The organism is Mangrovimonas xylaniphaga, from assembly GCF_001280435.1.
In the GTDB taxonomy this organism is placed as follows: domain Bacteria; phylum Bacteroidota; class Bacteroidia; order Flavobacteriales; family Flavobacteriaceae; genus Mangrovimonas_A; species Mangrovimonas_A xylaniphaga.
In genome coordinates this window covers 346,029-461,371 of sequence record NZ_LBIP01000018.1, presented here as the reverse complement: position 1 = coordinate 461,371, position 115,343 = coordinate 346,029, and the positions used below count along the sequence as shown (strand labels likewise).

Sequence of the window (115,343 nt, the reverse complement as noted above, 5' to 3'; positions counted from 1 at the left end):
TCTATATTAAAGCAGCTGGTCAATATCAAACATCCAAAAAGGGCAAAAATTATCTTCATCGTTATAGTTTGAAGCAAAATTAAGAAAGAATTTTATTCTTTTTGGTATTCTTTAAAAGTTCCATCAGTGTAAAAAATGACAATGCGTTCAATAGCCTTGTCAAGTGGTTTTTCTAGGGGGGAAGGGGAGAGTTTTGGAGCTTGTTTTAGGGGCGCTTCACGCTCAACAATAGGAAGGGACGTTTGCGTAGAAAAGAGTTCGCTACCAGCAGGAAAAGTTCCTTTTCCATTCAATAGCCAATACAATTCTACTTCAGGAAAAGCCTGAAGTATTTTAAGAACAAAGTCCAAACTAGGCTTGTTTCTTCCTGAGAGGATATGGGAGATACTAGAGCGTTGTACTCCCATCTTTTCAGCAAAGGAAGAGGCGCTTTCACTATAGTAATCCATCACTTTTTGTAGTCGTTTAACAAAGTCATCGTTGTTTATCATTGTAAACAAGGTGTTAGTTGAGTTGCTGTTACAAATGTAAAACAATATTGGTTACATTGGTAAAATATCTGAAAAATAGTTCTATATTATATTAATTTTGGCTTTAAGTAACCATTATTAAATAACTAGAAAACAAGCATTTAAGTTATATTCGATATGTGTGTTGAATTATTCGCAATACCGACTAATAAACAGCTTTTTAACTGTGATTAATGTGTTACAAACGTATACCAACTACCTCAATTTTATTGTTTACAGTTGTAAATATCTCTTTGTTTACCTTTGTAACTTAAAATTTCACAATGACTATAGACAGCCTATCTCGATACTATGATTTGATTCGCGAAAAATCACTTCAGCATAGATACATCACCAATACTTCAATAGAACCCTTGCTTAAACAACTGCCTTCACTTTTTAAGGTGGATGTTATCGGTACTTCTGTTAAAAGACAAAACATATATTCCATAACATTTGGTAATGGGCCTAAAAAACTTCTTTTATGGTCTCAAATGCACGGAAACGAGAGTACGACCACTAAGGCTCTTTTTGATGTATTTAACTTCTTTAAACAGCCTTCAGAAATTAGTAAGCAGCTACTGGAGAATTGTACATATAAAGTAATTGCTATTCTAAGTCCGGACGGAGCTGAAGCCTACACAAGGGTAAATGCAAACGAAGTAGATCTTAACAGGGATGCCCAAAACCTTACACAACCAGAAAGTAAGGTGCTTAAAAACTGTTTTGAAGTGTTTCAACCGGATTATTGCTATAATTTGCATGGACAACGTACCATATTTAGTGCAGGAGCTAGCGATAATTCTGCCATAGTATCTTTTTTATCGCCATCTCAGGATGAGGAACGCTCATTAACACCTAATAGAAAGGTCGCTATGGAGATTATAGCTGAGATGAACAAACACTTACAAACCGTTATCCCAAATCAAGTGGGGATATATGACGATAGTTTTAATATTAACTGTGTAGGGGATACGTTTCAGCATTTGGGAGTGCCTACCATATTATTTGAGGCAGGTCACTATCCTGATGATTATGCAAGAGAGGAGACCAGAAAGCTTATTTACTATGCTTTAATGCTGTCTTTTCAGTATATCGCTAATAATGATATAAAAGGTGATAATTATGAGCCATATTTTACGATTCCGGAAAATCAAAAACTCTTTCATGACATCATTATAAGAGATGCTTTAGTGAATGGGAAAATTTGTGATGTTTGTGTGCAGTATGAAGAGCGGCTCGAAGGATTAAGTGTTAAATTTACACCTAAAATTGAGCGCTTTTCGAAACAAGCGGAATTGTATGCTCATAAAGCTTATAACGCCAACAAACAGAGGGTGTTAACTACTGAAAATACAGAGCTTCAGGAGGGTAGCGAAATCGATTTCGTTTTCATTGAAAATCATAAAATATCATTAATAATGTAAAAAAAATGTGATATACTGTATTATCTTCAAAGAAAATCTATTATTTTTGTTTTAAATTTAACAGAACTTAAATATGGCTAAATTCAAATTAGACGAAATCGATCACCAAATTTTGGATATGTTGATCGATAATACTAGGATTCCCTTTACAGACATTGCAAAAAAATTGGTTATTTCCGCAGGAACTGTTCACGTGAGAGTTAAAAAAATGGAGGAAGCAGGGATTATCCAAGGGTCTTCATTAACATTGGATTACAAAAAGCTGGGATACTCCTTTATTGCATATGTTGGGGTTTTCCTTCAAAACACCTCACAAACAAAATTTGTTTTGGAGCGTATCAACCAAATTCCATATGTAACTGTAGCGCATATTACAACTGGTAAGTTTAATATTTTCTGTAAAATTAGAGCTAAAAATACAGACCATGCCAAGGATGTTATTTTTATGCTGGATGATATAGATGGTGTTTACAGAACAGAAACGATGATTTCTTTGGAAGAAAGTATCAACGACAAAAAGCGTTTAATGCATACAATCTTTAATGAATTGTAACAGATTAATAACGTTACGTTTTTCAAAAAGGGCTATTAATGTAATAGTCCTTTTTTTATAGAATAAAGAAGTAATATTCTGGGTAATGAAAATTATCACTGTGAAATCATAAAGGCTCTTTACTTATAACAACTTTTATAATATTCGAAAGCTTTTAAGATGAGTTGATTATCAACAACACAATCAATTTTAGGTATGCCTATAGTTTCTAAAAGCACAAAGTTGATATTGCCGTGCTCATTCTTTTTGTCGTATTTTAAAAGCTCTATAATACTTTCAAAATCGGCTTCTTCAATCTCTACATATTCATAGATTTTACTAATTACGTTTTGAATTTCTTCTAGATCTTTTTTGGACAATCCTGTAAGTTCAGATGAAATATAACATTCCAAAATCATCCCAACTGCAACCGCTTCACCGTGTAGTAATTCAGGTTTTTCAGGATGGTTCAAGAAATACGATTCAATGGAATGGCCTAACGTGTGCCCGAAATTTAAAGTTTTTCGCACATTGTTTTCAAAGGGATCCTTTTCTACAATATCGTTTTTAATAAGAACCGATTCGTAAATTAAATCGTCTAGGTCGTGCAATGTTAGATGGGCAAGATCTTTCATTTTATTCCAATAGGCCCTGTTATAAATAAGCCCATGTTTCAACATTTCTGCCAAACCAGATTTTAGTTGGTTTTGGGGAAGTGTATTGATAAAGGAAGTGTCTATCAGCACCATTTCACCCGAACTAATTACTCCAATCTGATTTTTTAAGGCCCCAAGGTCTACTCCTGTTTTACCTCCAACAGAAGCATCTACCATGGCCAAAAGGGTAGTGGGGATATTAATGTACTTAATCCCTCTTTTAAAAGTGCACGCCACAAAACCTCCCAAATCTGTTACAACACCGCCACCAAGATTTAGTAGTAAACTTTTTCTATCAGCCCCCAATTCCGAAAGCACGTTCCAAACTCCAGAACAGGTTTCAATGGTTTTGTGTTGTTCTCCAGGTTCAATTTCAATAATCTCAATTTCTACATCTGTTTCAACTTTTGGTAAGAACTGAGAGAGGCACAATCCGTGGGTATTTGAATCTACCAGTACAAAAATTTTCGAGAACCTATTTTTCGATAAATAATGATTTAATTCTGTATAAGCTTCGTCATTAAAGTGAACTTTGGAAGATGTTGATATAATGGATTTCATTGTGCAAAAAAAGTTAATAATATAGTGTGAAAATAAGCAGTTTTTAGGATAAAATTAGGGGATGAATAAATATATTTGCATTATTTTTTTCAAATGACAACAAAACAATTATTTGACAACACAAAAGTTGCTTTTGAGTTAAAAAGTGACTCTGAATTAGAACGTGCCTATTTTTTGTTTAAAATGATTTCCCATGAGCCTTTGGTGAGGATCGGAACTGCGGCAACTAACTTCGCTTTGAAGGCGCATTTACCGGTTGAAGGATTGATAAGGGCAACTGTTTTTGATCATTTTTGTGGAGGTGTAAATGAAGAAGATTGTTTGAATGTCATTGACAAGATGTATAGCAAAGGAGTGTGCTCTGTTTTGGATTTTTCTGTGGAAGGAAAAGAAACCGAAGCCCATTTCGACGGAGCTATGGAAACCACTTTGAAAATCATCCGCTTTGCAGATGAAAGGAAGGCAATGCCAATTGCTGTTTTTAAACCAACAGGATTTGGAAGATTTCATTTATATGAAAAACTGGGAGAAGGAAAAACACTTACGGATTCTGAACAAAAGGAGTGGGACCGTGTTGTAGAACGTTTTGATACCGTATGTAAACTGGCGAAAGAAAGAGATGTTGAGATTTTGATAGATGCAGAAGAAAGCTGGATGCAAAATGCAGCAGATGCCTTGGTTGAAGAAATGATGCGTCGTTACAATACAGAAAAACCTATAGTTTACAATACGCTTCAGACTTACCGATGGGATCGCTTAGACTACCTCAAATCATTACATGGTCATGCCCAAAAAGATGGATTTAAAATTGGTGTAAAGATTGTAAGAGGAGCCTATATGGAAAAGGAGCGAGAGAGAGCAGAAGATAAAGGGTATCCATCACCAATTTGTGAAACCAAGGAGTTGACAGATAAAACCTTTAATGACACATTGACTTATTGTCTGGAAAATTTAAATGACATCGCTGTGTTTATTGGAACCCATAATGAATATAGTTGCTACTTAGCTATGGATCTTATGGACCAGTATAAGATTGAAAGAGATGACAATCGTGTATGGTTTGGACAACTTTACGGAATGAGTGATCACATTAGCTTCAATCTTGCCAAAGAAGGTTATAACGTTGCTAAATACGTGCCATTTGGTCCTGTTAAAGATGTTATGCCATATTTAATCAGGAGGGCAGAGGAGAACACTTCTGTAGCAGGGCAAACCACTAGGGAGCTCAATTTGTTATCAAAAGAGCGTTCAAGAAGAAAATTAGAGTAGTTTATAAAGAATTATTTCTTGAAATTATACCATTTCTTTTTATTTGGATTTTTCCCGTAGCCATAACCATAGCCGTAACCTTTTTTGGAAGTGGTGCCATTTAATACAGCTGTCATATTTGGCAACCTATTTTCTTGATATAATGTTTCAGCAATGTGAAGTTGTCTTCGGTCAACATTATTTGCACTTACGACAAAAAGGAATAAGTCTGCAAACTCACTAATGAGCTGAACATCAGTAACTAATCCAACTGCAGCTGTGTCAACTACAATGTAGTCATAATTCTTTTTGACTTCCTTGAATAGCTGTTCAATACGTTGATTCATTAACAATTCCGCGGGGTTAGGAGGGATAGTTCCTGACGGAATTATAAATAAGTTTTCGTTTGATTTTACAGGAGTAATTACGTCTTGCAATGTTAAATTTTCGTCACTAATAAAATCTGTTAAGCCTTGTTTGGAATTAATGTTAAGGTAGTCATACATCTTTGGAACACGAATGTCTGTTTCGATAATGAGTACTTTTTTATTAGAATAGGATAGGGTTAAAGCTAAATTCACAGAGGTATGAGATTTGCCTTCTTGACTTGTAGTCGAAGTTACAAAAATAGTTTTCCCTTTTTCTTTTTTGTTTTTAAGTAAGAAGTTAATATTTGTTCTCAATATTCTGAATGACTCTGCTTTTGGGGAGTAATCAACTTTTTTAATTAATTTATTGGTTGATCCCAGGGATTTTGGGATATCACCAATGTATGGAATGCTTAAAAAACGTTGGAGTTCATTCTTATTGTGAATTTTTGTATCCAATAAATCTTTGGTATATATATAGCTGATAGGAAGCACTAAGCCTAAAATAAAGAATCCTAAATAGGTGATTAGTGGGTTTGGAGCCACTGGTTTGTAAGAGGAATAAGCTTTATCTATTGTTTTAGCCTTAGGGGAATACATGCCAAATCTTATTGCAGATTCTTCCCTTTTCTGTAGCAAATAGAGATATAAAGATTCTTTAATGTCTTGTTGACGTTTTATGTCTCTGAATTCTCGTTGTTTTGTTGGGGCCTGGTAAAGTTGACCCCGAATTCTGGATTCTTCCTCATTTAAACTTTTTAAAGTTAACATGCTAGTTTCCTTCATATTGTCTAATGACTTTTGAAGGTTTAGCTTTAATGCTGCAATTTGATTATTTAAATTAATAACTACTGGATTCTTCTCGCTTGAATTGTTTAAGATTCTATCTCGTTGCGCTACTAATTCGTTATGGTTTTTTGTAATAAGTGCAATATTTGAATCTTCAATACCGATATTTAAAGGTAAAAGATCAGAATTTCGATTTTTATCTTTAAGTTCATCCTGAAGATAGGTTATTAACTGTATTTTATTAGTTGTATTTAAAATTTCTGCACCTGTCTGTTTTTCGCTGTTTAAGAAAATATCGGCCTGAGAATTTAGGGCGGTAAGTTCCTTTTCTTTTTGGAGTTGTTCTGCGGTGAAATCGACAACTTCTAATTCTTGGGCAACAGATTCAAGTCTTTTGGTAATGAAATCAGCGGAAATCTTAACCATTTCTTCCTTATCAGAAAGAACATCCAGATTATATTCCGTGATAAGTTCGTTTAGTACATCAATAGCCTTTTGAGGAACAGTTTCCAATAGTTCCAATTTGATAACACTAGACCCAGTTTCTGTGGATATTTGAATATTGTTTTTGTAAAGGTCGGCAATGGTGCTTACAGGTTTTATAGCTATTTTTAGATAGCTGTCTATTTTTGTTTTATTGGGTTCGATATTGGGAACTATGACTAAGTCTCCAAATCCAGTTTTTATTCGATCCCCAAAAGCTAAAACTTCATCTTCTGTTTCGTCTGAACCAACAAAGGGCCTCCCTTCGTCCTTTAAAAGCAGGTATTCTGTTGGAGATTTAATTTTTATGTATAATGTAGTATCAATACTATTTATAACAGAATCATGCTCAAAAAAATTAATTTTGATTGGGGGTGTGGGATATAATTCTTTTTCTTTTATTGTACCCTCTTCAAAATAGCGAATATTTAAATCAAGATTTTTAACAACATTTTCAATTAAAGAAATGGATTTTAGAATTTCTATTTCATCTGTTATTTTATTTGTTCCTTCTGCAAATAATCCCTTGTTGGATATTTCTTCAATGCTGGGTAATTTTGTTGATTGATCTTCATCCTTAATTTTAATTGTGGCGTTTGCTTTATATTTAAAGGTGGAATAGCGTAAATATGTATAGCCCATAAGAATAGAAAACAGTAATGAAAGGATTATTAATTTCCAATGAGACGTGAAAATTTCCACATATTCTCTTAAATCATTACTAGAGCTAGATCTTATTTCAGTTTTCATGGGAGATTGGTATAGCTTTTATTTTACTACAAATATCGCTGTAATTGTGGCTAGAGTTGAGATAGCTGAAATGATTACAGCTGTATTGGGGTTGTACGTTGAGGCGTTTCTCCTTGCTCGATTGGGTTCCACAATTAATACGTCATTTTGTGCCATATAATATAATTGGGAATTAACCAGATTAACAGAGGTTAGATCTAGTCTAGCAAATCTTTTTTCTCCTCCATTTTCTCTAATCAAAAAAATATTGGTTCTTTTTCCATTATTTGTAAGGTCACCTGCGAGTCCTAAAGCTTCACTAACTGAAATTCTTTCATCTTGAATGGTAAATGTTCCTGGGTTTTTCACTTCTCCTAAAACAGTTATAGTAAAGTTCGCCAATCTAATGTTGACAATAGGATCCTTAATATATTCTGAAAGTTTTTTCTTTAGATGAGAAGTAGCTTGAGTTCTGGTAAGCCCACCAAGTTTAACAGTACCGAGTACAGGAAATTCAATATTCCCATTGGAATCAATAAGGTAAGTTTGCATTTTTAATTCCCCCCTAGCATCTATTACCGATGTGGAGTAGGAGGTAACAGGTAGGTTGAATGGTCTTGCAGCATCGGGATCCAAAGCAGAAACATCAATCGTTAAGAGGTCATCAGTGCTGTAAACCAAATCAGTATTAACAAGGCTTATGTCCTTTTTTTGTAACGGTTCGTCCTGAAAATAAACAAAATCTTTTCTACTTGCGCATGAAACAACAATGGATGAGGCAATAAGAAGTGTTTTAATTTTGTTGGTTTGAAAATTGAATATTGTTATGTTCATAAGCAAAAAATAGGGACTTTAAGATTATTTTTTTATATCCAACACTTCAAATTTGGAATTGTTAGAAAGATATTCAGGAATAATTTCTTTTATATGAGAAACAATTTCCAAATTATGAATTTTGGCATAAATGTTACATAAGATAACAATTTTTTCGACAACATCTTGATTTTCTATTGGTTTATTAAGGGCTATCATTATTTTTTCATGGTAGGTAGGTCTTGTTTTTTCATCATCAGCAAGAAGTTCTTCGTATATTTTTTCTCCTGGTCTTAGGCCGGTAATTTTTATATTGATATCCTCAGGGTAGCGAAGCCCTGATAAAGCAATCATATTTTTTGCCAATTCAAATATTTTTACAGATGATCCCATGTCAAAAACAAAAATTTCACCTCCATTCCCCATGGTTGCAGCTTCCAATACCAAATGACAGGCCTCGGAAATAGTCATGAAGTATCTAGTGATTTCCTTGTGGGTTACTGTTAATGGTCCACCTTCTTCGATTTGTTTCTTAAATAAAGGAATTACGGAGCCGTTAGAGCCTAGTACGTTTCCAAAACGAGTAGTAATGAACTTGGTGTTACCTGCCCCATTTTGTAAGCAGTTGATATATAATTCGGCTACACGCTTAGTCGCTCCCATTACATTTGTAGGGTTCACTGCTTTGTCTGTTGAGATTAAAACAAATTTAGATACAGCATGTTTAACTGCAAGGTTAGCGATATTTTTTGTGCCAACGATGTTCACGCCTACAGCTTCATAAGGATTGTTTTCCATTAAGGGGACATGCTTGTAGGCAGCGGCATGAAAAATAATTTTAGGCTTCGTTTGGTCCATTATCTGGTCCATTCTGCTTTCATCTCTCACATCCGCTACAATGGCTGTAAAATTTGAATTTCCTTTTCTAAGGAGTTCCTGCTGTATTTCATAAAGTGCCGATTCAGCAATGTCAACCAATATTAGTTTTTTGTAGTCATATTGAGTGATTTTCCTCGCAATTTCGCTTCCAATAGAGCCGGCAGCACCTGTAATCATTATGATTTCACCATTATACTGGGCTTCCAATCTTGGATTTATAATGGAAATGGGTTCACGCCCTAGAAGATCTTCAATTTTAATATCCTTTATTTGACCAGGGCTTAAATCTCCATCAATCCATTGTTGTACTGGGGGCACAATTTTCACCTTTAACTTCAATTCCAGCAAGTGGCCAGTAATATTCATGAGTCGTGTAGGGTCAATATTCTGAATAGAAACAATTACCTCATGTACTTTGTTCTTTGAAATAAACTCTGAAGTTATTTTTCTTAAAGGGTATACATTGAGAAGATCAATCTTTTTACCTATTTTACTTTCATTGTCATCAATGAATCCAATAACATTATGATTTGTTTTAGGGTCATTTGTTAAGGCGTCATAGGTAATCATTCCTGAGCTTCCGGCCCCATAAATCAATATGTTGGTAATAGGCTTTAAATCTTGGATAATACTATTATAAGTAGATTTCACGGTTAGTTTCGCACCTATTAAAAATAGAATATTTAGAAGCAAGTGAATATATATAATAGCCCCAGAGATATTAAACAGGCTGTCTTCAGTATCATATTTTCGGCTAATAAAGGTGCAACAAATGAGTATGGTTGCTAGAATATTTGCACCTATAATTAGATTAATAATATCTTTAAAACCAGTAAATCTTACAACACCTTTGTAAGAGCCAACAGCCACAAAACTGATACACGCAGCTAGAGCTACGAAAGGAACCTGTTTCAGAAATAATAAAAAATTGAAATCAAGTTTTAAATTGAATCGAATAAGGTAGGCTAAAAAAAAGGTGAAAATAACTACTACTAAATCAAATAGAAGCACTAGCCATTTAGAAGCATATTTTTTAGATATATTATTTAGAAAACCTTTCATCATACTGCAAAATACATTTTTATTACGGAATAAACTCTATTCAGCTCGTTTTCAGTAAGATTTGATCCACTAGGCAAACACAATCCTCTGTTAAACAAATCATCGGAAACACCATTCAAATAAGTGTTATTATTCTTAAATACTGGCTGTTGGTGCATTGGCTTCCAAAGAGGCCTTGATTCAATATTTTGCTCAGATAAAAGCAATCTGAGCTCTTCTTTAATTTTCGAAGAAGGTAGGAGTATGCATGATAGCCATCTGTTGGAAAACATATTTTCAGGTTCCTTTAAAAATTCAATTGATTCAATAGTCCCTAAAGTTTCTCTATAAAAGTTAAAATTTGCTCTTCGTTTTGAGATATGATTTTCTAATATAGTCATTTGTCCCCGGCCAATTCCCGCAACAATATTGGACATTCTGTAATTATAACCTATTTGGGAATGCAAATAGGCTGGGGAATCATCCTTAGCCTGTGTAGCGAGAAATATCGCTTTATCCCTGATGGATTTATCGGTCGTAACCAAAGCACCACCTCCAGATGTTGTAATTATTTTGTTGCCATTAAAGGATAAGACTCCAATATTACCAAAGGTACCGCAGTGCTGTTCCTTAAATTTGCTTCCCAAGGCTTCTGCACTATCTTCAATAATTGGAATATTATACTTGTTTGATAAAGATTTAATTTCTTCAACTTTATAGGGCATTCCATAAAGATGCACTGCTATAATCGCTTTTGGCTTTTTGCCTTTTGAAATTCGATCTTCTATGGCAATTTCCAATTGTTCAGGACAAATATTCCAAGTATCTCGTTCACTATCCACAAAAATTGGAGTAGCACCCTGATAGATAATTGGGTTGGCGGAAGCTGCAAATGTCATACTTTGACAGATGACTTCATCACCATGGGTAATACCGAGTAAAATTAGGCTTAAGTGCAGAGCTGAAGTTCCAGAGGCCAATGCTGCCACATGAACATTTTGCTTAAGATAGGTTTTTAAGTCACTTTCAAAGCCTATAACATTTGGGCCTAATGGAGCAATCCAATTTTCTTCAAAAGCTTTTTGAATGAATAATTGTTCTTTACCACTCATATGTGGAGAAGATAACCATATTTTTGAATTCATCGGTAAATTTTGAAAGGTAATCAAATGTCGCAATCTTTATGTGATTGAGACAAAAATTAAAACATTATAATAGCTGGATAAATTTATGTAAATATTTGCATTAATTGAAATATAATCAGATTATTACAAAGAAGTGTTAAAGTTTGTAAAAGAATGAGATGATTAAAAAAAATAATTTTTAATATCTATAATGGAATGGAGTCTAGAATACTGATTATGTTTTAGATTCTTATATTTTTCTATAACTAGGAAAGAAACTAGAGCAATTTTTTTTTGCGATAATTTCCGTATTTAAATTGGAGTTTAGCATATTATAGACTTCTTCGTTTATAATTTTTCTTCCAGTATAATAAATTACATCACTATCATTTGGGAAAAATGACTTTTTGTATTGATAAAGGCTATCGCTATCTGTTCTACCTCCGCCTAAAACATAGTGGCACAAGTTGTTCTTTCTAGCCCAATTTATAACTTCTATTTTTAAAAAATCATTAGGCCTATATTTGAAATAATCTGATAAAGTCCCTCCTAAGTATGAAAATAAACTTGTACCGGAAATCAATATCAATTCAGCCGATATCGCTATACCCTGAAAGTAAACAAAAGCGATTAAGGCCTTACCTTGGCTTAAATTGATAATGCTTTTAAAATATTCCAAAGAATGGAAATATTGTTTTTCAGCATTGATCCGGGTCATTGTTTTAGTATAAATACAATGGAATAATTCAATTTTCAAATCATCTATTTCTGGGGAGACGATCTCTATTTTTAAATTGTAGGAAATACTTCTTCTATAGTTGTTTCTTACTTTTTGTTTGAAATTTTTCCATTGATTTTCTTGGGTTGTAATAAAGCCTTTAACGTTTGTTAACGTAGGTGTAAGTGTGCCAGAATAAAACTGACAATTATTATTTAAACTGAAGCGTATAAATTCAGATACAACATTGTGGTTCCTGTACCATTCATCTACGAATTGCCAAAATAGCAGAAGGTATCCTCTCGGTAAATTACAGTCAAACAATGGCCCACTATAACCATAGGGAGATATAACATCATAATATTTCTCTGTTTTATAAACAATTTTTCTATATAGAAAAGGCATTAAAACCAAAACATGGTCGCCTTCATCCAATAAAACAAAATATCTTAATTTTTCTTCAATAAGTTCACTCAAGTTAGCTCCTATAATTTTGTAAAAAGGACTCTCATTATTGAATGAATTGATGATTTCCAAATAGGCATTGAAATCTTGTTCGTTCTGTATTTTTTTTACTAGTAGCTGCATGAAACTTTCATAATAAAGTCTATTATATTTGTTAATTCACTTAAGCTATTAATTAGATATTTAGGGGTTTGATTTTTTTCTAGGTTAAAAACCTGTTCATGAATATTTTTACCATTATTACGAAGGCAAATAGAATGCCAACCAAGCTTATTAGGAGCTATGGGGTCTTTTTTGACATTGTCTCCAACGTATACAAAAGCATCTCTGTCATACTTATCACTAAAGTACTCGAAATTTTTGACATTTGGCTTTTCTGAACCAAATTCTTCTGAAACAATAACGTCATCCAAACAGTTAGATAATTTTGGCGCATAAATTTTGTTGCGCTGCTAGCAACTTCTACAATCTGTTATTAGGTCAGTTGTTATTTTTTGTTTTCAGATAGTCAAGAAATTCTTTATCCTCCGGTTTTAAGCTTATATTAGGATAATGCTCTCTATAAATGTTATTTAAGTCTTTACTGTAAATATTTTTTAGTTTGAGTTTTTTTAGTAGTACATCAAATGTATTTTCCTTACTAAAGTAAAATTTTAACATCTCTTCGAAAATAGATTTTGATGATATCGAAGTTTTAAGGGAAATGAATTCTGCAATTTCGTGAAATGCTGATTTTAAATAGTCAATTTCATTGTACAGAGTATCATCTAAGTCAAAAACAATGATGGCATTATGCTTCTTTGTAGTCATGTACCAAAATTTCATTATCATATCTAAGCATAAGTAAATCTCCTTTCCAATCATTAAATTTGCTAATGTTTTGATTTAAAAGGTATTCTTGAATAATCCATCTGGGGTAATTTGCCCCTGCAAAGTAAGTCAAAGGGTAACCTCCTCCAAATCTTGCATTTATTTCAATACCGTATATTTGGTTTGTATTTTTATGTTTAAAAAATTGTGCGCATAAGCAACCGATGGCTCCCTCAATATAGTTTAGGTGATCAGTTATATATTCTACTAAATCGTTTTTTCGGGTTACTCCTTTGCTAACTTCTCCATCTCTAACTTCTATGCGTTTTCTAGGTACTACACATTTAAGGAAATGATTTCTATCGTAATAAAGATCACAAGTAAATTCATCATATTGATTATGATCCAAGTATTCCAAAAAAATTAAATTTTCATTTTCAAAATGACATGGTTTGAAATCATTTTGATGTTCAACAATATAATTTTTTGAACTTCTGCTACCACTTACAGGCTTTATGTATAGAGGAAGAGAATAATTGTTCTTAGAAAATTCTTTCGCAAAATCAATACCTTTGTCGTAAAAAAAATCATGTGTTTTTCTTTTATTTCCACATATATCAATCAATGTTTTGGAAGAGACTATGGGGATAATACCATTTTTTAAAAATACTTCTCGATTTTTTGATAATACATATAATTCAGGGTCAATAGTCGGGATTATCAGTTTAACTTGATTAACAATGCAAAGCTCTAAGAGCTTTTCTATGTACGAACTATCATCTAATAAAGGGAGCTCAAACGATTTCTCTGAAATTTGGCAAGCAGCGGATAATGATGTATTGAAATCTACAGCTATAATTTGTCCTTCAGGAAAAAAAAAATTCAATTCATTCTGAAAAGCCTTTACTAATGAAACCCGTCTGCCTGCAGATGTTATTAAAATGTTCATGGTTGTGATTTGTTTAATTAAATGTAAACAAAACTCATGTCTCCACAATGTTAAATTCACTTATTTTCAGTAATATAGAATGAAATCAATTTAGCTATTAATTCCCTTCCGTGGTCATTCCAATGCATATCATATAATAGAGTTGTGCTAGATTTTGAGTTATTTAGTATTTCTGAAAAATCTACATACTTAAATTCATTATTCTTTAAATATTTCAAAAAAGCTTCGGGAGTTATTTCTGCATCCAGGAGGAAAATATATCTAGTTTTATCAAAGCCATAAGTATTGACTAACTTTTTAAAATTTTCAAAATACTCAAGGTTGGAATGGGTTTCCTCCTCTGAGGGGTGGTCTATATTGATATTTTTGTCCTGAGAAAGCGCTTTTGAAAAGAGGGATTTCGGTGCGTCTAGGATTCCAATAGTCTGCATATACACCAATAGTTTGCATTGTCGTAAGGCTTTGTAAAGCGGCGATTCCAACTTCATTCTTTCTCCTAGGATAGTATAGTTGGGGCGAGTCAAATCTGTTTCGAATTCAAGGCTGATAAATACAAGATCGATAAGGTTAAAGGCATCTTGATATTGATGTATGAGATGTAATTCGTCCGCCAAATCATAACCAGCATAACCATACTCATAAACTTGGATGCCATTGAGTTTGTTTTCTATCTTTTTGCCTATGGAATTGTAATAATTTTGATGAAATCCTTCGATAAATGAATCGCCTACCAAAGCAATTTCAAAGGTTTCCTTTGAAGGAGTGTATTCTCTGTAGGAATTGAAACCCGAATTATTTATTCTGAATTCTGAAGCGTTTTGTCTCCTAATGCCCGTCACAGAAACACCATGTTGGTTAGGAAGCCATTTTTCAACCCCCATTTCGTCAACATATCGAATAGGGTAGTCTTTTGTTAAATTAAAAGTTCTGATAAGAATCTCTAATCCTAGTAAAACTAATGGTATATAAATAATAAGTTTGATAATTATCTTCTTCATTCCACATTATCTTTTGTGCAAACAAAGTAGAATGCGTATCCCTTTTTATTTGTTAAATCCTCTTCTGTATAAAAAGATTTAATCTTGAAACCACAATTATGTAATAGGTTAATTACTTCACTTTTCTTTGCCCACAATAGAGGGTGCTGTTCCTTGCTGTAAAATTTCCAATTTAATTTACCGTTAAAGTTCACTTCTGGTAAATACTTGTTTTGAAGCGGCTTTCCTTGAATAAAACGGGCAGCATTAGTGTTGAAATTTAAAATAGGATTGTACCATCTGGAATTCCAATCAAGAAAACTGGCAATTAAGGTACAATCCTTTTTGCCTACTCTATGGGCTTCTTGAAGAGCTGGTTTTAGTCGGTTTTTAGGAACCATACTAAGTATTTGTTGTGTATAACATAAGTATCCAAACTGATTGCTTTCTATCCCTTTTAGGTCTGAAGCATCGCTTATTAAAAAGTTTATATTGGATTGTTTTTGAACAGCCTTAGACTTTGCTATTTCAATCATTTGTGGAATGATATCGAAAGCCGTAATATTTTTAAATCCTCGTTCTTGTTCTAAATGAAAAGGAAGGATGCCCGCACCGGTGCCAGCATCGAGAACTGAGGCCTGATTGTCTTCAAAATATTTAGATAACAAATACCGCTCAACATTGTTGATTTTTGAACGTCCAGCCCAATTTTTCAGAGTATGAGCTTCGAAAGATTTGGAAAAGGGATAGCTCATAGTATTTTAATTTAATTTTTTAGAAATCAAAAAATCCCCAATTACCAAATAGTCAAGTCCTGTAGAGAAAAAACAGCGAATGGCGTCTTGGGGCGATTCAACAACCGGTTCACCTTGAATGTTGAAACTGGTGTTGAGTACCACAGGAACACCCGTGCGTTCACCTAATTTTTTAATCAATTCATAATAACGGGGATGCAACTCTTTATTAACTGTTTGAAGCCTTGCGCTACCATCAACGTGTGTTACTGCTGGGATTACCGATTGTTTATCCTTAAGTACATTGCAAATTTTTAACATAAAAGGCGCTTCAACTTCAAGGTCGAAAAAATCATTTTTAGCTTCTACAATTGCAGAAGGAGCAAAGGGCCTATAAGCTTCCCTGAATTTCACTTCTGAATTAATTTTATCCTTCATATCAGGATAGGCTGGGTTTGCCAATATACTTCGGCTTCCTAGTGCTCTAGGACCTATTTCCATAGCACCTTGAAACCAACCAATAATTTTTCCTTCTTCCAAAAGCTTGGCCGCTATATCACAGATATCTTCATGTGTTTCATAAGGTAATTTGGCCCCTTTTAAGACCTTTTCAATATCTGAATTGGTATAGCTGGTGCCAACATATGGATCGAGATGCACAAAGGTTCTGGGGTGTTTTAAAAGGCCGTTATACAAATAATAGGCAGCACCAATAGCGGTGCCGTTATCGCCGGCAGCGGGCATGACATAAATATCATCAAAAGGACTTTCCCTAACAATCCTTCCATTCATCACGCTATTTAACGATACGCCTCCTGAAATCACCAAATGTTTGGCTTTTGTTTTCTCATAAAGAATATCGCAGATTTCGAGGACTTTGTTTTCCAATACACGTTGAAACGCAGCAGCAACATCCATGTGATGCTTTTGGAAGGGTTGATCTTTTTGTCTAGGCTCTCCAAAGATTTTAAAAAACTTTTCTGAGCAGCGCTTCCAGCTCATGTTTTGATAGTTGAAATAACTTAAATCAAATTTGAGCTGTCCATCAGGATCCACACTTACAATTTTATTTACTTCTTCTAGAAACACTTCGGGATCTCCCATAGGGGCAAGGCCCATTGTTTTTCCTTCGTCATAACTGGTTCTGAATCCGCAAAATTGCGTTACCGCCTCATAGAAGGAACCCAGAGAGTGAGGGAAATAGCTCTGTCCCAAACAAGAAACCTCATTATCCTTTCCATATCCAAGCCATGTTGTGGCCCATTCGCCTGAACCATCAATGCCTAACAAAGCTGCTTCTTTATAGGGAGACACAAAAAAGCTGCCGGGAGCATGGCTAAAATGGTGTTGAATGAAATGCACTTGCGGCCCCGATTTTTTACTATCCCAATGGTAGCCAAACCAATTCCAGAAACTTTTCTGCTTATTATAGCCGTGAACCAATTCATGGTTTATAAACGGTTTTATGGTTTTTAAGTTAGTGAGGCTATGGGTTATTTTCTTTCCAAGGTTATGTGTTGGTTTTATAGATACCGCTATATGGTCGATATCACTGTAGTTGAGTTCCGCAATTTTCAAACATCTATCTATGGACAGCATGGGGAAATTTCTTGTGTGCTTATCTCTATTTAGACGTTCTTCTTCAATGGCCGCAACCAATTTTCCGTCCTTAACGATACATGCGGTAGAATCGTGAAAGTAATAGTTTAGTCCTAGTATAACCATATAATCGTGATTGCTAAAATTGGAAATAAATGAAAGATCTGTCGGTGTTATCATCGTAAAACAATAACATCATAAATATAAGAATTGTATAGGTGATAAATCGTACGTATTTGGATTTAAATGGGATAGGATTCCGTTCGTCTTTTCGAATCCTGAATTCATAAAGGATGAATACAATTATTAGGATGTAATAGTCAATCATTCTGTAGCCCTTTACATGGAAATAGGGCTCAAAATAAAACTGCTCAAAGATTCGGTTTATAAATTGAAATGAATCTCTTAATGAGTTAGATCTGAAAAAAATCCAGGAAAAGGACACGACAGAAAAGGTGACAAGAGCAGCTGTAATCTCTTTTAAAGTGGTAAAAAATGTATCGCCTCCAATAGTTGAATTTTTGTAGGCTCTATTTCGCTTGAGCAATAATACAGGAGTAAAGGCTGCAGCGTGAAGTCCTCCCCAAAAGATAAATGTCCAGTTAGCACCATGCCAAAAACCACTAACAATAAAAATGATAAAAACATTTCTTATCACTTTTGAAGTCGCAACTCGAGAACCGCCTAAAGGAATGTATAGGTAAGATTTAAACCAAGTGGATAACGATATGTGCCAACGCTGCCAAAACTCCCCAATATTCCTAGAGAAATAAGGGAATTTAAAATTGGACATTAATTCTATTCCAAAAAGTTTAGCGCTTCCAATGGCTATGTCGGAATACCCACTGAAATCACAATAAATTTGAAAACTGAACATTATAACTCCTAAAATAAGAGTAGAGGCGGGATAGGAGCTGTAATTGGCAAACACATCATCTACAATGGGGGCTACAGCATCCGCTAAAGCAACTTTTTTGAAAAGCCCCCATAAAATTAGTTTCAAACCTTCAACAATTTGGTTGTATTTAAAGTTTCGTTTTTTTGCTATTTGTGGTAATAAATTGGACGCTCTTTCAATTGGGCCAGCTACTAGCTGGGGAAAAAAACTTACATAAGTGGCAAATGCCAAAAAGTCTTTAGTAGGTTTTATTTTTCTGTAATAGACGTCAAAGGAATATGACATGGTTTGAAAGGTGTAAAATGATATCCCTACTGGTAAAATAACCTTAAGTGTCCATGTGCTTTTTAAATGATAGCCAAAAACAGACGTAAGGTCAATCCAAGAATCTACAAAAAAGTTGTAATATTTAAAAAATCCTAAAAGTCCAATGTTAAATGTAATACTTGCCCAAAGCCAAAGCTTTCTCGTTTTAAAGCCTTGTGAAGCGTAAATATTGAGGCCGGTAGTGTAATCAACTACAGTGCTTAATAATATTAGAGACAAGAAACGCCAGTCCCACATTCCGTAAAATATGTAGCTTGCCAATAAGATGAGTGCATTTTGTGCTTTTAAATGTTTTTTGAATACGGTCCAATAAAGAAAGAAAACTACGGGGAGAAAAATAAAATACTCTAAAGAATTAAATAGCATAAATTCTATTGGTATAAGATTGGAGTTCAGGAAAACTTGAGTTAAACTTCTGAAATTCTTTAGAACTTAAAAAAAATAATCTTTGAATTGCATCATTAAAACCTTAATCTGTTATTAAATGTTTTTTTTAATAATTATTGCAAACTAATAAGGATTAAGTGATAATGATTTTTTTTTGAACCAAAAAAGATGGTTAGTTTTTCTTTATGAGTTCAAGGATTACTCTGAGCCCATAAATTCTTCCATGAATAAAGTTTCTGAAGTATAAATTCCTTTCTTGGAGACTACTTTAGCGAATGTTAAAAAGAAAATTTTAATATCTAGAAGAAATGAAAAGTTGTTGACATACCAAACATCATAATTGAATTTTTCTTCCCAGCTCAAGGCATTCCTGCCATTAACTTGTGCCCACCCAGTAATTCCTGGCCTAATATCATGTCTATGTTTTTGAACATCGTTATATCGAGGCAGATAACTCACTAAAAGTGGACGAGGGCCTATGAGGCTCATGTCTCCTTTTATAATGTTCATCAGTTGGGGGATTTCATCTAATGAGTATTTTCTAATAAATTTTCCCAAGCCCGTTAGTCTTTCAGCCTCAGGAAGTAGTTTTCCTTTGGAATCCCTTTCATCTGTCATGGATTTAAATTTTATGATTTTAAAAATTTCAGCATTTTTCCCAGGTCTAGGTTGTAAAAAGAATGGTTTGCCTCGGTTAACCCAAAACAATAGGATAGTTAAAATTAGAAAAATAGGGAAGAGGCAAATAAATCCCATTAATGCTAAATTAAGGTCAAAAAAACGTTTGAAAAAAAACTTATATAAACTTCTCATTTAAAATCAGTTAGTTTTTTTTATTAAAGTTTAAAGGTAACCAATATAGGCTCATGATCGGATAAATTTAATTTAAAGTTTTTATGATTTAATATTTTAATTTTTTGATCCATAAAGAAATAGTCTAGTCTTAATGGGTAGCCCCTTAAGTTGTAAGTAGTACCTAATCCATTACCTTTTTCTATAAATGAGTCATTTAAATTTTGTTTTAAAATGTTATAAGGAAATGTGTTTGGAGGGGTGTTCAAATCCCCGGAAATAATTATTTTCATTGTGCAATTGGAGGCATTTTTACGTACAATTTTGGACTGCAATACTTGTTGGTTAAATGTATTGTCTATTTTTTTTAATAGATTTTTTCCAGTTCTTAATGAGTTTCCTGTTAGTTTATAGGATTGCAAGTGTAAATTGTAGATTCTTATAGTGTCATTTTGAATCAATATATCTGCATAAATCCCATTGTTTTTAGTGTGTGGAAAGTTTATGTATCCTTTATTAATTATCGGGTATTTAGAATTAATTGACAAAAGAGATTTATCTAGATTTTTTCTATAACCTAAAAATTCATAATCGTAACCTTTAATTTTTCTTGAGATTTTATAATCTGATTCTTGTAGTACTAAGATGTCCGGATATATTGAATCGATAAATTTTAATGTGTTTGAAGTTGTATCTTTATTCTTAATGAGGTTATTGGTGTTGAAACCTCTAACATTAAAAGTTAAAATGTTAATCGATTCATTTGGTTCATTTGTAGCTTCTGTAGAAATTCGGAAAAATGAATTAAGGTTAATGGATAAAATTAATACACCAAGTAGATATAAATATCTTTTGCTAATAAGGCCAAAAACTGACAATACTACATTTATTACAAATAGAATTGGCCAACTAATCCCTAACAATACCGAAATCCACCCCCAATTTACATTTGAACTAATTTCGCTAATTATCGAAAGTGAAACAGCAATCATTGCTATTAAATTTATTTTTCTTTTAGTTATTCTCAAACAAAAAATAGTCATAAGATTCATGTTTTGATTGAAAAATAATGACAAATAATAATATGGGATTCTATTGAAGAAACGATAAATCATATAAAAATAAATATTTTATAACACTAAAGGGAGCTTCTTTTAAAATATCAATTAAAAGAGAGGACTATTCAAAAGTCAGAAAATATCAAAATTTTAAACTTCACATATAGAGTTTTGATTCTTTTCTTTTCAAGGAAGGGCAATTCTGATAGAAACACATTTTGGGTTTCAATTACTCTACCGTTGATGATTTATTCAAATCTTTACTTACAGTAGAATGTTAATGATCTTTTAAAAGAAAAAACTTTTATAAAAACTAAAATGTTCTTGGTATTTTTCTTTTTAAATAATTATAATCATAGTAATATCAATTACTTAAATGTATTTTAAAAACAAGTCCATTTTTTAAGAGCCAATTTTTAATTAAAAATGGATATTATCTTTTTTAACAGCGATACATCGATTATATTCTTTTTAGATTTATGAATTTACTTCATTAGCTAAGAGTTACTTATGCTTTTGGTGGTGGGTTAATGCAAAAAAAAACAATAATTTGCTATGAAAAACTATGAGAATCAAGAAAAAATTAAAGTAATCTATTTCACAGGCTCAGGTCGTTCTGGATCGACAATTTTAAATATTATTCTAGATAATCACCCAGAGGTTTTTGGTGGAGGAGAGCTTCAAAGTATGGAATATGTTTATAATGAGCGTAAAATATGTTCGTGTGGGGAAGCTACTATCAATTGTAAATTTTGGTCATCTGTAATGGGAGATTGGCTGAGAAAGATATCTGATTCATCTATAAAAGAAGGTCTTTCAAAATGGAAAAAATTTGAAAGTTACAAATCAATGAAGGCCTGGTTAAGATTATGGTTTGGATTATCATTAAAATCTTCCAACGTACAAGACTATCTAAACAATACATATAACTTTTTTGACACCCTTCGTAGGCACAGTGGCAAACCAATTATATTAGATATTTCAAAAAATCCCCTGCGTGCTTGGGCTTTATTGAATCATCCAAAAATAGATTTACGGTTAGTGCATCTGGTCCGAGATGGGAGGGGAGTTGCATGGTCACTTGAAAAAAAGGCTAAAAAGGAAGGGGGGCAAAAGCCCATATGGAGAACAGCCTTGTTTTGGGTAATGGTTAATAGGCAATCTAATTTTGTGAGAAAAAAAGCTAACAATTCAGTATTGATTCGTTACGAAGATTTTGCCAAGAACCCACAAGAAACTCTTAGAAAAATTGGAGATGTTGCAGGGTTGGATGTTAAGCCAATTATAGATATGGTTAGTTCGAATAGCTCTTTTCATATTTCTCATGTTGTGGCAGGAAATGGTATTCGTAAAGCGGACTCTATTAAATTACGTTTCAATGATGACGAATGGTTTGAAAAGTTAAATATCGATTATCAAAAGAAGTTTTTTAATTTTTCACGGAGCACGATGGAATCATATGGTTACTCCCTAAATAATAAAATGACTTAACTTAACTTAACTTAACTTAACTTGAAATTTATTTATGACATAAGGAAAAGTTAAATATGTATGATTTGAAGTGAGTTAATTATTTACTCTTTTCAATATAAATTAAGTTCACAAATAGAATTTCTCAAATTCTTTGTTAAGGAATATCTCTTAGAGAAGTTGTAAATTAGAGTTTATAATATTCAATAAGTCTTCATTGATTATATTTACATCAAATCGTTCTTCGGCATATTTTCGGCTATTTATTCCCATTTCCTTGATTTTTTCTTTATGAATTATAAAAAACTCCATAGCGCATACTAATTGTTCTAAGTTTCTAGGAGGAATTAATATTCCATTTTTACCTTTTATAACAGTTTCTTTACAACCAGGTGATTCAGTTGTGATAATTGGGAGGCCTACAGAGAGAGCTTCAAGAATTGATCTAGGAATGCCTTCTCTGTAGTATGTAGGTAATACGAAAACATCTCTTTTGAAGAGATGTTCTGGAATATTAGCTTGTTTTCCGTGATATACAATAATATTTTTATTATTTAAATCATTGAGTTTTTCTAGTTTAATAGCAGAGGGCGATTGATCAGGTTCCCCAATAACATGAAATTCTACGTCTGGATATTTTTGCTTTAATAATTCTGCAGCTTCGATATACAATTGGATTCCCTTTTCTTCTATCAAACGCGCTACTAGAAGAAAACTAATGACATTTGATGTGTTATTGTTTATTCTTACTTTGTATTTGTTAAGATCCACACCAGAGCCACTTACAAAACATACTTTATTTTTTTTAGAAATAATTTTTCTATCCAAAAACAATGCGTAATCATCTTTATTCTGAAAGATAATAACTTTGTTTTTCCTTATTGATTGTTTATATAGAAACTCATTGAGGCGCTGTAATATTCTAGCTTTAAAGGTTATACCGGTAAAGGCAAACCCTAGGCCCGTAATTAGGGATATAACAGGAACTTTACATTGATTAGCTGCTAAAGAGCTAAATATTACAGGTTTCACAGTGTAAGGAAATACAAGATCTATTTTTGAAGTTTTTATTATATATCTTAATTCAGATATAGATTTAAGGTCATTTAAAGGATTTAAACCTGTTCGCTCTAATTTGAACTCTATTGGTTTCGCTCCTATATTAAGAAGTTGTTGTGTTATTTCAACGGAATAATTCGGAGCAGCGGTATACACCGCAAAATCATGATTAATGAGACTTTTTATAAAATCACCTCTGAAATGAATTAACGAACCTGAGTACGATGCAACTATTAAAATTCTCTTTTTTTTCATTTAAACATAGACTTGTTTTGAAAATTATAGGTGGTATGAGGAATTAATAAAAAAGGTAAAAGGCTACACTTTGTGTGTTCTAAATTATTTTTTTGGAGGATTAATATCCAGTTTTGTTTCAAGCCACCTATATTTAATATGTTTTTATTTAAAAATTTTAATTGTTTATAAATTGATAGAATTTAGAGTAAATATTTTTAAGTTGATATTCTTTAGATCTTTGTAAACTTAGCTCACTATAGTTTTTTCTTTCTGAAGGATTGCCTTTTAGAAATTCCAACGCTTTTTTCAATCCAATTTGATCATCATTATTTACAAGAAGGCCATATTTGCCTTTAAAATATGTTCCTTCCTCAATTTTAACTGCTTTATTTTCATTTAGCAACTCTAAAGGCCCAGATATACAATTTGTAGAAATGCAAGGAAGTCCAATGGCCATAGCTTCTAACAGTGCATTAGGGAAACCTTCCGCAAAAGACGACAAAACGAAGCAATGGTTGTCTAATAGATAATCATTTACATTTTTCACTTTTCCTTCAAGAACCACCTGCTTTTCTAATTGTAAACTATGTATTACGTGTGTTAAATATCCTTTTAAAGGTCCATCTCCCAAAATGGTAAGCCTATAGTTTTTTATATTTTCCCTTAATGCACGAATAATCATTATTTGGTTTTTACGTTTATTTAAAGTGCCAGTAGTTATAATTTTAAAGCAATCAATATCAGTAATAAGGTTATTCGGGTTTAAAGTATTGATAGGGGGGACAACGGGGTTATAAATAACTTCCATTGGGATATTAATTTTAAAATTCTCCTTTAAAGTTTGATTTATATAAACCGAATTGGAGAATAGTTTTGAACATTTATTATAAAAAATAGGATAGAATACTTTAGCAATTTTCAGAGATAAGTTACTTGTCGTATTACCTTCAGGTAAACCACGTTCACTAATTATGGTTTTAATATTTTTGTTTTTTGTAGCCATCATGCCATTGATTATGTTTGGAAAAGCCAAAAAAGACACAGAAATGTTTATGTTTTCCTCTTTAATGAAGGCATTATATTTTTTATTAAATATTATTAAATTCCTTAATTTAGAATAGTAACCTCTTTCAGTTGATGCCTTTGAAAGGTAGACCACATTTATATCATTAGGAACATTAAAGTGGATATGATTATAAAACAATACTAAACTGACGTTATAGTTGTTTTTAAGTTCTTGTAATAAAAGGCTGATAACCTTTTGAGCTCCTCCACTTCCTAGATTAACACTTAAAATACTAATATTTGGTTTGGTTTTATCCATAATTATAAATTTAACAAATCAGTAAATAAGTTTTCATATTCTTTAATAATATTAGTTTTACTATATTTTTTTTGAACAGATAGACTTACTTCTTCAGGAGAGAAAGGAAATCGACTGTTGATTTCTAATAAGTGGTTTATGTATTCCTGCTCTGAATTAACAATAAAACCATTTATAGGTTCCTTTATTATTTCATTAAGTCCTCCAGGGGCACTAAAAGCTAAGACAGGAGTGCCTACTGCGCAGCTTTCAATTACAGCATTGGGAAACCCTTCTATATAAGAGCCTTGTAAATAAAGGTCATTTTCGCGGAGATATTTAGGAACTTCATCAGTGTGTTTAACATGAGTGATTTGATTTGACAACTTTAGTTGATCTATTAGTTTGAAAATAATATCCATTTCAGGTCCATCCCCTATGATAGTGTAATGAAAAGGGAAATTGACTTTAGATAAGGCATTCAAGATGCGTAGATGCCCTTTTTGCTTTTTTAATCGAGCAACTGTCACTAGTCTTAATATCTTGCTTTCAGACTTCCTTCCTGAAAAGTAGAAATTGTCAGTAATAGGGTTATTTATAATTACTATTTTGTTTGAATTTAGATTGTAATTAGAAATTAGGTCTTCATACATGTCTCTTGATTGACAAATAATCGCATCGAAAAAATTGAATCTATACTTTCCTAAAAATTCTAGAAGAAAATTGTTTTTAGTTTGGAATGTTTTTAAAGCACTAAGTATATTTACCTCTCTGGCAATAAATTTTGTTTTAGGAGTTATTAAAGAAATATATGCCATTACAGTATTAAGATGTCCGATGGCGCTAATAATAATATCTTGCTTCTTAAAAAGGCTGTAATTAATTAAATAGGGGATTGCTTTTAAAACCCTTTTCTTATTTAAATAAATAGTGTTAATGTCATCAATTTTATAAACACTATCTTTCTGAAAACCTAGGACTAAAAGAGTAACATTAAATTTAGTTTTATCAATGTTTTGCGCAATAAATGAAATGACGCGTTCAGCTCCACCAGCAACCAATGAGGGTAATATAAAAGAAATATTAATTTTATTTGACTCCTTCATTATACTTGTTCTTCTTTGTTTGCGTGTTTTTTACTTTTCCAAAATCCTTTTGCATGAATGTTCTAGGCAATTTGACAACTTTTAATTATTCTGTTACTTTTAATGGTTTTGCTTGTTTAAGTGAAAATTCCCTATAAATGAAAGTTTTGCTTTAATTATTTTTGATTAGCATATTATGATATTTTAAATTGTAAAAATGTTTTAATAAAATATATTAATCAAAATTACTCTTTGAATGACTATTAATTCCTTCAATCGGTAAAATATTGAAAGTTAAAATATTGTGAAGTTTTATAAAGTTTATAAAAACAACAGATTAAATCAAATATGTTTAATAATTGATTTTATATTAATAGGTTTTATTGTTCTCGCAGGTATGCCTGCTACCATCATGTTCTCCTCGTAAACTGATTTGTTAACAACAGAATTAGCACTTATAGCTGTATTGTTGGCTATTGAGATATTACCAAAAATTTTTACACCTGGAGCAATATATACATTGTCACCAATTTTTGGAGCCAATTTAGATCCTCCAGAAGCCCCAATGTTAGTGCATGCATGAATCCTGCAATTAGCTCCAACTTTAGCCTTGCTATTGACAATAATTGTCCCGTAATGAACTATTGCTAGCCCTGGGCCAAATACATTTATTGGAATTGAAAAACCTAGTTTTATAGAAGCCTTTTTGTATTTATATCTTAGGAAAAGAATATATGGCTTGTAAATACCTTTATTTTTGCAATTGGTAAAGTATTCTAATTTGCGCATTTTTTTCTGAAATATCCATATAGGATTTGGAGATATGTAATTAATTAAAGCCGAAAAAAAATCGTTGTTTTTGATATTTAATGCGCGCTTGTCTGCCTTTAAATATTTTCTATATGAATTTTTGTTATTTATCATAATAAACCATTTTATCCATTTTACTATGTATACTGAAATTTTAAATTTAAGGCAAAAGGGATGATTTTAAATATGATTTTTTTTACTGATTGCAAAATGTTAGTTTAAATGGAGTTTTCTTAACATTTAACAGATCGTTATCCATTAATTTGAGCCGTTTAAAGCTTTTTTTATTTACATCGAACCTAAGAAGAGCTTAAGGCGTATCTGTTTTTATATTCATGTTGCTTGTTTTTGTCTAAAACGTACCCTACAAAAGCAAACACAACTATAATGTAACCTTGATTAATAACCGTTTGAAGGGTTAGCATAAAGATATACAAGGTTGCTAGTATTGAAAAGCAGAAGAATCTTAAATTAATTTCTAATTTGAATGATTTCAATAAATAGATAATTAACAAAAGGATGAAAAATAAAAATGTGAATAGACCTGCATCCCCCCATACCCCAATATATGTGTTATGACCACGAATAAACGTCGAAAAACCTATTCCATTTCCTAAAAACGGTTTTTGATAGACATAGTAAAGTAATTCTTCTACTAATTCACTTCTTCCCGAACTGTTTATTTTTTCTGTTTGAAATGTCAAAACGTTTTTAATATTATTAATTTTATTAATCTGTATTTCTGATAAATTGAAATAGCCATAAAATTGTTCTATTCTAAAAAGGAAGAAATAAAAGACGGTTAAAATTGCTCCAAAAAGTATTATTCTTAATCCCGAGAAAAACTTATGTTTTGTAAGAATGAAAACAATTACAAAAACAAATAAACCAGTAGTTGATAACGTAATTAAGATACTGTAAAAGATAATTAGAAGAATAATTGTTTTAAATATTTTTTTTGATGTAAAATATTTATCAAAAAAAATAAATGCTAAAATGCCGCTTAAAGAGGCATTGTTTGCGTCTGCATATACACCACCAGCTCTATCTAAGCTGTGGTTGTAAATTCCTCCATGGTCAAAATCAAAATTACTTTTGTAAAGTAATATGGTCAAAAAGGAAGAAACTACAAATGAAAAAGTTATTACTTTGGTAAAAATAATAAAGTATTCATCATTGCTGAGGAAAAAATAATATCCCGTAAAAAATATAACAGGTACCAAAGTTGCCATTAGCGAGTATTCAGAATTTTGAAAACCAGAAACTCCATTTGCCAATAAACCAAAAGTATAGTACAACGCATAAAACATAAACCATAATCTTGCTGTTATTGAAAAATCCCCCCCTTTGCTTTTAAGCATGATTAATATGCCACAAAAAATTAATAGGATATTAGAATAAGCAATTATTTGAGCTAAGGCTACAGATATAAATACCCCCGTGAAACGTTGGATATTTAAACAATTGGACATTAATGGCCATACAAAACAAATTATTATTGCTAGTTTTTTCATTTTTGTTATAATTTTTCAAAAACGCTTTCATAATTTTTAATTATTGTATCTATTTGATATTTGTCTAAAGATTTGATTGCATTTTTGGAAAGATATTGTCTCAAGGTTTCATCATTGATTAGGTTTTGCAAATTATTTTGCATTTCTTTTTTGTTTTGATCTTCAATTAAAAGGCCATTAACATTGTTTGTGATAATATCAGAGGGGCCTGTTTTACAATCATATGAAATACAAGCCATGCCCTGTGACATAGCTTCGAGAAGAACCATTGGTAGGCCTTCAAATCTTGAAGGTAAGATAAATATAGAAGAATTTAACATTAACTCTGATATGTTTGAAACAAACCCCGTAAACAATATTCTATCTGAAACTTCCAGCTTTTTTGATAGTTTATTTAGTAATTCATATCCTTTATCTCCAGATCCTGCAATTTTAAGTTTCCAATCAGGATTTGATTTTAATATGGGGGCAATTAATTCAATTAAATTGTCAAACCCTTTATGATAATATTTATCTAATTTTCCTATAGCCAAAATAACTTTCTCTCTATTTTGTGGTTGAATTTTGATAGGAGGAAAACTACACGGATTCGGCATAACAACTACATTTGCGCCATATTTTTTGTAATAGGCAACATCGAATGTTGTTAATACCGTAAGTAAATTTGCTTTTTTATAAAAATATTTTTTGGTAATGTTCGTTATAAATTCACGATTTTTCATGGATCGTAAATAACTATTGTGTTCTTCTACTATAATTTTGATAGAATAGAGCTTAGCCACTGGAATAGTTATAAAATTGGTCAAGGTGATGAATGAGATAATTAAGTCAGGTCTGTTTTTTTTATGATAGTAAAATTTAGTTAAATTGTAAATAGACCTCATCTTATGATTAGCTATTCTTCCCTTATGCAAGGATATTCTTTTTATGTAACAGGGAAGTTTATAATAATCTTTACACTTATTTAGTGTTAAAACAGTAATTTCATAATTATCTCTATCCGCAAAAGCAGTTGCCAGGATGGAAAGTACTCTCTCAGCTCCTCCTCCTTTTAAAGTCGAAATGATAAAATGAATTTTCATCGTTTTTTTTTGATTAATAAATACAGTCTCTTTGATACGTTTCTAAAACCTTCATTCCATACATAAATAATAGGAGTATAAATGAATATTGAGAGAAATGAAATTTCTACCCCTGAAATTATAAGTTTATAAAACGAGTTAATTGATTTAATTATGCTAGTCATAATCAAATTACAAATAAAAAAAGCTACAATTAATGAAATGCATAATTTTAAAAATTCTTTCCAATAGGACCAAATATCATCCTTAAAACCGAATTTATATAGGTAATAAGGCCGCCAAATTAAAATGATGATTACAAAGGCAATTAATGTTCCGGCTAAAATGCCTGCTAACCCATAATAGCGCAACAGTATTATGGATAGACCTAGATTTATGATACTCTGAATGATTGGAGCCCATACATCTTGAAACAGGCTGTAAGCATCTTTAAAATGATCAACAGGGATTCGGATTTGCATAACGAACATATTTATTAGGAAAAGAAAAAGTACATTTTGGTTCAAGATATATTTTTCGCCTAACCATAATACAATAAAGGGGTCAACTAAAAAATAGAGCACTATAAAAAGGACTCCTGCAATATAAAATCTTAAACTCATCATTTCCCAAAAAACCCTTTTTATATGTGCTTTATTGTTTTCTGCCACCAAGTTACCAATACCAGCACCTGTACCGGCAAATGAAGTGTTTATGAGTTGTAATAATCGACTAAAGATTAGTTGATAGTTTCCAAAAAAAGCAACGCTTTCAATGCTTATAAATGCAAAAATTAAAATCTGATCTGTACCATTGGTTACAAAAGAGCCAAACTTATGAATTGAAATTTGTTTGATTTTCCCCACCAATTCAGAATTGGTTTTTAGAATTGATTTGGTAATGCTTTTATTAGTTTTTAACCATGGATACTCTTTTGAGACCCTTTTTCTTAAAAGAATGCTAAAAAGTATGAAGTAACATAGCTCTAGTAAAATCCATAAATAAAAATTTTTATAAATAATGATCACAAAACATTGTATAATTATTTTTGCTAATGTTAAAGATTTTGAATAAGAGGTTATAATGTAGTTTTTTTGATCAGCTTCTAATAAGAATATGTGATAGTTAAAAAAGAAATTGAGACATTGTCCGAAAAGGAAAGTATAAAAAGCAAAATAAACAACAACTAAAGAAAAAGTAATAGAGCCAAATATTAATGGGAAAAATAGAGAGAGGGTAAAACCTATAAATAAAATTAGAATTCCTATTTTTTTATATACGTAGCCAAAAAAATTAATGAGCTCATTAATTTTTGATCTGTTGCTTTCTAATATTGGTTTGTATAGACTTACACCAATGGCAGTTCCTATTCCCAGTTCAGCTAAATTTAAAAATTTCAGAAAGCTTTGGAGTGTCCCTGTCAATCCCATGAACTCATCTCCAAGATTTTCCAAGAATATTTTTCGAGAAAAGAATTGAGCAAACAAAAAGAGTATGTGAAAAAACATACTGAATTTTATGTTTTTTATGGCATTATTGACTCTTGACATGTTTTAAAAAGGTATAAAGTTTTCTTTGAAGGTCTATCCTGGTATTGTTAATCAGTAAAAAAGTACCATATAACTTAAAAGGCAAAAGCTTAATTGCATATCCATAGAAAGAGAAATTATGAAGTTGCTGATGTTTATTAATTAACCCCTTAATTTGTTTGCGATGGCGAAAATCAGGGTCGAATTTATTGTTCAAATAAAGAGAGTTATAGTGACTAGTTAGAAAATGAACTAAATAATTGCTTGCTAAGGTTTTAATTTTTGAATTATAGATATCTGTTTGTTGTATTACATACAAAGGGGCTCCAATAGAGTTTAATTTTGTCAAGCTGTATTTTCCGCGTATAACACTATTCATATTTTCTACATTATAGATGTAAAAAGGTTGACTTAGATATCCTAACCTAGTTAAACTGTTAATAATGTCAATAGTGTAATACACATCTTGATGCAGAATGTTTGGAATGAAAAACTTGTCCTTTAGAACACGTTTATGGTAAACCCTTCGCCAAACTGCAAATCGCTTATATTTTAATATGCGACATATGAACTCATCTTTATTTTCAATTCTATAACCTTTATCTATTTGATGGACATTGGTTATTTCTTTACTGTTGATTGAATTACATTCAACGACTTCAAGAGAATTCTTTATGGCAAAACTAATCATGGAAGAAAACATGTTTTGATCTATCCAATCATCACTATCCACAAAAGCTATGTAATCTCCATGGCATCTTTCCAATCCATAGTTTCTTGCAATACTAGAACCGCTATTGGCAATATGGTAAACTCTTATTCTATTATCCATAATTGCCTTCCTGTCACAGATTGCTCCACTTGAATCTGTAGAGCCATCATTAATTAAAATAATTTCAAGGCGTTTGTATGTTTGGTTTACAATGGAAGTGATGCACCTTTCAAGATAAGGCTCTACATTGTAAACTGGGACAATTACACTTAATAAATAATTCAATTATGTAGGATTAGTTATACTACTGAATACCTTGATAAACAGATAGTTTAAATATAATTAAAAAAATAGAGATAAATCTTCCAAAAGAAAAATACTAATCGATTCACTCTCTTTTAAATTTTAACATTTAGTTCAAGGCAATTTTTTTTCACATTTTTAGCTCAAAAAAACTAAAATGAAAAATATGTAATTTACTTAAAAATAAATAGTTAAAGATTGTAGGGACTCTCAAATATCAAAAACGACTTACAAGATTGTATTTTGTAGAATTGTTTCAAAAAAGTGTAAATCAAACATTTAACATTTTTTGAATAATCCAAGACCAATATCCTTCCGTACATAAATTGAGTTTCCAATAATGGAAATAGTTTTAAAAGTTCTTTACGATTTTGGAATCAAAATTTTAAAAAAGCAGTATTCTTTAAAATTTGTAAGTAAATAAACATTAAAAACATTTGTTTTTTACATTGAAAATTCATACAAGTGTTAAAGTTTAAAACAAAAGTTTCAGATTCGTAAACTATTAAAAATTAAATAGATATTATTGCACCGCTGATTTAAAAGCAGACATTTTTAAGTCAGTTTTTTGTTTTGCAATTTTTACAAATTGTAAGAAAAGAATCTCTTTTGAGCGCTAGTGGACGAATAAACTTAACCTTTGAACCCTTTAATGAGCACTATTATATAAATTAACAGTACAAAAGTACGCCCCAAAAATTAATAGCATATGAAAACCCCAAATTTGACCTACCATGGAAATGGTATGCACAATCTTTGTGCAAAAATTTATACCCTTTTATTTATTTCACTTTTTAGTTTCAATTCATTTTCCCAACAATTAGCCTTCCCCACAGCAAGAGGCGCAGGAGCCTATGCAACAGGTGGACGAGGGGGTGAAGTTTACCATGTCACTAATTTAAATGATAGTGGAACAGGTAGTTTTAGAGATGCTATTCGAGGTTCGAATAGAATTGTCGTATTTGATGTTAGTGGAGTTATTCATCTAAATTCAATTGCTACTACTTCTGCTAATAATATTACTATTGCTGGTCAAACTGCCCCTGAAGGAGGTATTACTATCGATGGAAATAGGGTTTATTTTAGTGGAGGAGATAACGTAATTGTTAGACATATTCGCTTTAAAGGAGGTGTTGATGGAGGTGATGATAGTTTCACGGCAACCGGCAACATGACGAATATGATTTTCGACCATTGTTCTTTTGCTTTTGGAGTAGATGAAGCTGCTAGTTGGAATACAACAAATACAGATGCTACAATAAATAATGTCACTGTACAGAGATCGATATTTGCCGAAAGTGTAAAAGGTACAATTTTGGGTGGTGCAGAAGGAGTTAATATAGGTAAAATTTCTGCGTTGAATAATTTATGGTATAACATTACTCATAGGTTTCCAAATATTAATGGTTATGGAGGCAATTATGAGGTTATTAATAACGTTGTTTGGACTGTTACAAATAGGATTATTAGAGGTAATGGTGATTTCACTCTAAATCATATTGGTAATTACTATGATTATGGCAATACAACAATAACGGATAAAAAAATAAATAACTATAATTTACTTCAAAGCTATGTGCCTAAAATTCATACTAATGGAAATAAATATGTGGTTAAAAACATAGGATCTTTAACTAGTAGTGTTTCTCAAATGAATTCAAATAACACTTTGGCATGGAAGTTCTTTAAAGATGCAGGGGGTTATTCTACAGGTGATCAAGTACCATCAAATTATTTTTCTAGTAATCAATTTAGTTTATTCGGAGCTCCATTAGAAATTCAATCAGCTGATAATGCTTTTAATGATGTTAAAATGGATGTTGGCTGTAATGCCAGACTTAATGCAGATGGATCGGTTAGTAATAACTTAGATGCTTTAGATACAGAATGGCTGAATAATGTTAAGAATGGAAAATATACTAGTCAGTTATCTCAAAGTGAGTATGTAGTACCGGGCATAACATCGAATTCAAGGTCCTCCAATTATTACCAATCTAATCCACATATTCCAGAAACCTGGTTTCAAGCAAATGTTCCTAATGGACAGGATCACAATGACTTTGCGCCAAGTGGCTACACTTGGTTGGAAGAATTTTTAAATGGAGTAGATGGAAACACAGCCACAACAACTCCGGCAATTACTGCAAACGCAGGAGAAGATCAAACAATTTGTGAAGGGGAAACAGTTACTTTAACGGCTACTGGAGGTACGACATATGAATGGAGTAACGGAGAAACTACTGCAAGCATTGAAGTATCTCCAGAGGAAACCACAACTTATACAGTAACTGCTTATAGCAGCACAGGAAGTAACTCTGACACAGATGAAGTAACAGTTACGGTAAATGCACTTCCAACTGCAAATGCAGGGAATGACGTTAGTATCTGTCAAGGAAACAGTGTAACTCTTAGTGCTTCCGGAGGAAGTAGTTACCTCTGGAATACTGGAGCAACTACCCAAAGTATTACGGTAAGTCCTAACTCAACAACTACTTATTCGGTTGAAGTAACCTCTAATTCTTGTTCGGACTCAGATGAAGTCACTGTAACAGTAAATGAATTATCACAAGTTAATGCTGGAAATGATGTTACTATCGGTTATGGAGAAAGTGTAACTCTTACAGCTTCAGGAGCTAATACCTATAGTTGGAATACGGGAGCTACAACCCAAAGTATAACGGTGAGTCCGGCTCAAACAACAACATATGAAGTTACAGGATACACTAATGGCTGTGAAAGTACAGATACTGTTACCGTTGTTTTGGTAGATAATAGTGTTGTTGCTGACGCTGGCCAAAATCAGGAAATTTGTCAAGGCGAATCTGTAACTCTTACAGCTACAGGAGGAAGTACTTATGAATGGAGCAATGGAGCAACTACAGAAAGTATTACAGTATTTCCGGAAGAGACTACAACTTATACGGTGACTGCTTATAGTAGTACAGGAAGTAACTCTGACACTGACCAGGTAACCGTAACAGTAAATGCACTGCCAAACGCAGATGCAGGAAATGATGTAAGCATCTGTCAGGGCGAATCAGTAACCTTGACTGCTTCTGGTGGAGGAAGTTATCTATGGAATACAGGAGCAACTACTCAAAGTATTACGGTAAGCCCTAACTCAACAACTACATATTTTGTTGAAGTGACCTCTAATTCTTGTGCTGATACAGATCAAGTAACCGTAACGGTAAACGAATTGCCAACAGTAGGTGCAGGAACCAATGTAACGATCACCGAAGGGGAGAGCGTAACGCTTACTGCAACCGGAGGAAACACTTATGTATGGAATACGGGAGCTACAGCCGCTACAATCACTGTAAGCCCAGATGTAACCACGACTTATGAAGTAACTGGATTTGTAAACGGATGTGAGGCTACCGATACAGTGACCGTAACCGTTGAGGAGGATACCACTGTAATCGTTAATGCCAATGCAGGCGAGGACCAAACCATCTGTCAGGGAAGTACTGTGACACTAACTGCAACAGGAGGTGATACTTATTTATGGAACACAGGAGAGACTACCGCTAGCATCACCGTGAGCCCAGAAGCTACCACGACTTATTCGGTAACCGCTTATATAGGAGAAAATGAAGGAACGGACGAAGTAACAGTAACCGTAAATGAATTGCCTACAGTGGATGCGGGAGCCAATGTAACGATCACTGAAGGGGAGAGCGTAACGCTTACTGCAACCGGAGGAAACACTTATGTATGGAATACGGGAGCTACAGCCGCTGCAATCACTGTAAGCCCAGCTGTAACCACCACTTATGAAGTGACTGGATTTGTAAACGGATGTGAGGCTACCGATACCGTGACCGTAACCGTTGAAGAGGACACTACTGTAATCGTTAATGCCAATGCAGGTGAGGACCAAACCATCTGCCTGGGAAGTACAGTGACATTGACTGCTACGGGAGGTGACACTTACCTATGGAACACAGGTGAAACCACTGCGAGCATCACTGTAAGCCCAGAAGCAACAACCACTTATTCGGTAACTGCTTATATAGGAGAAAGTGAAGGAACGGACGAAGTTACCGTAACCGTAAACGAATTGCCTACAGTGGATGCGGGAGCCAATGTAACGATCACCGAAGGGGAGAGCGTAACGCTTACTGCAACCGGAGGAAACACTTATGTATGGAATACGGGAGCTACAGCCGCTGCAATCACTGTAAGCCCAGCTGTAACCACCACTTATGAAGTGACTGGATTTGTAAACGGATGTGAGGCTACCGATACCGTGACCGTAACCGTTGAAGAGGACACTACTGTAATCGTTAATGCCAATGCAGGTGAGGACCAAACCATCTGTCAGGGAAGTACAGTGACACTGACTGCTACGGGAGGTGATACTTACTTATGGAACACAGGTAAAACTACTGCTAGTATCACTGTAAGCCCAGAGGCAACTACCACTTATTCGGTAACCGCTTATATCGGAGAAAATGAAGGAACGGACGATGTAACCGTAACCGTAAACGAATTGCCCGTAGTGGATGCAGGAGCCAATGTAACGATCACCGAAGGGGAGAGCGTAACGCTTACTGCAACCGGAGGAAACACCTATGTATGGAATACGGGAGCTACAGCCGCTACAATCACTGTAAGCCCAGCTGTAACCACGACTTATGAAGTGACTGGATTTGTAAACGGATGTGAGGCTACCGATACGGTGACCGTAACCGTTGAGGAGGACACTACTGTAATCGTTAATGCCAATGCAGGCGAGGACCAAACCATCTGTCAGGGAAGTACTGTGACACTAACTGCAACAGGAGGTGATACTTACCTTTGGAATACAGGTGAGGCTACCGCTAGCATCACTGTAAGTCCAGAAGCAACTACCACTTATTCGGTAACTGCTTATATCGGGGAGAATGAAGGAACGGACGAAGTTACCGTAACCGTAAACGAATTGCCTGTAGTGGATGCAGGAGCCAACGTAACGATCACCGAAGGGGAGAGCGTAACGCTTACTGCAACCGGAGGAAACACCTATGTATGGAATACGGGAGCTACAGCCGCTACAATTACTGTAAGCCCAGCTGTAAGCACGACTTATGAAGTGACTGGATTTGTAAACGGATGTGAGGCTACCGATACGGTGACCGTAACCGTTGAGGAGGATACCGCTGTAATCGTTAATGCCAATGCAGGTGAGGACCAAACCATCTGTCAGGGAAATACAGTGACATTGACTGCAACAGGAGGTGACACTTACCTATGGAACACAGGTGAAACTACGGCTAGCATCACCGTGAGCCCAGAAGCAACAACCACTTATTCGGTAACTGCTTTTATCGGGGAAAACGAAGGAACGGACGAAGTAACTGTAACCGTAAACGAATTGCCTGTAGTGGATGCGGGAGCCAACGTAACTATTACCGAAGGGGAGAGCGTAACGCTTACTGCAACCGGAGGAAACACTTATGTATGGAATACGGGAGCTACAGCCGCTACAATTACTGTAAGCCCTGCTGTAACCACCACTTATGAAGTGACTGGATTTGTAAACGGATGTGAAGCTACCGATACGGTGACCGTAACTGTTGAAGAGGACACTACTGTAATCGTTAATGCCAATGCAGGCGAGGACCAAACGATCTGTCAGGGAAGCAATGTGACACTGACTGCAACAGGAGGTGACACTTACCTATGGAGCACAGGTGAGACTACCGCTAGCATCACCGTGAGCCCAGAAGCAACAACCACTTATTCGGTAACTGCTTTTGTTGGAGATAACCAGGATAGCGATGATGTAATTGTTACTGTAAATCCGCTTCCAAGTGTAAGTATAACTAATGGTGAGATTGTAACAATTCTTTTAGGAGATTATGTAACATTATCTGCAACAGGGGCAAACAACTACATTTGGAGCAATGGTGCTACCGAACCAAATATTGCCGTAAGCCCTAGTGTAACTACTGTTTATGAAGTAACTGGATTTGTGAATGGATGTGAGGCTACTCAACAAGTAACTGTAAAAGTTATTGAGCTAGTTTCTGCTGAAATAGTAGCTGAAAGTTTGGAAGTGTGTTTAGGTGAGAGTGTTGTATTAACAGCTTCTGGAGGTGATGAGTACCTTTGGAGTACAGGCGAAACAACGCAAAGTATCACCGTTTCTCCTGAAGAAGCTACAGAATATACCGTAACTGTTTATAATGAATTGGACGAGGATCAAGCTTCCGTTACCATCAATGTTACTGATTGTAGTGCGATTGTTGGGCCTGAGATTACCATTGGTGAGTTTAGCTTCTATTTTGATAAACATTCTGATTTATTGACATTAAATTTATCGGGATGTCAAAGTGTTCAAAGTATTGCTATCTATGATATGCAAGGGAATTTAGTTTATCAAATTGATCTAAACCAACTCTTGGAAGGTGAAGATTTCAGTTTAGAGGTTGATACATCAACTTTCAAAAATGGAGCATTTATCATCAAAGTAGTTTGTAATGGTAATGAGATAATCACCAAGAAAACTGTTTTCAATTAAAAGTTATAACTTGAAAAGAGTATAAAAAAAGCGCGACGTAATTGTCGCGCTTTTTTATTTTATATAATGACTTTAGTTTTAAACAGAAACGACTATTTAAAATGCAACAAAACTATTGTAGCTAGTGAATCGCAATTTTCAATATCAATTACAACTTCATTGCTTTCTAAAGAATTCTCAATCACGTAAGTTTTACAATCTTCAGGCTTCGTGTTGCTCTTCGAGAAATTCACGTTTCCAGACCATATAAGGTTAGAAACAGCAGTTGTATCCAAATCATGCAATTGCATAGTTGCCAAAGCTTCCTTAGAATAGACTTTCTTTTTTAGTGCTATATTTTTTATAGTTCGGGCGTTGGGCCCATAATCACAAGAAGTATTTTTTCCTCGAAGGAAAAAGGCTAAAAATATTAATCCAATGGAAAAACCACCTAAGTAGTATCCAATACGTTGTATTAATTTCATATAATATTTAAAAAATTAGAAGATTTACATCACTGTAACTCAAACTGAACCAATCTGCAACAGATTTATTAGTTAGAATTCCGTGGTAAAAATACAACCCATTTTTTAAACCGCGATCATATCTGATGGCATCTTCAATGCCTCCATCTTCACCTATCTGCAATAAATAAGGTGTAAAGATGTTACTTATGGTCACAGAAGCCGATCTAGAATAGCGTGCGGGAATATTTGGAACACAATAATGAGTGACTCCATTGTAATCAAAAGTGGGCTTGTCGTGATTGGTGACTTCACTAGTCTCAAAACAACCGCCCATATCAATGCTCACATCAATAATTACGGAACCAGACTTCATACAACTCACCATGTCCTCGGTAACAATTACAGGCGCTCTATTCGATCCTCTTACAGCACCAATAGCAATATCACAGCGCTTTAATGCCTTGATAAGATTTTTGGGTTGAATTGTAGATGTATAGATTGTTTGCCCTAAATTGAATTGAACATTTCTTAACTTGGAAATGGAGTTGTCGAACATCTTAACGTTTGCCCCCAAACCAATCGCTGAACGTGCCGCAAATTCACCCACTGTACCAGCTCCAATAATCACTACTTCGGTAGGAGGCACGCCAGTAATATTTCCGAACATCAAACCATTTCCTCCATTAATATTAGACAATAATTCCGATGCAATTAAAATAGAAGCAGTTCCTGCAATTTCACTTAAGGATCTTACAACGGGGTACGCACCATCTTCATCTTTAATAAATTCAAAAGCCAGGGCGGTAATTCGTTTGGCTGCTAGAGCTTCAAAATATTTTTTTTGTTGTGTTTTGAGCTGTAATGCTGAAATCAATAATGTGTGGGGGTTGATGAGCTTAATCTCATCAAGAGAAGGCGGTTCTACCTTTAGGATAATAGGGTTTGCAAAAACTTTTGCGGTATCTCTAGTGACTTCAGCTCCTGCATCACTATAACTTTTGTCTCTAAAATTGGCGCCTTCCCCAGCGCCAGACTCCACCATTACTTTATGACCGTTTGAAACTAAGGCCGAAACGGCATCTGGTGTTAGACATACCCTTTTTTCTTGAAAATGGGTTTCTTTGGGAATTCCTATGAAAAGTTCACCTTTCTTTTTGTATACTTCTAAAGTCTCTTCTAGGGGTAAAAGCTGTGCCTTTGTAAAAGGAGATAAGGGTTTGCTCATTTAAGTCAAATTAAAAACTCAAATTACAAATAAATTTTTGATATAAAATTGGATTTAGTACTAAAAGTAATCTTTAAGTCTCCCCATGACATTTTTTGGAGGACCAATCTTAAATTCATCTTCAAGCTCCTGCATAGTTTTATCAGCTTCATTTATTTTATTGAACATTCTAGCTCTAATTAAATAAATAGAAGGAATGACAATCGCCATAATCGGAAGCATGTAGATCCATTGAACTTCGTCAATATATCTTGTGTCACCTTCAATGGTTTTTATAATTTGAATTGGATACATTAAAATGGGGACCAACAAAGTATGATACCACCAGTGTCTACAGGTAAAAAACCATATTAAAAGCAATATTAAGGGGACAACTTTTCCTGTTATTACCCACATTGCATAGTTGGCATCCTCCCATAATTTACTATCATATGTAAATAAAAAAGTGTTCCAAACTTTAACAGATGGAACACCTTCATACAACGTATAAAAAAAGGGAGTAGCTGCAATAATAGTAGCAATTATACTCCCTAAAACTAATTTCTTAGTAATTTTTTTAGGTACCAGGAATGATTGGTCTTGGCTTTTTCTCGATTTCAGTTTTGATTTGATCATTTAGGTCGATTAAATTTGTAGCCTGAGCTGCAAACAACACTCCACCAAAAATAGCAATCGCTAATACATACTTTTTAGTTTTCATAATTTCAAGGGATTTAATTAATTAATTTGATTCAAATTTATACGTAACAGCTTACAAAAACTGTTAAAGAAATGTTAAAATCTTTTTTATAAATCCCCAGTATGTTACGGTTTTTCCGTAGTCTTTAGCGATAGTAAGGTGGGAAAACACTTAATTTTTTACAAAAAATTTTGAGGTTTCATGTTGTCTTGTCCAGTTAGTTTTATGTTTTGGGTTAATTTCAAAGTTCTCTGGCCATTTTCATCAGTTACAATTTCTATACAAACGGCTTCTTCTGGCAATAATGATGGAATTTTTTCAGGCCATTCCATCAAAAGCCATTGATCACTGAATAGGTATTCTTCCAAACCAAAATTAAGAGCTTCTTCTTCATCTTCTATTCTGTAAAAGTCGAAATGATAGATATAGCCTTTTTCAAGTTTGTATTCATTTACAATTGAAAATGTAGGACTACTCACCGCATCATTGCTGCCTAAAGCCTTTACCAAAGCTTTTACTAAAGTTGTTTTTCCAACACCCATTTCACCATAAAACAAAATGGTTTTTGAGTTGATTTCATTTAAAACCTTTTTAGCAACGTTTTCAATATCATATATTTGGTAGGCGATTTCCAATCGGATATGTATTAAATAATTATAGTTACAATAATAGGAATAAAAATATGAAATTCCTAAAAAAACAAGTATTTCGTCGGATATTTTTGTATTACATAGATTATTTTGGCTGTAGAACCACAAATGGTATAATCATTTCTTCCAGTGAAATCCCCCCATGTTGATAGGTATTACGGTAATAACTTACGTAATGATTATAATTATTTGGATACGCCAAAAACGCATCTCCCTTAGCAAAAATAAAGGAACTCGTCATATTAATAGAAGGCAGATTAACCGATTTAGGATCTTTAATTGCGTAAACATCCTTGTTTTCATAAGTCAAACTTCTACCTGTTTTGTATCTTAAATTTAAGCTTGTGTCTCTATCACCAATAACTTTTGAGGGGTTTTTGACATTAATAGTGCCATGATCCGTAGTCAATATTAATTTAAAGCCTAAAAGCTGAGCTTGCTGGATCATTTCCAAGAGAGGAGAGTTTTTAAACCAACTTTGGGTTAAGGATCTATAAGCTTTATCATTTGACGCTAATTCCTTTACTACTTCCATTTCCGTTTTGGAGTGTGAGAGCATGTCCACAAAATTATAGACCACCACCGTAAGATCATTATTTTTTAAAGCCTTAAAATTATCGACCAGTTTTTTTCCTGATTTAAGATTTGTGATTTTGTGATATTCGAATTTTAGGTCTCTAAGCCCCAATCGTTTCAACTGATGTTCCAAAAATTCTTCTTCATGCAAATTTTTACCACCTTCGTCCGTGTCATTTTTCCATAGGTCTGGATGCAATTTTTCCATATCCCCCGGCATTAATCCTGAGAAGATTGCATTTCGGGCATATTGTGTAGCTGTTGGAAGAATACTAAAATATGGTTCTTCGGAGGCCTTTTTATAATAATTGCTTACAAATGGCTCGAAGGATTTCCATTGGTCATAACGTAAATTGTCAATAACCACCAATAACGTGGGCTGCTCTTTGCTCAGTTCTGGGACTACTTTTTCCTTAAATAGTCTATGCGACATAATCGGAGCATCTTCAACATCGTTAAACCAAGAAGCGTAATTCTTTTCTACAAATTTGCCAAATTGTAGGTTAGCTTCATTCTTTTGAGATTCCAATATTTCAGTCATTCCCACATCTTCAATATCCTCTAACTGTAGTTCCCAGTAAAGTAGTTTTTGGTAAAGCTCTTCCCATTCTTCATAACTGTTTACCATGGTCAAGTCCATAGCAATCTTGCGGAACTCCTGTTGGTAATTGGAAGTGGTCTTTTCAGAAATTAATCGCGAGTGATCCAAATTCTTCTTTAAACTCAGTAATATTTGGTTTGGGTTCACGGGTTTTATTAAATAATCGGCAATTTTACTACCAATCGCTTCCTCCATAATATATTCCTCTTCACTCTTTGTAATCATTACCACAGGAATATTGGCACGTTTTTCCTTTATTTCCGTCAAAGTTTCCAAACCTGTAAGCCCTGGCATGTTTTCATCAAGAAAAACGATGTCAAAATTTGAGTTATTAATGACCTCTAGAGCTTCCGTACCACTTTGGCAAGTGGTTACATTATATTGTTTTTTCTCTAAGAATAGTATGTGTGGCTTAAGTAAGTCGATTTCATCATCAACCCAAAGAATATTTATTTGGTTCATGTATATTTGTTTAAATTAATGTAATAGCTCAAGTTTGAATAATAAGGTAAACAAACTCAAAATATTTAACGACCCAATTTACGGATTTATTACTATTCCCAATTCGTTGATTTTTGATTTGATTGAACACAAATATTTTCAACGCCTAAGAAGAATCACACAAATGGGTATGTCCTATTTAGTATATCCAGGGGCGCACCACACACGATTCCATCACGCTATAGGTTGTATGCATTTAATGCAAAAAGCCTTGAATGTGCTAAGGTTTAAAGGAGTTGAGATTTCCGAAGAAGAAGAAAATGCGCTTTATATTGCTATCCTATTACACGATATTGGCCACGGACCATTTTCGCATGCTATGGAACATAGTATTGTAAATGGAGTCTCCCATGAGACCATTTCTCTCTTATTTATGGAGCGTTTGAATGAAGAATTTAACGGAAGTTTAACGCTTGCTCTAGACATTTTCAAAGGAAATTACCACCGTCAATTCATGTGCCAATTAATCTCGAGTCAGTTGGATATGGATCGTTCAGATTACCTTAAACGAGACAGTTTTTATACAGGTGTAGCGGAAGGTAATGTGAATAGTGAGCGCTTAATTACCATGTTTAACGTGGTGGATGATCAATTGGTAGTAGAAGAGAAGGCCATTTACAGTGTAGAGAAGTTTTTGATTGCCCGTAGGTTCATGTATTGGCAGGTATATTTACATAAGACTGGATTGGTGGCCGAGCAATTGTTAACTCGTGTATTGAAGCGGGCTAAGGAACTTACCAGTTCTGGAATTTATTTGAACGCTAGCAAACCTCTTTCTTATTTCTTAGAACGTGAGGTGACTGTTGAAAATTTTAGTGAAGAGGATTTGGAATTGTTTTCTAGGTTGGATGATAACGACATTATTTCAGCAATGAAGGAATGGCAACATCATGACGACTTTGTGCTTAGTAATTTAAGCAGCATGATCATTAATAGAAGCCTCTTGAAAATAAAGTTGAAAGAGAAAAAAGTTAAACAAGACGAGATTGAAAAGCAATTACAGGTCTTGAGGGACATGTATGGAATTTCAGAATATGAGGCCTCATATTTTGTGTTTGCTGGAGATATTTCCAATCAAGCATACAATCATAAGTATCAACCTATTCAAATTTTAAAGAAAACTGGCAAAATTGTAAAAATAGGAAAGGCTAGTGGTCAATTCCATATTAAAGCACTGTCCAAACCTGTGACTAAATATTATATATGTTATCCTAAAGACAAAATGTGATACATTTTTTCTATTTTTGCCACTGATGAAATTTACAGCAATACAAATAGCAGAAATTTTAGAGGGAGACGTCGTTGGAAATCCAGATGTAGAGGTCTACAAACTCTCTAAAATAGAGGAAGGAACGCAAGGTTCCCTTACCTTTTTGGCGAATCCAAAATACAAACCTTATATTTATTCAACGCAGGCATCTATTACCATTGTTAACCACAATTTCGTGGTGGAAGAGCCTATCACAACTACCTTGATTAAGGTAGAAGATGCCTATAAATCATTTTCTAAGTTGTTGGAATATTACAACCATATTAAATTGAACAAAAGCGGTATTGAACAACCATCTTTCATATCGGAAACGGCTAAATATGGTGAAAATATTTATGTGGGCGCTTTTTCCTATCTTGGTGAAAATGTTAAGATTGGAAACAACGTAAAAATATACCCTAGTGCTTATATTGGAGACAATGTTTCTATTGGTGACAACACAATCGTGTTTGCAGGGGCAAAGGTGTATTCAGACTGCGTAATTGGCAGTCATTGTGTGATAAATTCTGGGGCCATTATTGGCGCCGATGGTTTTGGATTTGCACCTAATGAAAATGGAGAATATTCCAAAGTTCCTCAAATAGGAAATGTAATCATTGAAGATTACGTAGATATTGGGGCTACAACCACTATTGACAGAGCAACTTTAGGTTCTACAATAATTAGAAAAGGGGTAAAGTTAGACAACCAAATTCAAATTGCCCATAACGTTGAAGTTGGAAAAAATACAGTGATTGCGGCTCAAACCGGAGTTGCAGGATCTACCAAAATAGGCCAAAATTGTCAGATTGGAGGACAGGTAGGAATTGCAGGCCATTTAAGCATTGGAAATAACGTTAAAATACAGGCGCAATCTGGGATTGGAAGAAATATTAAGGATAATGAAGTGCTTCAGGGATCCCCAGCCTTAGGCTATGGAGAGTATAACAAATCCTATGTGCACTTTAAAAATCTTCCAAAGATTGTAAAAGATATAAACGAAATCGAAAAAAAGGTAAATGGCAATAATTAAAACAGACATTAGACAAAAGACCATAGAAAAAGAAGTGTCTTTAACAGGTGTTGGATTGCACACGGGCAAGGATGTAACGCTTACTTTTAAACCTGCTCCAGTAAACAACGGGTTTACGTTTGAAAGAGTAGACCTTGAAGGAAATCCGGTTATTGAAGCTGACGTTACTTACGTTACGAATACACAAAGAGGGACCTGTCTAGAGAAAAATGGCGTGAAAATCCAGACTTCAGAGCACGTATTGGCGGCTTTGGTAGGCTTGGACTTGGACAATGTCACCATTGAATTGAACGCCTCAGAACCACCAATTATGGACGGTTCTTCTAAGTACTTTATAGAAGCTTTGGAAAAAGCGGGCATTGTAGAGCAGGACGATTTTAGAGAAGAATACGTAGTTACTGAGATTGTTTCGTACACCGATGAGGAATCAGGCAGTGAAATTATTGTAATGCCTGCAAAGGAGTACCAAGTGACTACTATGGTTGATTTTGGAACCAAAGTGTTGGGAACACAAAACGCAACCCTCAACCATATTTCCGATTTCAAAGAAGAAATATCCGATTGCCGTACATTCAGCTTTTTGCATGAATTGGAAATGCTTTTGGACCATGGTTTAATTAAAGGGGGGGACTTGAACAACGCCATTGTATATGTTGACAAGGAATTGTCTCCACAAACTTTGGAAAAGCTGAAAGTAGCCTTCGATAAAGATGACCTTACCATAAAGCCTAACGGCATCTTGAATAATTTAACCTTGAACCATCCAAACGAAGCGGCAAGACATAAGCTTTTGGATGTAATAGGGGATTTGGCTTTGGTAGGTACTCATATCAAAGGAAAAATCATCGCCAATAAGCCTGGACACTTTGTAAACACTCAGTTTGCTAAACAAATGTCTAAACTCATTAAGAACGAAAGACGAAATAACGTTCCTACTATAGATTTAAATCAAACACCTTTAATGGATGTCAACCAAATTATGGCCATGTTGCCTCACAGACAACCATTTTTGTTAATTGATAAAATCTTTGAATTGTCTGATAGCTGCGTGGTCGGTATGAAAAACGTGACTATGAACGAGCCGTTCTTTGCCGGACATTTCCCAGGAGCACCAGTAATGCCAGGAGTTCTAATTGTAGAGGCTATGGCGCAAACGGGAGGTATTTTGGTGTTGAGCACCGTACCAGACCCTGAAAACTACTTGACATATTTCATGAAGATTGATAAAGTGAAATTCAAACACAAAGTAGTGCCAGGGGATACGCTTATTTTTAAATGTGATTTAATCACACCTATCAGAAGAGGCATCTGCCATATGCAGGGATATGCCTATGCAAACGGTAAACTATGTGCCGAAGCTGAATTGATGGCACAAATTTCGAAGATTAAATAATCTAAAATCTAGATTGAAAACTCAATTGGAAAATGGATTTTAAAACAATAAAAATCATAAAATGAACCAACCTTTAGCATATGTGCATCCTGGCGCCAAAATAGCCAAAAATGTGGTTATTGAGCCTTTTGCGACCATCCATAACAATGTTACTATTGGAGAAGGAACTTGGATTGGCAGTAATGTAACCATTATGGAAGGTGCTAGAATTGGCAAAAACTGTAATATTTTCCCAGGCGCCGTAATTTCTGCGGTTCCTCAGGATTTGAAATATAAAGATGAAGACACCCTTACCATTATTGGGGATAATGTTACCATTAGAGAATGTGTAACCATCAACAGAGGGACTTCAGATAGAATGAAAACGGTAGTTGGAAACAACTGTTTGATCATGGCATATTGCCACATTGCCCACGACTGCATCGTGGGAGACAACTGTATTTTTTCCAACAATTCTACTTTGGCAGGTCATATTACAGTGGGAGATTATGTAGTGTTGGCGGGAATGACCGCAGTACACCAATTCTGTTCTATTGGGAACCATGCCTTCGTAACCGGAGGATCTTTGGTAAGAAAAGATGTGCCTCCGTTTGTAAAAGCTGCAAGGGAGCCTCTTTCTTATGTTGGAATCAACTCTGTAGGATTGAGACGTAGAGGGTTTTCAACAGAAAAAATTAGGGAGGTACAGGACATCTACCGAATTTTATATCAAAAAAATTACAATAACACACAAGCTGCAGAAATCATCGAAGCTGAAATGGAGGCGACTCCAGAACGAGATGAGATACTTCAATTTATTAAGGATTCTCAGCGAGGAATAATGAAAGGATATTTTAAATCAAATTAATTTTATGGCAACTACATCAGATATCAGAAACGGATTATGTATCAGATACAATAACGATATATACAAAATCATTGAGTTTTTACACGTAAAACCAGGCAAAGGACCTGCTTTCGTTAGAACCAAAATGAAAAGTGTAACTTCAGGAAAAGTGTTGGACAATACGTTTTCTGCTGGACATAAAATTGAAGATGTACGTGTTGAAACACACAAATTTCAATTTTTATACAACGATGGTGAGTACTACCACTTCATGAATACAGAGGATTATACACAAATCCAATTGAATGAAGGTGCTTTGGATAGACCTAATTTAATGAAAGAAGGAGAAGTAGTAACGGTAATCATCAATGCTGAAGATAACATGCCATTATCGGTAGAGATGCCTGCTAGTGTTATCTTGGAAGTAACGCATACAGAGCCTGGTGTTAAAGGAAATACTGCGACTAATGCGACTAAGCCTGCAACTGTAGAAACTGGTGCTGAAATCAATGTGCCTTTGTTTATCAACGAAGGTGACAAGATTAAAATTGAAACTGAAAAAGGGACTTACAAAGAGCGTATTAAAGAATAGCTTTCATTGAAATTTCCAAAAACATACAAGCTTAAAGAAATCGCAGCCTTGATTGGCTGTGATTTTGTTGGTTCAGACGATTTTCCAGTTCTGGGAATGAATGAAATTCATGTGGTAGAACCAGGGGACATTGTGTTTGTGGACCATCCAAAATATTATGACAAGGCGCTGAACTCGGCCGCTACCATTGTCCTAATCAACAAAGAAGTAGAATGTCCTGAAGGAAAAGCACTTTTAGTAAGTGACGATCCATTTAGGGATTTCAACAAATTGACCCATCATTTTAAGCCTTTCCTAGCTTCCAATGTTGCCATTGCACCAACAGCAAAAATAGGTAAGAATACCATTATTCAACCCAACTGCTTTATTGGAAACAACGTAACCATTGGAGACAACTGTATTATTCATTCCAATGTAAGCATTTATGATGACGCTGTGATAGGTAACAATGTAACCATTCATGCAGGAACTGTTTTGGGGGCCAATGCCTTTTATTACAAAAAACGTCCAGAAGGCTTTGATCAATTGCTATCTGGAGGTCGTGTAGTAATCAAGGACAATGTTGATATTGGCGCTGCCTGTACTATTGACCGCGGTGTATCTGGCGATACCATTATTGGAGAAGGCTCCAAATTGGATAACCAGATTCAAATTGGTCATGACACGGTTGTAGGTAAAAAATGTTTGATTGCCTCCCAAGCGGGTATTGCTGGCTGTGTGGTCATTGAGGATGAAGTAACCATTTGGGGACAAGTTGGAAGCACCAGTGGCATCACCATAGGTGAGAAGGCGGTAATCTTAGCGCAATCTGGGGTAAGCAAATCATTAGAAGGACATAAAACCTATTTTGGCTATCCTGCGGAAGAATCTAGACAAAAGTTGAAGGAAATGGCCATGATCAAGCAAATACCTAAAATTTTGGACGACATAAAAAACATAAAGCAATGACACCAAAAGAATTTGTAACTAGTTTCTATAATTCAGATTTCGGGAACGAAGCCTTTAATCCTTCGGAATTTTTCCATGAAGACTGTCAGTTAAATTGGAACAGCAGTACTGGTTTTAAGCAGTTAAACTATTCAGACATTGTTTTGTTGTTTAAAAACTTTGGAAAAGCCTACGCTTCGGCAAGAAATCAAGTCAGCCATATGCTTCAGGATGGTAACTTCATGACCATTCGTTATACCATGTATGTCCATCCAATTGAATCTCCAGATGAGGAAGAGCCTATGGCTCATTTCATAACTATTTGGGAGCTGAAAGACGGCAAACTTTACAGGGGCCACGAGATAAGCCAATTGGCCGATGAAAGCCATCCTAGTCTTAAATCATTTTTGGAAATAAAACTTTAAAAAAACTTTTAATTAGGTGTTAAAAGTTTACTTTTGTTCGAACTTAATTAAAAATAAAAAACTAAATATAAATGAGTGTTTTAGTAAATAAAGATTCAAAAATCATTGTTCAAGGGTTTACCGGTAGTGAAGGTACTTTTCACGCAGGACAAATGATTGAATATGGAACAAACGTAGTAGGAGGTGTAACTCCAGGAAAAGGTGGTCAAACACACTTGGACAAGCCTGTTTTCAATACAGTTGCAGAGGCTGTTAAGGAAGTAGGAGCAGATACTACCATCATTTTCGTTCCACCAGCATTTGCAGCAGACGCCATTATGGAAGCCGCTGATGCCGGAATTAAAGTTATCATTACAATTACTGAAGGAATTCCTGTTGCAGACATGATTTTGGCTGCAGATTATATAAAAGATAAAGATTGTAGATTAATAGGACCTAACTGTCCTGGAATCATTACTCCAGGTGAGGCAAAAGTTGGTATCATGCCAGGTTTTGTATTCAAAAAAGGAAAAGTTGGTATCGTTTCTAAATCTGGAACGTTGACTTATGAAGCAGCTGACCAAGTTGTAAAACAAGGTTTAGGAATTACTACGGCAATTGGTATTGGAGGAGATCCAATTATTGGAACGACTACAAAGGAAGCTGTTGAACTTTTAATCAATGATCCAGAAACCGAAGCCGTTGTAATGATTGGTGAAATTGGAGGGCAATTGGAAGCAGATGCTGCAAACTGGTACAAAGCTAGTGGAAGCAAAAAACCTGTAGTAGGATTCATTGCTGGAGAAACTGCTCCTGCTGGACGTACTATGGGTCACGCTGGTGCAATTGTTGGAGGAAGCGACGATACAGCGCAGGCTAAAAAGAAAATCATGAGAGAGTGTGGTATCCATGTTGTGGATTCACCGGCAGAGATTGGTAAAAAAGTTGCCGAAGTTTTAGCATAAAAACTGTTAAAATAAATATAAAACAAACTCGTTATCATTCCGTTGGCTTATTTTAGTCAACGGAATTTTTTTTTATATCACCAATACTAATCAAATCAAAAGCATGAGAAAATTTAATCCTCTTTACCTTTTGGTCTTCTTTCTGCTGGCGTATAGCTGTAAGACGGACAAGGAGTCAGAAGTGGCTTATGCCATCGAAACCCACAGTGACCCTAGCGGTTTAACCTATGAAACCGTAGCCAATGACCCAACAGGTTTACGACTTTACACTTTGGAAAATGGGCTAAAGGTTTATTTAAGTAAAAACAACGACGAGCCTAAAATCCAAACTTATATTGCTGTAAGAGCCGGGTCTAATTATGACCCAAAAGAATCTACTGGTCTCGCACACTATTTGGAGCACATGGTATTTAAAGGTACCGACCAAATAAGTTCCTTAGACTGGGAGAAGGAGAAAGTGTATTTGGAGCAAATTTCCGATTTATACGAACAACACAGAGCAGAAACCGATCCTGAAAAGAAAAAGGAAATATATAAAAAGATAGACGAAGTTTCTTTGGAAGCTTCTAACTATTGTGTTGCTAACGAGTATGACAAAATGGTGAGTTCTTTAGGAGCTACAGGAACCAATGCGCACACTTGGTTTGAAGAAACGGTTTACAAAAACATGATTCCAGCCAACGAATTGGATAAGTGGTTAGCCTTAGAAAGTGAGCGTTTTAGCCAATTGGTTCTACGTTTGTTCCACACGGAATTAGAGGCTGTGTTTGAAGAATTCAATAGAGGTCAGGATAGCGATTTTAGAAAATCTTATTTCGCTATGTTGGATGGTCTGTTTCCAAACCACCCATACGGACAACAAACGACTATCGGTACAGGAGAGCACTTAAAAAATCCTTCCATGGTGGATATCCACAATTATTTCAATAAATATTATGTGCCTAACAATATGGCTGTAGTTTTGGTTGGAGATTTGGATTTTGATGCTACAATTAAAAAAGTGAATGAAACTTTTGGTAAAATGGAGCGTAAGGAAGTCGTACACCCAGAATTGCCAAAAGAAGAACCTATTGCTGCTCCAGTGGTAAAAGAGGTATTCGGGCCACAATCTGAGAGTATTTCAATTGCCTTCCGTTCAAAAGGAGTGAATACTGAAGAAGAAAAATTAGTCACGTTATGTGATATGATTTTGGCTAATGGAAACGCTGGTATTATCGACTTAAACTTGAACCAGCAGCAAGTAGTTCAATACGCAAGTTGTAGTCCAACTTTCTTGAATGATTACGGATACCATGTTTTCAATGGTAGTCCAAAGGCGGGGCAATCCCTGGATGAAGTTAAGGAGTTGTTATTGGCGCAAATTGAAAAATTGAAAAAAGGAGAGTTCGAAGATTGGATGATCGATGCCGTAGTAAACGATTTGAAATTGAATCAAACTCAACAATACGAAAACAGTACCGCTTTGGCTTCTATGTATTTTAATGCCTTTATTCACCATGAAAATTGGCAAGATAAAGTGAAGTTCTTGGATGATTTAAAAGGCTACACCAAGCAACAAGTTGTAGACTTTGCGAATCAATTTTACAAAGACAACTACGTAGTAACCTATAAGCGTCAAGGTGAGGATAGCTCTATTGTAAAGGTTGAGAACCCAGGAATTACACCTGTAAATCTTAACAGAGACAAAAGTTCGGAGTATTTAACCAACTTCAACAAGATTGAGCCACAACCATTGCAACCATTGTTTGTTGATTATAAAGAGGCTATCAAAGAAGTGTCTTCTTCAAATGGTATTAAAGTGTCCTACATCGAGAATGAATTGAATGACTTGTTCAACTTGAACATCATTTTCGATATGGGAAGTGACAACGATAAAAAACTAGGATTAGCCGTTGGATATTTGGAATACTTAGGAACGGACACCTATTCTGCAGAAGACCTTAAAAAGGAGTTCTATAAGTTGGGAATCAATTACTATGTGAGTACTGGTTATGATAAATCTTATGTAGGATTGAGCGGTTTGAAAGAAAACCTACCTAAAGGATTGGAGTTGTTGGAAAATTTATGGAGCAATGCGGTAGCTGACCAAGAATCTTATGACAAGTACGTAGATAAAATTCTTAAGGGAAGAGATGATGGTAAAACCCAAAAAGGGAATATCCTTCACAACGGTCTGATGAACTACGGAAAATATGGAGAGAACTCCCGTTTGAGAAACATTATGCAGGCAGAGGAATTGAAAGCTCAAGACCCTAATGAATTGGTGGAATTGGTGAAAGATTTGAGAAACTTTAACCAACGTATTTTCTACTACGGAAAAGATGTAGATGCGGCCGTAGCGGCCCTTAACAGCTATCACACCATTCCTTCCGAATTGAAGGATTACCCAGAAGAAACCACCTATATCGAACAAGAAACAGGAGGAAACGTGTATTTCGTTGATTTTGATATGGTACAGTCTGAAATGTTGTTCTTAGCAAAAGGAGCACCTTTCAAACCAGAAAACATGGCGGCTTCAACCTTGTTCAATTCGTATTTTGGAAGTGGATTGTCATCTATTGTATTCCAAGAAATAAGAGAGTCTAAGTCTTTGGCTTACTCGGCTTGGGCAAATTACAGCGATGCTTCTGAAAAAGACAAGTCCAACTATGTAAGAGCTTACATTGGGACTCAGGCCAACAAGATGCCACAAGCTGTAGATGCCATGATGGAATTGATGACCAACATGCCAGAAGCAGAAGAGCAATTTAATGCCGCTAAAGAAGCTGCCTTAAAGAAAATAGCTGCCGATCGTATCACCAAATCCAGCATTTTTTGGAATTATGAGCGTTTGAAGAAAAGAGGCATCGATTATGATAATAGAGAGGAAATATACAATTCTATCCAAACCATGACTATGGAGGATTTACGAAAGTTCTTCAATGAAAACATCAAAGGTGAAAACTATAACGTTATGGTAATTGGTAACAAAAAAGACATCGATTTTAAAGCCTTATCCAAACTGGGAGAAGTGCAGGAAATGGACATCGATTACCTATTCAACTACGAAAAACCAGAAGAAGTTAAGTTGTAATAACGACAACTCACTGTTTAAAAACCTCACAACAATTTGTGAGGTTTTTTTATTTCTTGCAACTTGTAATTGCTATATTTGACATTAATAAAATAGTGTAAACAATTATTGCTGGTTAGAAATAATAAGCAACCAATCGTGAAAATAGAAATGAAATTACTAGAAGGAAAAACAGCCATTATTACAGGGGCTAGCCGAGGAATAGGAAAAGGAATTGCCGAAATATTCGCGCAACAAGGTGCAAACGTTGCATTTACTTATAGTTCTTCTGTAGAGGCTGCCAACGCTTTGGAAAAAGAATTGATCGCAATGGGCGTAAAAGCCAAAGGTTACCAAAGCAACGCTGCCGATTTTAACCAAGCACAGGAATTGGTGGATGACGTAGTTAAAGAATTTGGAAGCATCGATATTTTGGTGAACAATGCAGGGATTACCAAGGACAACTTGTTAATGCGTATTAGCGAAGAAGACTTTGATAAAGTAATAGAAGTGAACCTTAAGTCCGTATTCAACATGACCAAGGCTGTACAACGCACTATGTTGAAGCAACGCCAAGGGTCTATCATTAATATGAGTTCTGTAGTAGGAGTTAAAGGAAATGCGGGACAAACGAATTATGCTGCTTCAAAGGCCGGAATCATTGGATTCTCCAAATCTGTAGCCTTGGAATTGGGGTCTAGAAACATTAGATGTAATGTGGTGGCTCCTGGGTTCATCGAAACCGAAATGACTGCCAAATTGGATGAAAACACAGTGAAAGGTTGGAGAGATGCCATTCCTTTAAAACGAGGAGGTACTCCAGAAGATATCGCCAATGTATGTGTGTTCTTAGCTAGCGACATGAGTGCTTATGTTACAGGACAAACACTTCACGTGGATGGTGGAATGTTAACCTAGTGGTTAGTGTTTCTACACAACCTTTAAACACATCAATCAAAACCAATTGTTAATGAATGACATAACAATCTTATATATCATCATTGCTGGAATAATAGCGCTACTAGTAGCGCTTTTTCAGTATATATATAAATCTAAAAAACGTACAAAAACCAATATGTTCTTGGCTTTTTTAAGGTTTATAATTGTGTTTACGGTTTTGTTGTTGCTCATTAACCCTAAGTTTGAAAAGGTCTCCTATTACAATGAAAAGCCCAATTTGGTGGTGGCCATCGATAATTCAGAATCGGTTTCGTATTTAAAACAATCCGAAACGGTTGAGGACATCATAAGCTCCCTAAAATCCAATGAAGCCATAAATTCCAATTTCAATGTAGCATATTACACCTTTGGAAAGCAATTACAGCCTTTGGATTCTCTGAGTTTTGACGAAAAGCAATCAGACATGTCCTTAGCTTTTAAAAGACTATCTGAGGTGTATGGGAATACCATAGCGCCAACAATTTTTATTACAGACGGCAATCAAACTTATGGCAATGATTACGAATATGCCACCAACAGTGTATATAAGCAGCCTATTTACCCAATTGTTCTTGGAGATACCACAAAATACACAGATCTTAAAATACAGCAGTTAAACGTCAATAAATATGCCTATTTAAAAAATAAGTTTCCTGTTGAAATTATTGCTGTTTATGAAGGCACGGATAAGGTTAGCACACAGCTAAAAATAACCTCAGGCAATGCGGTGATGCATTCCGAAAATCTGGAATTTGACACCCAAAACACTTCTAAAATTGTTCAAATCACCTTACCTGCCAATAGAGTAGGTGTCAACAACTATAAAGCCGAATTAATCCCGTTACAAGGCGAAAAAAATACAGTAAATAATTATAAGAATTTCGCCGTTGAAGTGATTGACCAAAAGACCAATGTAGCTATCATTTCGGATTTGGTTCACCCTGATCTAGGAGCTTTAAAAAAAGCGATTGAAAGTAATGAACAACGTTCTGGAACCATCTTAACCACAAAAGAGTATTTGAGTTCAGAACAAGATTTTCAATCGGTTATTCTATATCAGCCTAACAATAGCTTTAAATTGGTTTATGACGACATTGAAAAACGAAAACTCAACAGTTTTGTCATTTTGGGCTCTAAAACCAATTGGACATTTTTAAATGCTGCCCAACCATTTTACCAACAAAAAATAACGAGACAAACAGAAGAGTTCCAACCAGCATTAAATCCCAATTACGCTACCTTCATAGTGGAGGATTTAGGGTTTCATGACTTTCCTCCAATTGAATCCGAATTTGGCCCTCTTAACTTTACGGTACCAGTAGAACCTATTTTATTCAAAACCATTAGTGGAACTCAGCTAGATGAACCACTTTTGGCAACTTTTGAAACCGGAAACCAACGACAGGCTGTTTTAGTGGGTGAAAGCATTTGGAGATGGCGTGCAAAATCATTTTTGGAGGAACAATCATTTCAAAAGTTTGATGACTTTATCGGGAAATTAATTCAGTACCTAAGTAGTAACCAGCACAAAAGTCGTTTGAATGTTGATTACGAATCCTTTTACAACGGAAATGACGATTTGAAAATCACCGCGCAGTTTTTCAACAAAAACTATGAATTTGATGCCAATGCGACTATCAATATTTCCTTGAAAAATCAGGATACAGAGGAAACCTATAACTTTCCTTTTGTTCTAAAAAACACCAACTATCAAGTAGACTTGAGCGGCTTGGCTCCTGGGCAGTACAGCTTTACAGTTTCGGTTGAAAATGAAAACATTTCAAAGCAAGGCACACTACAGGTTTTGGATTATAATGTGGAACAGCAATTTTTAAATGCCAACGCCAAAAAACTTCAGCAAGTCGCTTCACTTAGCGATGGTAAAGCTTTGTTTTCCTCAAAATTTGAAGATTTATTCTCCTTGCTTGAAAACGATCCTAGGTATCAAACATTACAAAAAAGCACAAAAAAAATCGTACCTTTAATAGACTGGAAATTTTTACTTGGACTTATCACGTTAAGTCTTTCCCTAGAATGGTTTATTAGAAAATACAAAGGTTTAATTTAATATTATTTATGGAAAAAATGCCCAAAATCGCATTGCCTTTCGTGGCTTTGCTCGTTGTGTTAATTATTACTATTTCAAAATCTGCAATAACCATTGGTCCGGGGGAAGCTGGGGTGCTTTATAGGACATTTGGGGGCGGTGTGGTAACCGATGAACCTCCATTATCAGAAGGATTCCATGTCGTGGCTCCTTGGAACAAAGTCTTTGTCTACGAAGTAAGACAGCAGGAAGTGTTGGAAAAAATGAATGTATTATCCTCCAATGGATTGGATATAAAATTGGAAGCTTCGGTTTGGTTCCAACCAAAATATGAAGGCTTAGGTAAATTGCACAAGGAAAAAAGTGAAAAGTATCGTGAGCGTGTTTTGTTGCCAGCTATCAGATCTGCAGCGAGAAGTGTCGTAGGACGTTATACACCAGAACAATTGTATTCCAGTAAGCGTGATGCAATTCAACAGGAAATATTTGAAGAAACCAAAAAAATTGTGGACGACCAATACATCCAGTTGAACGAAGTGTTGGTAAGGGATGTAACGCTTCCGCCAACCATAAAGGATGCCATTGAGCGTAAGCTGAAGCAAGAACAGGAATCTTTGGAATATGAATTTCGCTTGGTAACGGCTCAAAAAGAAGCCGAACGCCAAATAATTGAAGCTCAAGGAAAGGCAGACGCCAATAAAATCCTTAGCGCTTCACTTACAGATAAAATCCTTCAAGACAAAGGAATTGAAGCAACCATACAACTTTCCGAATCCCCAAACAGCAAAGTCATTGTAATTGGTTCGGGAGACAGTGGTATGCCGATTATTTTAGGAAATCAATAATAGTAAAATGATGTGACAAGGTTTGGTTTCATACTGATGATGCTACTATTGATGATGTCCTGTGGACCATCTATGACATCAAATTGGCTTAAACCAAACCTTGAACTCCCAAAATATTATGGCCGAATCGCCGTGATTGCAGTAAGCTCCGATTTAGAACTTAAGGAAATTCTTGAAAAACATATTGGCCAGAAATTCGAAAAACACGGCATGGACAATGTAGTATATGGCTCAGAACTGTTCAAGGAAAATATCACCCAAGGCAATTGGGATGAAGGTTATATCACCAAAACCCTTAACCAAAATAGGGTAGATGGCGCCATTATTGTGAGTTATTTAGGAGATTTGGACGTTCCAGAATATAGCACTGAAGTGTTGTATGGAGCTCCTGCCAATCAACGTTTGGAACAGCACGTAAATTTGCGTAACACCGAAGTCCCAGCTCCAGATTATTACACCTCGGGTAACAAAAAGTATTGGTTTGAAGCCTTTCTTTATGATTTAAGTTCAATGCAGTCCAAAGAAGAGGCTTTAATTTGGAAAGGACAATCCTCTGTATCTTCACCTTCAAGTGTTAAAAAGGGAGCGAAACGTTTTTCTAAAGTGTTGGTGGACCATCTTTATAAAAAAGAAATTCTAAAATAGATTTTAAATTATTTGGATATCTAAAATTAATTCACAAATATTTGTACTTCAAATCATTAAAAAGAAATGACTTTTATTCAATTACATCATCATTTTCATACTTGCACTCAGGCGAGATGAAGATGTGTTGAATAAATCCAAATATTATCTAAAACCCGTTTGAGTAAATCAAACGGGTTTTTTGCTTTCATGCCCCAGATTTACTCAAACATCAAAAAACATAACATGAGTAAATTAAAAATTGCAGTTCAAAAAACTGGTCGACTTCATGACGATTCCATGAGAATCTTAAATGAAATTGGAGTATCCATCGACAATGGCAAGGATCAGTTGAAAGTTGCCGCCCGTAATTTCCCTTTGGAAGTTTTTTATTTAAGAAATGGAGACATTCCACATTATTTAAAAGACGGTGTAGTGGATGCCGCCATTATTGGGGAAAATGTCTTAATTGAAAAAGGAGGAAATCTCACCATTGTAGAAAAATTGGGATTTTCAAGATGTAAAGTCTCTGTTGCTATTCCAAAAAGTTCGAAATTCAAAAGTATTCAGGATCTTGAAGGCAAACGCATCGCAACTTCTTATCCAAATACTGTCAACCAATATCTTACCAAAAATAATATCAATGCCAATTTACACATTATCAATGGTTCTGTTGAAATTGCACCAAACATTGGCCTTGCCGATGCCATAGTCGATATTGTTTCCAGTGGAAGCACTTTGTTTAAAAACAATTTGAAGGAGGTGGAAGTCATTTTAAAATCCGAAGCGGTTTTGGCGGCTTCACCACTTATTGGAAAGGAACAACAGGAAATTTTAGATCGACTTCAGTTTAGGCTGCAATCTGTTTTAAAAGGAAGACAATCCAAATACGTGCTTCTCAATGCGCCAAACGATAAAATTGAAGATATCATTAAAATCCTTCCTGGCATGAAAAGTCCAACTGTATTGCCCTTGGCAGAAGAGGGCTGGAGCTCGGTACACTCAGTTATTAATAAACATGAATTCTGGGACATTATCGACGAATTAAAACGCGAGGGAGCTCAAGGTATTTTGGTGTGCCCAATTGAGAACATGGTGCTGTAAACAATTAAATAAAAGTGATTATGAATATTATTGAAACTCCAGATAGATCTCAGTGGGAACTGCTATTGAAACGCCCCACAAAAAGTTTGGCCACCATAGAGCACACCGTTGAGCAAATATTTGAAGATGTACAGCGCAATAGCGATGAGGCCATAAAAAAATACACGTTACTATTCGATGGTGTAACTCTAGAGTCTAATTTAGTCCCTAAACAGGAAAAAGAAGCGGCTTGCAATACAGTTCCTGGCAAACTAAAAACGGCTATTAATTTGGCAAAAACCAATATCGAAGCCTTTCACAAAGCTCAAAAAACAACAAAGGTATTGGTCGAGACTTTGCCAGGTGTAACCTGTTGGCAAGAAAAAAGGCCTATTGAAAAAATTGGATTGTATATTCCCGGAGGAACAGCGCCTTTATTTTCAACAGTGCTCATGCTAGCTGTTCCTGCGCAAATTGCAGGTTGTAAAGAATTGGTATTATGCACGCCACCAAACAAATCTGGATCCATCGCTAACGAAATACTTTATACAGCCAATCTTTGTGGGATTGATAGGATAATCAAAGTGGGGGGTATACAGGCTATTGCAGGAATGACCTTTGGTACAGATATAATTCCACAGGTCTATAAAATATTTGGCCCAGGAAACCAATATGTCACTGTAGCCAAACAATTATCAACTAAATATGGCATGGCAATAGACATGCCCGCTGGCCCTAGTGAATTATTGGTAGTGGCAGATGATACAGCCAATGCTACTTATGTGGCTTCGGACCTGTTGAGTCAAGCCGAACACGGTGCGGATAGCCAAGTAATTCTAGTGTCCACTTCAAAATCTTTTATCAATAAAGTAATCAAAGAAGTAGAAAGTCAACTTGAGCAATTACCGAGAAAAAGTATAGCGGAAAAGGCCATAGCCAACTCCAAATGCTTTCTTTTGAAATCGGATGAAGAAGCTATGGATTTAATCAACATGTACGCCCCTGAGCACTTAATCATCTGTTCAGAAAACGAAGATTTTTATGTCAATGGCATCAATAATGCAGGTTCAGTTTTTATTGGCAATTACACCCCTGAAAGCGCAGGTGATTATGCTTCTGGAACCAACCATACGTTACCCACTAACGGCTTTAGTAAAGCGTATTCTGGCGTGAATTTGGACAGTTTCACTAAAAGCATCACCTATCAGAGAATTACTCCTGAGGGATTGTTAGGTATTGGGGAATCCGTAGAGCTCATGGCGGAAGCAGAAGGCCTACAGGCCCATAAAAATGCGGTCTCCATTCGCTTAAAAGATATCCATAAAAAAGCTAAAACGGCATGAAAACAATGATTGATATAAAAAAACTGGCACGTCCTAATGTCATGGCATTAAAACCTTATACCTCGGCAAGAGATGACTTTAAAGAGATGAATGTCAACTATGTGTTTTTGGATGCTAACGAAAACCCTTTCAATAATGGTTTAAACCGTTATCCAGATCCCCAACAAAACAAACTTAAAGAGATTTTATCGGAACTTAAACAAGTACCTAAGGAACAAATCCTTTTAGGTAATGGAAGCGATGAAGTCTTGGATTTGATTTTTAGGGTCTTTTGTGAACCCAACAAGGATAGCATTGTCATTTTGCCACCAACATACGGGATGTATGAAGTTTTGGCCAATGTCAATGCGATCAAGACTATAAAAATCTTGCTTAAGGAAGATTTTCAGCCCAATGTAGAAGATATTTTAAACAATGTAGACAATACTACCAAACTGTTGTTTTTATGCTCGCCAAACAATCCTACGGCGAACAGTTTTAATGCATCGGCCATTGAACAGTTGATTCAATCATTTCAAGGATTGGTAATTATAGATGAAGCTTATATAGACTTTTCTGCGCAGGAAAGTTGGCTCAGCCGATTAGAGGATTTTCCAAACCTTATCGTCACTCAAACCTTGTCCAAAGCTTACGGTCTCGCAGGAATACGATTGGGAATTTGCTATTCTTCCAAAGAAATCATTGCCTTGCTCAACAAAATCAAACCACCATATAACATTAATGAATTAACCCAACAAAAAGCTTTAACTCAACTGCAGAAAGCAGCTCAGCTTCAAGACGAAGTGTGCAGCATTTTGGAACAACGAGAATTACTTCAAAAGGAGCTTGAGAACATTCCATATATTGAAAAAATATATCCTTCAGATGCCAACTTTTTGCTTTTAAAAGTTGACGATGCCAATAAACGATATGAGCAACTTGTGACAAAAGGCATTGTGGTTCGAAATAGGAGCAAGGAACCCTTATGTGCCAATTGCCTTCGTATTACTGTTGGGAATTCCAAAGAAAATCAAATACTCATCCAAACCTTAAAAAATCTAGAAACCTCGTTATGAAAAAAGTATTATTTATAGACCGTGACGGTACCTTGATAAAAGAACCAGAAGATGAACAAATAGATGCATTTGAGAAATTGAAGTTTTACCCAAAAGTATTTCAGTATTTAAGCAAAATTGCAAAGGAATTGGATTTTGAATTGGTGATGATCACCAACCAAGACGGTTTGGGGACAGAAGTATTCCCGGAAAATACGTTTTGGCCAGTGCACAATTTCATTATTGAAACTTTTCAGCAGGAAGATGTCCTATTCTCTGAACAGTTTATAGACCGCACTTTTCCGCATGAAAATGCCTCCACCAGAAAGCCTAACACAGGACTTTTGACCAAGTATTTTTCAGAAGCCTATGATTTATCTAAATCCTTTGTGATAGGGGATCGGTTAACGGATGTGGAATTGGCTAAAAACCTAAATTCTAAAGCTATTTATATTAACAATCATACCAATTTAGGCACTTCTGAAATCTCTATCAAAGAAGAAGAATTGAAACCTTTCATTGCTCTGGAAACAAATAGTTGGAAGGAGATTTACAAGTACCTAAAGGCTAAGGAGCGTGTAGCACAATTCTCTAGAAATACCAATGAAACTAAAATAACCATAGAACTGAATTTGGATGGCACAGGAAAAAGCTCTATTGATACAGGCCTTAAATTCTTTGACCACATGTTGGACCAATTGGCACGTCACGGACAATTGGACTTGAATATCGAAGTTAATGGCGATTTGGAAGTGGATGAGCACCACACCATTGAAGATACCGCCATTGCTTTAGGTGAGACATTTGCCAAAGCTTTAAGCGATAAACGCGGTATGGAACGTTATGGTTTCTGTTTGCCAATGGATGACTGTTTAGCTCAAGTAGCCATCGATTTTGGAGGACGGAATTGGTTGGTTTGGGATGTGGACTTCAAACGGGAAATGATTGGGCAAATGCCAACCGAAATGTTTTTCCACTTCTTTAAATCCTTTACAGATGGAGCCAAATGCAATTTGAACATCAAAGCAGAAGGCACAAATGAACACCACAAGATAGAAGCCATTTTCAAAGCCTTGGCAAAAGCTATTAAAATGGCCGTAAAACGCGATATTGAAAAAATGGTATTACCATCTACCAAAGGAGTTTTATAAATTAAAAAGAAGAGATGAAACTTGTAATTATTGATTATGGTGCAGGAAACATTAAAAGCATTCAATTTGCTTTTGGAAGGTTAGGGGTGGAAACCACCTTATCTTCCAATAAAGAGACTATTATGGAGGCAGACAAAGTTATTTTCCCCGGTGTTGGAGAGGCTAGCTCTGCCATGCATATGTTACGCAGCCATGAATTAAACACTCTAATTCCAAAACTCAAACAACCTGTTTTAGGGATTTGCTTGGGCATGCAGTTATTGTGTCAGCATACAGAGGAAGGCAATACAGATGGCTTGGGAATCTTTCAAACTAAAGTGAAACGGTTTGCTACGGAACAGGACATTAAAGTGCCTCAAATTGGATGGAATACCGTGGAAAATGTAACATCCAATTTGTTTAAAGGAATCCCTGAACAGGCCTTTATGTATTTGGTGCATAGTTATTATGCCGAAATGTGTCCAGAAACCATAGCAACCACAACCTATGGCACTTCCTATGCTTCGGCATTGCAACACAACAACTTTTACGGTGTCCAGTTTCACCCAGAAAAAAGTGGTGAAGTTGGCAGTAAACTATTAGCTAATTTTTTAGAGCTTTAAAACTATAGAAACATGAGAATAATTCCAGCCATAGATATTATAGAAGGTAAATGTGTTAGGCTTACCAAAGGCGATTACAGCACCAAAAAAATATATAATGAAAACCCTTTGGAAGTGGCTAAATCTTTTGAAGGTGCAGGCATTGAATATTTACACTTGGTAGATTTGGATGGTGCAAAAAGCAAGCACATTGTCAATTATAAAATTTTGGAACAGATTGCCTCTAAAACCAACCTGAAAGTTGACTTTGGGGGAGGTTTAAAATCCAATGAAGATTTACACATAGCTTTTAATTCTGGAGCCTCCCAAATTACCGGGGGAAGCATTGCTGTCAAAAATCCAGAGATATTTGAAACCTGGCTCAGCAAATATGGAAGTGACAAAATCATTTTGGGCGCAGATTGCAAAGATGAAAAAATCGCCACATCGGGCTGGCAGGAAGAAAGTGATTTGAATATCATGCCGTTTATCAAATCGTATCAAGAAAAGGGAATACAGTATGTTATTTGTACCGATATCAGTAAAGATGGGATGCTAGAAGGCCCCGCAATAGAGCTTTACAAGAAAATCCTTGCTCAATGCAAGGATGGCCCCCAAAGCTTAAAACTTATTGCGTCTGGAGGCATTAGTAGCTTGGATGATATTGATAAATTGGAAGGTATTGGCTGTGAAGGGGCTATCGTGGGAAAAGCTATTTATGAAGGTAGAATTCAAATGAAGGATCTAGAAAAAAGACTAATATAAAATTATGTTTACGAAACGTATTATCCCTTGTCTGGATATTAAAAATGGGCGAACTGTTAAAGGCGTTAATTTTGTCAATTTATTGGACGCTGGGAACCCTGTGGAATTGGCCCAACAATACGCTAAAAAAGGCGCTGACGAGCTGGTTTTTTTGGATATTTCAGCCACTCAGGAAGCCCGTAAAACCACTTTGGAGCTCGTACTTCATGTGGCGGAACAAGTCAATATTCCATTTACTGTTGGAGGTGGCATTGGCTCCGTAAGCGATGTTGATGCCCTGTTAAAATGTGGAGCCGATAAGGTGTCGATCAATTCCTCGGCAGTGAAAAGACCAGAGTTAATTAGTGAATTATCAGCAAAGTTTGGAAATCAATGTATCGTGGTAGCTATAGACGCTAAACAGATTGATGGCATTTGGAAGGTTCATTTGGCAGGTGGCAGTATTCCCACAGACCTTGACCTTTTTGAATGGGCCAAGGAAGCTCAGGATAGGGGTGCTGGGGAAATCCTCTTTACTTCCATGAATCACGACGGCACCAAAAATGGTTTTGCCAATGGGGCTTTGGCGCAATTATCCAAAGAGCTTCATATCCCCATTATTGCATCGGGAGGCGCAGGAAGCATAGCACATTTTGAAGAAGCCTTCACCAAAGGAAAGGCTGATGCAGCACTTGCTGCCAGCGTGTTTCATTATAGCGAAATTGAAATCAAAACATTGAAACAGAAATTAAAAGAAAAAGGCATAGCGGTTAGACTGTAAAGAGCAGTGTCTAATTCAAATATAAATTTAACGAAGAATGCAAATAAACTTTGATAAAAACGACAATGGTTTGGTACCTGCAATCATACAGGATGCCGAAACTAAAAACGTCCTCATGCTTGGCTATATGAACGAAGAGGCCCTAGAAAAAACGAAAGTATCCGGCTTGGTAACCTTCTATAGCAGAAGCAAACAGCGTCTTTGGACCAAGGGGGAAGAAAGTGGAAATGTACTGAGACTTGTAGATATAAAGATTGATTGCGATGGTGACACCCTATTGATTCAGGCTACACCTTTTGGCCCAACCTGTCACAAAGGAAGTGATACCTGTTGGAACATGCCTAACCGCCTTAATTTAGGATTTCTAACAACTTTGGAAGACATTATTCAAAACCGGAAAATGAACTTTAAACCGTCGGAATCTTATGTAGCATCCCTATTTGAAAAGGGCATCAATAAAATTGCACAAAAAGTAGGGGAAGAGGCCGTTGAAGTGGTCATAGAGGCCAAGGATAATAATGAAGAATTGTTTTTAAACGAAAGCGCAGATTTACTATTCCATTATTTAATTTTGCTCCAAGCTAAAGGTTACACTTTAAAGGATGTGGTTGACATACTAAAAACACGGCACTAAATTTTGCGATCCCCCTAAAAATTAACGTACTTGCCGCCATGTTTCAAGAAAGATTTTACTACGTTTTTAAGATACAGTATTTAGGATACCGTTTTCACGGTTGGCAAAAACAACCCAAACTAAAAACCCTTCATTTAATGATAGATAGGACCTTCAAATTTGTATTGGAGGGCAAACAATTCAAAACTCTGGCGGCAGGAAGAACCGATGCTATGGTATCTGCCAACGAGGCGGCTTTTGAACTGTTTCTATATCAAGAAATTGAAAATGAAACCGAGTTTTTGGAATGGTTCAATTACAATTTGCCACAGGATATTAGGGCTCTTTCTATGCAAAAGGTGGATGAAAATTTCAATGTCATCCAACACTCCAAAGTCAAGGAATACCTCTACCTTTTCACCCACGGACAAAAATGCCATCCGTTTTGTGCGCCAATATTAACAACAATTTTGGATCCCTTAAATATCGAGTTAATGAAAGAAGGAGCAAAATTGTTTCAGGGCTCACATAACTTTAAAATCTACTGTTACAAAGCGTCAGACACGGGTGTGTTTGACAGAACCATCATACACAGTGAAATTGTAGAAAACACCATGTTTACGGCCAATTTTTTTCCCGAGAAAACCTATGCGTTTAAGGTGAAGGGGCAAGGCTTTGGAAGAAATCAAATTCGAATGATGATGGGCGCCTTAATCAAACTTGGAAAAGGAGAAATTTCACTGGAATTCATCAAGGAATCTTTATTGCCGGGAAGTGAACACGTGGTGGAGTATATAGCACCTCCATCTGGATTGATCTTAAATTCTATAGAATTCCACGAATAAAAAAAGGTATCAGAAACTGATACCTCTATGCGAAATGTTGTAATGATAGCTTAAGAAATCCAATGGTTCGCAATTGACTTTTTTGAGAACCATAAAAATAAAAGTGAAAAAATAATAATCATCCCTGTCATAATAGCTGCAAAGGGACCGTAAATGTCAACAGATTTTACTAAAAACAGATTGTGGATCATTTGAACCACTACCCCTATTAAAGAAATGAGAAAGAGGGGATAAGCCGCTTTTTTTCTTAAAACCAGAGCAATGCTAGCCAAGATGCCTCCAAAAACGGCAGTGGCAAATGCCGCAATGGCCCAAGCCGGGGTATTAGAGATAATTTCAAGTTGTTCATTGGTGTATTGAGATTTAAAACTCTCAGTTTGGTAGGTCTGCCCAAGATATTGCAAAACCCCCATAGCATTCCATACCAAGGCAACAACACTTACAATCCAAAACCAAATAGGCGGTTTTGTTTTAAAAGTCGTGTTCATAAAATTTCTATAGATTAATTGGTTAATATTCGCGAATGTAAGTACAATTTTAGGAAAACTGCTACAGTACAATTTAGGAAATTATTGGTAACCTATAAATTTTATGAAGAAAAAAATGAATAGAAGTGATTAGTGATCGGCAATATGTACTATGGGTTCTTTGTTCACCCATTTCCCATTTTTGGACTCTCCCAAGATGATAATATCCTTAACACGTTCATATTCCTTAATGGTTCTTAACATTTTGGCTTTTGTATCTCTGTATAGCTTGATACCGTCTTTTGCCCCTCTATTTCTTATTTCTAAGTAAAACCCATCTTTGAGTTTTGCAGGCTTTGTTGCTGGTCTGCCCATGTCTTTGTGTTAATTAATTTAATTGCAGTTTAAAAAAAAAATAAACAATACACAAGTAAAATGTAATTTATTGTTTATTAAGCAGTTGCTTTTTATTATTAAAAGTAAAACATAAGCTCAAGTAATCCCTTGTAAAACCAAGCATACTGTTAATTTTCATCCCTAGCATGTACAATTATTCTTATAAATTATGTTAATTCAATAGAAGGTTTGTTAAAGATGTTAAAGGAGTATTCTGTCAAATATAGAAACCGTAATTTTTATGAAAGATGGAAGGGTTTCAACCAAAATAATTAGTAGCTAAGACTTTTATTGTACCTTTAGTAATACTAGGTTGATACCTAAACACATTTTCTAACCTTTAAAATAAGTATTATGAAAAAAGTATTTTTAGCCATTGTATTGTTGTTTTCCTTGTCTGCTACCGTAACAAGTTGCAGAGAGAAGAAATCAACCAGTGAAAAAATTGAGGATGCCATAGATGATGCAGGTGATGCTATTGAAGACGCTGCTGACGATGTGAAAGATGAAGTAGAGGATGTACTTGATAAAGATTAATACAGCACTATAACATATCTAAATATCTAAGAAAGTCCCTCTGAAAAAGGGACTTTTTTGTACTTTTAAATCTCAATAAAATCTAAAAACCATGGCAACATCCTTTTCACCCGAAGTATTTAATTTTCTAAGTCAGTTAAAAGAGAATAATGATAGGGATTGGTTCAATACTCATAAAAAGGAATTCAAAACTGTTGAAAAGGAAGTGAAATCGGCCTATAACCACATGCTGGAATTGCTAAAGAGCCATGACGAATTAGATAATTTGAAACTTTTTAGAATTTACCGTGATGTAAGGTTTTCTAAAAATAAATCGCCTTATAAAACCCATTTTGGAGGTTCATTTCATAGACAGAAACCACAGCTGCGTGGCGGCTATTATTTGCATATATCCCCAAACAACGAATCTTTTGTTGCTACAGGATTTTGGGAGCCCAACAAAGAGGATCTCTTAAGAATGCGAAAGGAGTTTGAAATGGATGCCAGTATCATGCGCAACATTATAAACGCACCAAGTTTTAAGTCCGTTTGGGGCCAATTAAAAGGTGATGAACTAAAAAGTGCGCCGCGCGACTTTAATAAAGAAGATCCTGCTATAGATCTTATCAAGAAAAAGCAATACATCTTTGTGAAAAATTACACCGATAAAGAAGTGCTCTCCGATGGCTTTTTGGAAGATGTCAATGAGGCATTTAAAGTAGTTCGCCCATATTTTGACTATATGAGCGAAGTACTTACTACCAACCTAAATGGTGAATCTATAATCTAGCTAATACTCTTTATGGTATAGGTCGTGTTGTTGAACGTCACAGAGTCACCTGCCTCTTTGTTTTTCAAAAGCGCACCTATTGGAGAGTTCAGCGAAATTACTAAATAAGGTGAATTGTCTACGTCTATTTTGCCAATACTAGTAGCCATATAAAAGGTGGCTGTATTGGTAGTTACAAGACTTCCCAACACTACACTGTCATGTTTTAAATTGGGGTTAATCAATTTAAGGGTTTCCAAAGCTTTGGAAGCATCGGCCATATGCTGGCTGTTTTTCTCCAAATCATCAAAAAGTTTACCGCTTCCCGAGTCATCTTCGTCATCACCGCTTTTATCATTGGATTCTATGGCTTCCTTAATTAGTTCTATTTCATTTTTGTAACTAACAATGCGCTTATTGACATGTTCCAAACATGCCGATAACAGTTCGTGTTTTAAATTCATAAATCAAGCCACTTTGGGCTCTAATAACTGTATATAATCAATTAATCGTTCCTTGACCAGTCCCATCATACGTTTGTTTAATGCTGAAGAATTTTGAATGTAGATCTCGTATTCTTCAACAGTAAATTGACCAATGACCATTCCTTTAAGGGAGTTTCGAAACTTCATATCCTTATGGATGGCATTCTCGATGTAGTCTAGTTGCTTGGACAAAGATAATTCATAAAAAACATTTTTATGTTTATCTACATAATTTTTAAACACTGCAACAAACAGTTCCCCTTGAAGCTTAATAATAGGTCTTAAGGTTTGATTTTGGAAGTGCTCATCGCGAGTCATGTTCTCATAAATTAAAGCGGAAGAGATTACAGGACGAATCTGTAACAAGTCTAAAGATCGTGACATGGCTATTGTTTTTCTTAAAGTTATAAATTAAAAAAGCCGCTTTGGTTGCCCAAACCATTTGTTGTTAACTAGTTTATCAACAGTATTAACTGTTTGAATATACATATTGCCCTTTTATATCCCATTTGCATAGGACAAATTTTCATAATACCGTATCTTTGAAAGACACTTTTTGAAAACCACATTTTTATGAAATTTGGAAGCGTTCCTAATCCCGAAGGCATAGATTTTACCATTCCACAAGACCATATAGACACCCTTCGTGTCTTGAATTCGGTGAAAGATGATAACATACCTGAAATTTACGTGGGATGTGCCAAATGGAACAAAGCAGATCTTAAAGGATTTTACCCAAGAGGCACCAAAGATGAATTAAGCTATTACTCCCGTCAGTTCAATGCCATTGAGCTCAACGCTACCTTTTACAGGATTTTCCCTGCGGAACAGTTTTCGGCCTGGTACGACAAAACCCCTGAAGGTTTTAAATTCTTCCCAAAATTGAATCAGGAAATTAGTCATTGGAAACGGCTTAATGAAGTACAGTCTGTGGTGGAAGATTATCTTTACAATGCTTCCAACCTAAAGGAAAAACTAGGGACCATCTTCCTGCAAATGCACAATAATTTTGCGCCCAAGGATTTTGACCGTGTAGTATCTTTCGTAGAGCGCTGGCCCAAGGAAATACCACTAGCCATAGAGTTTAGACACACCGACTGGTATAATGACACTGTTATTTCTGATCAACTATATGATCTTTTGGAGAAGAATAATATCACCAACGTCCTAGTGGATAGTGCAGGAAGAAGGGATATCATACACATGCGTTTAACAACGCCCAAAGCCTTTGTAAGATATGTGGGGGCCAATCATGCAACAGACTATAATCGTTTGGAAGACTGGGTAGAAAGATTGAAACATTGGCAAGATCAAGGCATTAAGGAAATCAACTTCTTTGTACATCAAAACATCGAGAAAGAATCGCCTTTGCTGTCGGCACATTTTATAGAAAAACTTAATGGTGCTTTGGGCTGCCAACTAAAAATTCCAAACAAAGACAATACACAACAAACCTTATTATAAAACCTATGAGATTTCATACTAGAAAATGGGTAAAACCCGAAGACCTAAATCCTAACGGAACCCTATTTGGAGGGCAATTATTGGCTTGGATAGATGAAGAAGTGGCACTGTATACGGTAATTCAGTTGGAGAATTCCAGGGTGGTGACCAAATACATTTCAGAAATCAACTTTACCAGCTCTGCTAAAAAAGGGGATATCATCGAAATTGGTATTGAAGTTACCAAGTTTGGAAAAAGCTCCTTAACCCTAAAATGTGAAGCCAGGAACAAAATGACCAGAGAAACCATCCTTACGGTTGATAATATTGTCATGGTGAATTTAGGTCCCGATGGCAAGCCCCAAGCACATGGCAAAACGGAAATTGAATTTGTAAAGGATAGATTGCAAAACTAATTAATTCACGGTCAACAGCTTATCATTTTTTTTGTATCTTTAAGCAACTTAAACCATTAATTATGAAAGCATTAACCGTCGCACTCCTAGGGTGCTTATTTTTGTTAAGTTGTGGCTCATCATCTTCTACGGCCGATAAAACCAACGAGCGAACCCTCAAGGGAACGTGGACTGTTGAAGATATTGATTTCATTGGTGAAGAAGGGCTTTACAAAGCCTATATGTTCGATAACACCGATTCTGCTTGTTTGCGAGGTAGTGAGTGGGTTTTTATTCCCAACAACAACACGGGGCGCTTTACTACCAATGCCAGTAATTCTACCTGCCAAGTAACTAGCAGCCGTATGATTTGGTCCTTTTATGAAACCGAGGGAGCTCGTTACTTTCAGTTCAAATATGCGGATGAGAAAAACCATCCCATGGACAAGTCCAAGACGGGATACCGTTCTAAAATTGAAAGTTTAAGTGCTTCCAATATGGTATTGCGTGTACCATCTACCTACGAAGGAAAATCTTTCGATGTACTTCTAAAGTTTTCTAAAGTTTCGGACGATATTAACTTATAAAAACCAATAAATCATGAAAATACAATTAAAATACACCCTTGTTATAATGCTTTCGGCCCTAATGATTAGTTGTAGTGCCATACAAAATTCAAATAAAACCCAAAGAGGAGCGGCAGCAGGCGCTGCAGGAGGTGCTTTGGTTGGGGGCTTGATAGGAGGAGACCTTAAGGGAGCCTTAATTGGAGCTGCTATAGGTGGCGCTTCTGGAGCCATTATTGGTAATGTTATGGATAAGCAGGCCAAGAAAATTGAACAAGCGGTACCAGGAGCTGAAGTAGAACGTATAGGAGAGGGGATTCACTTATCTTTTGATGATAGAAGTGGGGTAAACTTTACCATTAACAAATCCGACTTAACACCTGAAGCCAAAACCAATTTGGATGCACTTTCAGAAGTGTTTATAGAATTTCCAGACACCAACCTGTTGGTTGAAGGACATACAGACTCTTCTGGAGATGAAGCCTACAATATGTCATTATCCAAAAAGAGAGCCCAGTCTGTAGTAGATTATTTAGTGGCCAAAGGAGTTTCCAGAGGACGATTTTCTGTTGAAGGCTATGGAGAAACAAAACCGCGTTTTGACAATTCAACTGAAGAAGGAAGAATTAAAAATAGACGTGTTGAAATAGGAATCGTTGCCAATCAGGAAATGATTGATGAAGCCAAGGCAAAAGCCAATTAATACACCAAATTATTATTAAGAAACCTAAACTTTAGTTCTTGCTAAGGTTTAGGTTTCCATTTATTACCTCGAACACTTCCAGCCCAAAGTAGGGAACCGCTGCAAGCATATGATCAAAAATATCTGAAATGATATATTCATAATTCTCCCAACGCTTGTCACTACTAAACGCATAAATTTCTAAAGGAATACCATGTGGTGTAGCCTCCAATTGGCGCGTCATGATCATCATGTCCTTGTTAATGGCTGAATGGTTTTCAATATAAGTCTGTATATACTTCCTAAACACTCCCAAATTAGTCAGGTTTCTACCGTTTATAAGCAATGACTTATCAATATTATGGTTGCTATTGAAGTTGTCGATATCTTTTTGACGTGTCGTAAGATAATTGGTTATCAACTGAATCTTTTTAAGGTCTTCCACACCTTGAGAGTCTAAATATTTTACCGAAGACACTTTAATTATTAAGGACCTCTTAATTCGTCGTCCACCGGAATTGCTCATCCCTCGCCAATTCTTAAAAGATTCCGAAATAAGGGCAGAGGTTGGGATATTGGTAATGGTATTGTCAAAATTTTGTACCTGAACCGTATTCAAATTGATTTCGATTACCGTACCATCTGCTCCAAACTTTTCAATGGTCACCCAATCTCCAATTCTGATGGTGTCGTTTACTGCAACTTGAATACTGGCCACAAACCCCAAAATGGTATCCTTGAAAATCAACAGTAAAACCGCCGAAGCAGCCCCTAATCCTGTTAAGAAGCGAACAATGGAAATGTTGGTAAGAATTGCAAAACAAAGAATCAAACCAATCCCCCATACAAAAAGCATTACAACCTGTATGTAACTGTCTATAGGCTTGTCCTTAAGGCGAGGCAAGGTTTTAAAATAGGCTTCTAAAGTCTTTAAAACACTTCTTAAAATCCAAATGAAGAGCAGGACTCCATACACTTTAATCAAAGCTTCTACAGGAGCTTCAAAATTTGGGAAGTCCACAAAAACTACAGGGAAAAGATTTAAGGTGATTAAAAAAGGTACCAAATGCGCCAAATTTCGAGGAGCCTTATGGGAAATTAAAAGGTCGTCGAAATTGGTTTTGGATTTATGGGCAAATCTTTCAAAAGTGCTCACCAATATTTTTTTGGTCACCACATCTGCAACAAGAATGATGATAGCCAAAATGACTAGCAATACTCCCATATTCAAATAGGTAGCTGCAGTTTCTGAAAAGTCTAAAGAAATAAAATAATCGTAAAAATAATGCGAAAATGATTCCACGTTATGCCTCTTGTTTTAATAGTTTTCTGTCTACAACAAAGGTAGCAAAAGGCAGAATTGAGGCAATTAAAACTTTAATAAGAATTTTATTGTTCCACTGTAACCTACTTCCCAAAATAATGGCAAAAATAATATAGGCAATAAACAATAGGCCATGTGGCATGCCCAATAGTTTTACATATTGAGGGTCTTGCCCAAAATATTTAATGGGAACCGCAATAAACAGTAATAAAATATAAGAAATTCCTTCCAAAAAGGCTGTAATACGAAAGATGTTTTTAAGTGAAAGCATATGGTAATTTTATGGAGTCACAAAAATACCATACGCTTTAGGATTGGTCTAATTTTTTACCACTTTTTTAACTAACACAGGAGTGCGTTCTAGGGAAAAAAAAGACTACTTTGAGGGAAGTAGTCTTTTTTAACAGGATTAATTAAATAACAGGGTATCAGGAGAGCAATTTACTCTTCAGCTGATATTAATGCAAAGAACTTATCCAGGTTTGGAAGGATTAAAATCCTAGTTCTTCTGTTGACAGCTCTATGCTCTGCAGTATCATTATCGGTTAGAGGTTGGTAAAAACTACGTCCAGCAGCGATAAGTTTTTCTGGAGCTACATCAAAGTCGTTTTGCAATTTTTTCACTACAGAAGCAGCACGCAATACACTTAATTCCCAGTTGTCTGATACTTTTACATTGCTGATAGATTGTGAATCTGTATGCCCTTCAACCATTACTTCAACACTTGGTTCTGAGTTGATAACATCTGCCAATTTTTTCAAAATATGGTCCGCATCATTACTAATATTGAAGCTTCCGGATCTAAACAATAGCTCATCTGCAATGGAAATCATTACAACAGTTCCTTCAATATTCATGCTCACATCTTCGGTTTCATCAATATTGGTAACGTTGCTTCTTACATTGTATGAAATAGCAGCGTTCATGGAATCCTTCAAGGTTTTGGCATTGGCCAAATAAGCAGGAGGGACGTTCTTTAACATCTCGCGCATTTGTGCCTTTTGATCTTCAGAAATCACAACCCCGTCAACAGATACCATTTTGGCATCAGATTCTTCAGAAAGGGAGTTAATTCGGGCATTGTATTGATCTACACGGGCTTGGATGGCGGCAAATTGCGCTTCCAATTCTTCGTTTTCAACCTTGGTTTTGGTGAGTTCACTTTTCAACTCTCCATTGTCTTTTTCAAGTGCCAAATATTTCTTTTTGGACACACAGGAGGTTAAAGCAATTGCTGTAAGTATTACAATAGAAAATTTTCTCATAATAGTTATTTAATTAATGTTTCGATGTCTTATGTATATCTACGGATGAACTGCGCTTATAGATTATAAATGATTACATAATTTAAGGAAAATCTATCAGTAAGTATAATTTTCAAACTGTTTACTGTTAAATATGAGGACTTTACACTATATTTAATACATAAAACAATTTTATATGGCAGCTAATAAAACCTATGTATGGCCCATTTTGGCCTTAGGGGCAATCCTTTCTACAAACGCTCAAAATACCTTAACGCCTAAAGAAAAAGAACGGATGGCCAACAAAGTGGAAGTCTTCACACCAGATGAACGGGACAATATCCAAATGTGGTTTTACGAACAGACCAACAAATTGGGATTGTCTGAAAGTACCAGAAACACATATGCCAGTATTTTATCCGATCATATTTATGAACTTGGCCGTTTAACAGATAAGGATAAAAACTATGATCAGGCAGAAATTTTATCCAAAATCGAAGAAGACAAAACAAAGGTGAATGCCAAAATAAAACCTTTACTTACCGAAAGCCAATACCAACAGCATCTGGAGCATTACAACAGGGTATTGGATGTATATATCAAACGGATTAAGGAAAACAAATAATTAAAGGAGAAAAAGGGAACATCAAAATCGGAAAATTTCTATTTTACATAATATAAATTATAGTTCAATTATATAGTAATTTCTTCATAGCCGTATTTCACGGCTATTTAGCATACTAATCGTCAGAAATTATGTTAAAAGAAATTATACGGCATACAATTCATTGATTACAATAATATGTCAAAGCCTTTAGGAATTTGCATTCATTGCTCAAATACTGCAAAATTTCAGCTTCGCCATATTTTTGAAATTCCGTACCAATGTCAAGAAATTTTCAAATACGAGATTCTCAGCGATTGGGATTTTAACTTCATTGTAAAAATTTCAAGCACCTTGATAAGTTCCCATCAATCTATCCCAAAAAGTAAAATACAAGCCATAATTCTTTTTAGACTTAAGGTGATGGTAATCGTGAGCATCCGGAGTGTTGAACAATTTCATTTTTTGCAATTTGGGAATGCTAAATCCCAAATGAATCAAGACATTATAAAGCGTTAAAAATGTAATAAAAACTACCAAAGCCCATTGATGATGAGGAATAACAAACAATATTATTGGTATGAATCCCAAAGAGATTAAAGCTTCCCAAGGATGAAATGCAAATGCCGCCCAAGGTGTTGGACTTGTAAAACTGTGGTGCACCTTATGGATATGTTTAAAAAATTTTGAATGATGAATTAATCTATGGGTCCAATAGAAATACGTGTCATGAATAAAAACCATTAAAAGTATGCTTGCAACAAAATACGCCAGACCATATTCCTGAAGATTATTATAAGACTTGGTATATCCGTTTTCAACCCAAAACACAAATAACAAAAGACTACTACCATAGATTAAAAACGTTAGTAATGAATACAATACTTCTCGTTTAATTTGCTTCTTCAAAGGAAAATGTTCTTGGATTTTAAACTTAGAAAACCTCGTTTTTTTCAAGACATAAAACAGATAAAAAAAGACACCAGCAACCAGTACATAGCGAAGTATGAACAAAAGTGTTCCTATTAACCAAATCTCGGTATGTGAAAACCCATAAAACATGATAGTTGGACTTTAAGTGGAAGGATATGTGGGACACCCTTCAGCTTTTAAAACTTCTAAATGGTTTTCATAATTTACATCCAGCACCTTACCTGTTTTCTTGTGGCAAAACGGACAGGCATTCATATCACCATCGCTATCAATGTACATTCCCTTAAGTCCTGCGCTAAAGCAACCTTGTCTGCGTTGGTAATACCCATGATAGCTCAGTATGGGCATATCTCTGTAATCTGGACCAAAATTCATTTTCAAAAAGAAATCTTCCAAAATAGCTATATGCCCTTCATCAAGGCTTACCTCTTTTTGCGCATAATGCCCAACAGCTTTAGGTTCCAATAATTGCACAAATGACACCCCAAATATCTTTGATAACTCCATATATGACATTAAATTAGCTTCTGAAATGAATGTTTTTGTCGCACACAAGGATAATGCCGTGACCAACCCTGCATTTTGTGAATTGATCAAAGCTTGTTCTACCCAATAATAGGCATCCTTAAAATGCCTAAATCTATTGTGTTCTTCTTCTTCATAATGATCCAAACTCACAATGACGCCTTTTAATCCAGCCTTTTTCAAACGTTTGGCATTTTCAAGAGTTAATTTAAACCCTGAAGTCACCACCCAAAAATTGGTACTTTTTGTATCGGCACGATGCAGCAACTTTATCAAGGTCTCCATTTGTAATAGTGGCTCCCCTCCTAAAAATTGAATTTGACTTACCCCCTGGCCTTGTAACTTCTCAACAATGTCAATTAGTTCGGTATCAGACAAGGTATCCTTCTTGTTCAAATGCTCCCACTCATAGCAATGTTCACATTGCAAAGCACATTTTTTAGTAACAGACAAAAAGACCGTATTAAACCTGTTTACCAAACCTTTTTGTATAGGTTTGAAATCGTGCAATTGGGAGGCTATAAAGCGCTTATAAATATCATTATTCCAACCGGGCGTATATAAGCCCATAAAATATTCACCATTAAAAAATGTCATCTTTTGGAGACTGTAATTGCCCAAAAATCGCTTTCTTAAGGCTACTAAATAACGAAGGGAGCGCAGCCAATCCAAAGGATTTCTATAGCACACCATTGCTACCTTAAGAAGCGTTAATTTTAGCCTAAAATGCACCCATCGCATTCGCAATCCTGAAACCATATAACTTTTAGGAATTATAGCTTTCTTAGTTTCTGCAACCTGTGCTTTCGGTTTTGTATAATCTTGTACTTCAGTAATCATTTCCAAATTCATTTTATTTAGCCACCACATCAAATGACTTTTCATATGTCATTAATGCCTCATATTCATATTTGGAAAAATCTGTAAAAGCTTCCGCTTCCCTAAACAATTTTAGCTTTTGAAAATCAGGTTCCTTATCATATTGTCTTATATAGTTGTAATATCCTCTATTTCTCAGAAAGTAAGTTCGCTTTGAGGGGTTTGCGTTTGATTCTATGGGAAAACTTATCGTAACCTCGTCTCCTACATTAGGTTGTATTAAATAATTGCTATCTGCGGTCAATAATGTTTCGGTAACATCCCTGCCCTGTTGATCGATAGCTTTATATGGAGTTATGTGTTCTATGGCTAAATCTACATTTTCTGAATAATCAATCCCTATATAATCGACCTCCCAAAACATAAACCCTGTTTCCAGCCTAACAGCAAGTTGCTCTCCTTCTACCTTACTCATATCTACAGCAACCGCCAAATCTCGATATGCCATAGGTCCTACAGTACGAAGTCGTTCAACCAACTCCCAACCATTTGTAGTCTTCACATATATCGTTAATGGGATGTGCTGGGCTTCTATCCAATCCAAACTCTTTCTTTTTGAACTAGTTTGCTGTTGCTTTTGAAACTCTGGATAGTAGGTTCCAAATTGTTCATTAAACTTTCCAAAGACATAGTCCAACCACAAAGAGTTCTTAACACTTAAATAGAGTTTTGCCTGGTTGGTTGCGACCTTTGGTTTCTCAAAAAGAAAGTCTACTCCCCGCACACTGGTATCTGAGTCCAATTCATTATTAAATTGAAATGGGCGACTGTCCTTTTCTAAAACCAAATCTAAATCGGTCTTCACCCCATGAACTACCGCCTGCTTTGGAGCGTGTAGTTTAGAGAATGTTTTGGGATTTCCACTTTGATCCATAAGTACTGAAATATCCGGAGAATGGCTAATCTCTACCAATTCTAAAAAATCTGTATGCTGGACTTCTTTCAGTTCATTGGTCACCTTAATGTCATAAGTGTTATTGGTTACTTTCATATCTGGTAATTTTAAATAGTCATCACATTGCATATTTGGCGTGATAATTCCTGGATACAACTCTCCTGCAAATTGATACTCATTACCGTCCTTGACATAAAGAAATGGGCAGGAACTCTTCGTGAGGGCCACAATTACTGCTACTAAAGCAATTACAGCTACAGTTCCTCCAAGGATATTAGCCGTAGTTCGTCCAGTATTTTTATCATTAACAGAGATAGAAGTGATGTCTGAAAAAGGAAAGCTTACCTCTGTTCCAAATTGTGGTGCTTCAGTATAATCAACATAAAAATGTAGCTCATTAAAAGGACTTTGGTCATTAGAATAACGATGTACTCGTTTATTTTCTCTAGGTTTAAGAGAAACATGTGATTCAAGTAAAGGAGCCGAAATACCTGAAATTGTACCATTTTCTTCATTGAGCGAAAAATCATTTAAATGCCAAATATGCCCCTTGGTATGGATGACAATGTAATTGTATGTTCTACTAAAATTTGCAATTTCATTAGAAATAGTGTCGGGTGTGGTAGCTATATCCCTCACGTTGTAATAGGAACATCCTATAATGAGATTTAAAAAGGCGATTGTCGATATAAGGGACAAACACACCCTTATTTTACCATTCTTAGAAAATACTTGAAGGGGCCTTAACCTAAAGTTACTTAAAGAAATCATGATGTGAAAATATTGCAAAGGAAGTCTTGTTTGCCCGAGATTTGAGAATCAAAAATCACCTAGATAATAACAATCTAGTAAAGGAAGAATTGTACTAAAGATACAACTTTTTTCAATTATAGTCCACCCCCTCCTTCTAGAGTTGCTTAACCTGTAAAAGCTTCTCAAAAAAGAAGTATCTTCGCGGCCATGTGGATGTATTTAGGATTATTGGCGGCGCTCTTTTTGGGCTTACACAACTTATGTAAAAAACACGCTGTTCAAGGGAACGAAGTGTACCCAGTACTTTTCGGGACGGTGTTCAGTGGATTTGTATTTATTGCAGCCTTTTATGTGTTAGCGCTCATAGACCCTGAAGCGGCCTTAAACAAAGGTTTTCACTTTCAAAACATCCCATGGCAAACCCATGGTTTTATTTTTATCAAATCGGCCATCATGGCCAGTTCTTGGGTCTTGGCCTATCAAGCCCTTAAGCATCTGCCCATCACCATCGTAACCCCCATACGTTCGGCAGGACCATTTTTCACCTTTATTGGCGCGATTGTCATCTATAAGGAAAGCCCGAACATGTTCCAATGGATGGGCTTCTTCCTCATCATTTTCTCGGTAATGCTCTATTCCAGAATTGGCAAAAAAGAGGGCATTAATTTTAAGCGCAACAAATGGATCTTTGCCATCATAGCTGCCACTTTTTTAGGAGCTAGCAGTGGACTTTACGATAAATTCCTCATTCAAAGTTTGGAGCTCAATCCGCAAACCCTGCAATTTTGGTTTTGCCTCTATACCCTACTCATTTTAAGCATCATTTTAGGCTTCACCTGGTTTCCTTATGCAGCCAAACGTCAAGCCTTTAAATTTAGATGGTCTATTGTTGGGGTTGGGGTCCTTCTGCAGGCCGCCGATTATTTTTATTTTAAAGCCCTGCAGGATCCAGAAGCCCTTATCATGTTGTTATCTGCTATCAAGCGCAGCCAGATAATCATTGCTGTAGTAATCGGTGGACTTATATTTAAGGAGAAAAACAAGCGTAAAAAATTGGTGCCTTTAATGGGCATCATGACGGGCGTCTTCCTGATTCTGTATTCATAAACAGTATCAAAAGCTCCTTTTGAATCATTTGGGTCGTGCAGACAGGTCAATCCTTTGCCTTTGCTTGACCGATACTTTCTCCAAACCGATAGTTTACTGAAAATAGAAACTTACCACCTACTTCATCTTCCAAAAGACCGGGCCCAGTATTGTGTTCCCTGTAGTGTTCCTTAAAAATATACATAAGGCGTACTCCCATATTTTTGGTAATCAAGGTTTCTAATGATAAATAGCTGGTTTCCAAATTCCAAATATATCCATATCGTAAACTATAATCAGGACTTAAACCAAAACTACTTCCTATACTGGAGCGATGGTATATCGTAGGATATGGAGAAGGAAACAGAAAGCCGTAATTATAATCAATATCCACATATTTTTTAGGGCCAAATCGTGCATGCACTTCTGGCAAAAACACATATTCCTTTTGGGCATCCTCAATATTTGTGGCGTCATAAAATTGATGTTTATTAACTCTTAAACTTCCCAACTGAAAGCCAACCCCTCCTCCTAGCCACTTGCCATCATAGGTCACAAAGGGGTTTACACCAAACACAAAATCCTTTTCGGTATTATTGTTTGTCAAATTGGTGCTTTTCACCATCCCCCCATGAACATTGGCGCCTAGCCTAAGCGATTTGTTGTTTTTTTCCTTTATATAGGAATAGCCAAGGCCTCCAACGTTATAAGTTTGTCTATAGTCTTCAGAATCATATACCGTACCGCAATCTCCTTGTTGTGGATTATACCTAACCGTATTTGCAAAATCACCAAACGACCCTCCCACATCAACACGATGGTAGGTTTTAATAGCGGTTTTATGGGTTGGGATGGTTTGGGCAAAAACAAATAAGGGCATCACTAACACCACACTTATGGCCATTCTGTAAGGCTTTAACCTGTTTTCTGTATAGAGATAATAAACCGAAAGTACAATAGCGGGGAAAAACTTCACCCAAATTACCAAAAGTTCATAAGTTGAAAACAGGTTCCTAAAACTATATAGACAGACCGAAATGACTACGATATACATAAAATCGGCATGAAGAAATGGGGAGTTTTCCCGCCCCCTTAGCCAATCGCTACCTTTGTAGCTTTCGTAAAACCATAAGACGCTTCCGGCAATCATACCATAAGCCAACATACTCCATTGATAGGATCGTAAGCCGGCATAATACAAAGTGCTGAACTGAGAGCCAGTAGGATCCCTAAAAAATTCAATTCCAAAGCGCATCATAAAAAACAGGGACAGTCCAAACAACAAGGCGCTTAGGGCCTTTTGCCATTTTTTATGGGTTTTCCAAACAAGATAGCCTATCAAAACCAACAAGACACTCTCATAAAGTTGCACAGGATGCACCGATAAAGACGCCAAGGCTTCAGGAGCAATCTGTCCCGCACTCCAATGGTTAAAATGGGCATGGGTTCCCTTAGTATATTGAACCGACCACATCCCATTGGACGGAATACCATAGCAACAACCATTAAAGAAACACCCCAGCTTAATAATTCCTAAAGCTATGGGGCAAATCCAGGCATATAAATTCAATATAAAACGTCCAAATCCGAAAATTCGTTGGGACACCAACAGTCCCAAAAAACCAAAAAACAGCCCTCCTATGGCCGACCGATTATTAAAATTTTGGGAATGCGAATTGATAGCCGTGATCCAATCTTCTACGGGAACGGTAAACAATCTTGAGCCTAAAACCGTAAACAAAGAAATCGTGGTCATCATTAAAAGAACCGATCTTAAATGATACCCTCTTTTGATACTTTTATAAAGTACCACACAAAAAATGAGCAAGAATGCTAAAAAATAACAGCACTGAAAAAGCACCCTGGGACTACCTACAAAATTTTCCATGATAAACACAATTAATTAAATAGGTATTGTACGGGAAGTGGGTTGGCTATTATATCAACATGGAAGAAATACTATATTAAATATAAGCATTTTCAGCCATAAAAGGAAGCTAAAAATAAGAATAGAAAGCAATTATAAGTGCATCCTCAGGTGCTAGTTTACCTCCAACTTATACCCAACCCCATGAATATTGACCAGTTGGATCCGTTCATCATCCTGTAGTTTTTTACGAAGCTTGGAAATATAGGTGTCCAAACTGCGCCCCACGACCACGCCATGGTCTTCCCAAACCCGTTTGCTCAGTTCATCACGGCTAATCACTTGGTTTGGGCGCTCCACAAACAGCTCTAACAGTTCGCATTCCTTTTTGGAAAGGGCTATTTCGGTGGCAGGCGTTACCAATTTGTGCTGTTCTGGATAGAACATAAAACGCCCCAAAGGTACTTCCTTGGTGGCCGCAAGCTCTGAAACCTCTAAGTGTTTTCGCCCAAAAAACCACCAGCCCAAAACACCTACAGGGAGTAGCCATAACCAAACCAAATTAGAGTTCGATCTTTGCCCTTCTATAAACTTCACATGGATTCTATAACAAGATTGTGGCAGCAAGCGGCCTTGGCACGGTACGATTCCCTGCTCCCCTTCCAGCCACATCTCATAGCTATAGGCCACTTCTGCATCTTCACACTGCAGTACTTCTACCAAATAACGATCCGAAAGTTCTGCCCGTTCCAAACTGCGCTCTACAATGGCCACCAAACTATCGGGTATAATTTGTAAGGACTGTTCAAAGGATAATTCATAGGTGGAAGGGTCCAAAGCTACCACAGGAAGCACTCGGGAACTGGAATCGCCAGATTGCAACAACAATTGGTGCCCTGCCTCACGTAAGCCTACTTTTATGCGTTCAGGAGAATGCTCTTTGACAGATTCGGAACAGGCTACAATTAGTAAACTTAGTAGCAACAATGTCACTTTATAATAGAGTTTTGTCATCATGGGTATCATAAGTACCGTAAATAACCAACATTTTTAGGACTTTTTACAAGCATTGACAGTTCTTTGACACTTTTTTGACATTTTTAAGAACTGTCCTCCATAGCTTTAGCATAACATTCAAATAACCCCGAACCTTCCGTGTTGAAGGTTCCATTTAAACCAAATTCTTATGAAAACAATTAGTAACTATGTGAGGCCGTATGTCGTTATTCTTGGGATAACACTCCCCCTCCTTTTCAATTGTCAAACCGACAAATACCAAAAATCGACAGCAGAAACTTCCCAATTGGCAATGGCTACAACAGAACACCCCATGGGGCCAATGATGTTTCCCAGAACTGAGGGACAAACACAAATAGATTCACTCTATGAAACCTCCTTCTATTTGGAAGATTTGGGAAATAACGACTACAACATTATTGTATACATGGGCTTAAAAGAACAATCGTATTATGCTTCTACAAATTCCTCTCATACCTACAAGGGACGTTTTACTTTTGACGTTGAAACCGATGATAAAATTCAATTGTTTGACGCACTCTCTGAAACATCTATTTTAAAAGAAGATATAGAGCCTCACTGCAATGGATATGGTGCTAACTGGATACGACAAAACACGTTCTACAAGCAGCCCTTCCATTTAAATAGCTCTGAGGATTTTTATATCATGGGATTTATACAATTTACCATTGAACCCCGTTGCACCAAGGAAGTCATCCCATTTGGTATCACCAATAAAGATGGGAATCTAAAGATTGTAATCACAAAATGTTAGAATTTCTAATGGATTAAAAAAAAAACCTCCAATGGAAATCTTTGGTCATTTTGAGCCAATTCCAATGGAGATGTCTTTATTTGATTTTACAATTAAAACTTACCAGACTTTGATTCTGTCTGTTTCAGCTTTAAAATTTTGGTCCCCTTCTTCCACATCAAAAGCCTCATAAAATGGCGTCATGTTCATTAAAGGGCCATTCACACGCCATATTGGTGGCGAATGTGGATCGGTTGCTACATAATTACGTAAGTACTCATCACGAGTCTTTACTCGCCAAATACGCGCCACCGACATAAAGAAACGCTGATCTGGACTATAGCCATTAATCTTGGCACTATCCTGTCCTTGGGCCGTCATTTTAAAAGCATCATAGGCAATGGCCACTCCTCCATTATCCGCTGTGTTTTCACCAACCGTCAAAGCCCCTTTTAGGTGGACACTATCCAACACGGTAAAAGCATCATACTGCTCAATAATCTGTTGGGTTTTGGCCTTAAACTTGGCATAATCCTCTTCAGTCCACCAGCTTTTAACATTTCCTTCCTTGTCATATTGCGCCCCTTGATCGTCAAAGGCATGGGTAAATTCATGGCCAATGACCATCCCTATACCTCCATAATTCACGGCATCATCGACATTTGGGTCAAAATAAGGAGGCTGTAAAATCCCTGCAGGAAACACAATTTCATTCAAAGATGGATTGTAATAGGCCGTCACGGTAGATGGTGTGGTGTACCATTCATCTCTATTAGGCGCCTTATTCAATTGGTTTAAATGATAGGCATAGTTGCTTTGATTTAAGGCCAATACATTTTCAAAATAATGCGTTTTGTCAATGTCAACCTCATAGGTTCTCCATACATCCGGATAGCCAATTTTTTTGGTTATGCTGTACAGTTTTTCTTTGGCTTTTACTTTGGTGCTATCACTCATCCAATCCAATTGGGTAATGCGCTTTTCCAAAGTCTTTTGAAGATTGTTTACCAATTCCAAAGCTCGCTTTTTGGCATTTTCATCAAAATAACGCTTCACATACAATTGCCCCAAAGCAAACCCCAATTGGCGGTCTACCTGTTGTACCATACGCTCAGCCCTAGTTTTTTGGACACTTTGTCCTGAAACCACCTTGGAATAGGCAAACTCCGCATCTTGAAAAGGAGTACTCAATATAGAAGCAAAAGCCGTCAAGGTATTGGCCTTTAAATAAGTTTTCCAATCATCCAAAGGCAGGGTGCCCAGCATTGTGTTAAGCGTTTCGAAATAGGCCGGCTGCATCACATCTACAGAGTCTACCGCCATTCCCAAATGCTCCAACATGGACTTCCAACCCATGTTTCCTTGTGTTTTGTCAAGCTCAGAAACAGCCAATTTATGGTAATTTGCCTGGGTATCCCGTAATTCCACTCGGGTTTTATGGGAAGCGGCCAATTGCTTTTCTATGGCATACACCTTTTGGGCATTGGCTTCTGCGTTGGAATCGCCTATCAACTCAAACAAAGTTCCTAAATAGCTTTGATAAGCCTTTTGAATGGCTTCCGAAGAAGGATCAGTTTGGAAATAATAATCCCGGTCTGGCAAACCCAATCCCATTTGTCCAAAATGGGCAATGTTCAAGGCGCTATTCTCCTGATCTGGATAAATAGAAGCGTTGATTAAAGAATAATTCCCAACTTTCATTTGATCGGCTACAAAAGCCATTAGTATTGCAGGGCTATCTAAAGCATCGATTTGTTCCAAAATTGGCTTTACTGGTTCAAAGCCACGCTGATCGATGCTTAGGGCATCCATCCCTGAGGCATAGAAATCGCCTAATTTCTGTTCAATGCTACCTTTAGGATAGTCTCCAACAGAGACATCCTCCAAAATGGTCTGCAACAATTTTTTCTGTGGAATATTTAAAAATCTATAGGAGCCCACCCCTACTTGGTCATCGGCAATTACGGCTTGGTCATACCAAGTTTTGTTGACGTGGCCAAAGAAATTATCTCCCGGCTTGATGGAAGGGTCAATCCCTTCAAAAATAAGAGCAGATTCCTGCGAAGCGTTATCGCTCACAGGCTGCTTGGAATCCTCTTTACAGCCCACCAATAAAGCGGCTACAAAAGAGATATAAAGAACTGGTTTCATAATGAATGGTTTGTGATGGTATCAAAAGTAAGTATTTTAAACCTAAATTTCATGATAGACATTTGAATGCCATACAACGCCTGTATTTGGAAATATCTAGACCTGTCCAATGTCAACTTCCTCCCAAAACCGTTATCTTTGGCCTCAAATATTACCTTATGTCAATAGCTATTCGGCATGTCAATGTCATGCGTTACATTACGCCTTTAAGAGAAGGCGGTTCCCTCCCAGCCATCGCCGAAGCAGATGATGGTTTTAATTATGTGGTGAAGTTTAGAGGGGCCGGCCATGGTGTAAAAGGACTCATTGCCGAATATTTGGGCTGTGAAATTGCCCGAAAATTGGGGCTGTTGGTACCAGAAGTTGTCTTTGCCGAATTGGATGAAGCTTTTGGTCGCACCGAAGGGGATGAGGAAATACAAGACCTCCTTAAATGGAGCCAGGGATTAAATATCGGATTGCACTACCTCTCGGGTGCTGTAAACTATGATCCTGTGGTGTTGACGCCAGATCCGCTTTTGGCCTCCAAAATTGTGTGGTTGGATGCTTTTATCACCAATATAGATCGCACTACGCGCAACACCAACATGCTTATTTGGAACAAAAACTTATGGTTGATAGACCATGGGGCGTCTTTCTATTTCCACCATTCTTGGAAAGACATTCCTTCCGCAGCCAAAACACCTTTCAACCTTATCAAAGATCATGTACTATTGCCTCAGGCCAGTGAACTGGAACAGGTGCATCAAGAGTTTAAAGCCTTGTTGACTGAAGAAGTCATCAGTGACATCGTGAACAACCTCCCAGACACTTGGTTGCATTGGGAAGGCTATCCCTATACTGAACAGGACTTAAAAAATGGCTATCTTGAGTTTCTAACCACAAGATTGGCTAATTCTGAAATCTTTACAAACCAAGCCATACATGCCAGAAAAGATCTTATATGAGTACGCCGTAATTCGTTACGTCCCTAAAGTGGAACGTGAAGAATTTATAAATGTAGGCATTGTCTTGTATGCCAAACAACACAACAGTATTCACCTGCACTATCATGTAGACCAAGCTCGTATTGCAGCCTTTAGTCCAGAAGCGGATATAGAGGCTTTAGAATCGCATTTGGAATCATTTAAACGCATTGCAGCTGGCGACAAAGCCTGTGGCTTGATTGCTCAAATGGATACAGCCTCTAGATTTAGATGGCTGACCGCGGTACGCAGTTCGGTTATTCAAACTTCTAGACCGCACCCTGGTTTTAGTACGAATTTGGAAGCCACCGCGCAAAAATTGTTTGAAGAGGTGGTATTGTAAAAAAATACTTTAAGGTTATAACGATGCCATATCAATCACAAAACGGTAATGTACATCACTTTTGAGCATGCGTTCATAAGCCTTATTGATATCCTGTATGTCAATCACTTCAATATCTGAGGTGATGTTATGTTCCCCGCAAAAATCCAAAAGCTCTTGAGTTTCGGCAATACCTCCAATCAAGGAGCCAGCTACCTTTTTACGCCCCATGATCATGGGCACCGAATTTAACATAGGGTCCAATGGCCCTAAATAGCCCACCAACACCAGAGTACCATTGGTATTTAAAGTGCCAATATAAGGGTTGACATCATGTACATAAGGCACTGTATCTATAATCACATCAAACTGTCCCTGTACGGCTGCCATCTCATCTTCATTCGTAGAGATGACTACAGCATCGGCTCCTAAATCCATAGCGTCTTGTATTTTGTTTTTGGAGCGAGAAAACAAGGTAACATGAGCGCCAAGCGCATCCGCCAATTTAATGGCCATATGTCCTAACCCACCGAGACCCACAACGGCCACCTTACTATCTTTCCCAACATTCCAATGGCGCAAGGGTGACCATGTGGTAATACCTGCACACAGTATGGGAGCTACTCCTGCCAAATCAAGATTTTCAGGTACACTCAATACAAAATGTTCATCTACCACAATACTTTCGGAATAGCCTCCATAGGTAGGCAAATCCAAATGTTTGTCATGGCCTCCATAGGTTCCAACCCATTCAGGACAATACTGCTCCAAGTCATTTTCACAATTGTTACAGGTACGGCACGAATCTACCAAACACCCTACAGCCACAATATCTCCAGCCTTATATTTACTCACACCTTCACCTACAGCCTTTACCTTCCCTACAATTTCATGTCCAGGGACTACAGGATACACACTAAATCCCCAATCGTTGCGCGCAAAGTGCAAATCGGAATGGCATACTCCACAATACAAAATATCGATTTCCACATCCTTATCTGTTACTTTTCGTCTCTTAATATCCATTTCCCCTAGGGCTGCATCCGCGGCTTCTGTACCAAATGCCTTAATACTTGTTGTGTCCATGACTTGTTTGATTTTCTTTTAATTAATTTAATATCAACACTTTAAAGTTACACAAATATTATGAGTCGGCGGAGTGCTTTCACCTCTTGATTCTTCCTATGCGATAATAAAAAAAAGAAACATGACAATATTTCAGATTTTGTCATTTGGCGTAGTTTATGGACTCGAAAGCTTAACCTACAAAAGTTCAAGGTGTAAAAGTTATACCATGCTTTGTAGACTAATAAAAAACTACGTTTATGAGTCAAGTAAAAGACAACAACACTGTAAAGGTGCACTACACTGGAAAACTAACCGATGGACAAATCTTTGACACCTCGGAAGGACGTGAACCTTTAGAGTTTACTTTAGGACAAGGAATGATGATCCCAGGATTTGAGAAGGGATTAATTGATATGAAACTAAACGAAAAGAAAACCATCAGCCTTACAAAGGATGAAGCCTATGGTGATGCGCACCCAGAATTGATACAGGAAGTTCAAAAAAGCCAATTACCTGAAGAATTGACACCCGAAGTGGGAATGTCATTAATTTCCACGGCTCCAGATGGTAGAGAACACCAATTATTGGTTATTGAGGTAAAAGAAGATAGTATTGTAGTGGATGCCAACCATCCTCTTGCTGGTAAAGACCTTATCTTTGATTTGGAAGTGGTTGATATTAAATAAATCACTTTAGGAAAGAACTATAAAGCCTGATAGCTATTAAAACTATCAGGCTTTTTCTTTACACAACTAATAATAATTGGTTGAGCCAATTTTGGGGAATTATAAGTCGGCTTGCTGAGAATTCAACACCAAGTCTCTATGAGCTACAAATAAGCCGCCTTCCTGTTCCAAATTAAGCATGCCCTGAAACTCTTGTTTATTCAATTTCTTTTTGCAACGGTTGGTCATTAATGGATCATCACTAAACACAAAGGCATCCAATTTATAGGCTTCCTCTCCAGGTGCCATCACAATAGGATGGATATGCTTCAAACCTCTTCGTCTAGGAAAGGCATTTGCCGCATAACTCGCTCCGGGTACGAAGGTGTAAAAAGTATAATTTCCATTGGCGTCGGTTTTTACCCAAGCACGATGGTACACATATTTTTTGTCATTTTGTTTTCTATTATCATACTCCCCATCTTCATTGGGCTGATAAATGAACAAAATAACATCTTTGGCAGGAGTCACGCCATCACTTTGATATATAGTTCCAGTAATCTTAAGTTTTTCCGCTTGCCCTGCATATCCAGGAATGGTATCTACAGAGCTTAAAGTAGCTTCTGTATAATCGTAAATAGGGCTCCTATTTTTATAATCTTCTGAAACATTATCCTGTCCATTTTGGGAATACACAACTCCCATCAAAAAAGCGGCACAAAAGAAGGTGAGTAGATTTTTCATAAGACATTTATTTTAAACACTTCAAAATTAGATAAGTATGTGTTTTTCTAATTAAAAATCTTATGAACGTAGAAATTTTACGATGTAATACCCGCAATTCATACCAACGTAAAAAATCATCGGTAAAAGGCAAAACGGTTCACCTTGTAAATGTGCAGTTTAGCCAATGCACAGTCAAAATGAACCGATGAATTCTCTTTGGAACTGGCCTGAATTTAGAAAACAGAAGTCAAAATCCATGTCCCAAAAAATGTGAAGCTTAGCTTGTCTCATCAAAAGCTGTACTATCTCAAATTGACAAGCTCAGCATAATATTAAGACGATTGCTCCATTTTAGCAGAAGCATAATCTGTATAGCCCTTTTCTCCTGGGGTATAAAACGTATCTTGGTCCCATTGGGCCCATTCTATATCCTGTTCGATACGCTCCACCAAATCGGGGTTGGAAATGAACGGTTTTCCAAAAGCTACCAAATCGGCATCACCGGACGAAATGACCTCATGTCCTGTTTCTGCTGTAAATTGGTTGTTGATCATTAAGGTACCATGGTACAACGGTCTGAAGTGTTTGGCTATATCTGTAACGGCATAAGGCACTTCCGATACATCTGTAAATGGTTCCGATAAATGTACATAGGCCAAATTGTAGTCGTTCAACTTCTTGATAATATACTCAAAGGTTGGAATCGTGTCTTTGTCCAAGGTAATTCCAAACAAATTGTGCAAAGACGGATTGAAACGTACCCCTATTTTTTCCTGAGGAATCACTTCGCTCATGGCATCCAATACTTCAAAAAAGAATCTAGCCCTATTTTCAATTGAACCTCCATATTCATCGGTACGCACATTAGAGGTTCCATTAAAAAATTGATGGAACAAATATCCGTTGGAAGAATGGATTTCTACGCCATCAAAGCCCGCTTCCATGGCATTGGTAGCAGCATTCATAAAATCATTGATGGTGTCTTCAATCTCAAATTTGGTCATTTCTTTTGGCGTCACGGTATCCTTAAAACCTTCTGGAGTAAAAGACTGTGAATTTGGATTGATGGCCGAAGGTGCCAAAGGCAATTCACCACGATGAAAATCAGGATGCGACATACGGCCCACATGCCATAATTGGATGAAGATCTTCCCTCCTTTATCATGGACACGTTTGGTCACCAATTTCCATCCCTCTACCTGAGCTTTGGAATAGATGCCGGGCGTATTAACATAGCCTACAGCGGCTTCAGAAACTTGAGAGCCTTCCGTAATGATCAATCCCGCCGAAGCACGTTGTTCATAATACAAGCCTTGAAGTTCATTGGTAGGAACTCGTTCTTCGTTAACAGCCCTACTGCGGGTCATAGGAGCCATGACAATTCGGTTTTTAAGACTTAAATTCTTAGAGTGGTAAGGTTGTAATAATGCGTTGTCTTTCATAATAATTAGGCTTTTGGTGAAACATTAAGCCCCCTACAATCATTTTGTTTTCGGATTGTAGAGGGCTTTTTCAAAACTTAAAATAATCTTTTTGGTTATACCAATTCTGTAACAAACTCTTCTTTTGGAGTTCTCACTTTCTTCATATCTACCAGCCAATCCTTTTCGGTATCTCTATAGCCTAGAGCTAAAATCAAGTTGCTCTTAAGCCCTTGGGATTTCAAATCCAATAATTCGTCCAATTGGTCTGGAATAAAGCCTTCCATTGGGGTAGCATCTACTTTTTGTTCAGCAGCCGCTGCAATGGCCATAGCAAAGGCAATATACGCCTGTTTAGCCGCATGGTTGGCATGCCACTCCTCTCCTAACGGTTCATACATTCCCCAAAGGCGCGTTTTGTAATCGTCCATAGTTTCTACAGGCAAATTACGCTCATTCATGGTTTTATTGAATACTTCTTCAATACGCTCTAAAGAATAGTTATCCCAGGCAGCAAATACCAATAAGTGGGAAGCATCTGTAATTTGGGGTTGATCAAAAGCAATAGGTCTTATCTTTTCTTTTAACTCTTGGTTAGTAATCACAAACACCTTATAAGGTTGCAACCCTGAAGACGAAGGCGATAATCTAGTGGCCTCCAATATATAATCGATTTTATCCTGCGGTACAGTAGCGCCGTTCATAGCCTTTGCAGCATAGCGCCAATTTAAATTCTCTACTAAACTCATAATCTTATACTTATTAAATTCTCGACAAATTTACATATATTTGCTAAACTAAAGTAAGTACTTAACAAAAGTATAGTACTATACAAGAGTATAGTAACTTATATTAAATGAATTATTATGGGATTACAGGAACAATTGGAGCTTATCGATAAGGCCAAAACATGTGAAAAGGCACACAGTACCTGCCGGGGTATTATTCAACCAGTACAAGACGCCCTTTATGTATTAAGCGGTAAATGGAAACTTCCCATCATTATTTCTTTGACCTTTGGTAACAAGCGCTTTAGTGAAATTGCCAAGGAAATTCCAAAAATAAGCGACCGCATGCTTTCCAAGGAATTAAGGGAATTGGAAATGAACCATTTGGTAAAACGCAAAGTTTACGACAGTATTCCAGTGGTGGTAGAATATACCCTAACCGATTACGGTAAAACCTTGGACACCGCCATTGAAGAATTATATAAATGGGGAAAGGAACACAGAAAGCGCATCACCGGAAAAACCGACTAAGACGCCTTTTGACGCTCTTTGTAGAGAATATTAAGAATCAAGCCTCCAATGATCAACAGAATGCCTACAAAGCTCCAAACCGTGTAAATATCCTGGAACCATAACAAGCCAATAATTAAGGTAAAAACCACTTCCATATATTTCATAGGTGCTACTAGTGCTGTAGCTGCCGTTTGAAATGCTTTGGTCATATATACTTGTCCAAAATACCCAAACACTCCCAATAACATCAACAAGCCCCATTCAATACCTTGAGGCGTTTGCCAATCTTTTATTGATAGCACGCCTCCCACAATCGTAGCAATAATCATAAAATAATTGACCACCACTACCGGATGGTCCTTCGTACCTATTTTACTGATTAAGGTATACACAACCCCACTAAAAACCGCTGCAATCAACACCAACATCAAGCCATAGGTGTTGAGTTGGGTGTCCAAACCTTTCAAAACCAATACTCCTAAAAAGGACATGGAAAAGAACAACCATTGCAATGGTTTAATACGCTCTTTTAAGAACAATACCGCAAAAATTGCGGCGAATATAGGTGCAATATAACGTAACGAAACTGCTGTGGCTACAGGTAAATATTTCATGGACATAAAGAAGAATGTCATAGAAGTCACTCCTGCCAATCCCCTAAGAACCAACAGCTTTTTTTGATTTCCCAAAATGGGAATACGGTTTTTCAGAAGGAACCCAAAGGTGAAGAACAAACTACTCATCGACCTAAAAAACACCAACTGAAATGCATTGATGTTTGAGAGGTATTTAACCGTCACATTCATAAGCGCAAACGCAAAAGTGCTGACGATCATGAATGTGATGGTTTTCTTTAAAGCCATAGGCTATTTTGAGTTATTTTGGAATTTGTTGACTCAGGCAATGTAAGGTTCCGAAGCCCCAAATCAAATCAATGGCGCTAATGCCAATCACCTCTCTATCTGGGAAACAGCCCGCAATAATGTTTAAGGCTTCCCTGTCTTTGGCATCGTTAAAGGTTGGCACCAATACACAATTGTTCAAAATCAAGAAATTAGCGTAGCTTGCAGGAAGTGTCAAATCTTCAAATTCAATTGCACTTGGCATTGGCAAAGTGACAATGTTAGGAGTCTTCCCATTTTCCAATACAGCATTCTGCAAACGCTTCAAATTGTCCTGAAGAGCATGATAGTTAGGATCCTCGGTATCGGATTCCACAACAGTGATAATGGTGTCCTCATTTACAAATCTGCATAGGTCATCAATGTGACCATGGGTGTCATCCCCTACAATACCATCACCCAACCAAATAACGTTAGTAACTCCCAAATACTCCTTAAAAACAACTTCATAATCCTCCTTGGTAAAGCCTTCATTACGCACTTGGATGTTAGGGTCCATCAAACATTCTTCTGAAGTCAACAAGGTACCTTTTCCATTGACATCAATGGCGCCTCCTTCCAAAATCACAGGTTTCCCTTTATAGGTAACTTGGCTAAGCGGTATGTTAAGGGTATCACTCACCTTTTGTGGCACATGTCTATCCAAAAGGTAATTCTTATACTTTGCCCAACCGTTGAAGTTAAAATTGAGTCCTTCACGTTTCCCTTCGTTATAAACTACTATAGGCCCTGAATCGCGCATCCAACTTCTATTGGTTTTATGGATGATAAAAGTAATCTGCTCCAAATTGACATGAGCCATAGTCAACATGCCTTCTACCTTTTCTTTTAGGGATTCATCAGCAACTACCAAAAACACTTCTTCGTGAGTAGTCACTTTTTTAATGAACTCTACAAAGGCCCATTGAATAGCTTGGTATTTACCAGGCCAATCATTGCCATTGTGCGGGAAACACAACAAAACGCCCTGTTGGGGCTCCCATTCTGCAGGAAACCTTCTCATTAATCTATTGCTCTTTTGGTAATATCTTCAAAGGCATCGATACGACGGTCTCTGAAAAATGGCCAGTTTTGACGTACATTCTCCTGAATATCCAAATCAACTTCTGCCATTAAAATTTCTTCTTGGTCATGTGAAGCCTGCGCTAGAATTTCCCCCTGTGGACCAGCAATAAAGGAAGCTCCCCAGAATTCAATCCCTGCCGTATCAGGTACATATTGCTCCAAACCAATTCTGTTGGCAGCAGCTACATACACACCATTGGCAACGGCATGTCCTTTCATCACATTCATCCAAGCGCCATATTGGTTTTCTCCATATTGCGCCTTTTCATGTGGATGCCATCCAATAGCTGTTGGATAAAACAATACTTCGGCGCCTTTAAGCGCTGTAAGACGCGCTGCTTCCGGATACCATTGGTCCCAACAAATAAGCGTCCCTATATTTCCTTTTTTGGTAGGGTTATTTTTAAACCCTAGATCCCCAGGTGTAAAATAGAATTTTTCATAAAAATGAGGATCGTCTGGGATATGCATTTTACGGTATAAACCTGCTTCGGTACCATCGGTATCAATAATGTAAGCACTGTTGTGATAAATACCCGCCATACGTTTTTCGAAAAATGGCACTACAATCACTACTCCTAATTTCTTGGCCAATTCACTAAAGGCTATAAACGACGTACTGTACAACGGTTCTGCCAAGGCAAAATTATCGGTATCCTCACTTTGGCAGAAATAATGACTACTGTAAAGCTCCGGCAAGCAGATAACTTCAGCGCCTTGACCAGCCGCCTTTTCTACCCAACTAAGACATTTTTTAAGGTTGTTTTCAGCCACATCATTAAGGTTGAGCTGAATAACCGCAATGGTATATTTTTTCTTAGACATATTACGATAATTAAAGGGTGTAAAATTACTTATTTTTTAGAACAAAGCGCTTAAAAAACCTTTTCTTTAAAAATGCTTTTATACAACATTATTTACATAAATAGATTTGTAACCCATCCATTTTCAACAGGTTACCTAAACATTGTTTTCTAGAGGCTCTTTAAAAGGAACAATAAATTCGATAAACTGCAAAGCGATAGCATTTTAACTAAAAAACAAGATACTACAACAAACAATTTTGTAGTGAGAGAATTCATTCACTACCTTTTTTATAGAAATATAAGGTTGCTCAAATCTTATCAAAAACCGAAACGTATGGATACAAATCTTTCGCTGTTCAATCAAATCAACAGTTTGTCCTATTGGTTGCTTATAGAAAGTAACTTTAAGAGCTCCATAGTTTTAGATGCCGAAAAGGACACCTATTACGTGAACATTACAAAAGGAAATCAACCTTTGTATGCCTACTGTATCAACCACTTTAGTAAAAAGAATAAAAACTTTTTAAAGTTTGAACTTATAGGTATTGTCAACAGTTTATTGCACATCAAACAGACCATTACTGAGAAAAAGCGCTACAGCGCCTAGATCAACCAAAGTTTATGAAAGACAGCCTCCTAATACAATAGAATTAGGAGGCTGTTATCTTTTCTATATGTACCATTCTTGTAATTGGCCAAACAATATATTTACCTCTGAAGTACTTCAATAATTAATTGACACAAAATCTTTTTAGCCCATACAATTCAATAAGTTACAAGAATTTCAAAACAATGTAAATATCCAATAGATAATAACAAGAACCGCAAAGACAAAACTAATAGCGAAGTATTTAATAGAGCTATGGACACATTTAAACTTACCATCAATAATCTTGCTCTCGGCATGAATTTGTTGCCCCAGTTGCTCATATAGTTTTTGTTGGCTTCCGCAAATTTCAATTAAATACTGCGTATATTCCTCTATGGAACCAAATTTGTAAACCGCATCGCTAAAGAAAAACACGTTCTTTTCATACCCACGCTCTATCTGTGGCTTAAAGCATTTAAAACAATAAAAAACGGATAGCAGCACAAAAAACATCCAACAAATGATACCAATCTTGGGAATAATTCCTTCTTCAAACAAATACGACAGGGTTTTTATCCTATCTACAAATATTCCCAAAATCAAACTGTGGAAAGAAAACACCACACCGGCCTTTAATTCGGAGGCACGGATGAGCTTTTCCAAACGTTCCAGCTGTTCCCAATAATTGTTAGGGTCCTGAATTACCATATGCTATCGATTTAATTGATTGCTTTGAATTACTGGGATGCACAACAAAATACATTTTCATCATCCCTTTATTTTTTACATCTACCTCTCCTCTATATTCACACTCAAACTCATCTTGAATCAGTTGATATGTGGTAGCTGAAATATTTATTCTGCCTTCTTCTGAATTAGATTCCATTCTAGAAGCAATATTTACAGTATCCCCCCAAACATCGTAAGCAAACTTTTTGCTTCCCACGACTCCTGCTACTACAGAACCTGTATGAATCCCCACACGGATGTTGAAATTCTTTTCCGTATGTTGGTTTTTACTGATTTCTTCCACAAAAGTTACAATTTCAAGAGCAGCTTTCACAATTTTTTTGGCATGGTCTTCAATTTCAAAAGGCAAACCGCCCACACACATATAGGCATCCCCTATGGTTTTAATCTTCTCAAGCCCATACTTCTCTATGATTTCATCAAATTTTGAAAAATAGAAATCTACCGTTTCCACTAAAGCTTCAGGTGTCAAACTTTCGGAGTATTTGGTAAACCCTACAAAATCCGTGAACAACACCGAAACCGATTCAAATCTATGCGAGGTTACTTTACCGGACTCCTTGAGCTCCTTTGCGGTTTCTTCTGGTAAAACATTCAACAACAATTGATCGGAACGTTGTTTTTCCTTTTCAATAATGCGTTTCGTTTTCTGGATAAAGGCGTTTCTTCTAAAAAGTCCGATAGCCAAAAGGCCAATTAAAAACAAGGCAATGGTTGTCGCGATTACAATGATTTTTTGAGTCCGTTTTTGTTGGTTGAGCAAATCGACTTCCAACTGTTTTTGAGAAACCTCAAAATCTGTACGTAAATCGGCCATATCCTGTACCTTCTGGATGTTGTTCAAACTATCCCGATAGGCCACATGTTTCTTGTATAAATGATAGGCATTTTCAATATCCCCTTGTTTTTCCTTCAATTCTGAAATCAACAAATAAGCATCTCCCATCTGCTCTTTAAGACCATATTCCTCTGCCAATTCGAGGCTTTGTTGAGCGAATTCCTGAGCCTTTTCAATATCTCCTTGCTCCTCATAAATCTGCGACATATAAGTAAGATAAACGGAAATGGGATAATAGTCTTCCAAATCTGTTAAAATAACTATGGCTTTATTTATATGTACTTTTGCTTCTTCATCTCTCCCCAAACTGGCATAAACCATCCCTAGATTCCCATAATTATAAGCCATCCCGATGGGATGGTCAACCGTTTTAAATATATCCCTAGAATTTTCAAAATAGTGAAGTGCCTTATCGTAATCCTTGATATTAAAAAACTCATCCCCAGCATTTAATAATGCCGATGCCAACTTAATAGAATCCTTTGTTTTTTGAAGTATGGCTATTCCTTCGTCGTAATACTTTAAGGCATTATCTGAATTTTCCATGATGGAATAGACATCCGCAATGGAAATCAACACTCCTCCTTCCCCTCTTAAATCGTTAAGCTTCTTGGCTAAGTTCAAGCTGTAGAAATAAGCCTCCAAAGCTTCAACATTTTTTCCCAAATCCCTCAGAGCATTCCCCTTTTGTAAATACCCACTGTGAACATAATTTAAAGAATCGGCCAAAACAGCTTTGGCTATCAGTAGTTCAGCATATTCCAATTTACTACTAGGCTGTACTTGGTTTTCTGCAATATCCTTGATGAGCTGCAACTCGTTTTCACCATAGGTTTTTGACGTGTACAATTGCACAAGACTGTCTGCAATTTTTTGGTTTTGAGTTACACCAAAATTGAAAAACAAACAAAACAACCCTATTATGCAATAGGGTTTTCTCTTGAAATTATACATTCGCAAAACCGTTCCTAATTATTTATTTTGAGTTTTGGATCGTCAGAATAGCTTGCGCTGTCTCCATCTATTGTAAACCCAATACTGTAGGTCTCCTCACTACCATTAGTGGCATTAGACGCAACTGTAGCTTGGACATTTCCATTTGCAAAAGTTTGCATATTAGTAAGAAAATCGGAAGGCGAATCAGGCTTTTTGGTTATTGAAATAGAACTAATCCCACTACTGAAATCGGGCACCCAAGTTACATTAGCACCTGGGCTAACGTCTGTTGTCAAATCGTTATCGCCCGAATCTTCCTCGGAATCTTTCAATTTAAGTTTAGGTGTACTGGATTGGGAGTTTTTAAGGCTTACGGTAATAATTACAGCATTACTCATGATAACAAATATTAAATTGATTAAAAAATTAAACTTTGCTAAGAAAGCAGAACCATGAATAAGTAAACCTAAAAGTAAATATGTGGGCTTTTAATTATGCTATCAATCAAAAATCCTAAGTGAATAGATTAAATATACTACAATTGACTGAATTAGACTAATTTATTTCAGTTTGAGACTTCAACAAAAAAGCCTCCTGATTAGGAGGCTTTTTTTAAATGAGATTTTAATGTTCCAAGAGCTCATACCCCTGTTCCACACCTTTTTCTATGGCAGGTACACCTTTTTCCATCCAAAGCGGTTTTGGAGCTCCTTTCAGGAAATAATCAAAATACTGTGCCAACCTAATGTTGAAATCTTTTTTGTTTTGATACTTCTGCGGCCAATGAGGCTCTCCTTCATAATTCAAAAACCAAGATGGCTTCCCTAATCTTCTTAAACTTACAAACAGTTCGATTCCTTGGTACCAAGGCACATGACCATCGGCATCGTTATGCATAATCAATAACGGTGTGTGAATTTTATCGATATTGAAAATAGGCGAGTTTTCAATATAGCGCATCGGGTACTCCCAAGGCGTACCTCCTATTCTACTTTGCCCATGCTCATACTGAAACTGTCTGCTTAAACCTGTCCACCATCTAATCCCTCCATAAGCACTAATCATGTTTGGGACTGGCGCTCCTGCTTCTGCAGCCTTAAACATATTCGTTTTGGTCACCAAATAAGCAATCTGGTATCCTCCCCAGCTATGGCCTTGAACGCCAATATTGTCCTTATCGACAAAACCTTTCTCGATTAAAGAGGCAACTCCAGGAAGTACACAGTTTAAAGAACTTTCTCCTGGATATCCTTCGCGATAAGTGACATCCGGATTGAAAATCAAATACCCCCTACTGGCATAAAAACTGTAGTTGATTGTAGACCTTCCAAACGATGGCGTGTGATGTTTATATAAATTATCTGAACTGCGCTCATAGAAATTCACCAGCATTGGATAGGTTTTGTTAGGATCGAAATTTTCAGGTTTCACCAACATTCCCGTCATAGGTTTACCATCCAAAGAATTCCAATGTACCAACTCAATCGTTCCCCAATTAAATTCCGATTGCTGCGGATTGGCATCACTTAAACGGACATCTGTTTTAAAATCATCCTCTGTCAGCCTAAGATCAGGGAACTCTTCAAAAGATTCCCGAGTAAAGACTAAAGCATCATGATTATCAGCTTTCTTTGGTTTGCCAAATTTATAAGGTCCAAAAACCAATTCTTGTAGATTGTTTGTTTTAGGATTGAATTGAGCAAATCCAGATTCCTTGGTTTCATCATTGAAAATAGACAATAACCAAGTTCCATTTGGATCTATTGACTCCTCCTCCTTATCCAATTTTATATGCCTGTAAACCTTTTTGGAGTTTCTTCCATTGGTAAGCTTGCTGCCTTTTCCCGTTTCAGGGTTGAACATCCAAATATCGAAACGATCATAAAGCAACAATGTTTTATCGTCTGTCGTCCATCCAGCACTTCCATAAGCAGAGGGAGGTAATGGTACGTCATTCAACTCATCGGCAAAGACCATTCCTTTCGTCAATTCTATTTTTGTTCCTTTTTTTATGTTATACACAAACCAAGTGCTATCAACTTCATGATAACCGTAAACATAATTCCCCTTAGGACTTAATTTGGCCGATGGAACAGCATTTAAAATTGGGGTTGTTTTACCATCCTTTGTGTTGATAAGGGCATAATCCCTCAACCACATTCCAGACCATTGACTTTCCAAAGTATAAGGCTGTTCTGTATAAGCCAAAGCCCATTCTGCATTTCCGTGATCTTCCAATTCAACATTTGGAAATGCTTCGGTAGCCAACTGCACCACTTTTTGACGCTTTAAATCGAATATTGTTGTGTACGACTTAATACTGTCTTTTTTCAATTCCAATTCCTGAACCGTGTACAATCTTGGCTCGTCGTAGGTCCAAACCTCCACATTTACAATCTCTTCGTCCAAAAGTGTCGTATCCTTTTCCACGGGAGGTTTTCTAAGTCCGAAATACAATTTGGATTCATCTCTTGAGAACATTAAATTTTCATGAGAAGACACCAAATATCCTTTAGGAGCATTAGCATTATCCACTACTTTTGAAGCTTTATCACTTCCTTCTTTCCATACAAATAACTCATTGGGTTTAACATGAACTTTAGTAGTATCTTGATCTGCAATGAATCCTAAATATTTCCCAGACTCACTAAAGTTGATATGAGAATACGTTGCTCTTTTTACATCGTGAACTTTAGTACTTTTTTTACTGTTCAAATCCACTACAAATACACCAGCATTTTCGTTGTTTTCATCTCCTGTAGTTGTGTAGGCCAATCTATTTCCAAACTTAGAAAACGTGTAATTGGTTACATATTTTATGGTATCACCCTGTAAGGAACTCAAGTTCATCAACACCAAATGAAAACCATTCTTCTTGTTGGTCTTTTTTTCCTTCTTATCCGAAGCCTCTGATGAACCTTCACTGTCCTTGGATTTCTTGTTAACTGCCTCCAATTCCATCGCTACAAATCCGGACCATTTTTCTGGAATTTTATACGATTTTAGATTCCCAAACTTGAACAAAGCACGTCGATCCAAATTGAAAATAGCCAAGGAATCTTTTGGCAAATCTTTCGTATCTACTTTCCTGCGTTTCATATCCATCACGGAATCTTTCGATGGCGACACCTGGAAAAGCAAATATTTGGAATCAAAAGTAAACTGTCCTTTTTGAGCACGTTCATGTTCTAAAATTGATGCACCGGATTTGTCCTTAACTTCTAAAGAAGAATTGAAATTCTCTACAGCCAAATCATAGACCACAAATTGTCCATTAGGAGAAATTTGAGAGTGTTGAATTGTTTTCCACTGCGTTACATCCGCATGGTCCATTACTTTTTTTTGGGAAAACATAGGGAAAGCCAACAAACAAAGTAGGCCAGAAATGTAAATTTTCATTGGGTAGTTTTTAAAGGAGAACAAAGATAATTATTTAGGAAAAAACACTTCAAAATTTAAAAATCATTAACAATCAACATGTAAGCTATTTCTTCTTGCTAACAATCACAACTTAACCATAGCTTAACATTGCTAAAAAAATAACAGTATTCATTAATTTTATAAAATTCAAAAAATGAAGATTCTTCAAAAATTTTAAATGGAAACACTTGATTGTTAATAAATTGTTGACAAGAACCCAGAAAAGATGACGGTATAAGGCATTTTTTATTAATTTTAATTTTTAAACAAAGCCACAAATAATAGACCTTTTCATGAAAATATTTTACAATGTTTTTATCTTTTTCTTATGCTGTTTCCAACTAGTAAACGCTCAGCAAAACACTATAAAACACAAAGTTAAGAAAGGTGAAAACGTGTATCGTATTGGCTTAAAGTACGGTGTTAGCCCAGAACAAATTTACCAACTCAATCCCGGTAGTTCCGAAAGTATTTACGTAGGGCAAGTGTTAATTATTCCTTCTTCGAAAGAAAATTCTTCCACAACAACCAGTACATCACAAAATACTAACGGTAGTTTTACACATATTGTTAAGCAAGGGGAAACCAAATTTGGATTGGCCAAACAATTTGGCATCAGTATTGCCGAATTGGAGCATGACAATCCGCAAATTAAAGATGGTTTACAGGTTGGTCACGAACTAACCATCAACAAAGGAACCTCTGGAGTTTCTATACCAAAAAAACCTTCCTACACTACTTCCAACCCTTCTACGGTGGATGAAGCTGTGGAAACCTTAAAAAAAGCAAATGGCAAGGTAGAATACTACTCATATAAAATTAAACCAAAGGAAACACTTTATAGTTTGTCTGTGGACGCAGGTATGAAACCTTCAGAATTCCTGATTTTGAACCCAGAACTTGTTAATGGAGTTAAGGAAGGTGATATAGTTAAGATGCCGAAAACAGAAACAACCAAAGCAAGTTCCTCTATAGAAGAAAACAATAGCACAACAGCAACTATTGCCGCTACGTCTTCCAAATACGACAATTTGGTAAGCACACTGGACCACTCTAAAAACACAGAATTATTGTTTTTATTCCCTTATTCAGAAAAGGAAATGAGCGATCGTCTTCGCAATGTGAACCAATTCTCGGAAGTTCAGGATTCTGTACTTCGTCAAAATCTGGAATTCTATAGAGGAGCACAATTGGCAATTGACTCCTTGAAAAAAATGGGACTTAAATTTGACTTGGATATAGTAAAAATGGAAAGTGAAAAACTTTTGTTGAAGCCTAATCCAAATAAAAATGCCCGTGCGGTTATTTGGCCTTTTAAAAATACAAAAACCGAGGAAGCTACCCTTATGTTTGCCACTCAAGACATTCCGGTAGTAACTTTGGAAAACACTTCCACAAAGCCTGGTTTGGTAAATATATATGAAGCAGTACCTTCCCAAACCACACAACGTGAGGCCATCTTAAATTACATTAAACGTAACTCTAGCAACAATGTCATTGTCATCAATGATAAATATAGAAGAGAAAGCAAAAACTTTATCTCTAACTGGTTGCCTGAAGCCCAGTTTTTGAATGTAAAAAGCAATGGAACTTTTCAGGACGATGAGTTATTGGGCCTTTTACAAAACAGCAAAAACAATATCATTATTTTTGACACCGATAAAAACAGTACTTATTTGAGTACTACAACTTTGTTGTTAAGTCAAGTGAGCAACTACAACATTCAATTGGCGGTTATCGATTCTGATTTAATCCCAGATGATGCAGAAGTATCTTCCAAAAGATTTAGAATCTTAAAAATGATGTACCCTTCGGCATCGGCTTTAAAACAATCCAATGCTACAAATGCATTCATCAAAAAATACAAATACCAATATAAAAGTACACCAACCCAAAACGTCATCTATGGATTTGACATTACTTACGATACTTTGCTGAGAATGGCGCAATCGGGTTCCTTTGAAAATGCTGTAAAAAACAATGTCACGGAATATATAAATATCAAGTTTGACTATAGACCAAATGCTAAGGGGAGTTATGACAACAAGGGGGTTTATATCATCCAATATGATGCGGAGAGCTTTTTAAAAGAGCTGAACTGATACAATCCCGTAACATACAATAGCGATCAAATCTGTAGGAAATTGTAATATTTTTTTACATTTGAGAGCACAAATTTGTTACCTAACACTAATGACCAACAACTACCCTATTTATGAGAAAAGGTAAAAACTACGCTATCAGTAAGTACCTTTTGGGCATTTACATAGTTTTATTTGGCGGCCTTTTTAACTCATTTTCACAATGTCCCACGGTGAATGATCCCATTCAGACATTTTGTGATATTGAATCTGTGCTTGTATCCGATTTGGCGGCCCAAGATAATGGAAATGGTATCGTATGGTATGACACTCCAACTTCTACAACCCCATTGGCTAGTACCGATGGCCTTATAAATGGTGAAGATTATTATGCCGATGACAATTCTGGATCCTGTGGCACGCGTCAGCAAGTAACCGTAATAATTTATGGAGCTCCAATTGGGTTTAACTTCCAAGGAGTTTGTGTGGAAACTCCAGAAGATGCTACAATTTCCGATTTGATTGCCATTGGAAACGATGTGCAATGGTACCTTTCTTTTTCGGGAGGAACCCCTTTGGCAGACACTACAGTGTTAATGGACAATACCATTTATTATGCCGATCAGGCCAATCCTGATACAGGATGTAGAACCTCTAGATTATCTGTTTTAGTAAATGTAGGATTGGTTCCTGTCCCCACAGGACAAGCTGTTCAGGAATTCTGTAGCGAATCCAACCCTACAGTTGCCGATTTAAGTGCTTCAGGAACTAATAATTGGTATGCTACATCTTTTTCATTTTTGCCCCTAGATCCATCTACTCCTTTAATTGATGGAGAAAATTATTATGCCACTACCATTGACCCTCCATGTGAAAGTCTAGGCCGATTTGAAGTTACCGTAGTGATCAATTTAGCCAATGAAGCGGGTGAAGATGGCTCCTTGGACGTTTGTGAGAATGAAATAATCACAAGTCCTATCGTAAACTTATTTGATTACCTGGAAGGGTCTCCTTCTAATACCGGAACTTGGGCAGGTCCAATATCTACTTCCAATGGAAGTACAGGAACTATTGATATGAGTGGACTTACTGCTACAGGAAGTCCATATGTATTCACCTATTCAGTAGATGACACTGCAAATTGTCCTGCCGCTACAGCAACAGTTACACTAACCGTAACCGAAAACTCGAATGCAGGTATTGATGGTGCTTTAGCCCTTTGTAGCAATGGTGACCCTGAAGATTTATTTAATAGTTTAGGAGGCGCACCTGAATTGGGTGGTACCTGGTCACCAGCATTAAATAGTGGAACGGGTGTTTTTGATCCTTCTTTGGATTCTGCAGGTGTGTATACCTATACTGTTTTAGGGGTCCCTCCTTGTGGCGATGTAAGCGCAACAGTTACGGTTACCATTATTTCAGAACCTAATGCAGGAAATGATAATACATTTGATATCTGTTCCAATGACTCACCTCAAGATTTATTTGATAGCTTAGGAGGCACTCCTGATATTGGAGGAACCTGGTCTCCTGCCCTTACCAGTGGTTCAGGGATTTTTGACCCTACAATGGACCCTGCAGGTCTTTATACTTATACTGTATTGGGGACTGCTCCATGTGAAGATGCTTCTGCCATTGTTATTGTGAATATTATTCCTTCCGTAAGCGCAGGAATAAATGGTGTTTTGGAAATTTGTGAAGAAGACACCACAACATACGATTTATTTAACTCTCTTGGAGGCTCTCCTGATGTGGGTGGAACTTGGTCCCCTGCGCTTACCAGTGGCTCAGGATTTTTTGACCCTGCCCTTGATACAGCTGGGACTTATACTTATACCGTTTCTGGAACTGCCCCTTGTAGCGACAGTTCAGCATCAGTAACGGTAACCATCATTCCAAATGCCAACGCCGGAACCGATGGTTCTCTAGAAATTTGTACTTCCGATACAGCTACCTACGACCTGTTCAATAGTTTGGGAGGAACTCCTGATACAGGCGGAACTTGGACTCCTGCCCTTGCCAGTGGTACTGGTGTTTTTGATCCAACCATGGATTCCGAAGGAACCTATACCTATACTGTTTCTGGCACAGCTCCTTGTGGTGACGCTTCTGCTTCCGTAACTGTGAGTATTGTTGATGAACCAGATGCTGGAACGGATGGTACACTTGAAGTTTGTGAAAACGATGGCCCTCAAGATTTATTCGAAAGTCTAGGAGGAACTCCCGATTTAGGCGGAACCTGGTTCCCTGAGCTTACCAGTGGCTCAGGATTTTTTGACCCTGCCCTTGATACAGCTGGAACCTATACTTATACCGTTTCTGGAACGGCACCTTGTAGTGACAGTTCAGCTTCTGTAACGGTAACCATCATTCCAAATGCGAATGCCGGAACCGATGGCTCTCTAGAAATTTGTGCTTCCGATACAGCAACCTACGACCTGTTCAATAGTTTGGGAGGAACTCCCGATATAGGGGGAACTTGGACGCCAGCACTTGCCAGTGGTACAGGAGTTTTTGATCCAACAGTGGATCCCCAAGGAACCTACACTTATAGCGTTTCGGGAACAGATCCTTGTGGTGATGCCTCTGCTTCCGTAACAGTGACTATTGTTGATGAACCAAATGCAGGAACGGATGGGACCCTAGAAGTTTGCGAAAACGATGCCCCTCAAGATTTATTTGATAGTTTGGGAGGAACTCCCGATTTAGGCGGAACTTGGTCCCCTGCACTTACCAGTGGCTCTGGAGTTTTCGACCCGTCTGTGGATTCTGCAGGAACTTATACTTATACCATTTCTGGAACTGCGCCTTGTAGTGACAGTAAAGCTTCTGTAACTGTAACCATCATTCTAAATGCGAATGCGGGAACCGATGGCTCTTTAGAAATTTGTACTTCGGACACCGCTACCTATGACCTGTTCAATAATTTAGGAGGAACTCCCGATATAGGTGGAACTTGGACGCCAGCACTTGCCAGTGGTACAGGAGTTTTTGATCCAACAGTGGATCCCCAAGGAACCTACACTTATACCGTTTCTGGGACAGATCCTTGTGGTGATGCTACTGCTTCCGTAACCATAACTATTGTAGACGAACCAAATGCTGGAACGGATGGTGCACTGGAAGTATGTGAAAACGATGACTCCCAAGATTTATTTGATAGTTTGGGAGGAATTCCCGATTTAGGCGGAACTTGGTCACCTGCACTTGCCAGTGGCTCCGGAATTTTTGACCCTGCCATTGATACAGCGGGAATTTATACTTATACCGTTTCCGGAACGGCACCTTGTAGCGACAGTTCAGCTTCTGTAACGGTAACCATCATTCCAAATGCCAATGCGGGAACCAATGGGTCTCTTGAAATTTGTGCTTCCGATACAGCAACCTACGATCTGTTCAATAGTTTGGGAGGAACTCCCGATATAGGGGGAACTTGGACGCCTGCCCTTGCCAGTGATACAGGAGTTTTTGATCCAACCTTGGATCCCGAAGGAACCTACACTTACATCGTTTCTGGCACAGATCCTTGTGGTGATGCTACTGCTTCCGTAACCATAACTATTGTATACGAGCCAAATGCTGGAACGGACGGTACACTGGAAGTATGTGAAAACGATGCCCCTCAAGATTTATTTGAAAGTCTAGGAGGAACTCCTGATATCGGAGGAACCTGGTCCCCTGCACTTGCCAGTGAAACTGGAGTTTTTGACCCGGCTGTGGATTCTGCAGGAACTTATACTTATACCATTTCTGGAACAGCCCCTTGTAGTGACAGTTCAGCTTCTGTAACGGTAACCATCGTTCCAAATGCGAATGCCGGAACCGATAGTTCCCTGGAAATTTGTGCTTCCGACATAGCAACTTACGACCTGTTCAATAGTTTAGGAGGCACTCCTGATACAGGCGGAACTTGGACGCCTGCCCTTGCCAGTGGTACAGGAGTTTTTGATCCAACAGTGGATTCCCAAGGAACCTATACCTATACTGTTTCTGGGACAGATCCTTGTGGTGATGCCTCTGCTTCCGTAACAGTGACTATTGTAGACGAACCAAATGCAGGAACGGATGGTACACTGGAAGTATGTGAAAACGATGCCCCTCAAGATTTGTTCGATGCTTTAGGAGGAACTCCTGATTTAGGCGGAACTTGGTCCCCTGTACTTGCCAGTGGCACGGGAATTTTTGACCCTGCCATTGATTTGGCAGGCACCTACACATACACAATTATCAATTCTGGTTGTAATATTGAAATTTCAGCATCAATAACTGTAATCGTTATTGACTCACCTAATATTGATGCAGCCCGTATGCAGGCACATGATATTTGTCTAGGATATTCTAATAACGTGACAATTTCATTAGCGCTTCAATTAGAAGACGGATTTTACGATATTTCTTATGAGCTTACTGGAGCAAACAATGTATACAATACAATTACTGTCGAATTCATTGGAGGAGATACTAACTTTACAATTCCTTCTCAAGAATTGACAAATAAAGGGAACACTACTATTACCATCACAGGAATTAGTTTTCCCAATTCTACTTGTACTCAGAAAGGTGTACTATTAGTCACTAATTTTAATGTACTTGATAATCCAACTCCAGAACTATCGGATAATGGTCATATTTTCTGTGGGGAGTTTGAACCTACCATTGCAGACCTCTCTGCCAATATCATCGATTCCAACATCATCATTTGGTATGATGCTTCTGTAGATGGCAATACTTTGGAAGATTCTCAACCTCTTGAAAATGGAGCCACCTATTATGCTGCTATGATTTCTGATAATGGTTGTGAAAGCGTTATCCGACTGGATGTAACTGTAACTTTAGACCAATGTTTTGTCATTCCTGATGGGTTTTCTCCAAATGATGATGGTACCAACGACACTTTTACCATTCCTAATTTAAGAGATTTATATCCAGATTTCACACTAGAAATTTATAACAGATACGGCAACGTTTTATATAAAGGAGACACCAACACCCCTGATTGGAATGGTGAGTCCAAAAAAGGCGTAACCCTAGGAAATGGTATTTGTCCTGTAGGCGTTTATTTTTATGTTTTGAATTTTAATGACGGGGAGAGAAAACCAATACAAGGGCGAGTTTATCTTAGCAGATAGGTCTTATAAAATTAATATATGACACTTAAAAATATAACATACCGCATCAGTATTTTGATGTTTTTACTTGGATTGACGGCCCAATCCCAGCAGGATCCCCAGTATACGCAATACATGTTTAATATGAGCGTTATCAACCCTGCCTATGCCACAGATGATCCTAACACGATTAATCTAGGAGGCTTTTACCGTGCCCAATGGGTAGGTTCCGAAGGCGGTCCAACTACTGGTACTTTTTTTGCCCACACTCCCATTGCCAATCGGCTTGAAGGAGGGATTTCGGTGGTACACGACCAAATTGGAGACGTTGTAAAAGAAACCAATGCTTATGTAGATGTGGCTTACATCATCCCAATGAGTGAACATACTAAACTGTCCTTTGGAATTAAGGCTGGCGCGACGTTTTTTAGTACCAACTTTAACGGATTTGTCTATTCCGATCCTGAACTAGACCCTGCTTTCCAGTCCAATTTAAGCGAAACCTTTCCTAACATTGGGGCGGGAGCGTTCTATTTTGGCGAAAAATTTTACGCAGGTCTTTCTGTGCCAAATATTTTACGTTCGGAACACCTTAAAAACGCGAGTGGCATTGTCACCAGTGGCGCTGAAGAAATCCATTTCTTTTTAACCGGAGGTTATGTATTTCAATTAAATGACAATTTAAAATTGAAACCTGCTTTTATGACCAAGGCTGTCTCAGGTGCACCAATGTCTTTGGATCTAACCACCAACGTCCTAATTAATGAAATGGTGGAATTTGGTATAGGTTATCGCTTTGATGATTCTGTAAGCGGTTTGATCAATTTCAGAATTACAAAATCATTAAGATTTGGATATGCCTATGATTATACGCTTTCTAATTTAGGTAAATTCAATTCGGGTTCGCATGAAGTCATGCTGCTGTTTGACATCAGTAAATTTGGTGTAGGATATGATAAATCCCCAAGATTTTTCTAATAGCTTTTTAATATGAAAAACATTGTTTTACTAATATCGTTTCTTTTAACAGTTTCCTTGGGGTTTGGACAAAAGGCTAGTGCTTCCAAAGCCAGAAAACTGTTTGAAAACAGAGCATATTCGGAAGCTGCCTCAATGTACCAGTCCTTACCTAAGACAAAGGAAAACCTTCAAAATTTGGGCGATTCTTATTTCTTTAATGCCCAAATGTCTAAAGCAAGTAATGCTTACGGACAATTGTTTGCTACTAACGATAGTTTGGCCAAGGACTACTATTTTAGATATGGACAGGCCCTCAAAGCAAGTGGTGATTTTAAAACTGCCGACAGCATTCTTAGTATCTATACTGGGGAGGTCATGGATACTCCAAAATTGAAACGCACTTTAAGCGCCATTGTGCCTTATGTTTATGAATTAAAGCCATTGAAAAATAGTACTTCTGGTGATTTCGGTATAGGTTGGCATGGGGACAATGTGGTATTTTCAGCCTACAGAAATAATGAAAATCCAACTTACGAATGGAACAATAAACCTTATTTGGATTTGTATGAAGCTTCTCTTTCAGAAGAAAAGGATGCCTTGGAAAACATTGAACCTTTTTCAGAAGATATAAATACCAAAACACATGAAAGTAACGCCACTTTCACGTCAGATGGAAAAACCATGTACTTTTCCAGAACCAACGATAAACGCGTAAAAATTGGTGACGATAAAATTGCGACCATTAAACTATATAAGGCAGAATTGGTTGATGGCAAATGGACCAATGTTCAAGTGTTGCCTTTTTGTAGTGACACCTACTCTACGCAACATCCATTTTTAAACCCTAGCAACACCAAACTGTTTTTTTCAAGTGACATGCCAGGTTCATTAGGCTCCTTTGATATTTATTCTGTAGACATTACCGCCGATGGCTTTGGGACTCCTGTAAATTTAGGGGAAGTCATTAATACAGCCCATAGAGAACAATTCCCATTTATGGACCAAAGCGAAACCTTATACTTTGCTTCCGATGGACACCAAGGTCTTGGAAATTTGGATATTTTCATGAGTAATGGCTATGCTGGTTTTTATTCAAAACCAATCAATTTGGGAGAAACCATCAACTCTGGAATGGATGATTTTGGATATGTCCTTAATGAAGATGTGCAGAAAGGCTTCATTTCTTCCAACCGAAGTGGTGAAGACCTCATTTATGCATTTTTAAGAATCCCTAACAAAAAACGCTATATCGTTGAAGGTGTCGTAATTGACAAAAACACAAAGGAACTACTTCCTGGAACCACTGTAACCCTGTATGATGATAAAGGAGAACTTGTTGGACAAACGATTGTTGGAGAAGATGCCAAATACGCCTTTAGCACCAAGCCAAACCAACTCTATAAAATTATGGGGCACAGGGATCTATATGCCCTAGGAGAACAAGAGTTTACCACTAATGACGACGGTAGGTTTGAATTCAACATTGAATTGGAAATTGAATCTTATGACGATGCCGAAGATATTATTGTAACTAAAAATGATGGTTACATGTATATTGAACTGGAAAACATCTATTTTGATTTTGGAAAATGGGACATCAAACCTCAGGCGGCCAGTATTTTGGATATTATGGTAGGCTTATTGAAGAAATACCCACTAATGGAAGTACAATTGGGAGCTCATACGGATTCTAGAAGTAGCGAAGAATACAACCTTAACCTTTCAAATAATAGAGCGCAATCTACCTTGGAATATCTGGTAGCGAATGGTATAGAGCGTTCTCGTTTGAGATCTAAAGGATATGGTGAAAGCCAACCGTTGGTTGATTGTAAAGACGATTGTACCGAAGAAGAACATTCCATCAACAGACGTTGTGAGTTCTTAATTTTGAAATAAACTTGAATTATCTAGAACTAATTCAATAGCAATAAAAAAGCTGTTTCGTCATTGAAACAGCTTTTTTAAATTTATAATCTTCCTTCTACTTCTTTCTAATTTCAAAGTAACCTATCATCTTTTAAATCTGGAAAATATTTCCAAAGTCTTTTTGGTATTGATAAAATACACTCCCGTTAACAATACTGCTGCGGCTACAATGGATTGTGCCGTGATGTGCTCGTTTAAAAAATACCAACCTAAAACCAGGGCTACTATAGGATTGACATAAGTTGACGTAGCTACTTTTTCTGGAGACACCGTTTTCAATAAATAATTAAAGGATGTGAAAGCCACAATACTTCCCAATAAAATTAAAAGTACCATAGAAATAACCACAGAATTCTCCCATTGGGCAGGCATCACCCATTCCTCCTGAAAAATCAAACTAGCCAATAGCAACATAATACCTCCTGTTAACATTTGGTAACCCGTATTCACAAAATAGTTTTTTGGCAATTCAGCCTTCCCTACAAACAAGCTCCCGTACGCCCAACTCAACATACAACATAAAATCATCACCATTCCAATTATTGAACCTTCTTTGCTTACAATTTCATTTTGGCTCACCAACAAATAAATCCCGATAACCCCCAATACAACTCCAATGACGGACATTGGTTGTATTTTCTTTCCTTGAAGAATCCGCATTAAAATAAGCACAATTAGAGGTTGTGCCGAAATTTCCAAAGCCGCAAAACCACTATCTACATATTTTAAGGCCCACACGACAACACCATTACCAAAGGTTAAAAATAAAAAGCCAGCAAAAATGGTATTCAATAGTTGCCGGGAAGAAATCTTTAAAGAAATCCCCATAATTTTTGAAATGATAAAAATCAAGATTCCCGCTGTTATGAACCTTACAGATGCCAACATAAAAGGTGGCAATTGTGCCACGGCAATTTTATTCAACAGATATGTGGAGCCCCAAATGACATAGATTGAAAAGAATGCGAGGATGATTAAAGTAGTATTGCGCGATGTGCCCATTGTGATATTTTGAAACCGCAATATTACGCATAATCTACTATAAATCTGTCTTTAAACTTATTTATCAATTGGCCTTAGGTGCAATATTTTGATTTACATGAAATAGATTGTTTGGATCATATTTTTGTTTTATTTCAGCTAACCTAGTATAGTTATGTTTATAGCTGGATTTCACACGTTCCTGTCCTTCATCCATAATGAAATTTAAATAAGCGCCACCTGAGGAATAAGGGTGAAGTGCATCCCAATATGCCTTGCACCAATCTGTAATTTTCGATGCATTGGAAGGACTTGGGTCTACACCCACAATGACTCCAGCATATTTCGCATCTCTATAAGCCCAAGGCGTATCTTCTTTACCAGGTTTTGAAGCTGCTCCACTTATAGGGTACATATGCATTTGCGACAAGGGAGTTGGGATTTCAGAACCAAATTTTTTATGCTGAGTAGCTGCTTCAGGTTGTATTTCATTATAAAAATCGGCTCTCCAGTACCACTGTAGCCCAGGAGGCATCATAGCATCAAAAAGTGTCTGAATGGCAGGATAAGGCATTTCGCCTACATGTTCAAAAAATGGCTCTTGTTCCCTTACAGGAGCAAACACTTCTTCAAATTTATCAGGATCTCCTGTATAGCACCAAACAATACCGCAAAACTGTTTATTGTGTAAATGCTCAGGAAAAGGAGGTCCTGGTACTACCAAGGTGGCAATAAACCCATTTAAATCTTCTGGAGCTTTATGAATAAAGCTATCGTACCAGGCCATAATGGTTTCTGTTTGCTCAATTGGCCAAAATGTTGGTCCTCCAATAACTGTTTTAAGCGGGTGAGCCTGAAATTTAAAGGCTGTAACAATACCATAATTTCCTCCTCCACCTCTAATTGCCCAAAATAAATCAGGGTGCTGCGTTGCATTTACCGTTACAAAACTCCCATCTGCCAAAACCATATCAGCTTCCAATAAGTTATCTATAGTCAAGCCGAATTTTCTGGACAAATATCCAACTCCACCTCCCAGCGTCAGTCCACCGACACCAGTGGTAGAAATTATTCCTGCGGGAACAACCAATCCAAAAGGGTGTGTGGCGTGGTCCACCTCTCCCCAAAGATTGCCTCCCCCAACCCTAACCGTATTGTTGGAAGTATCCACCCTTACAAATTTAATTCCGGAGAGATCAATTACCAGACCTTCATTGCAAAGTCCCAATCCTCCTCCATTATGTCCTCCTCCTCTAACTGCAATTTCTAAACTATTGTCTCTACCAAAATTTACAGCAGTCATAACATCGGCAACATCTACACACATCACAAAAAGACCCGGCTTTTTGTCGATCATCCCGTTATACACCTTCCTAGTCTCATCATAATTGGAGCTTGAAGGAAGCACGACCCTCCCCCGAAGCTTTGACTTTAAATCCTCAATTAAAGAAGGATCTAAATCCTTGATTGTTTTCATAATAAATTAAAATTGATTAACACTCTTAAAATTAACATTATAGAATTCCATTAAGCATAAGGAATCCTCCAAAAATGCTCAGTTTTGGATCATAAAGTAAATTGTAGATAGATGAATTGGGACTATTTGTTATAAGCCGAAGGAAGAATGCCATAGGCCTCCTGAAAGCATTTTGTAAAGTAGGCCGGACTATTAAAGCCCGTCTCAAAAGCGATTTCAGAAATATTTCCCTTTTTCTTTTCTAGGTATTCACAGGCCTTTTTTAGACGATACTCCTTAATAAAGGAATTCAGAGATTTATTGGTTAAGCCCTGCATTTTTCGGTATAACTGCGATTTACTGAAGCCCAAACTCTTACTGAAAGACTCCACGGTTAAGTCGGTGTCATTCCAAGACTTTTCAGTATGCTCCATCAAAATGGAAAGAAATTTTTCTTCGGAAGGACTTAAGCTGTGGGTTTGTTCATCAGCAATAAAAACATTCAGGTTTTCACTTTCAAATAAATTCCGAACTTCAGAAGACAACACAATAGGACCTGTTACAAAATCGCACATCCATTCGGCAAACTTCACCGTTTCTTCAAAAATCTCGCCTTTATCATTAAAAGGCACTCCAGTGCATAACCCAATATTTAGCTTTAAATTGGTGTTTTTATGTTCTGAAATGTATTTTTTGAATTTCGCCTGAATATCAATCGCACACATCACGGCATTGGTGACAGATTTAAAAGACACCAATCCATAGTTTTTATTGAGTTTGACAATACTGCCTTCAAAACGGATAATGAGGTCCTTGAAATATTCCTGTAAAGCAATGGTAAAAGAGGAATCTTCAGTAAAGCTTTCGTATTCAAAGCCGCTTACCATGATGATTCTGTATGCCGACTCTGAGATTACATTTAGCTCACCACCCCCTTTAAAGTCGGGGTCTTTAATGCGCCCCAAAAAAGCTTCCACCACCATAGGATCCACTTCAATAATGGCATGAGGTAAAGCGCCGTGGGCATGGTCGTGCATTTTTTTTAGAGCCTCTTTGTTGGGGGCCTCAATCAAACAAAATGCAGTTCCCTTTACATCATCGCACCAATAGGTCATTCCCTTACAGCCATACAAATGCTGAACCTTTAGGTCC

General features: G+C 36.5%; 103 protein-coding genes (2 of these 103 cut by a window edge). 45 read left to right on the top strand and 58 right to left on the bottom strand.

From position 1 onward, the window contains the following. Positions 1-59, bottom strand: the beginning of a protein-coding gene (locus tag ZA06_RS13070; protein ID WP_053977915.1) for a hypothetical protein. 328 nt of this gene lie to the left of the window's left edge; 59 of the gene's 387 nt are visible here — the first part of the coding sequence; its start codon is at positions 57-59; its stop codon lies off the left edge, out of view. Positions 60-92: 33 nt separating this feature from the next. After that, positions 93-491 (bottom strand): helix-turn-helix domain-containing protein, encoded by a 399-nt coding sequence (locus ZA06_RS13065; RefSeq protein ID WP_053977914.1) that lies wholly within the window; start codon positions 489-491, stop codon positions 93-95. A 302-nt stretch (positions 492-793) separates the two neighbouring features. Here ZA06_RS13065 and ZA06_RS13060 point away from each other — a divergent pair, with 302 nt between their 5' ends. Further along, entirely contained in the window at positions 794-1,936 is a 1,143-nt protein-coding gene (locus ZA06_RS13060) for a M14 family zinc carboxypeptidase (protein WP_053977913.1), read from the top strand. A 73-nt stretch (positions 1,937-2,009) separates the two neighbouring features. Then, complete coding sequence (locus ZA06_RS13055; RefSeq protein WP_053977912.1) at positions 2,010-2,489, top strand: Lrp/AsnC family transcriptional regulator; 480 nt, start codon at positions 2,010-2,012, stop codon at positions 2,487-2,489. Between the two features lie 119 nt (positions 2,490-2,608). On the opposite strand, the gene aroB is transcribed toward ZA06_RS13055, so the two are convergent. Beyond that, positions 2,609-3,685, bottom strand: a complete 1,077-nt coding sequence (aroB, locus tag ZA06_RS13050) for a 3-dehydroquinate synthase (RefSeq protein WP_053977911.1) — start codon at positions 3,683-3,685, stop codon at positions 2,609-2,611. A gap of 93 nt (positions 3,686-3,778) precedes the next feature. On the opposite strand from aroB, the gene ZA06_RS13045 reads away from it, so the two are divergent. Continuing rightward, the gene (locus tag ZA06_RS13045) at positions 3,779-4,954 is read left to right on the top strand and encodes a proline dehydrogenase family protein (protein ID WP_053977910.1); all 1,176 of its coding nucleotides are present in this window, start codon (positions 3,779-3,781) and stop codon (positions 4,952-4,954) included. 11 nt (positions 4,955-4,965) lie between these two features. Here the strand turns inward: ZA06_RS13045 and ZA06_RS13040 are convergent, their stop codons facing one another. The 14 genes from ZA06_RS13040 to ZA06_RS12975 form a co-directional block, all read right to left on the bottom strand. Next, positions 4,966-7,323 carry a GumC family protein gene (locus ZA06_RS13040; protein ID WP_053977909.1) on the bottom strand — a complete coding sequence of 786 codons (2,358 nt, stop codon included), beginning with the start codon at positions 7,321-7,323 and terminating at the stop codon, positions 4,966-4,968. 18 nt (positions 7,324-7,341) lie between these two features. After that, on the bottom strand, positions 7,342-8,136 hold the full coding sequence (locus ZA06_RS13035) for a polysaccharide biosynthesis/export family protein (protein WP_053977908.1): 795 nt from the start codon (positions 8,134-8,136) through the stop codon (positions 7,342-7,344). A gap of 24 nt (positions 8,137-8,160) precedes the next feature. Beyond that, positions 8,161-10,059 carry a polysaccharide biosynthesis protein gene (locus tag ZA06_RS13030; RefSeq protein ID WP_053977907.1) on the bottom strand — a complete coding sequence of 633 codons (1,899 nt, stop codon included), beginning with the start codon at positions 10,057-10,059 and terminating at the stop codon, positions 8,161-8,163. Further along, positions 10,056-11,180: a DegT/DnrJ/EryC1/StrS family aminotransferase gene (locus ZA06_RS13025; protein ID WP_053977906.1), complete on the bottom strand. Its 1,125-nt coding sequence runs from the start codon at positions 11,178-11,180 to the stop codon at positions 10,056-10,058. Before ZA06_RS13025 ends, ZA06_RS13030 begins: the two co-directional genes overlap by 4 nt. Before the next feature lie 229 nt (positions 11,181-11,409). Then, entirely contained in the window at positions 11,410-12,354 is a 945-nt protein-coding gene (locus ZA06_RS13020) for a GNAT family N-acetyltransferase (RefSeq protein WP_168155231.1), read from the bottom strand. Between the two features lie 98 nt (positions 12,355-12,452). Continuing rightward, positions 12,453-12,782 (bottom strand): HAD family hydrolase, encoded by a 330-nt coding sequence (locus ZA06_RS13015; protein ID WP_157503262.1) that lies wholly within the window; start codon positions 12,780-12,782, stop codon positions 12,453-12,455. Between the two features lie 40 nt (positions 12,783-12,822). Further along, on the bottom strand, positions 12,823-13,152 hold the full coding sequence (locus tag ZA06_RS13010; RefSeq protein ID WP_053977903.1) for an HAD hydrolase-like protein: 330 nt from the start codon (positions 13,150-13,152) through the stop codon (positions 12,823-12,825). Then, positions 13,133-14,101: an ATP-grasp domain-containing protein gene (locus tag ZA06_RS13005; RefSeq protein ID WP_053977902.1), complete on the bottom strand. Its 969-nt coding sequence runs from the start codon at positions 14,099-14,101 to the stop codon at positions 13,133-13,135. The genes ZA06_RS13010 and ZA06_RS13005 overlap by 20 nt, the downstream gene beginning before the upstream one ends. Positions 14,102-14,157: 56 nt before the next feature. Beyond that, positions 14,158-15,099, bottom strand: a complete 942-nt coding sequence (locus ZA06_RS13000) for a hypothetical protein (protein WP_053977901.1) — start codon at positions 15,097-15,099, stop codon at positions 14,158-14,160. After that, positions 15,096-15,833, bottom strand: a complete 738-nt coding sequence (locus ZA06_RS12995) for a class I SAM-dependent methyltransferase (protein WP_053977900.1) — start codon at positions 15,831-15,833, stop codon at positions 15,096-15,098. Before ZA06_RS12995 ends, ZA06_RS13000 begins: the two co-directional genes overlap by 4 nt. A gap of 6 nt (positions 15,834-15,839) precedes the next feature. After that, entirely contained in the window at positions 15,840-17,537 is a 1,698-nt protein-coding gene (locus ZA06_RS12990; protein WP_053978089.1) for a carbamoyltransferase family protein, read from the bottom strand. A 13-nt stretch (positions 17,538-17,550) separates the two neighbouring features. Then, positions 17,551-19,002, bottom strand: coding sequence for an MBOAT family O-acyltransferase (locus ZA06_RS12985; protein ID WP_053977899.1), 1,452 nt, complete (start codon positions 19,000-19,002; stop codon positions 17,551-17,553). Positions 19,003-19,221: 219 nt separating this feature from the next. Next, on the bottom strand, positions 19,222-19,836 hold the full coding sequence (locus ZA06_RS12980; RefSeq protein WP_053977898.1) for a sugar transferase: 615 nt from the start codon (positions 19,834-19,836) through the stop codon (positions 19,222-19,224). Positions 19,837-19,859: 23 nt separating this feature from the next. Beyond that, positions 19,860-20,858 carry an endonuclease/exonuclease/phosphatase family protein gene (locus tag ZA06_RS12975; RefSeq protein ID WP_168155230.1) on the bottom strand — a complete coding sequence of 333 codons (999 nt, stop codon included), beginning with the start codon at positions 20,856-20,858 and terminating at the stop codon, positions 19,860-19,862. Positions 20,859-21,428: 570 nt separating this feature from the next. Between ZA06_RS12975 and ZA06_RS12970 the strand changes: the two genes are divergently transcribed. Continuing rightward, entirely contained in the window at positions 21,429-22,364 is a 936-nt protein-coding gene (locus ZA06_RS12970; protein ID WP_053977896.1) for a sulfotransferase family protein, read from the top strand. 150 nt (positions 22,365-22,514) lie between these two features. Here the strand turns inward: ZA06_RS12970 and ZA06_RS12965 are convergent, their stop codons facing one another. The 8 genes from ZA06_RS12965 to ZA06_RS12930 all read right to left on the bottom strand — a co-directional run bounded on the left by ZA06_RS12965 (position 22,515) and on the right by ZA06_RS12930 (position 31,938). Further along, positions 22,515-23,657: a glycosyltransferase family 4 protein gene (locus tag ZA06_RS12965; RefSeq protein ID WP_053977895.1), complete on the bottom strand. Its 1,143-nt coding sequence runs from the start codon at positions 23,655-23,657 to the stop codon at positions 22,515-22,517. Between the two features lie 157 nt (positions 23,658-23,814). Further along, entirely contained in the window at positions 23,815-24,963 is a 1,149-nt protein-coding gene (locus ZA06_RS12960; protein WP_053977894.1) for a glycosyltransferase, read from the bottom strand. Positions 24,964-24,965: 2 nt separating this feature from the next. After that, positions 24,966-26,048 (bottom strand): glycosyltransferase, encoded by a 1,083-nt coding sequence (locus tag ZA06_RS12955; RefSeq protein WP_076663777.1) that lies wholly within the window; start codon positions 26,046-26,048, stop codon positions 24,966-24,968. A 321-nt stretch (positions 26,049-26,369) separates the two neighbouring features. Continuing rightward, on the bottom strand, positions 26,370-26,951 hold the full coding sequence (locus ZA06_RS12950; RefSeq protein ID WP_053977892.1) for a serine O-acetyltransferase: 582 nt from the start codon (positions 26,949-26,951) through the stop codon (positions 26,370-26,372). Between the two features lie 185 nt (positions 26,952-27,136). Further along, on the bottom strand, positions 27,137-28,351 hold the full coding sequence (locus ZA06_RS12945; RefSeq protein WP_123812103.1) for a hypothetical protein: 1,215 nt from the start codon (positions 28,349-28,351) through the stop codon (positions 27,137-27,139). A gap of 5 nt (positions 28,352-28,356) precedes the next feature. Next, the gene (locus ZA06_RS12940; protein WP_053977890.1) at positions 28,357-29,433 is read right to left on the bottom strand and encodes a glycosyltransferase family 4 protein; all 1,077 of its coding nucleotides are present in this window, start codon (positions 29,431-29,433) and stop codon (positions 28,357-28,359) included. Further along, positions 29,430-30,962 (bottom strand): lipopolysaccharide biosynthesis protein, encoded by a 1,533-nt coding sequence (locus ZA06_RS12935; RefSeq protein ID WP_053977889.1) that lies wholly within the window; start codon positions 30,960-30,962, stop codon positions 29,430-29,432. Before ZA06_RS12935 ends, ZA06_RS12940 begins: the two co-directional genes overlap by 4 nt. Beyond that, complete coding sequence (locus tag ZA06_RS12930; protein ID WP_053977888.1) at positions 30,946-31,938, bottom strand: glycosyltransferase; 993 nt, start codon at positions 31,936-31,938, stop codon at positions 30,946-30,948. The genes ZA06_RS12935 and ZA06_RS12930 overlap by 17 nt, the downstream gene beginning before the upstream one ends. 727 nt (positions 31,939-32,665) lie before the next feature. Here ZA06_RS12930 and ZA06_RS12925 point away from each other — a divergent pair. Beyond that, positions 32,666-38,464: a hypothetical protein gene (locus ZA06_RS12925; RefSeq protein WP_053977887.1), complete on the top strand. Its 5,799-nt coding sequence runs from the start codon at positions 32,666-32,668 to the stop codon at positions 38,462-38,464. 92 nt (positions 38,465-38,556) lie between these two features. On the opposite strand, the gene ZA06_RS12920 is transcribed toward ZA06_RS12925, so the two are convergent. The 6 genes from ZA06_RS12920 to porX form a co-directional block, all read right to left on the bottom strand. After that, positions 38,557-38,928: a hypothetical protein gene (locus ZA06_RS12920; RefSeq protein WP_053977886.1), complete on the bottom strand. Its 372-nt coding sequence runs from the start codon at positions 38,926-38,928 to the stop codon at positions 38,557-38,559. A gap of 7 nt (positions 38,929-38,935) precedes the next feature. Then, entirely contained in the window at positions 38,936-40,135 is a 1,200-nt protein-coding gene (locus tag ZA06_RS12915; RefSeq protein ID WP_053977885.1) for an alanine dehydrogenase, read from the bottom strand. A gap of 60 nt (positions 40,136-40,195) precedes the next feature. After that, positions 40,196-40,750, bottom strand: coding sequence for a hypothetical protein (locus ZA06_RS12910; protein ID WP_053977884.1), 555 nt, complete (start codon positions 40,748-40,750; stop codon positions 40,196-40,198). After that, complete coding sequence (locus ZA06_RS17015) at positions 40,692-40,835, bottom strand: hypothetical protein (protein WP_168155229.1); 144 nt, start codon at positions 40,833-40,835, stop codon at positions 40,692-40,694. Before ZA06_RS17015 ends, ZA06_RS12910 begins: the two co-directional genes overlap by 59 nt. A 158-nt stretch (positions 40,836-40,993) precedes the next feature. Then, on the bottom strand, positions 40,994-41,449 hold the full coding sequence (tsaE, locus tag ZA06_RS12905) for a tRNA (adenosine(37)-N6)-threonylcarbamoyltransferase complex ATPase subunit type 1 TsaE (protein ID WP_053977883.1): 456 nt from the start codon (positions 41,447-41,449) through the stop codon (positions 40,994-40,996). Between the two features lie 100 nt (positions 41,450-41,549). Then, positions 41,550-43,103, bottom strand: a complete 1,554-nt coding sequence (porX, locus tag ZA06_RS12900; protein ID WP_053977882.1) for a T9SS response regulator signal transducer PorX — start codon at positions 43,101-43,103, stop codon at positions 41,550-41,552. 169 nt (positions 43,104-43,272) lie between these two features. Between porX and ZA06_RS12895 the strand changes: the two genes are divergently transcribed. The 22 genes from ZA06_RS12895 to ZA06_RS12790 all read left to right on the top strand — a co-directional run bounded on the left by ZA06_RS12895 (position 43,273) and on the right by ZA06_RS12790 (position 66,213). After that, complete coding sequence (locus ZA06_RS12895; RefSeq protein ID WP_240472252.1) at positions 43,273-44,370, top strand: HD domain-containing protein; 1,098 nt, start codon at positions 43,273-43,275, stop codon at positions 44,368-44,370. Between the two features lie 25 nt (positions 44,371-44,395). Beyond that, positions 44,396-45,424 carry a UDP-3-O-(3-hydroxymyristoyl)glucosamine N-acyltransferase gene (gene lpxD / locus ZA06_RS12890; protein WP_053977880.1) on the top strand — a complete coding sequence of 343 codons (1,029 nt, stop codon included), beginning with the start codon at positions 44,396-44,398 and terminating at the stop codon, positions 45,422-45,424. Beyond that, a complete protein-coding gene (locus ZA06_RS12885; protein WP_053977879.1) occupies positions 45,411-46,817 on the top strand; it encodes a bifunctional UDP-3-O-[3-hydroxymyristoyl] N-acetylglucosamine deacetylase/3-hydroxyacyl-ACP dehydratase in 1,407 nt (468 codons plus the stop codon). Before lpxD (ZA06_RS12890) ends, ZA06_RS12885 begins: the two co-directional genes overlap by 14 nt. A 61-nt stretch (positions 46,818-46,878) precedes the next feature. Next, positions 46,879-47,664, top strand: coding sequence for an acyl-ACP--UDP-N-acetylglucosamine O-acyltransferase (lpxA, locus tag ZA06_RS12880; RefSeq protein WP_053977878.1), 786 nt, complete (start codon positions 46,879-46,881; stop codon positions 47,662-47,664). A gap of 4 nt (positions 47,665-47,668) precedes the next feature. Then, complete coding sequence (gene efp / locus ZA06_RS12875; protein ID WP_053977877.1) at positions 47,669-48,235, top strand: elongation factor P; 567 nt, start codon at positions 47,669-47,671, stop codon at positions 48,233-48,235. A gap of 6 nt (positions 48,236-48,241) precedes the next feature. Beyond that, positions 48,242-49,183: a UDP-3-O-(3-hydroxymyristoyl)glucosamine N-acyltransferase gene (gene lpxD / locus ZA06_RS12870; protein ID WP_053977876.1), complete on the top strand. Its 942-nt coding sequence runs from the start codon at positions 48,242-48,244 to the stop codon at positions 49,181-49,183. After that, entirely contained in the window at positions 49,180-49,587 is a 408-nt protein-coding gene (locus ZA06_RS12865; RefSeq protein ID WP_053977875.1) for a nuclear transport factor 2 family protein, read from the top strand. The genes lpxD (ZA06_RS12870) and ZA06_RS12865 overlap by 4 nt, the downstream gene beginning before the upstream one ends. A gap of 71 nt (positions 49,588-49,658) precedes the next feature. Continuing rightward, positions 49,659-50,531, top strand: coding sequence for a succinate--CoA ligase subunit alpha (gene sucD, locus ZA06_RS12860; protein ID WP_053977874.1), 873 nt, complete (start codon positions 49,659-49,661; stop codon positions 50,529-50,531). 103 nt (positions 50,532-50,634) lie between these two features. Beyond that, positions 50,635-53,604 carry a M16 family metallopeptidase gene (locus ZA06_RS12855; RefSeq protein ID WP_053977873.1) on the top strand — a complete coding sequence of 990 codons (2,970 nt, stop codon included), beginning with the start codon at positions 50,635-50,637 and terminating at the stop codon, positions 53,602-53,604. A 150-nt stretch (positions 53,605-53,754) separates the two neighbouring features. Next, the gene (gene fabG / locus ZA06_RS12850; protein ID WP_053977872.1) at positions 53,755-54,501 is read left to right on the top strand and encodes a 3-oxoacyl-[acyl-carrier-protein] reductase; all 747 of its coding nucleotides are present in this window, start codon (positions 53,755-53,757) and stop codon (positions 54,499-54,501) included. A 52-nt stretch (positions 54,502-54,553) separates the two neighbouring features. After that, positions 54,554-56,590, top strand: a complete 2,037-nt coding sequence (locus ZA06_RS12845; RefSeq protein ID WP_053977871.1) for a hypothetical protein — start codon at positions 54,554-54,556, stop codon at positions 56,588-56,590. An 8-nt stretch (positions 56,591-56,598) separates the two neighbouring features. Continuing rightward, a complete protein-coding gene (locus ZA06_RS12840; RefSeq protein ID WP_053977870.1) occupies positions 56,599-57,414 on the top strand; it encodes a prohibitin family protein in 816 nt (271 codons plus the stop codon). 36 nt (positions 57,415-57,450) lie between these two features. After that, positions 57,451-58,059: a hypothetical protein gene (locus ZA06_RS12835; protein WP_157503258.1), complete on the top strand. Its 609-nt coding sequence runs from the start codon at positions 57,451-57,453 to the stop codon at positions 58,057-58,059. 225 nt (positions 58,060-58,284) lie between these two features. Further along, positions 58,285-59,142 (top strand): ATP phosphoribosyltransferase, encoded by an 858-nt coding sequence (gene hisG / locus ZA06_RS12830; RefSeq protein WP_053978088.1) that lies wholly within the window; start codon positions 58,285-58,287, stop codon positions 59,140-59,142. A gap of 20 nt (positions 59,143-59,162) precedes the next feature. Further along, positions 59,163-60,464 (top strand): histidinol dehydrogenase, encoded by a 1,302-nt coding sequence (gene hisD / locus ZA06_RS12825; protein WP_053977868.1) that lies wholly within the window; start codon positions 59,163-59,165, stop codon positions 60,462-60,464. Next, positions 60,461-61,519 carry a histidinol-phosphate transaminase gene (gene hisC, locus ZA06_RS12820; protein ID WP_053977867.1) on the top strand — a complete coding sequence of 353 codons (1,059 nt, stop codon included), beginning with the start codon at positions 60,461-60,463 and terminating at the stop codon, positions 61,517-61,519. Before hisD ends, hisC begins: the two co-directional genes overlap by 4 nt. Further along, the gene (gene hisB, locus ZA06_RS12815; RefSeq protein ID WP_053977866.1) at positions 61,516-62,649 is read left to right on the top strand and encodes a bifunctional histidinol-phosphatase/imidazoleglycerol-phosphate dehydratase HisB; all 1,134 of its coding nucleotides are present in this window, start codon (positions 61,516-61,518) and stop codon (positions 62,647-62,649) included. The genes hisC and hisB overlap by 4 nt, the downstream gene beginning before the upstream one ends. Before the next feature lie 14 nt (positions 62,650-62,663). After that, on the top strand, positions 62,664-63,251 hold the full coding sequence (gene hisH / locus ZA06_RS12810) for an imidazole glycerol phosphate synthase subunit HisH (protein ID WP_053977865.1): 588 nt from the start codon (positions 62,664-62,666) through the stop codon (positions 63,249-63,251). 12 nt (positions 63,252-63,263) lie between these two features. Next, entirely contained in the window at positions 63,264-63,995 is a 732-nt protein-coding gene (gene hisA, locus ZA06_RS12805; RefSeq protein ID WP_053977864.1) for a 1-(5-phosphoribosyl)-5-[(5-phosphoribosylamino)methylideneamino]imidazole-4-carboxamide isomerase, read from the top strand. A 4-nt stretch (positions 63,996-63,999) separates the two neighbouring features. Continuing rightward, on the top strand, positions 64,000-64,755 hold the full coding sequence (gene hisF / locus ZA06_RS12800) for an imidazole glycerol phosphate synthase subunit HisF (RefSeq protein ID WP_053977863.1): 756 nt from the start codon (positions 64,000-64,002) through the stop codon (positions 64,753-64,755). A gap of 37 nt (positions 64,756-64,792) precedes the next feature. After that, positions 64,793-65,389 carry a bifunctional phosphoribosyl-AMP cyclohydrolase/phosphoribosyl-ATP diphosphatase HisIE gene (hisIE, locus tag ZA06_RS12795; RefSeq protein WP_053977862.1) on the top strand — a complete coding sequence of 199 codons (597 nt, stop codon included), beginning with the start codon at positions 64,793-64,795 and terminating at the stop codon, positions 65,387-65,389. Between the two features lie 38 nt (positions 65,390-65,427). Beyond that, a complete protein-coding gene (locus ZA06_RS12790; RefSeq protein ID WP_053977861.1) occupies positions 65,428-66,213 on the top strand; it encodes a tRNA pseudouridine synthase A in 786 nt (261 codons plus the stop codon). A gap of 50 nt (positions 66,214-66,263) precedes the next feature. Here the strand turns inward: ZA06_RS12790 and ZA06_RS12785 are convergent, their stop codons facing one another. Then, positions 66,264-66,701, bottom strand: coding sequence for a hypothetical protein (locus ZA06_RS12785; protein WP_053977860.1), 438 nt, complete (start codon positions 66,699-66,701; stop codon positions 66,264-66,266). 129 nt (positions 66,702-66,830) lie between these two features. Beyond that, complete coding sequence (locus tag ZA06_RS12780) at positions 66,831-67,055, bottom strand: hypothetical protein (protein ID WP_053977859.1); 225 nt, start codon at positions 67,053-67,055, stop codon at positions 66,831-66,833. Positions 67,056-67,430: 375 nt separating this feature from the next. Here ZA06_RS12780 and ZA06_RS12775 point away from each other — a divergent pair, with 375 nt between their 5' ends. Both ZA06_RS12775 and ZA06_RS12770 read left to right on the top strand, forming a co-directional pair. Next, the gene (locus ZA06_RS12775) at positions 67,431-67,613 is read left to right on the top strand and encodes a hypothetical protein (protein WP_053977858.1); all 183 of its coding nucleotides are present in this window, start codon (positions 67,431-67,433) and stop codon (positions 67,611-67,613) included. Positions 67,614-67,704: 91 nt separating this feature from the next. Next, the gene (locus ZA06_RS12770) at positions 67,705-68,382 is read left to right on the top strand and encodes a DUF2461 domain-containing protein (protein ID WP_053977857.1); all 678 of its coding nucleotides are present in this window, start codon (positions 67,705-67,707) and stop codon (positions 68,380-68,382) included. Here the strand turns inward: ZA06_RS12770 and ZA06_RS12765 are convergent. Both ZA06_RS12765 and ZA06_RS12760 read right to left on the bottom strand, forming a co-directional pair. Continuing rightward, entirely contained in the window at positions 68,379-68,825 is a 447-nt protein-coding gene (locus ZA06_RS12765; protein WP_053977856.1) for a GreA/GreB family elongation factor, read from the bottom strand. The genes ZA06_RS12770 and ZA06_RS12765 overlap by 4 nt on opposite strands. A gap of 3 nt (positions 68,826-68,828) precedes the next feature. Next, positions 68,829-69,230 carry a hypothetical protein gene (locus ZA06_RS12760; protein WP_053977855.1) on the bottom strand — a complete coding sequence of 134 codons (402 nt, stop codon included), beginning with the start codon at positions 69,228-69,230 and terminating at the stop codon, positions 68,829-68,831. Between the two features lie 189 nt (positions 69,231-69,419). Here ZA06_RS12760 and ZA06_RS12755 point away from each other — a divergent pair, with 189 nt between their 5' ends. The 4 genes from ZA06_RS12755 to ZA06_RS12740 all read left to right on the top strand — a co-directional run bounded on the left by ZA06_RS12755 (position 69,420) and on the right by ZA06_RS12740 (position 71,953). Continuing rightward, entirely contained in the window at positions 69,420-70,310 is an 891-nt protein-coding gene (locus tag ZA06_RS12755) for a DUF72 domain-containing protein (protein WP_053977854.1), read from the top strand. A 5-nt stretch (positions 70,311-70,315) separates the two neighbouring features. Beyond that, positions 70,316-70,705 carry an acyl-CoA thioesterase gene (locus ZA06_RS12750; RefSeq protein WP_053977853.1) on the top strand — a complete coding sequence of 130 codons (390 nt, stop codon included), beginning with the start codon at positions 70,316-70,318 and terminating at the stop codon, positions 70,703-70,705. A 62-nt stretch (positions 70,706-70,767) separates the two neighbouring features. Then, positions 70,768-71,271, top strand: coding sequence for a lipocalin family protein (locus ZA06_RS12745; RefSeq protein WP_053977852.1), 504 nt, complete (start codon positions 70,768-70,770; stop codon positions 71,269-71,271). A gap of 13 nt (positions 71,272-71,284) precedes the next feature. Next, positions 71,285-71,953 (top strand): OmpA family protein, encoded by a 669-nt coding sequence (locus tag ZA06_RS12740; protein WP_053977851.1) that lies wholly within the window; start codon positions 71,285-71,287, stop codon positions 71,951-71,953. A gap of 31 nt (positions 71,954-71,984) precedes the next feature. Here the strand turns inward: ZA06_RS12740 and ZA06_RS12735 are convergent, their stop codons facing one another. From ZA06_RS12735 to ZA06_RS12725, 3 genes are all read right to left on the bottom strand, one after another. Then, on the bottom strand, positions 71,985-73,235 hold the full coding sequence (locus tag ZA06_RS12735; protein WP_053977850.1) for a mechanosensitive ion channel family protein: 1,251 nt from the start codon (positions 73,233-73,235) through the stop codon (positions 71,985-71,987). A 1-nt stretch (position 73,236) separates the two neighbouring features. Next, a complete protein-coding gene (locus tag ZA06_RS12730; RefSeq protein ID WP_053977849.1) occupies positions 73,237-73,527 on the bottom strand; it encodes a DUF3817 domain-containing protein in 291 nt (96 codons plus the stop codon). 170 nt (positions 73,528-73,697) lie between these two features. Next, positions 73,698-74,522, bottom strand: a complete 825-nt coding sequence (locus ZA06_RS12725; RefSeq protein WP_053977848.1) for an OmpA/MotB family protein — start codon at positions 74,520-74,522, stop codon at positions 73,698-73,700. A gap of 175 nt (positions 74,523-74,697) precedes the next feature. On the opposite strand from ZA06_RS12725, the gene ZA06_RS12720 reads away from it, so the two are divergent. Continuing rightward, entirely contained in the window at positions 74,698-75,126 is a 429-nt protein-coding gene (locus tag ZA06_RS12720) for a hypothetical protein (RefSeq protein WP_053977847.1), read from the top strand. Positions 75,127-75,450: 324 nt separating this feature from the next. On the opposite strand, the gene ZA06_RS12715 is transcribed toward ZA06_RS12720, so the two are convergent. The 3 genes from ZA06_RS12715 to ZA06_RS12705 all read right to left on the bottom strand — a co-directional run bounded on the left by ZA06_RS12715 (position 75,451) and on the right by ZA06_RS12705 (position 79,036). Then, positions 75,451-76,014, bottom strand: a complete 564-nt coding sequence (locus ZA06_RS12715) for a sterol desaturase family protein (RefSeq protein WP_168155228.1) — start codon at positions 76,012-76,014, stop codon at positions 75,451-75,453. 165 nt (positions 76,015-76,179) lie between these two features. After that, a complete protein-coding gene (locus ZA06_RS12710) occupies positions 76,180-77,403 on the bottom strand; it encodes a radical SAM protein (protein ID WP_168155227.1) in 1,224 nt (407 codons plus the stop codon). 13 nt (positions 77,404-77,416) lie between these two features. Then, the gene (locus tag ZA06_RS12705) at positions 77,417-79,036 is read right to left on the bottom strand and encodes a hypothetical protein (RefSeq protein WP_157503256.1); all 1,620 of its coding nucleotides are present in this window, start codon (positions 79,034-79,036) and stop codon (positions 77,417-77,419) included. 261 nt (positions 79,037-79,297) lie between these two features. Here ZA06_RS12705 and ZA06_RS12700 point away from each other — a divergent pair, with 261 nt between their 5' ends. Next, on the top strand, positions 79,298-80,197 hold the full coding sequence (locus ZA06_RS12700; RefSeq protein WP_053977843.1) for an EamA family transporter: 900 nt from the start codon (positions 79,298-79,300) through the stop codon (positions 80,195-80,197). A gap of 46 nt (positions 80,198-80,243) precedes the next feature. Here the strand turns inward: ZA06_RS12700 and ZA06_RS12695 are convergent, their stop codons facing one another. Both ZA06_RS12695 and ZA06_RS12690 read right to left on the bottom strand, forming a co-directional pair. Beyond that, positions 80,244-82,064, bottom strand: a complete 1,821-nt coding sequence (locus ZA06_RS12695; RefSeq protein WP_082332023.1) for a prolipoprotein diacylglyceryl transferase family protein — start codon at positions 82,062-82,064, stop codon at positions 80,244-80,246. Positions 82,065-82,217: 153 nt separating this feature from the next. Continuing rightward, complete coding sequence (locus ZA06_RS12690; protein WP_168155226.1) at positions 82,218-83,060, bottom strand: winged helix-turn-helix domain-containing protein; 843 nt, start codon at positions 83,058-83,060, stop codon at positions 82,218-82,220. Positions 83,061-83,229: 169 nt separating this feature from the next. Here ZA06_RS12690 and ZA06_RS12685 point away from each other — a divergent pair, with 169 nt between their 5' ends. Continuing rightward, positions 83,230-83,835: a hypothetical protein gene (locus ZA06_RS12685; RefSeq protein ID WP_053977840.1), complete on the top strand. Its 606-nt coding sequence runs from the start codon at positions 83,230-83,232 to the stop codon at positions 83,833-83,835. Between the two features lie 99 nt (positions 83,836-83,934). Here ZA06_RS12685 and ZA06_RS12680 read toward each other — a convergent pair whose 3' ends face one another. Beyond that, on the bottom strand, positions 83,935-85,965 hold the full coding sequence (locus ZA06_RS12680; protein ID WP_053977839.1) for a M13 family metallopeptidase: 2,031 nt from the start codon (positions 85,963-85,965) through the stop codon (positions 83,935-83,937). 158 nt (positions 85,966-86,123) lie between these two features. Between ZA06_RS12680 and ZA06_RS12675 the strand changes: the two genes are divergently transcribed. Both ZA06_RS12675 and ZA06_RS12670 read left to right on the top strand, forming a co-directional pair. Beyond that, the gene (locus tag ZA06_RS12675) at positions 86,124-86,912 is read left to right on the top strand and encodes a HipA family kinase (protein WP_053978087.1); all 789 of its coding nucleotides are present in this window, start codon (positions 86,124-86,126) and stop codon (positions 86,910-86,912) included. Beyond that, entirely contained in the window at positions 86,890-87,273 is a 384-nt protein-coding gene (locus ZA06_RS12670; RefSeq protein ID WP_053977838.1) for a DUF3037 domain-containing protein, read from the top strand. Before ZA06_RS12675 ends, ZA06_RS12670 begins: the two co-directional genes overlap by 23 nt. Positions 87,274-87,288: 15 nt before the next feature. Here ZA06_RS12670 and ZA06_RS12665 read toward each other — a convergent pair whose 3' ends face one another. Continuing rightward, positions 87,289-88,338: an NAD(P)-dependent alcohol dehydrogenase gene (locus ZA06_RS12665; RefSeq protein ID WP_053977837.1), complete on the bottom strand. Its 1,050-nt coding sequence runs from the start codon at positions 88,336-88,338 to the stop codon at positions 87,289-87,291. Between the two features lie 239 nt (positions 88,339-88,577). Between ZA06_RS12665 and ZA06_RS12660 the strand changes: the two genes are divergently transcribed. Beyond that, complete coding sequence (locus ZA06_RS12660) at positions 88,578-89,006, top strand: FKBP-type peptidyl-prolyl cis-trans isomerase (RefSeq protein WP_053977836.1); 429 nt, start codon at positions 88,578-88,580, stop codon at positions 89,004-89,006. Between the two features lie 99 nt (positions 89,007-89,105). On the opposite strand, the gene ZA06_RS12655 is transcribed toward ZA06_RS12660, so the two are convergent. From ZA06_RS12655 to ZA06_RS12645, 3 genes are all read right to left on the bottom strand, one after another. Beyond that, positions 89,106-89,729 carry a peptidase associated/transthyretin-like domain-containing protein gene (locus tag ZA06_RS12655; protein ID WP_082332022.1) on the bottom strand — a complete coding sequence of 208 codons (624 nt, stop codon included), beginning with the start codon at positions 89,727-89,729 and terminating at the stop codon, positions 89,106-89,108. 314 nt (positions 89,730-90,043) lie between these two features. Beyond that, positions 90,044-91,153, bottom strand: a complete 1,110-nt coding sequence (locus tag ZA06_RS12650) for an alkene reductase (protein ID WP_053977834.1) — start codon at positions 91,151-91,153, stop codon at positions 90,044-90,046. A gap of 95 nt (positions 91,154-91,248) precedes the next feature. Then, positions 91,249-91,881, bottom strand: coding sequence for a nitroreductase family protein (locus ZA06_RS12645; protein WP_053977833.1), 633 nt, complete (start codon positions 91,879-91,881; stop codon positions 91,249-91,251). Positions 91,882-91,998: 117 nt separating this feature from the next. Here ZA06_RS12645 and ZA06_RS12640 point away from each other — a divergent pair, with 117 nt between their 5' ends. Further along, a complete protein-coding gene (locus ZA06_RS12640) occupies positions 91,999-92,391 on the top strand; it encodes a winged helix-turn-helix transcriptional regulator (protein ID WP_053977832.1) in 393 nt (130 codons plus the stop codon). Here the strand turns inward: ZA06_RS12640 and ZA06_RS12635 are convergent. The 3 genes from ZA06_RS12635 to ZA06_RS12625 are packed head-to-tail and all read right to left on the bottom strand — an operon-like array spanning position 92,388 to position 95,165. Then, the gene (locus tag ZA06_RS12635) at positions 92,388-93,236 is read right to left on the bottom strand and encodes a DMT family transporter (RefSeq protein WP_082332021.1); all 849 of its coding nucleotides are present in this window, start codon (positions 93,234-93,236) and stop codon (positions 92,388-92,390) included. The genes ZA06_RS12640 and ZA06_RS12635 overlap by 4 nt on opposite strands. Before the next feature lie 13 nt (positions 93,237-93,249). Continuing rightward, positions 93,250-94,278 carry an agmatine deiminase family protein gene (locus ZA06_RS12630; RefSeq protein WP_053977830.1) on the bottom strand — a complete coding sequence of 343 codons (1,029 nt, stop codon included), beginning with the start codon at positions 94,276-94,278 and terminating at the stop codon, positions 93,250-93,252. Further along, on the bottom strand, positions 94,278-95,165 hold the full coding sequence (locus ZA06_RS12625; protein ID WP_053977829.1) for a carbon-nitrogen hydrolase: 888 nt from the start codon (positions 95,163-95,165) through the stop codon (positions 94,278-94,280). Before ZA06_RS12625 ends, ZA06_RS12630 begins: the two co-directional genes overlap by 1 nt. Before the next feature lie 315 nt (positions 95,166-95,480). On the opposite strand from ZA06_RS12625, the gene ZA06_RS12620 reads away from it, so the two are divergent. Continuing rightward, positions 95,481-95,753, top strand: a complete 273-nt coding sequence (locus ZA06_RS12620; protein WP_053977828.1) for a hypothetical protein — start codon at positions 95,481-95,483, stop codon at positions 95,751-95,753. 177 nt (positions 95,754-95,930) lie between these two features. On the opposite strand, the gene ZA06_RS12615 is transcribed toward ZA06_RS12620, so the two are convergent. The 4 genes from ZA06_RS12615 to ZA06_RS12600 form a co-directional block, all read right to left on the bottom strand. Further along, on the bottom strand, positions 95,931-96,443 hold the full coding sequence (locus ZA06_RS12615; RefSeq protein ID WP_053977827.1) for a Pycsar system effector family protein: 513 nt from the start codon (positions 96,441-96,443) through the stop codon (positions 95,931-95,933). After that, on the bottom strand, positions 96,424-98,178 hold the full coding sequence (locus tag ZA06_RS12610; protein ID WP_240472250.1) for an adenylate/guanylate cyclase domain-containing protein: 1,755 nt from the start codon (positions 98,176-98,178) through the stop codon (positions 96,424-96,426). Before ZA06_RS12610 ends, ZA06_RS12615 begins: the two co-directional genes overlap by 20 nt. Positions 98,179-98,291: 113 nt before the next feature. Further along, positions 98,292-98,657 (bottom strand): hypothetical protein, encoded by a 366-nt coding sequence (locus ZA06_RS12605; RefSeq protein ID WP_053977825.1) that lies wholly within the window; start codon positions 98,655-98,657, stop codon positions 98,292-98,294. 226 nt (positions 98,658-98,883) lie between these two features. Further along, positions 98,884-101,658, bottom strand: a complete 2,775-nt coding sequence (locus ZA06_RS12600) for an alpha/beta hydrolase family protein (RefSeq protein WP_053977824.1) — start codon at positions 101,656-101,658, stop codon at positions 98,884-98,886. A gap of 314 nt (positions 101,659-101,972) precedes the next feature. Between ZA06_RS12600 and ZA06_RS12595 the strand changes: the two genes are divergently transcribed. From ZA06_RS12595 to ZA06_RS12580, 4 genes are all read left to right on the top strand, one after another. Then, the gene (locus ZA06_RS12595; protein ID WP_053977823.1) at positions 101,973-103,781 is read left to right on the top strand and encodes a lytic transglycosylase; all 1,809 of its coding nucleotides are present in this window, start codon (positions 101,973-101,975) and stop codon (positions 103,779-103,781) included. Between the two features lie 113 nt (positions 103,782-103,894). After that, a complete protein-coding gene (locus ZA06_RS12590) occupies positions 103,895-108,889 on the top strand; it encodes a gliding motility-associated C-terminal domain-containing protein (RefSeq protein ID WP_053977822.1) in 4,995 nt (1,664 codons plus the stop codon). An 18-nt stretch (positions 108,890-108,907) separates the two neighbouring features. Next, on the top strand, positions 108,908-109,846 hold the full coding sequence (locus ZA06_RS12585) for a PorP/SprF family type IX secretion system membrane protein (protein WP_053977821.1): 939 nt from the start codon (positions 108,908-108,910) through the stop codon (positions 109,844-109,846). A 12-nt stretch (positions 109,847-109,858) separates the two neighbouring features. After that, on the top strand, positions 109,859-111,724 hold the full coding sequence (locus ZA06_RS12580) for an OmpA family protein (protein ID WP_053977820.1): 1,866 nt from the start codon (positions 109,859-109,861) through the stop codon (positions 111,722-111,724). A 114-nt stretch (positions 111,725-111,838) separates the two neighbouring features. Here ZA06_RS12580 and ZA06_RS12575 read toward each other — a convergent pair whose 3' ends face one another. From ZA06_RS12575 to ZA06_RS12565, 3 genes are all read right to left on the bottom strand, one after another. Continuing rightward, positions 111,839-112,756: an EamA family transporter gene (locus ZA06_RS12575; protein ID WP_053977819.1), complete on the bottom strand. Its 918-nt coding sequence runs from the start codon at positions 112,754-112,756 to the stop codon at positions 111,839-111,841. 64 nt (positions 112,757-112,820) lie between these two features. Further along, positions 112,821-114,212, bottom strand: a complete 1,392-nt coding sequence (locus ZA06_RS12570) for an FAD-binding oxidoreductase (protein WP_053977818.1) — start codon at positions 114,210-114,212, stop codon at positions 112,821-112,823. A 122-nt stretch (positions 114,213-114,334) separates the two neighbouring features. Continuing rightward, positions 114,335-115,343: the 3' portion of a nickel-binding protein gene (locus tag ZA06_RS12565; RefSeq protein WP_053977817.1), read on the bottom strand. It continues 74 nt past the right edge of the window; 1,009 of the gene's 1,083 nt are visible here — the last part of the coding sequence; the start codon falls outside the window, past its right edge; its stop codon occupies positions 114,335-114,337.

Coding starts and splice junctions, on each gene's coding strand:
- ZA06_RS17015 (WP_168155229.1), bottom strand. CDS start 40,835: ATGAAAACTAAAAAGTATGTATTAGCGATTGCTATTTTTGGTGGAGTG.
- ZA06_RS13005 (WP_053977902.1), bottom strand. CDS start 14,101: ATGAACATTTTAATAACATCTGCAGGCAGACGGGTTTCATTAGTAAAG.
- ZA06_RS12985 (WP_053977899.1), bottom strand. CDS start 19,002: ATGCTATTTAATTCTTTAGAGTATTTTATTTTTCTCCCCGTAGTTTTC.
- ZA06_RS12940 (WP_053977890.1), bottom strand. CDS start 29,433: ATGAAAATTCATTTTATCATTTCGACTTTAAAAGGAGGAGGAGCTGAG.
- ZA06_RS12625 (WP_053977829.1), bottom strand. CDS start 95,165: ATGTCTAAGAAAAAATATACCATTGCGGTTATTCAGCTCAACCTTAAT.
- hisG (WP_053978088.1), top strand. CDS start 58,285: ATGAGTAAATTAAAAATTGCAGTTCAAAAAACTGGTCGACTTCATGAC.
- ZA06_RS13035 (WP_053977908.1), bottom strand. CDS start 8,136: ATGAACATAACAATATTCAATTTTCAAACCAACAAAATTAAAACACTT.
- ZA06_RS13060 (WP_053977913.1), top strand. CDS start 794: ATGACTATAGACAGCCTATCTCGATACTATGATTTGATTCGCGAAAAA.
- ZA06_RS12700 (WP_053977843.1), top strand. CDS start 79,298: ATGTGGATGTATTTAGGATTATTGGCGGCGCTCTTTTTGGGCTTACAC.
- ZA06_RS12585 (WP_053977821.1), top strand. CDS start 108,908: ATGACACTTAAAAATATAACATACCGCATCAGTATTTTGATGTTTTTA.
- ZA06_RS13030 (WP_053977907.1), bottom strand. CDS start 10,059: ATGATGAAAGGTTTTCTAAATAATATATCTAAAAAATATGCTTCTAAA.
- ZA06_RS12925 (WP_053977887.1), top strand. CDS start 32,666: ATGAAAACCCCAAATTTGACCTACCATGGAAATGGTATGCACAATCTT.
- ZA06_RS12950 (WP_053977892.1), bottom strand. CDS start 26,951: ATGATAAATAACAAAAATTCATATAGAAAATATTTAAAGGCAGACAAG.
- efp (WP_053977877.1), top strand. CDS start 47,669: ATGGCAACTACATCAGATATCAGAAACGGATTATGTATCAGATACAAT.
- ZA06_RS12645 (WP_053977833.1), bottom strand. CDS start 91,881: ATGAGTTTAGTAGAGAATTTAAATTGGCGCTATGCTGCAAAGGCTATG.
- hisF (WP_053977863.1), top strand. CDS start 64,000: ATGTTTACGAAACGTATTATCCCTTGTCTGGATATTAAAAATGGGCGA.
- sucD (WP_053977874.1), top strand. CDS start 49,659: ATGAGTGTTTTAGTAAATAAAGATTCAAAAATCATTGTTCAAGGGTTT.
- ZA06_RS12620 (WP_053977828.1), top strand. CDS start 95,481: ATGGATACAAATCTTTCGCTGTTCAATCAAATCAACAGTTTGTCCTAT.
- ZA06_RS13000 (WP_053977901.1), bottom strand. CDS start 15,099: ATGAAGAAGATAATTATCAAACTTATTATTTATATACCATTAGTTTTA.
- ZA06_RS12845 (WP_053977871.1), top strand. CDS start 54,554: ATGAATGACATAACAATCTTATATATCATCATTGCTGGAATAATAGCG.
- ZA06_RS13055 (WP_053977912.1), top strand. CDS start 2,010: ATGGCTAAATTCAAATTAGACGAAATCGATCACCAAATTTTGGATATG.
- ZA06_RS12675 (WP_053978087.1), top strand. CDS start 86,124: ATGTCAATAGCTATTCGGCATGTCAATGTCATGCGTTACATTACGCCT.
- ZA06_RS12745 (WP_053977852.1), top strand. CDS start 70,768: ATGAAAGCATTAACCGTCGCACTCCTAGGGTGCTTATTTTTGTTAAGT.
- ZA06_RS12970 (WP_053977896.1), top strand. CDS start 21,429: ATGAAAAACTATGAGAATCAAGAAAAAATTAAAGTAATCTATTTCACA.
- ZA06_RS12685 (WP_053977840.1), top strand. CDS start 83,230: ATGAAAACAATTAGTAACTATGTGAGGCCGTATGTCGTTATTCTTGGG.
- ZA06_RS13025 (WP_053977906.1), bottom strand. CDS start 11,180: ATGAATTCAAAAATATGGTTATCTTCTCCACATATGAGTGGTAAAGAA.
- ZA06_RS12750 (WP_053977853.1), top strand. CDS start 70,316: ATGAGATTTCATACTAGAAAATGGGTAAAACCCGAAGACCTAAATCCT.
- ZA06_RS12790 (WP_053977861.1), top strand. CDS start 65,428: ATGTTTCAAGAAAGATTTTACTACGTTTTTAAGATACAGTATTTAGGA.
- ZA06_RS12690 (WP_168155226.1), bottom strand. CDS start 83,060: ATGATGACAAAACTCTATTATAAAGTGACATTGTTGCTACTAAGTTTA.
- ZA06_RS12865 (WP_053977875.1), top strand. CDS start 49,180: ATGACACCAAAAGAATTTGTAACTAGTTTCTATAATTCAGATTTCGGG.
- ZA06_RS12655 (WP_082332022.1), bottom strand. CDS start 89,729: ATGAAAAATCTACTCACCTTCTTTTGTGCCGCTTTTTTGATGGGAGTT.
- ZA06_RS12885 (WP_053977879.1), top strand. CDS start 45,411: ATGGCAATAATTAAAACAGACATTAGACAAAAGACCATAGAAAAAGAA.
- hisD (WP_053977868.1), top strand. CDS start 59,163: ATGAATATTATTGAAACTCCAGATAGATCTCAGTGGGAACTGCTATTG.
- ZA06_RS13040 (WP_053977909.1), bottom strand. CDS start 7,323: ATGAAAACTGAAATAAGATCTAGCTCTAGTAATGATTTAAGAGAATAT.
- ZA06_RS12785 (WP_053977860.1), bottom strand. CDS start 66,701: ATGAACACGACTTTTAAAACAAAACCGCCTATTTGGTTTTGGATTGTA.
- ZA06_RS12915 (WP_053977885.1), bottom strand. CDS start 40,135: ATGAGCAAACCCTTATCTCCTTTTACAAAGGCACAGCTTTTACCCCTA.
- ZA06_RS12635 (WP_082332021.1), bottom strand. CDS start 93,236: ATGGCTTTAAAGAAAACCATCACATTCATGATCGTCAGCACTTTTGCG.
- ZA06_RS12840 (WP_053977870.1), top strand. CDS start 56,599: ATGGAAAAAATGCCCAAAATCGCATTGCCTTTCGTGGCTTTGCTCGTT.
- ZA06_RS12945 (WP_123812103.1), bottom strand. CDS start 28,351: ATGAAAAAACTAGCAATAATAATTTGTTTTGTATGGCCATTAATGTCC.
- ZA06_RS12660 (WP_053977836.1), top strand. CDS start 88,578: ATGAGTCAAGTAAAAGACAACAACACTGTAAAGGTGCACTACACTGGA.
- ZA06_RS12575 (WP_053977819.1), bottom strand. CDS start 112,756: ATGGGCACATCGCGCAATACTACTTTAATCATCCTCGCATTCTTTTCA.
- ZA06_RS12640 (WP_053977832.1), top strand. CDS start 91,999: ATGGGATTACAGGAACAATTGGAGCTTATCGATAAGGCCAAAACATGT.
- ZA06_RS12765 (WP_053977856.1), bottom strand. CDS start 68,825: ATGAATTTAAAACACGAACTGTTATCGGCATGTTTGGAACATGTCAAT.
- ZA06_RS12730 (WP_053977849.1), bottom strand. CDS start 73,527: ATGCTTTCACTTAAAAACATCTTTCGTATTACAGCCTTTTTGGAAGGA.
- ZA06_RS12755 (WP_053977854.1), top strand. CDS start 69,420: ATGAAATTTGGAAGCGTTCCTAATCCCGAAGGCATAGATTTTACCATT.
- aroB (WP_053977911.1), bottom strand. CDS start 3,685: ATGAAATCCATTATATCAACATCTTCCAAAGTTCACTTTAATGACGAA.
- ZA06_RS13010 (WP_053977903.1), bottom strand. CDS start 13,152: ATGACTACAAAGAAGCATAATGCCATCATTGTTTTTGACTTAGATGAT.
- ZA06_RS12665 (WP_053977837.1), bottom strand. CDS start 88,338: ATGGACACAACAAGTATTAAGGCATTTGGTACAGAAGCCGCGGATGCA.
- ZA06_RS12775 (WP_053977858.1), top strand. CDS start 67,431: ATGAAAAAAGTATTTTTAGCCATTGTATTGTTGTTTTCCTTGTCTGCT.
- ZA06_RS12960 (WP_053977894.1), bottom strand. CDS start 24,963: ATGGATAAAACCAAACCAAATATTAGTATTTTAAGTGTTAATCTAGGA.
- hisC (WP_053977867.1), top strand. CDS start 60,461: ATGAAAACAATGATTGATATAAAAAAACTGGCACGTCCTAATGTCATG.
- lpxA (WP_053977878.1), top strand. CDS start 46,879: ATGAACCAACCTTTAGCATATGTGCATCCTGGCGCCAAAATAGCCAAA.
- porX (WP_053977882.1), bottom strand. CDS start 43,103: ATGAACCAAATAAATATTCTTTGGGTTGATGATGAAATCGACTTACTT.
- ZA06_RS12615 (WP_053977827.1), bottom strand. CDS start 96,443: ATGGTAATTCAGGACCCTAACAATTATTGGGAACAGCTGGAACGTTTG.
- ZA06_RS12710 (WP_168155227.1), bottom strand. CDS start 77,403: ATGATTACTGAAGTACAAGATTATACAAAACCGAAAGCACAGGTTGCA.
- fabG (WP_053977872.1), top strand. CDS start 53,755: ATGAAATTACTAGAAGGAAAAACAGCCATTATTACAGGGGCTAGCCGA.
- ZA06_RS12895 (WP_240472252.1), top strand. CDS start 43,273: ATGTCCTATTTAGTATATCCAGGGGCGCACCACACACGATTCCATCAC.
- ZA06_RS12630 (WP_053977830.1), bottom strand. CDS start 94,278: ATGAGAAGGTTTCCTGCAGAATGGGAGCCCCAACAGGGCGTTTTGTTG.
- ZA06_RS12570 (WP_053977818.1), bottom strand. CDS start 114,212: ATGAAAACAATCAAGGATTTAGATCCTTCTTTAATTGAGGATTTAAAG.
- ZA06_RS12995 (WP_053977900.1), bottom strand. CDS start 15,833: ATGAGCTATCCCTTTTCCAAATCTTTCGAAGCTCATACTCTGAAAAAT.
- ZA06_RS12650 (WP_053977834.1), bottom strand. CDS start 91,153: ATGAAAGACAACGCATTATTACAACCTTACCACTCTAAGAATTTAAGT.
- ZA06_RS12780 (WP_053977859.1), bottom strand. CDS start 67,055: ATGGGCAGACCAGCAACAAAGCCTGCAAAACTCAAAGATGGGTTTTAC.
- ZA06_RS12855 (WP_053977873.1), top strand. CDS start 50,635: ATGAGAAAATTTAATCCTCTTTACCTTTTGGTCTTCTTTCTGCTGGCG.
- ZA06_RS12935 (WP_053977889.1), bottom strand. CDS start 30,962: ATGTCAAGAGTCAATAATGCCATAAAAAACATAAAATTCAGTATGTTT.
- hisH (WP_053977865.1), top strand. CDS start 62,664: ATGAAACTTGTAATTATTGATTATGGTGCAGGAAACATTAAAAGCATT.
- ZA06_RS12910 (WP_053977884.1), bottom strand. CDS start 40,750: ATGATCAAATCAAAACTGAAATCGAGAAAAAGCCAAGACCAATCATTC.
- hisB (WP_053977866.1), top strand. CDS start 61,516: ATGAAAAAAGTATTATTTATAGACCGTGACGGTACCTTGATAAAAGAA.
- ZA06_RS12720 (WP_053977847.1), top strand. CDS start 74,698: ATGGCAGCTAATAAAACCTATGTATGGCCCATTTTGGCCTTAGGGGCA.
- ZA06_RS12955 (WP_076663777.1), bottom strand. CDS start 26,048: ATGAAGGAGTCAAATAAAATTAATATTTCTTTTATATTACCCTCATTG.
- ZA06_RS13045 (WP_053977910.1), top strand. CDS start 3,779: ATGACAACAAAACAATTATTTGACAACACAAAAGTTGCTTTTGAGTTA.
- ZA06_RS12670 (WP_053977838.1), top strand. CDS start 86,890: ATGCCAGAAAAGATCTTATATGAGTACGCCGTAATTCGTTACGTCCCT.
- ZA06_RS12975 (WP_168155230.1), bottom strand. CDS start 20,858: ATGACTATTTTTTGTTTGAGAATAACTAAAAGAAAAATAAATTTAATA.
- lpxD (WP_053977880.1), top strand. CDS start 44,396: ATGAAATTTACAGCAATACAAATAGCAGAAATTTTAGAGGGAGACGTC.
- ZA06_RS12770 (WP_053977857.1), top strand. CDS start 67,705: ATGGCAACATCCTTTTCACCCGAAGTATTTAATTTTCTAAGTCAGTTA.
- ZA06_RS12590 (WP_053977822.1), top strand. CDS start 103,895: ATGAGAAAAGGTAAAAACTACGCTATCAGTAAGTACCTTTTGGGCATT.
- ZA06_RS12695 (WP_082332023.1), bottom strand. CDS start 82,064: ATGGAAAATTTTGTAGGTAGTCCCAGGGTGCTTTTTCAGTGCTGTTAT.
- ZA06_RS12980 (WP_053977898.1), bottom strand. CDS start 19,836: ATGAGAAGTTTATATAAGTTTTTTTTCAAACGTTTTTTTGACCTTAAT.
- ZA06_RS12990 (WP_053978089.1), bottom strand. CDS start 17,537: ATGGTTATACTAGGACTAAACTATTACTTTCACGATTCTACCGCATGT.
- ZA06_RS12595 (WP_053977823.1), top strand. CDS start 101,973: ATGAAAATATTTTACAATGTTTTTATCTTTTTCTTATGCTGTTTCCAA.
- ZA06_RS13065 (WP_053977914.1), bottom strand. CDS start 491: ATGATAAACAACGATGACTTTGTTAAACGACTACAAAAAGTGATGGAT.
- hisA (WP_053977864.1), top strand. CDS start 63,264: ATGAGAATAATTCCAGCCATAGATATTATAGAAGGTAAATGTGTTAGG.
- ZA06_RS12920 (WP_053977886.1), bottom strand. CDS start 38,928: ATGAAATTAATACAACGTATTGGATACTACTTAGGTGGTTTTTCCATT.
- hisIE (WP_053977862.1), top strand. CDS start 64,793: ATGCAAATAAACTTTGATAAAAACGACAATGGTTTGGTACCTGCAATC.
- ZA06_RS12835 (WP_157503258.1), top strand. CDS start 57,451: ATGATGCTACTATTGATGATGTCCTGTGGACCATCTATGACATCAAAT.
- ZA06_RS12725 (WP_053977848.1), bottom strand. CDS start 74,522: ATGAGAAAATTTTCTATTGTAATACTTACAGCAATTGCTTTAACCTCC.
- ZA06_RS12580 (WP_053977820.1), top strand. CDS start 109,859: ATGAAAAACATTGTTTTACTAATATCGTTTCTTTTAACAGTTTCCTTG.
- ZA06_RS12680 (WP_053977839.1), bottom strand. CDS start 85,965: ATGAAACCAGTTCTTTATATCTCTTTTGTAGCCGCTTTATTGGTGGGC.
- ZA06_RS12740 (WP_053977851.1), top strand. CDS start 71,285: ATGAAAATACAATTAAAATACACCCTTGTTATAATGCTTTCGGCCCTA.
- ZA06_RS12605 (WP_053977825.1), bottom strand. CDS start 98,657: ATGAGTAATGCTGTAATTATTACCGTAAGCCTTAAAAACTCCCAATCC.
- ZA06_RS12760 (WP_053977855.1), bottom strand. CDS start 69,230: ATGTCACGATCTTTAGACTTGTTACAGATTCGTCCTGTAATCTCTTCC.
- ZA06_RS12965 (WP_053977895.1), bottom strand. CDS start 23,657: ATGAAAAAAAAGAGAATTTTAATAGTTGCATCGTACTCAGGTTCGTTA.
- ZA06_RS12600 (WP_053977824.1), bottom strand. CDS start 101,658: ATGAAAATTTACATTTCTGGCCTACTTTGTTTGTTGGCTTTCCCTATG.